General features: G+C 39.7%; 100 protein-coding genes, 2 tRNA genes, 1 rRNA gene and 1 pseudogene (1 of these 104 running past the window's edge). 81 read left to right on the top strand and 23 right to left on the bottom strand.

Features of this window, described 5'->3' with window-relative positions; all coding sequences use genetic code 11:
- Together hisS and ACTS4L_RS01250 are read right to left on the bottom strand one after the other, a co-directional pair.
- Window positions 1–445 carry the beginning of a histidine--tRNA ligase gene (gene hisS, locus ACTS4L_RS01255; RefSeq protein WP_440616180.1) on the bottom strand. Its footprint begins 827 nt before the window's first position, so only the first 445 of its 1,272 coding nucleotides appear in the window; its start codon is at window positions 443–445; its stop codon lies off the left edge, out of view.
- A gap of 89 nt (window positions 446–534) precedes the next feature.
- A complete protein-coding gene (locus ACTS4L_RS01250) occupies window positions 535–1,731 on the bottom strand; it encodes an MFS transporter (protein WP_440616178.1) in 1,197 nt (398 codons plus the stop codon).
- A gap of 561 nt (window positions 1,732–2,292) precedes the next feature.
- Here ACTS4L_RS01250 and gyrA point away from each other — a divergent pair.
- From gyrA to rpsJ, 16 genes are all read left to right on the top strand, one after another.
- The gene (gyrA, locus tag ACTS4L_RS01245; protein ID WP_440616176.1) at window positions 2,293–4,953 is read left to right on the top strand and encodes a DNA gyrase subunit A; all 2,661 of its coding nucleotides are present in this window, start codon (window positions 2,293–2,295) and stop codon (window positions 4,951–4,953) included.
- A 3-nt stretch (window positions 4,954–4,956) separates the two neighbouring features.
- On the top strand, window positions 4,957–6,135 hold the full coding sequence (gene ispC, locus ACTS4L_RS01240; protein ID WP_440616175.1) for a 1-deoxy-D-xylulose-5-phosphate reductoisomerase: 1,179 nt from the start codon (window positions 4,957–4,959) through the stop codon (window positions 6,133–6,135).
- A 32-nt stretch (window positions 6,136–6,167) separates the two neighbouring features.
- Entirely contained in the window at window positions 6,168–8,555 is a 2,388-nt protein-coding gene (gene bamA, locus ACTS4L_RS01235; RefSeq protein WP_440616174.1) for an outer membrane protein assembly factor BamA, read from the top strand.
- Window positions 8,556–8,616: 61 nt separating this feature from the next.
- Window positions 8,617–9,162 carry an OmpH family outer membrane protein gene (locus ACTS4L_RS01230; RefSeq protein WP_440616172.1) on the top strand — a complete coding sequence of 182 codons (546 nt, stop codon included), beginning with the start codon at window positions 8,617–8,619 and terminating at the stop codon, window positions 9,160–9,162.
- Window positions 9,163–9,317: 155 nt separating this feature from the next.
- Window positions 9,318–9,530: a 30S ribosomal protein S21 gene (gene rpsU, locus ACTS4L_RS01225; protein ID WP_117002909.1), complete on the top strand. Its 213-nt coding sequence runs from the start codon at window positions 9,318–9,320 to the stop codon at window positions 9,528–9,530.
- A 136-nt stretch (window positions 9,531–9,666) separates the two neighbouring features.
- A complete protein-coding gene (locus ACTS4L_RS01220; RefSeq protein WP_440616170.1) occupies window positions 9,667–10,113 on the top strand; it encodes a GatB/YqeY domain-containing protein in 447 nt (148 codons plus the stop codon).
- A 9-nt stretch (window positions 10,114–10,122) separates the two neighbouring features.
- Window positions 10,123–11,907 carry a DNA primase gene (dnaG, locus tag ACTS4L_RS01215; protein WP_440616169.1) on the top strand — a complete coding sequence of 595 codons (1,785 nt, stop codon included), beginning with the start codon at window positions 10,123–10,125 and terminating at the stop codon, window positions 11,905–11,907.
- A gap of 147 nt (window positions 11,908–12,054) precedes the next feature.
- Window positions 12,055–13,968 (top strand): RNA polymerase sigma factor RpoD, encoded by a 1,914-nt coding sequence (gene rpoD / locus ACTS4L_RS01210; protein ID WP_440616168.1) that lies wholly within the window; start codon window positions 12,055–12,057, stop codon window positions 13,966–13,968.
- Window positions 13,969–14,018: 50 nt separating this feature from the next.
- Window positions 14,019–14,408, top strand: coding sequence for a DUF1425 domain-containing protein (locus ACTS4L_RS01205; RefSeq protein ID WP_440616166.1), 390 nt, complete (start codon window positions 14,019–14,021; stop codon window positions 14,406–14,408).
- 87 nt (window positions 14,409–14,495) lie between these two features.
- Window positions 14,496–15,524, top strand: coding sequence for a recombinase RecA (recA, locus tag ACTS4L_RS01200; protein ID WP_440616165.1), 1,029 nt, complete (start codon window positions 14,496–14,498; stop codon window positions 15,522–15,524).
- Window positions 15,511–15,954, top strand: a complete 444-nt coding sequence (locus ACTS4L_RS01195; protein ID WP_440616164.1) for a regulatory protein RecX — start codon at window positions 15,511–15,513, stop codon at window positions 15,952–15,954. The genes recA and ACTS4L_RS01195 overlap by 14 nt, the downstream gene beginning before the upstream one ends.
- A 120-nt stretch (window positions 15,955–16,074) precedes the next feature.
- Window positions 16,075–17,367 (top strand): adenylosuccinate synthase, encoded by a 1,293-nt coding sequence (locus ACTS4L_RS01190; RefSeq protein ID WP_440616163.1) that lies wholly within the window; start codon window positions 16,075–16,077, stop codon window positions 17,365–17,367.
- Window positions 17,368–17,702: 335 nt separating this feature from the next.
- Window positions 17,703–18,077 (top strand): 30S ribosomal protein S12, encoded by a 375-nt coding sequence (gene rpsL / locus ACTS4L_RS01185; RefSeq protein WP_119327900.1) that lies wholly within the window; start codon window positions 17,703–17,705, stop codon window positions 18,075–18,077.
- A 29-nt stretch (window positions 18,078–18,106) separates the two neighbouring features.
- Entirely contained in the window at window positions 18,107–18,580 is a 474-nt protein-coding gene (gene rpsG, locus ACTS4L_RS01180; RefSeq protein WP_440616162.1) for a 30S ribosomal protein S7, read from the top strand.
- Window positions 18,581–18,595: 15 nt separating this feature from the next.
- Window positions 18,596–20,692: an elongation factor G gene (gene fusA, locus ACTS4L_RS01175; protein ID WP_440616161.1), complete on the top strand. Its 2,097-nt coding sequence runs from the start codon at window positions 18,596–18,598 to the stop codon at window positions 20,690–20,692.
- A gap of 18 nt (window positions 20,693–20,710) precedes the next feature.
- Window positions 20,711–21,034: a 30S ribosomal protein S10 gene (gene rpsJ, locus ACTS4L_RS01170; RefSeq protein ID WP_225630079.1), complete on the top strand. Its 324-nt coding sequence runs from the start codon at window positions 20,711–20,713 to the stop codon at window positions 21,032–21,034.
- 94 nt (window positions 21,035–21,128) lie between these two features.
- Here rpsJ and ACTS4L_RS01165 read toward each other — a convergent pair whose 3' ends face one another.
- Window positions 21,129–21,767, bottom strand: coding sequence for an outer membrane protein (locus tag ACTS4L_RS01165; RefSeq protein WP_440616160.1), 639 nt, complete (start codon window positions 21,765–21,767; stop codon window positions 21,129–21,131).
- Window positions 21,768–21,915: 148 nt separating this feature from the next.
- Here ACTS4L_RS01165 and serC point away from each other — a divergent pair, with 148 nt between their 5' ends.
- On the top strand, window positions 21,916–22,974 hold the full coding sequence (gene serC, locus ACTS4L_RS01160; RefSeq protein ID WP_440616158.1) for a 3-phosphoserine/phosphohydroxythreonine transaminase: 1,059 nt from the start codon (window positions 21,916–21,918) through the stop codon (window positions 22,972–22,974).
- Here serC and ACTS4L_RS01155 read toward each other — a convergent pair.
- Together ACTS4L_RS01155 and ACTS4L_RS01150 are read right to left on the bottom strand one after the other, a co-directional pair.
- Window positions 22,955–23,257, bottom strand: coding sequence for a nucleotidyltransferase domain-containing protein (locus tag ACTS4L_RS01155; protein ID WP_440616157.1), 303 nt, complete (start codon window positions 23,255–23,257; stop codon window positions 22,955–22,957). The two genes, serC and ACTS4L_RS01155, sit on opposite strands and share 20 nt — an antisense overlap.
- A gap of 1 nt (window position 23,258) precedes the next feature.
- The gene (locus ACTS4L_RS01150; RefSeq protein WP_440616156.1) at window positions 23,259–23,678 is read right to left on the bottom strand and encodes a nucleotidyltransferase substrate binding protein; all 420 of its coding nucleotides are present in this window, start codon (window positions 23,676–23,678) and stop codon (window positions 23,259–23,261) included.
- Between the two features lie 151 nt (window positions 23,679–23,829).
- Between ACTS4L_RS01150 and cmk the strand changes: the two are divergent.
- The 20 genes and pseudogenes from cmk to ACTS4L_RS01050 form a co-directional block, all read left to right on the top strand.
- Window positions 23,830–24,498, top strand: a pseudogene (gene cmk, locus ACTS4L_RS01145) ((d)CMP kinase); the annotation flags it as partial.
- Window positions 24,499–24,513: 15 nt separating this feature from the next.
- On the top strand, window positions 24,514–25,524 hold the full coding sequence (locus ACTS4L_RS01140; protein WP_440616211.1) for an AGE family epimerase/isomerase: 1,011 nt from the start codon (window positions 24,514–24,516) through the stop codon (window positions 25,522–25,524).
- Between the two features lie 16 nt (window positions 25,525–25,540).
- Window positions 25,541–26,110, top strand: a complete 570-nt coding sequence (locus ACTS4L_RS01135; protein ID WP_440616155.1) for a YqiA/YcfP family alpha/beta fold hydrolase — start codon at window positions 25,541–25,543, stop codon at window positions 26,108–26,110.
- 4 nt (window positions 26,111–26,114) lie between these two features.
- Window positions 26,115–27,308: a beta-ketoacyl-ACP synthase gene (locus ACTS4L_RS01130; protein ID WP_440616154.1), complete on the top strand. Its 1,194-nt coding sequence runs from the start codon at window positions 26,115–26,117 to the stop codon at window positions 27,306–27,308.
- Window positions 27,280–27,771, top strand: a complete 492-nt coding sequence (locus ACTS4L_RS01125) for an ApeP family dehydratase (protein WP_440651618.1) — start codon at window positions 27,280–27,282, stop codon at window positions 27,769–27,771. Before ACTS4L_RS01130 ends, ACTS4L_RS01125 begins: the two co-directional genes overlap by 29 nt.
- Window positions 27,768–28,496 (top strand): 3-oxoacyl-ACP reductase FabG, encoded by a 729-nt coding sequence (gene fabG / locus ACTS4L_RS01120; RefSeq protein ID WP_440616152.1) that lies wholly within the window; start codon window positions 27,768–27,770, stop codon window positions 28,494–28,496. Before ACTS4L_RS01125 ends, fabG begins: the two co-directional genes overlap by 4 nt.
- Complete coding sequence (locus tag ACTS4L_RS01115) at window positions 28,493–29,731, top strand: beta-ketoacyl-ACP synthase (RefSeq protein ID WP_440616151.1); 1,239 nt, start codon at window positions 28,493–28,495, stop codon at window positions 29,729–29,731. Before fabG ends, ACTS4L_RS01115 begins: the two co-directional genes overlap by 4 nt.
- Complete coding sequence (dapF, locus tag ACTS4L_RS01110) at window positions 29,724–30,509, top strand: diaminopimelate epimerase (RefSeq protein ID WP_440616150.1); 786 nt, start codon at window positions 29,724–29,726, stop codon at window positions 30,507–30,509. Before ACTS4L_RS01115 ends, dapF begins: the two co-directional genes overlap by 8 nt.
- Entirely contained in the window at window positions 30,509–31,621 is a 1,113-nt protein-coding gene (locus ACTS4L_RS01105) for a hypothetical protein (protein WP_440616148.1), read from the top strand. The genes dapF and ACTS4L_RS01105 overlap by 1 nt, the downstream gene beginning before the upstream one ends.
- 274 nt (window positions 31,622–31,895) lie before the next feature.
- Window positions 31,896–32,531: a hypothetical protein gene (locus tag ACTS4L_RS01100; protein ID WP_440616147.1), complete on the top strand. Its 636-nt coding sequence runs from the start codon at window positions 31,896–31,898 to the stop codon at window positions 32,529–32,531.
- A gap of 292 nt (window positions 32,532–32,823) precedes the next feature.
- Complete coding sequence (locus ACTS4L_RS01095) at window positions 32,824–33,087, top strand: phosphatase domain-containing protein (protein ID WP_440616208.1); 264 nt, start codon at window positions 32,824–32,826, stop codon at window positions 33,085–33,087.
- A 103-nt stretch (window positions 33,088–33,190) separates the two neighbouring features.
- Window positions 33,191–34,963 carry an arginine--tRNA ligase gene (argS, locus tag ACTS4L_RS01090; protein ID WP_440616146.1) on the top strand — a complete coding sequence of 591 codons (1,773 nt, stop codon included), beginning with the start codon at window positions 33,191–33,193 and terminating at the stop codon, window positions 34,961–34,963.
- A gap of 58 nt (window positions 34,964–35,021) precedes the next feature.
- Complete coding sequence (apbC, locus tag ACTS4L_RS01085) at window positions 35,022–36,143, top strand: iron-sulfur cluster carrier protein ApbC (protein WP_440616144.1); 1,122 nt, start codon at window positions 35,022–35,024, stop codon at window positions 36,141–36,143.
- 10 nt (window positions 36,144–36,153) lie between these two features.
- Window positions 36,154–36,720 carry a dCTP deaminase gene (gene dcd, locus ACTS4L_RS01080; RefSeq protein ID WP_440616143.1) on the top strand — a complete coding sequence of 189 codons (567 nt, stop codon included), beginning with the start codon at window positions 36,154–36,156 and terminating at the stop codon, window positions 36,718–36,720.
- A gap of 176 nt (window positions 36,721–36,896) precedes the next feature.
- A complete protein-coding gene (gene rpmH / locus ACTS4L_RS01075) occupies window positions 36,897–37,031 on the top strand; it encodes a 50S ribosomal protein L34 (protein ID WP_100550565.1) in 135 nt (44 codons plus the stop codon).
- A complete protein-coding gene (gene rnpA, locus ACTS4L_RS01070; RefSeq protein ID WP_151192564.1) occupies window positions 37,021–37,362 on the top strand; it encodes a ribonuclease P protein component in 342 nt (113 codons plus the stop codon). Before rpmH ends, rnpA begins: the two co-directional genes overlap by 11 nt.
- A complete protein-coding gene (gene yidD / locus ACTS4L_RS01065; RefSeq protein ID WP_440616141.1) occupies window positions 37,323–37,598 on the top strand; it encodes a membrane protein insertion efficiency factor YidD in 276 nt (91 codons plus the stop codon). The genes rnpA and yidD overlap by 40 nt, the downstream gene beginning before the upstream one ends.
- A 14-nt stretch (window positions 37,599–37,612) precedes the next feature.
- A complete protein-coding gene (gene yidC, locus ACTS4L_RS01060; protein ID WP_440616139.1) occupies window positions 37,613–39,298 on the top strand; it encodes a membrane protein insertase YidC in 1,686 nt (561 codons plus the stop codon).
- Between the two features lie 49 nt (window positions 39,299–39,347).
- Window positions 39,348–39,462 (top strand): 5S ribosomal RNA (gene rrf, locus ACTS4L_RS01055).
- A 626-nt stretch (window positions 39,463–40,088) separates the two neighbouring features.
- A tRNA-Glu gene (locus tag ACTS4L_RS01050) sits at window positions 40,089–40,164 on the top strand.
- 45 nt (window positions 40,165–40,209) lie between these two features.
- Here ACTS4L_RS01050 and iglJ read toward each other — a convergent pair.
- From iglJ to tssB, 5 genes are all read right to left on the bottom strand, one after another.
- Window positions 40,210–40,998: a type VI secretion system baseplate protein IglJ gene (iglJ, locus tag ACTS4L_RS01045; protein ID WP_440616137.1), complete on the bottom strand. Its 789-nt coding sequence runs from the start codon at window positions 40,996–40,998 to the stop codon at window positions 40,210–40,212.
- 9 nt (window positions 40,999–41,007) lie between these two features.
- Complete coding sequence (tssK, locus tag ACTS4L_RS01040; RefSeq protein ID WP_440651616.1) at window positions 41,008–42,183, bottom strand: type VI secretion system baseplate subunit TssK; 1,176 nt, start codon at window positions 42,181–42,183, stop codon at window positions 41,008–41,010.
- 33 nt (window positions 42,184–42,216) lie between these two features.
- Entirely contained in the window at window positions 42,217–42,885 is a 669-nt protein-coding gene (gene iglC / locus ACTS4L_RS01035) for a type VI secretion system tube protein IglC (protein WP_440616027.1), read from the bottom strand.
- A 123-nt stretch (window positions 42,886–43,008) separates the two neighbouring features.
- Window positions 43,009–44,559: a type VI secretion system contractile sheath large subunit gene (tssC, locus tag ACTS4L_RS01030; protein WP_440651614.1), complete on the bottom strand. Its 1,551-nt coding sequence runs from the start codon at window positions 44,557–44,559 to the stop codon at window positions 43,009–43,011.
- Between the two features lie 12 nt (window positions 44,560–44,571).
- The gene (tssB, locus tag ACTS4L_RS01025) at window positions 44,572–45,141 is read right to left on the bottom strand and encodes a type VI secretion system contractile sheath small subunit (protein WP_440616025.1); all 570 of its coding nucleotides are present in this window, start codon (window positions 45,139–45,141) and stop codon (window positions 44,572–44,574) included.
- 429 nt (window positions 45,142–45,570) lie between these two features.
- Here tssB and ACTS4L_RS01020 point away from each other — a divergent pair, with 429 nt between their 5' ends.
- The 8 genes from ACTS4L_RS01020 to iglH all read left to right on the top strand — a co-directional run bounded on the left by ACTS4L_RS01020 (window position 45,571) and on the right by iglH (window position 66,852).
- On the top strand, window positions 45,571–50,556 hold the full coding sequence (locus ACTS4L_RS01020) for a hypothetical protein (RefSeq protein WP_440616023.1): 4,986 nt from the start codon (window positions 45,571–45,573) through the stop codon (window positions 50,554–50,556).
- 36 nt (window positions 50,557–50,592) lie between these two features.
- Window positions 50,593–55,131, top strand: a complete 4,539-nt coding sequence (locus tag ACTS4L_RS01015; RefSeq protein ID WP_440651612.1) for a hypothetical protein — start codon at window positions 50,593–50,595, stop codon at window positions 55,129–55,131.
- Window positions 55,132–55,140: 9 nt separating this feature from the next.
- Window positions 55,141–57,786, top strand: coding sequence for a hypothetical protein (locus ACTS4L_RS01010; protein WP_440616021.1), 2,646 nt, complete (start codon window positions 55,141–55,143; stop codon window positions 57,784–57,786).
- Window positions 57,783–61,169, top strand: coding sequence for a hypothetical protein (locus ACTS4L_RS01005; protein WP_440616020.1), 3,387 nt, complete (start codon window positions 57,783–57,785; stop codon window positions 61,167–61,169). The genes ACTS4L_RS01010 and ACTS4L_RS01005 overlap by 4 nt, the downstream gene beginning before the upstream one ends.
- A 99-nt stretch (window positions 61,170–61,268) precedes the next feature.
- Window positions 61,269–61,688 carry a type VI secretion system lipoprotein IglE gene (iglE, locus tag ACTS4L_RS01000; protein ID WP_440616019.1) on the top strand — a complete coding sequence of 140 codons (420 nt, stop codon included), beginning with the start codon at window positions 61,269–61,271 and terminating at the stop codon, window positions 61,686–61,688.
- The gene (gene tssI / locus ACTS4L_RS00995) at window positions 61,688–62,179 is read left to right on the top strand and encodes a type VI secretion system tip protein TssI/VgrG (RefSeq protein ID WP_440616018.1); all 492 of its coding nucleotides are present in this window, start codon (window positions 61,688–61,690) and stop codon (window positions 62,177–62,179) included. The genes iglE and tssI overlap by 1 nt, the downstream gene beginning before the upstream one ends.
- Before the next feature lie 9 nt (window positions 62,180–62,188).
- Window positions 62,189–65,374, top strand: coding sequence for a DUF4280 domain-containing protein (locus tag ACTS4L_RS00990; protein WP_440651610.1), 3,186 nt, complete (start codon window positions 62,189–62,191; stop codon window positions 65,372–65,374).
- 5 nt (window positions 65,375–65,379) lie between these two features.
- Window positions 65,380–66,852 (top strand): type VI secretion system baseplate subunit TssF/IglH, encoded by a 1,473-nt coding sequence (iglH, locus tag ACTS4L_RS00985; protein ID WP_440616016.1) that lies wholly within the window; start codon window positions 65,380–65,382, stop codon window positions 66,850–66,852.
- A 143-nt stretch (window positions 66,853–66,995) separates the two neighbouring features.
- Here the strand turns inward: iglH and aroC are convergent, their stop codons facing one another.
- The 5 genes from aroC to ACTS4L_RS00960 form a co-directional block, all read right to left on the bottom strand.
- A complete protein-coding gene (gene aroC / locus ACTS4L_RS00980; protein ID WP_440616015.1) occupies window positions 66,996–68,057 on the bottom strand; it encodes a chorismate synthase in 1,062 nt (353 codons plus the stop codon).
- Window positions 68,047–69,006 carry a 50S ribosomal protein L3 N(5)-glutamine methyltransferase gene (prmB, locus tag ACTS4L_RS00975; protein WP_440616014.1) on the bottom strand — a complete coding sequence of 320 codons (960 nt, stop codon included), beginning with the start codon at window positions 69,004–69,006 and terminating at the stop codon, window positions 68,047–68,049. Before prmB ends, aroC begins: the two co-directional genes overlap by 11 nt.
- A gap of 29 nt (window positions 69,007–69,035) precedes the next feature.
- The gene (gene cysS, locus ACTS4L_RS00970; RefSeq protein WP_440616032.1) at window positions 69,036–70,424 is read right to left on the bottom strand and encodes a cysteine--tRNA ligase; all 1,389 of its coding nucleotides are present in this window, start codon (window positions 70,422–70,424) and stop codon (window positions 69,036–69,038) included.
- A 91-nt stretch (window positions 70,425–70,515) separates the two neighbouring features.
- Entirely contained in the window at window positions 70,516–71,634 is a 1,119-nt protein-coding gene (gene tgt, locus ACTS4L_RS00965; protein WP_440616013.1) for a tRNA guanosine(34) transglycosylase Tgt, read from the bottom strand.
- A 75-nt stretch (window positions 71,635–71,709) separates the two neighbouring features.
- Entirely contained in the window at window positions 71,710–72,060 is a 351-nt protein-coding gene (locus ACTS4L_RS00960) for an ArsC/Spx/MgsR family protein (protein ID WP_440616012.1), read from the bottom strand.
- A 247-nt stretch (window positions 72,061–72,307) separates the two neighbouring features.
- On the opposite strand from ACTS4L_RS00960, the gene lexA reads away from it, so the two are divergent.
- The 5 genes from lexA to dsbD all read left to right on the top strand — a co-directional run bounded on the left by lexA (window position 72,308) and on the right by dsbD (window position 76,772).
- Entirely contained in the window at window positions 72,308–72,925 is a 618-nt protein-coding gene (gene lexA, locus ACTS4L_RS00955) for a transcriptional repressor LexA (RefSeq protein WP_440616011.1), read from the top strand.
- 178 nt (window positions 72,926–73,103) lie between these two features.
- Window positions 73,104–73,250 carry a hypothetical protein gene (locus ACTS4L_RS00950; protein ID WP_440616010.1) on the top strand — a complete coding sequence of 49 codons (147 nt, stop codon included), beginning with the start codon at window positions 73,104–73,106 and terminating at the stop codon, window positions 73,248–73,250.
- Window positions 73,251–73,263: 13 nt separating this feature from the next.
- Window positions 73,264–74,742 carry an exodeoxyribonuclease VII large subunit gene (xseA, locus tag ACTS4L_RS00945; RefSeq protein WP_440616009.1) on the top strand — a complete coding sequence of 493 codons (1,479 nt, stop codon included), beginning with the start codon at window positions 73,264–73,266 and terminating at the stop codon, window positions 74,740–74,742.
- Window positions 74,732–74,941, top strand: a complete 210-nt coding sequence (xseB, locus tag ACTS4L_RS00940; protein WP_440616007.1) for an exodeoxyribonuclease VII small subunit — start codon at window positions 74,732–74,734, stop codon at window positions 74,939–74,941. The genes xseA and xseB overlap by 11 nt, the downstream gene beginning before the upstream one ends.
- On the top strand, window positions 74,919–76,772 hold the full coding sequence (dsbD, locus tag ACTS4L_RS00935; RefSeq protein ID WP_440616006.1) for a protein-disulfide reductase DsbD: 1,854 nt from the start codon (window positions 74,919–74,921) through the stop codon (window positions 76,770–76,772). The genes xseB and dsbD overlap by 23 nt, the downstream gene beginning before the upstream one ends.
- Here the strand turns inward: dsbD and ACTS4L_RS00930 are convergent.
- Window positions 76,746–78,302, bottom strand: a complete 1,557-nt coding sequence (locus tag ACTS4L_RS00930) for an AAA family ATPase (RefSeq protein WP_440616005.1) — start codon at window positions 78,300–78,302, stop codon at window positions 76,746–76,748. The two genes, dsbD and ACTS4L_RS00930, sit on opposite strands and share 27 nt — an antisense overlap.
- 262 nt (window positions 78,303–78,564) lie before the next feature.
- On the opposite strand from ACTS4L_RS00930, the gene glmM reads away from it, so the two are divergent.
- From glmM to nuoN, 18 genes are all read left to right on the top strand, one after another.
- Window positions 78,565–79,893: a phosphoglucosamine mutase gene (gene glmM, locus ACTS4L_RS00925; protein ID WP_440616003.1), complete on the top strand. Its 1,329-nt coding sequence runs from the start codon at window positions 78,565–78,567 to the stop codon at window positions 79,891–79,893.
- A gap of 12 nt (window positions 79,894–79,905) precedes the next feature.
- Window positions 79,906–80,679 carry a triose-phosphate isomerase gene (tpiA, locus tag ACTS4L_RS00920; RefSeq protein ID WP_440616002.1) on the top strand — a complete coding sequence of 258 codons (774 nt, stop codon included), beginning with the start codon at window positions 79,906–79,908 and terminating at the stop codon, window positions 80,677–80,679.
- Between the two features lie 13 nt (window positions 80,680–80,692).
- Window positions 80,693–81,184 (top strand): preprotein translocase subunit SecG, encoded by a 492-nt coding sequence (secG, locus tag ACTS4L_RS00915; RefSeq protein ID WP_440616000.1) that lies wholly within the window; start codon window positions 80,693–80,695, stop codon window positions 81,182–81,184.
- Window positions 81,185–81,277: 93 nt separating this feature from the next.
- Window positions 81,278–81,363: transfer RNA gene (locus ACTS4L_RS00910), tRNA-Leu, on the top strand.
- A gap of 20 nt (window positions 81,364–81,383) precedes the next feature.
- Window positions 81,384–81,779, top strand: coding sequence for an NADH-quinone oxidoreductase subunit A (ndhC, locus tag ACTS4L_RS00905; protein WP_170137198.1), 396 nt, complete (start codon window positions 81,384–81,386; stop codon window positions 81,777–81,779).
- The gene (locus ACTS4L_RS00900) at window positions 81,770–82,255 is read left to right on the top strand and encodes a NuoB/complex I 20 kDa subunit family protein (RefSeq protein WP_117002266.1); all 486 of its coding nucleotides are present in this window, start codon (window positions 81,770–81,772) and stop codon (window positions 82,253–82,255) included. Before ndhC ends, ACTS4L_RS00900 begins: the two co-directional genes overlap by 10 nt.
- A 2-nt stretch (window positions 82,256–82,257) precedes the next feature.
- Entirely contained in the window at window positions 82,258–82,926 is a 669-nt protein-coding gene (locus tag ACTS4L_RS00895) for an NADH-quinone oxidoreductase subunit C (protein ID WP_440615999.1), read from the top strand.
- An 11-nt stretch (window positions 82,927–82,937) separates the two neighbouring features.
- Window positions 82,938–84,191 (top strand): NADH-quinone oxidoreductase subunit D, encoded by a 1,254-nt coding sequence (locus tag ACTS4L_RS00890; protein WP_440615997.1) that lies wholly within the window; start codon window positions 82,938–82,940, stop codon window positions 84,189–84,191.
- 13 nt (window positions 84,192–84,204) lie between these two features.
- On the top strand, window positions 84,205–84,708 hold the full coding sequence (locus ACTS4L_RS00885) for an NADH-quinone oxidoreductase subunit NuoE family protein (RefSeq protein WP_440615996.1): 504 nt from the start codon (window positions 84,205–84,207) through the stop codon (window positions 84,706–84,708).
- Window positions 84,709–84,711: 3 nt separating this feature from the next.
- On the top strand, window positions 84,712–85,983 hold the full coding sequence (gene nuoF, locus ACTS4L_RS00880; RefSeq protein ID WP_440615994.1) for an NADH-quinone oxidoreductase subunit NuoF: 1,272 nt from the start codon (window positions 84,712–84,714) through the stop codon (window positions 85,981–85,983).
- A 71-nt stretch (window positions 85,984–86,054) separates the two neighbouring features.
- Window positions 86,055–88,457, top strand: a complete 2,403-nt coding sequence (gene nuoG / locus ACTS4L_RS00875; protein WP_440615993.1) for an NADH-quinone oxidoreductase subunit NuoG — start codon at window positions 86,055–86,057, stop codon at window positions 88,455–88,457.
- Window positions 88,454–89,467 carry an NADH-quinone oxidoreductase subunit NuoH gene (nuoH, locus tag ACTS4L_RS00870; protein ID WP_440615992.1) on the top strand — a complete coding sequence of 338 codons (1,014 nt, stop codon included), beginning with the start codon at window positions 88,454–88,456 and terminating at the stop codon, window positions 89,465–89,467. Before nuoG ends, nuoH begins: the two co-directional genes overlap by 4 nt.
- 11 nt (window positions 89,468–89,478) lie before the next feature.
- Window positions 89,479–89,970: an NADH-quinone oxidoreductase subunit NuoI gene (nuoI, locus tag ACTS4L_RS00865; RefSeq protein ID WP_440615991.1), complete on the top strand. Its 492-nt coding sequence runs from the start codon at window positions 89,479–89,481 to the stop codon at window positions 89,968–89,970.
- Window positions 89,971–89,976: 6 nt separating this feature from the next.
- Window positions 89,977–90,615 (top strand): NADH-quinone oxidoreductase subunit J, encoded by a 639-nt coding sequence (locus ACTS4L_RS00860; RefSeq protein ID WP_440615990.1) that lies wholly within the window; start codon window positions 89,977–89,979, stop codon window positions 90,613–90,615.
- Window positions 90,608–90,925, top strand: a complete 318-nt coding sequence (gene nuoK, locus ACTS4L_RS00855) for an NADH-quinone oxidoreductase subunit NuoK (protein WP_440615989.1) — start codon at window positions 90,608–90,610, stop codon at window positions 90,923–90,925. Before ACTS4L_RS00860 ends, nuoK begins: the two co-directional genes overlap by 8 nt.
- A gap of 4 nt (window positions 90,926–90,929) precedes the next feature.
- Window positions 90,930–92,939, top strand: coding sequence for an NADH-quinone oxidoreductase subunit L (gene nuoL, locus ACTS4L_RS00850; protein ID WP_440615987.1), 2,010 nt, complete (start codon window positions 90,930–90,932; stop codon window positions 92,937–92,939).
- Window positions 92,940–92,966: 27 nt separating this feature from the next.
- Window positions 92,967–94,580: a complex I subunit 4 family protein gene (locus tag ACTS4L_RS00845; RefSeq protein WP_440615986.1), complete on the top strand. Its 1,614-nt coding sequence runs from the start codon at window positions 92,967–92,969 to the stop codon at window positions 94,578–94,580.
- Window positions 94,581–94,586: 6 nt separating this feature from the next.
- Entirely contained in the window at window positions 94,587–96,029 is a 1,443-nt protein-coding gene (gene nuoN / locus ACTS4L_RS00840) for an NADH-quinone oxidoreductase subunit NuoN (RefSeq protein WP_440651608.1), read from the top strand.
- 284 nt (window positions 96,030–96,313) lie between these two features.
- Here the strand turns inward: nuoN and ACTS4L_RS00835 are convergent, their stop codons facing one another.
- Window positions 96,314–96,967 carry an outer membrane protein gene (locus ACTS4L_RS00835; RefSeq protein WP_440615983.1) on the bottom strand — a complete coding sequence of 218 codons (654 nt, stop codon included), beginning with the start codon at window positions 96,965–96,967 and terminating at the stop codon, window positions 96,314–96,316.
- A 395-nt stretch (window positions 96,968–97,362) separates the two neighbouring features.
- Here ACTS4L_RS00835 and ACTS4L_RS00830 point away from each other — a divergent pair, with 395 nt between their 5' ends.
- From ACTS4L_RS00830 to cyoE, 9 genes are all read left to right on the top strand, one after another.
- Window positions 97,363–97,521, top strand: a complete 159-nt coding sequence (locus ACTS4L_RS00830) for a hypothetical protein (RefSeq protein ID WP_440615981.1) — start codon at window positions 97,363–97,365, stop codon at window positions 97,519–97,521.
- Complete coding sequence (locus tag ACTS4L_RS00825) at window positions 97,518–97,679, top strand: DUF2975 domain-containing protein (RefSeq protein ID WP_440615980.1); 162 nt, start codon at window positions 97,518–97,520, stop codon at window positions 97,677–97,679. The genes ACTS4L_RS00830 and ACTS4L_RS00825 overlap by 4 nt, the downstream gene beginning before the upstream one ends.
- Before the next feature lie 9 nt (window positions 97,680–97,688).
- On the top strand, window positions 97,689–97,898 hold the full coding sequence (locus ACTS4L_RS00820) for a helix-turn-helix domain-containing protein (protein WP_440615978.1): 210 nt from the start codon (window positions 97,689–97,691) through the stop codon (window positions 97,896–97,898).
- 147 nt (window positions 97,899–98,045) lie between these two features.
- Window positions 98,046–99,695, top strand: a complete 1,650-nt coding sequence (locus ACTS4L_RS00815; RefSeq protein ID WP_440615977.1) for a CTP synthase — start codon at window positions 98,046–98,048, stop codon at window positions 99,693–99,695.
- A 578-nt stretch (window positions 99,696–100,273) separates the two neighbouring features.
- Window positions 100,274–101,140: a ubiquinol oxidase subunit II gene (cyoA, locus tag ACTS4L_RS00810; protein WP_440616031.1), complete on the top strand. Its 867-nt coding sequence runs from the start codon at window positions 100,274–100,276 to the stop codon at window positions 101,138–101,140.
- Window positions 101,141–101,164: 24 nt separating this feature from the next.
- The gene (gene cyoB, locus ACTS4L_RS00805; RefSeq protein WP_440651606.1) at window positions 101,165–103,195 is read left to right on the top strand and encodes a cytochrome o ubiquinol oxidase subunit I; all 2,031 of its coding nucleotides are present in this window, start codon (window positions 101,165–101,167) and stop codon (window positions 103,193–103,195) included.
- Window positions 103,192–103,797 (top strand): cytochrome o ubiquinol oxidase subunit III, encoded by a 606-nt coding sequence (cyoC, locus tag ACTS4L_RS00800; protein ID WP_440615974.1) that lies wholly within the window; start codon window positions 103,192–103,194, stop codon window positions 103,795–103,797. The genes cyoB and cyoC overlap by 4 nt, the downstream gene beginning before the upstream one ends.
- Before the next feature lies 1 nt (window position 103,798).
- Window positions 103,799–104,137: a cytochrome o ubiquinol oxidase subunit IV gene (cyoD, locus tag ACTS4L_RS00795; protein WP_440615973.1), complete on the top strand. Its 339-nt coding sequence runs from the start codon at window positions 103,799–103,801 to the stop codon at window positions 104,135–104,137.
- Window positions 104,095–104,979 carry a heme o synthase gene (cyoE, locus tag ACTS4L_RS00790; RefSeq protein ID WP_440615972.1) on the top strand — a complete coding sequence of 295 codons (885 nt, stop codon included), beginning with the start codon at window positions 104,095–104,097 and terminating at the stop codon, window positions 104,977–104,979. Before cyoD ends, cyoE begins: the two co-directional genes overlap by 43 nt.
- 64 nt (window positions 104,980–105,043) lie before the next feature.
- On the opposite strand, the gene clpA is transcribed toward cyoE, so the two are convergent.
- Window positions 105,044–107,278 carry an ATP-dependent Clp protease ATP-binding subunit ClpA gene (gene clpA / locus ACTS4L_RS00785; RefSeq protein ID WP_440651604.1) on the bottom strand — a complete coding sequence of 745 codons (2,235 nt, stop codon included), beginning with the start codon at window positions 107,276–107,278 and terminating at the stop codon, window positions 105,044–105,046.
- A gap of 124 nt (window positions 107,279–107,402) precedes the next feature.
- Window positions 107,403–107,726 (bottom strand): ATP-dependent Clp protease adaptor ClpS, encoded by a 324-nt coding sequence (locus ACTS4L_RS00780; protein WP_440615969.1) that lies wholly within the window; start codon window positions 107,724–107,726, stop codon window positions 107,403–107,405.
- Here ACTS4L_RS00780 and ACTS4L_RS00775 point away from each other — a divergent pair.
- Window positions 107,725–107,907 (top strand): hypothetical protein, encoded by a 183-nt coding sequence (locus tag ACTS4L_RS00775; RefSeq protein ID WP_440615968.1) that lies wholly within the window; start codon window positions 107,725–107,727, stop codon window positions 107,905–107,907. The two genes, ACTS4L_RS00780 and ACTS4L_RS00775, sit on opposite strands and share 2 nt — an antisense overlap.
- 230 nt (window positions 107,908–108,137) lie before the next feature.
- On the opposite strand, the gene hemF is transcribed toward ACTS4L_RS00775, so the two are convergent.
- A complete protein-coding gene (gene hemF / locus ACTS4L_RS00770; protein ID WP_440615967.1) occupies window positions 108,138–109,058 on the bottom strand; it encodes an oxygen-dependent coproporphyrinogen oxidase in 921 nt (306 codons plus the stop codon).
- Window positions 109,052–109,693 (bottom strand): alpha/beta hydrolase, encoded by a 642-nt coding sequence (locus tag ACTS4L_RS00765; protein ID WP_440651602.1) that lies wholly within the window; start codon window positions 109,691–109,693, stop codon window positions 109,052–109,054. Before ACTS4L_RS00765 ends, hemF begins: the two co-directional genes overlap by 7 nt.
- A 163-nt stretch (window positions 109,694–109,856) precedes the next feature.
- Here ACTS4L_RS00765 and ACTS4L_RS00760 point away from each other — a divergent pair, with 163 nt between their 5' ends.
- The 3 genes from ACTS4L_RS00760 to coq7 all read left to right on the top strand — a co-directional run bounded on the left by ACTS4L_RS00760 (window position 109,857) and on the right by coq7 (window position 112,852).
- Window positions 109,857–111,047 carry a thioester reductase domain-containing protein gene (locus ACTS4L_RS00760; RefSeq protein ID WP_440615965.1) on the top strand — a complete coding sequence of 397 codons (1,191 nt, stop codon included), beginning with the start codon at window positions 109,857–109,859 and terminating at the stop codon, window positions 111,045–111,047.
- Window positions 111,048–111,245: 198 nt separating this feature from the next.
- Window positions 111,246–112,124: a LysR family transcriptional regulator gene (locus ACTS4L_RS00755; RefSeq protein ID WP_440615963.1), complete on the top strand. Its 879-nt coding sequence runs from the start codon at window positions 111,246–111,248 to the stop codon at window positions 112,122–112,124.
- Window positions 112,125–112,213: 89 nt separating this feature from the next.
- Window positions 112,214–112,852, top strand: coding sequence for a 2-polyprenyl-3-methyl-6-methoxy-1,4-benzoquinone monooxygenase (gene coq7 / locus ACTS4L_RS00750; RefSeq protein ID WP_440651624.1), 639 nt, complete (start codon window positions 112,214–112,216; stop codon window positions 112,850–112,852).
- A gap of 29 nt (window positions 112,853–112,881) precedes the next feature.
- On the opposite strand, the gene ACTS4L_RS00745 is transcribed toward coq7, so the two are convergent.
- Together ACTS4L_RS00745 and ACTS4L_RS00740 are read right to left on the bottom strand one after the other, a co-directional pair.
- A complete protein-coding gene (locus ACTS4L_RS00745; RefSeq protein WP_440615961.1) occupies window positions 112,882–114,576 on the bottom strand; it encodes a long-chain-fatty-acid--CoA ligase in 1,695 nt (564 codons plus the stop codon).
- Between the two features lie 217 nt (window positions 114,577–114,793).
- On the bottom strand, window positions 114,794–115,343 hold a 550-nt coding region (locus ACTS4L_RS00740; protein WP_440651600.1), incomplete at its 5' end, for an ISAs1 family transposase.

Here is a 115,343-nt window from a genome sequence, read left to right as displayed (position 1 = left end):
GCCAAGTGAGACTTAAGATTTCGGCATCTTGGGCAATGTGACTATTGCCATATACCTCAATACCCAGTTGATAAAATTGGCGATAACGTCCTTTTTGAGGGCGTTCATAACGAAACATCGCGCCCGTGTACCACATCTTTTGGATTTGATTACGTAAAAGCCCATGTTCAATCATAGCTCGCACGCAACCTGCCGTACCCTCGGGTCTTAAAGTCAATGCTTCATTATTACGATCGTTAAAATCATAGGTTTCTTTTTCAACAATATCTGTGCCTGCGCCAACGCCGCGATGAAATAACTCGCTTTTTTCAACGACAGGCAGGCGAATTTCCTGATAACCATAGTTGTGTAAGGTTTGTTTTACAGCGTTTTCGAAAAAGTGCCATTTATAAATATCGCTCGGTAAAATATCATTCATGCCACGCACGGCTTGGATTTTAGACATTAAAAATAATCTCGTATCAGTCAACTTAGTAAAGTAGCATCATTGTATTTTAATTGACTTTAGATGGGAAGGGCTTGCACTCTAAATCACTAAACACGAATTTTGGCGACTACAGGCTCTTTGAATTTCATCAGCAGCACAATAGCAATAATATAAAAGGCAGCAATCATCGCACCTAAGAGAATGAGATTGGCGCGCATTAAATTAGCAAAGATAAGTGCAAGCGCAACAATAAGGTCAATCATAAGTCCATAGATTGACGAGGCGACAGCACTGTGATTTTTATCGATGAGCAAAAATGCCATTGTTGAGGTGTTCACACTCACAAGTGCTGAGGAAAAGCCAAATAAAATCGCACTTAGACCGATCAAGTAAATGGCGTAATGTGCCGGTAGAAAATAAGCACTGATAAACAATATGCCACTGAAGACAGCAACAAAAGAGAAACTATAAGCGCTCTGCTCATAGCTCATCAAGCCATTAAGCCAACGAATGTTAATCCAACGTGCTAAGGCGCCAAAGAAGATCAATAAAAAGGACAACCAACCATAGACAATCGTATTAAAGCCAAGTGTTGTGATTACAATATAAGGCGTGCAGATATAAAAAACGGACATGCCCGCCCATGCCACTGACGTGATATAGCAATAGCTTAAGAATTGCGTGTTGCTGACAATGCTGAAGAATTTCTTGCGACTTGAAGTTTTACCTTCAGTGGTTGCGGTTGGTATCTCTTTAAAATAAATAGCAATCATGATAAGGGCGAGCAGTGCAACCAAAACAACACCATTAAAAACCCATTCCCAACCGCCGTAATAAACGATATAGCCACCAAGGAATCCCGCTAGTGAGGGTGCTAGATAAAACAGAAGGGTTAAACTCTGCCACGTTTTTACATAAGTGTTGCCCGTTAACATGTCCTTGGGTAAAGCAACAGCTAAAATGTATAAACCCGAGGCACCAATGCCTTGCAAGATACGTCCGATATAAAAGGCAAAAATGCTTTGTGATAACAGGCAAACAACACTGCCAATAATGACGATTAAGCAATAAAGAATCAGCGTTTTCTTGCGCCCAAAACGATCGCTGATAAGGCCTGCAGGTATGGCAAAGATTGCACCAGCAATAACAAATAAAGTCAGTGTTAACTGGCTTTGCCCAACATTTACTGCGAAGTCATTTTGTAACAAAGGAAGTGCTGAGATATACATATCATAGGCACAGACATATACGCCAACGAGGAAAATGGCAAAAAAGTAAACGTAGTTTTGGGGTTTTATATTCATTGTTCTGCTCATATGACTTGCCATTTTGTAGAGGATGCTGTGGTGTACAGGCACATTGTAGCACGGTGAATTTTAAACTTAAAAATATTATCAGGTTTAAAACCAAACGAAAATATTCGCTTGAAGCCTATAATTGATGAGTTGAATTTGCAGTAGAAAAATATCCCACTTTTATTGCAAAGTGGTCTAGACAATGGGGCGTATAATATTCCCATATTTTGGGTCACAGGTAGAGACACAAAAAAGTTCTTACTGCGGTTCAGGGCTATCAGCGGCAGTTAAGGATAGGGGGTGAGGTCGTTTTTTAATCGCATGAATATGTAATAATTCAAAAATAAGTTGAGCATCAATTACTTCCCTCACCCGTGCAGCTTAAGCTGCACGACCTCTCCCGCAAGGGGAGAGGTGCTAACTGACGCAACTTATTCTTGATTCATTACTATGATGCTTGGAAGTAAGTTATTTTTGGGGTGTCATTGCTAGATATTTATATTTCTGTGTTGTGGTGAGTATGCTATAATTCGCGTCAGTTTTTAGAATATTTGAAGCGTTTATATCTATATGACAACACAATTTGCCAATGAAGTTTTCCCGGTTAATATCGAGCAGGAATTAAAGCAATCATATCTTGATTACGCAATGAGCGTCATCGTTGGACGTGCGCTTCCTGATGTGCGTGATGGTTTAAAGCCGGTGCATCGACGCGTTCTTTTTGCGATGAAAGAGTTGGGCAACGACTTTAATAAGCCTTATAAAAAATCAGCACGTGTTGTCGGGGACGTGATTGGTAAATATCACCCGCATGGTGACACGGCTGTATATGATACGATTGTGCGTATGGCGCAGCCATTTTCATTGCGTTATATGCTTGTCGATGGTCAGGGTAACTTTGGTTCAGTTGATGGTGACTCGCCGGCAGCGATGCGTTACACCGAAGTGCGTATGTCGAAGATGGCGCATTCATTACTAATCGACATCGACAAAGAAACCGTTAACTTCTCGCCAAACTATGATGAAACCGAGATGATTCCAGATGTGTTACCAACGCGCATCCCGAATTTATTGGTTAATGGTTCATCCGGTATTGCGGTGGGAATGGCAACCAATATTCCACCACATAATTTAAATGAAGTGATCGATGGCGTGGTTGCTTTGATTGAAAACCCTGATTTAAGCATTGAAGAGTTAATGGAGTATATTCCGGGGCCTGATTTTCCAACAGGTGCTTATATCAATGGTCGCGCCGGTATTGTTGATGCGTATAAGACGGGCAGAGGGCGGGTTATTATGCGCGCTAAGGCATCGATTGAAGTCGATAAAAAAACGGATCGCGAACAAATTATTGTGACTGAAATCCCATATCAGGTGAATAAAGCGCGTTTGATTGAGAAAATTGCGGAACTGGTTAAAGACAAAAAAATCGAAGGCATTTCTGAATTACGCGATGAATCCGATAAAGACGGTATGCGTATTGTTATCGATGTTAAGCGTGGCGAAGTGCCTGAAGTGCTATTAAATAACCTATATGCACAAACACAAATGCAGTTAAGCTTTGGTGTAAATATGGTTGCCTTGGTTGACAGTCAGCCGAAGTTATTGAATTTAAAAGAAGTAATTGAAGCGTTTATTCGTCACCGCAAAGAAGTGGTAACACGACGCACGATTTTTGAATTGCGTAAAGCGCGAGAGCGTGCCCATTTATTAGAAGGTTTAGCGATTGCCTTGTCAAATATTGATGAAATGATTGCTTTGATTAAAGCATCGAAAACGCCAGCTGAAGCTAAAGAAGCACTGTTATCCCGTTCATGGTCTGGTAAGCTTGTTGCGCAAATGCTTGAAGGGGTTGATCAAGATTTATATCGCATTGATGGTTTGGCGTCACATTATGGTTTACATAATGATGAATATTTCCTATCACAAGCACAGGTTGATGCGATTTTAGAACTTCGTTTACACCGTTTGACAGGTTTAGAGCAGGATAAAATCCTCGATGAATTTAAAGCATTACTTTTACGTATTGAAGAGTTGATTGCGATTTTGAAAGATATTAAACGTTTGCTTGAAGTAATCTGTGAAGAGCTACAAGAAGTCAAAGCACAATTTGGTGATGCACGTCGCTCAGAGATTATTGCTTCCCAGCTTGATTTAGGCTATGAAGATCTTATTACTGAAGAGTCAATGGTTGTTACTCTTTCATATGATGGCTATGTCAAAGCACAGCCATTGAAGGACTATAATGCACAAAAACGTGGGGGTCGAGGTAAGTCTTCAACACAAATGAAATCAGAAGATTTTGTTTACAAACTTCAAATTGCATCAACCCATGACACAATGCTGTGCTTCTCAAGTGCCGGTAAAATCTACTGGAGCAAAGTGTATGAATTCCCGCAGGCAGGGCGTGCAGCTAAAGGTAAGCCTATAAACAATGTATTGCCACTTGAGCAAGGTGAGCGCATCACGGCAATGCTTGCGATCTCTGAATACACGGAAGGTTGGAATATTTTTATGGCAACTAAGCAAGCGACCGTTAAAAAAGTTGATTTATCAGCATTCTCGCGTCCGCGCAAGGGTGGTATTTATGCCTTAACCCTTGATGAGGGCGATGAGCTATGGCATGTGCATTTAACCAATGGTCAGCAAGAAATTATGATGTTCTCAGACGCAGGCAAAGCGATTCGCTTTAATGAAGAAGATGTGCGTGCAATGGGCAGAACAGCGCGCGGTGTTCGTGGAATGCGTATTCAAAAAGGTCAAACTATTGTTGGTGTGATTGTTACCGATCCTGACCAAGGGGTGGTGTTAACGGCAACGGAACATGGTTATGGTAAACGTACCCCAGTTGCTGAATATCGCAAAACTGCTCGTGGTTCACAAGGTGTCATCTCAATTTCTACTTCTGATCGTAATGGTTTAGTTGTCGCATCAGGTTTAGTAGAAGATGCGGATGATATTATGCTAATGACCGATCAAGGGGTGTTGATTAGAACACGTGTATCTGAGGTGCGTGAAACGGGTCGTTCAGCACAGGGTGTTAAATTGATTAATTTGAAACCAGATGAGAAGCTAGTGTCAGTGCAAGTCGTTGCTGAGGATGAATCTGAAGAAGATTTTGATGGTGAAATGCTGGAAAATGAAGAGAATGAAGCAAATGACACACCAATAGCAGATGATAGCCCAGTGCAAGGTGAGCAGGATAGCGAAGATGGCAGCGAGTTGGAGTAATTCGTGAAAGTCATCACGATTTTGGGGGCGACAGGATCAATTGGTGTTAACACACTAGAGATTATTCGCGAAAACCCTGCTGATTTTGACGTTTATGCATTGACTGCACATCATAATATTGAGCTGTTATATCAGCAATGTCTTGAATTTTCCCCACGCTATGCGGTGGTTGCCGATGAACGCTTGGCAAGTAAGCTTCGCAGTGACTTTAAGAGCTCAGGTTGTCAGACGATCGTGCTATATGGCAAAGAGGCACTTGTTTCTGTGGCGAGTGCTGAGGAAGTGGGTATGGTCATGGCTGCTATTGTTGGTATTGCAGGATTGGCGCCAACGTTTGCGGCAGTTAATAAAGGCAAAACCATTTTGTTAGCAAATAAAGAAGCATTGGTAACTGCGGGCGAGATTTTCATGCGTGCAGCAAAACAATCTAATGCTATGATTTTGCCTGTGGATAGTGAGCATAATGCGATTTTCCAATGCTTACCTGATCAAGATAAGCATTATGATCAAGAGATAATCTCCAGAGTTATCTTAACGGCATCTGGTGGTCCTTTTCGCGAAAAGTCTCTGGATGAGCTTAAAGATATCACACCAGATGAAGCGTGCGCGCATCCTAATTGGCAGATGGGGCGTAAAATATCCGTTGACTCATCAACGATGATGAATAAAGCGCTAGAGGTTATCGAGGCGTATTGGTTATTTGAGGTGCCCGTTGAAAAAATTGAGGTGCTAATTCATCCGCAAAGCATTGTCCATTCAATGGTTGAATATCATGATGGTAGCTTTATTGCGCAAATGGGCTCGCCAGATATGAAAACACCTATTGGTTATGCGATGTACTACCCAAAGCGTCATAAAATCAATGTGCCAAAACTTGATTTTACTGCCAAACCACTAGGCTTTGATGCGCTGGATGGGCAACGTTTTATGCTTATTCCGTTGGTGTATAACATGCTAAAGCGTCAAGATTATGCCTCAACAATTGTGTTAAATGCTGCCAATGAAGTGTTGGTCGAGGCTTTTTTGGCGGAAAAAATACAATATTTGGAAATAATCGAGTATATTGAACGAGTTTTGCAAAAATTAAAATTTAATAAACCTGAAACTATTGATGATGTCGTTGCGATTGATTTGCAGGCACGCATGCATGTTTCGGCACTTTTAAATGCAGATAAAGATTGAATAAAATAAAATTTAAATAAAGGAAGATTAGCTTGAGCTTGTCATTGAAAAAAACATTGTTACTTACGCTTTTAGGTGTCGCGCCCTTTACTGGTGTCTACGCACAAAATAGCTTTATTGCTAAAAGTATAAAAGTTGAAGGTTTGGAGCGTATTTCAAAAGAAACTGTGCTGAGTGATTTAGGTATTCACGCGGGCGAAAAAGTAGGTGCGACAGAAACTAATGAGGCAATTAAGTCCCTTTATAGCAGTGGTTTTTTTAAAAATGTACAACTGTATCAAGACGGTCATACATTAATTGCCAAGGTAGCAGAGCGTCCAGCAATTAGTGCAGTTGACTTTGACGGTAATGACAAAATCAAAAATGATGACATGAAAAAAGTCTTGCGTGAGGCAGGTCTTGATGTTGGGAATATTGCGAATCCTGAGATCCTATTTCAAGTCAAACAATCACTACTGATGCAATATGCATTGATGGGGTATTACTCAACGACAGTTGATATACAAGAAATCAAAGAAGCACGTAATCGTGTGGCAATCAAGATTAATATTGCTGAAGGTAAAACTGCGACAGTGCGTCGCATTAATGTGATTGGCAATAAAGCATTTTCGCAGAGTGAGCTTCTTGATAATATCACTTTTAAAACCCCATCAATTTGGAATTTGTGGGGATTGTTTACTTCAAAGGCAGATTACTCACCAACCAATATGCAGTCTTCAACGGAAGATCTTAGTAATTACTATATGAATAATGGTTACTTGGATTTTAAAGTAACATCACACCAAGCCTCGCTATCACCGAATAAAGAAAATGCATTTATCGCCTTTGATGTGAATGAAGGTGAAGTTTATAAAGTGTCTAAAGTATCATTAGAAGGTAAGTTTGTTATTGCGAAAGCCGATCTTGAGAAGCTTATTAGCTTTAAAGCAGGAGACACCTTCTCACGCCAAAAAGTCCTCGATAGTGCTAAGGCAATCACACAAGCCTTGGGAGATAAGGGTTATGCTTTTGCTAACGTCAACCCAGTGCCTAAGGTTGATAAAGATAATAAGACAGTAGCATTAACCTTCTATATTGACCCAGGCAAAAAAGTTTATATTAACCAGATTAATTTCCTAGGCAATAATGTGACTAATGACTATGTTTACCGTCGACAAATGCAATACTTTGAATCTGGTGTTTACAATCAGTCGATGATTGATCAATCGAAGATTAAGTTACAAAGAATGCCATTTGTCCAAGACGTGACGGTCAAGAAAGTCCCTGTCCCTGGCTCGGATGATTTGGTTAACATGGATTATGATATTAAAGAAAGAAGTGCCAATACGGTAAGTGCGAGTATTGGTTACTCACAACTATATAACTTTATGATTGGTGGTAATTTATCATTGCCAAACATTCAAGGTACGGGTAATCAATTTTCAATTGGTGCGAATTTATCAAGCGTTTATCAAAGCCTGAATATGTCGTATACCGATCCGTATTTTACCCAATCAGGGATAAGTCAGACGATTAGTACGTATTTATCACGTACTGACTATGATGATACCTCAATTGCCAGCTATCGCTTAAATCAATATGGTGCGAATCTAGGCTATAGCATTCCAACCTCGGCATTTGATTCAATAAGTGTTGGTGGTGGTGTTGATCACACGCAAGTGCTGCAGCCTAGTGGTGGTAAATCGAGTATTTTGCAGTGGTTTGTTCAGAACAATGGAAACCAAACTTCATTTAATACTTTCACCGTTAATTTGGGTTGGAATCATAACTCAACGAATCGCGCGTTCTTCCCGACAGAGGGGACAACGTTAGGCTTAAATGGTACGGCTTCAGTTCCGGGAATTAGTGATTTGCAGTGGTACAAGGTCACAGGTTCTGCGGGCTTCTTCCATCCGATTATTGGTGATGTTACACTTTCAGTCAAAGGCGGGGTTGGTTATGGTAATGGCTATGGTAAGACGGAATATTTGCCGTTTTTCCAGAATTTCTATGGTGGAGGCTGGGGTTCGGTTCGTGGCTTCTCTCAAGGGGGGATGGGACCTTCTGATACCTATACGCCAAATGGTACTCCACCACAACCCGAACAAGGTAATGCCATTGGTGGTAATTTAAATGTTTACACTAATATGGATATTTTATTCCCAATTCCAGGGTTAAAAGATAGCCGCAATATGCGTTTGGGTGTGTTCTTTGACGCGGGTAATGTCTATAACACTTATGATATGACTAATGCAGGGATTTGGCCAGGAACTGCAGGTGACAGATCACCAACGTTCTCTAACTTGCGTTATTCAGTGGGTGTTGAATTCCAATGGTTGTCGCCATTGGGCGCGATGGCATTTAGCTTGGCAAAACCATTAAATACCAAGCCAGGAGACTCAACACAAGTATTCCAGTTTACACTGGGGCAAATGTTCTAATCTTTTGAGTTGAAAAGTTATTATCAAAATTTTAAATTTAAGTTAAATGTAAGGAGTAAATATGAAAAAATTAGCAATGATCGGTTTGGCATCAATGGCTGTGACCAGTGCAGCTTTTGCGACAGATGCAAGCAGCCTAAAAATCGGTTTGGTTAATCCAGTTGAGATATATCAAGCAGTGCCACAAGGTGAACAGAGTATTCAGGCATTGCAAACGAAGTTAAAGCCAAAGGCGGATGAGTTGCAAAAGCAACAGCAAGGTTTGATGGAAAAGATGCAAACTTTGCAAACTAATGCGCCAACATTAACGAAATCTGATCTGGATAAGCAACAAAAGGCATTAACCGGCGAGCAAGCTAAGTTCAAACAACAAGCAATGGCATTTAAGCAAAGCGAGATGCAGCAAGAGCAGAGAATCGCTCAAGACTTCCAAGCAAGCTTTAATACAGCTGTAGAGTCTGTTGCTAAAGAAGGTAAATATAGCCTCATCCTAAGCTCGCAAGCAGTAGCCTATGCAGCCCCTGATTTGAAGGTGGATGTGACGGATCAAGTCGTAGCACAAATGAAAAAGCAAGACGCACCTAAAGATAAAAAAGATAAAAAATAGAGAAATTCTTTGCCTTTCAAAAGAAAAGTTTGTAGACTTAGCGCGCATTTAATTTTAGCTGTCTTTAGAGTATTCAATGAAATGGATCAAAAGAGTATAAATTAGATAATTGATTTTAAGAAAAATTTAGATGGCATTTAAGCGAGGTGAGATGTATGCCAGCAGTACGTGTAAGAGAAACAGAACCGTTTGATGTTGCATTGCGCCGTTTTAAGCGTAGCTGTGAAAAAGCGGGAATCGTTTCTGAGCTTCGTCGTAGAGAGTTTTATGAGAAGCCAACATGGGAGCGCAAACGCAAAAAAGCAGCTGCAGTTAAGCGTTCAATGAAGCAGTCTATGCGTTCAACGCCAGCAGCAGCTCGCCGCTAGGAAGTAGAAGAAGTAAAAGATTGCAATAAACAGTCGGCCAGCTATGCTTAACGGTGTAGTTGGCTTCTGTATTTATGGCAATTAGAAAATTATACATATACTTAATTTAATAAATGAAACTGTTAGGATTTAGCAAATGTCTGAAATACGCGCGCGTCTTGTTGAAGATATGAAAACCTCAATGAAAAACAAAGATAAAAATCGTTTATCAACGATCCGTATGGCGTTGGCAGCGTTTAAGCAAAAAGAGGTTGATGAGCGTGTTGAGGTAACTGAGGATAATGTGATTAGTATCCTGACAAAAATGATCAAGCAACGCAAAGATTCTGCAGAGCAGTTTAAGCGCGCAGGCAGAGAAGAGCTTGCACAAAAAGAGCTTGATGAAATTGAAATTTTACAAGTCTATTTACCAAAACCACTATCAGAAGATGAAATTATTGAAATTATCCAACGTGCTATTTTAGAAGTTGGTGCCTCTTCAGTGAAAGATATGGGTAAGATTATGAGTGCGATAAAAGCAGAGCTTAACGGTCGTGCTGATATGGGTAAAGTCGGTTCAATGATCAAATCACAATTATCGTAAATATTTGCCATGAAGGGGAATATTCCCGCTGATTTCATCCGTCAAATTGTCGCATCGACGGATATTGTCGACGTGATTTCAAAATATGTCACGCTCAAAAAAACGGGCAAAGGCTTCATGGCGTGTTGCCCATTTCACAATGAAAAAACGCCATCATTTTCAGTCAGCCAAGACAAGCAGCTATATCATTGCTTTGGCTGTCATGCCTCTGGTGATGTCATTGATTTTATTGCAGATTATAATAGCTTAAGCTTTATTGAGGCGGTTGAAGAACTTGCACTAATGCAGAATCTTGAAGTGCCTTATGATCAAAGTGGTAAAGATCAATCCAAAGATAAATTAACGCAATCAATCTATGATGCCTTACAAGCGGCAAATAAATATTTTCAATGGTGTTTGCGCTTTGATGCTGATAAAGATGAGGTTGTTGAGTATATTAAATCGCGGGAATTAACAGCAAAAACAGCGAAATATTTTCAAATGGGCTACGCGCCAAATCAATGGCAAGCGCTATACGATGTGTTGAAAAAACAATTTTCATTGGATGTTTTGGATCAAGCAGGCTTAGTGATCCGTAAGGATAAGGGGGGAGCGTATGATCGCTTCCGTGAGCGTTTGATGTTTCCAATACGTAATCGCAGAGGTTCTGTGGTTGGTTTTGGCGGTCGGGTGTTACCTAATAAAGATGCTAACCCTAAATATCTTAACTCACCTGAAACGCCGGTTTTTTTTAAAAGTCATGAATTGTACGGTCTATATGAGCTTAAGCAGCAGCACAAAAATCCCGAACATATCATGGTGGTTGAGGGCTATATGGATGTTATTGGCTTGCATCAACATGGCTATACCACAGCAGTTGCGACATTGGGAACTGCTTTATCAACGTCGCACTTAAAGACCTTATTTCGCCACACTTCAGAGATAATCTTATGCTTTGATGGTGATTCAGCTGGGCAAAATGCGGCTTTAAGAGCATTTGAGATGGTGCTGCCTGTGCTAGATGAGCATAAAAAAGCACGATTTTTGCTGTTGCCCAAAGAGCATGATCCTGACTCATATATTAAAGAAATGGGATTGGAAGGTTTTAAGAATGCTTTAACCGAAGCTTTAAGTGCTGCTGATTTCTTTATTCAAAATCTATTAGGTAAATATGATTTAAATAGCGCAGATAGCTTGGCGCAATTGATTGAAGAGGCAAAGCGAGTACTAAAGGCTATTCCTGAGAGTGCTTATACGCTAACGATTATTGAGCAATTGGCTAAAGCAACAGACGTATCTTCGCTGCAGTTGCAACGGATGATCAAACAAAAAGCGCATGATGCACAGCAAAGTAGTGACAACATGCAGCTAAAACGTTGGCAGTTAAACGTTAATAAGCTGAGCTTGGTTGAGAAAGCATTGGCGTATTTGTTAAGCATGCCGTCAGAAGTGCATGATGCGCTCAGTGCACAATCGATGATAGAATTTGAGTGTGTTACAGAGCAGCACTTTATTTTGCTTGATGCTTTGAAAATAATCAGGCAAAATGACGGGCTGTCTTCTGCTGTGCTTGTGCAAATGCTTGTTGAAAAATATCCGCAATTTAAGGCGTATTTCTATCAGTTATTGCAAGCACAAAGTGAGCTTGATGCAGTGCAGCTTATTGATGAATTAATGGCGATGTTAGATAAGATAATGAAGCAGGCATGTCAAAACGAATTAGAACACCTGATATTAAAAGCAAAAACATCTATCTTAACAGCGACAGAAAAACAAAGAATGCAAGCAATTTTATACAAAGTAGAAAAAATATAGCTACACTTGATTTATGTTGCTAAATCGCCAAAGGGGAAAGCGCAAAAAGGCAGTAAATTACGCAAATAAGGCGTAGACATATTGTATCTTTGTGCGTGCTTTGCGTGATGAATATAAGTAGTTAAGAAACTTAGAAGTGAGATTTTAATGTCAGATCAAACAAAAGAACAACAACTCTCAAGAATCAAAGAGTTACTCGCGTTGGGGCGTGAACAAGGTTATTTGACCTATGCCGATGTGAATGATTATCTGCCAGATGAAATTACTGATCCTGAGCGCATTGAAGAAGTGATTCAGATGATTAATGATGTCGGTGTTAAGGTCTTTGAATCTGCTCCTGATGCGGAAGATTTGTTATTACTTGAAGCTGAGTCAGAAAACACGTCAGATGATGATGCGGTGCAAGCACTATCTTCTGATGGTGATTTTGGTCGCACGACTGATCCTGTTAGGATGTATATGCGTGAAATGGGAGCAGTTGATCTATTAACACGCTCGGGTGAAATAGAAATTGCTAAACGGATTGAGCATGGCACTAAAGAGGTGCTTAATGCTTTGTCTGAATATCCTTATGTGATCAAGTCATTGTTGGGGCGCTATCAGGATTTAACCGATGCAGCACGTGAAGAGCATATGCAGCTTGAGGATGAGGAAAGAGAGGAGATGCCACTGTATAAGTTCATTAAATTTTCTGATTTAATTTCAGGCTTTAATGAAGGAGATGAGATTGATGCGTCAGGCACTGATGTTGGTTCAATGCTTGATAACCCAGAAGAAACGCTAGAAGAAAGTCAAACAGAAGAGAGTGACTCTAGTGATGAAGGAGAGGAATCAAGTGGTGGTACGGTAGATACCGCCGAAGATACAGGTCCAGATCCTGAGGTGGCAGCACAAAAATTTGCCGAAATTGAAGCTAAGTTTAATTATTTGCTAGACCAAGAGGTTGGAAGCAAAGCATATATTAATGCTGCAAGTGAAGTATCGACTTTGTTTTTAAGTATGCGTTATACCAGTGCGCAATTGAACCGCATGATTAATTCAATCCGTGGCTTGGTGACTGAAATTCGCGGACATGATCGTAAAATCATGCGTTTATGTGTAGAAAAAGGCAAAATGCCTAAGCAGTATTTTGTGTCACGTTTTCAAGGTCGAGAAACCGATACTGACTGGTTGGATGGTTGTATTGAAAAATACCCTGATCTTATCAATGTGCTTGAAGATGCCAAAGCAATTCAGGTCAAACTTGGATTGATTGAAGATCGTGCCGATATGTCAATTTATGACTTACGCGAAGCCAGTAAGCGTATTTCAGTAGGTGAAGCAAAAGCACGACGCGCGAAAAAAGAGATGATTGAAGCGAACTTACGTTTGGTTATCTCAATTGCTAAGAAATATACCAATAGAGGCTTACAATTCTTGGATTTGATCCAAGAGGGTAACATTGGTTTGATGAAGGCGGTTGATAAGTTTGAATACCGTCGTGGCTATAAATTTTCAACCTATGCAACTTGGTGGATTCGTCAGGCGATTACACGTTCAATCGCCGATCAGGCGCGCACGATTCGTATCCCTGTGCATATGATCGAGACGATTAATAAGCTTAATCGTATTTCGCGTCAAATCTTACAAGAAACGGGTAAAGAAGCAACACCTGAGGAATTAAGCCAACATATTGATATGTCGGAAGATAAGATTCGTAGAATCATGAAAATTGCCAAAGAGCCAATTTCAATGGAAACACCCATTGGTGATGATGAAGATTCTAATCTGGGTGATTTTATCGAAGATGGCGTGTCTGATTCACCAGTGGATAGTGCGACAAGCGAGAGTCTACGTGAAGTGACTAAAGATATTCTAAGTACATTGACTGAGCGTGAAGCCAAAGTATTACGTATGCGTTTTGGGATTGACATGAATACCGATCACACGTTAGAGGAGGTCGGTAAGCAGTTTGATGTGACGCGTGAGCGTATCCGTCAGATTGAAGCCAAAGCGCTACGTAAGCTAAGACACCCATCGCGTTCAGAAACATTAAAGAGCTTTTTATCTGAATCATCATAAGTTTATCTTTTAATTATCAGTTTTATTGACGTATCAAAGGAGTTATAAAAATGGATATGATTAAGCTTAAATATGCAAGTATTGCTAGCTTGTTGGCCTTAGGGTTAACAGGATGTGCTAGTCGTTGTATTACCATTCCAGCCAATGCAACATCTGCAGAGAGTTTTGGCTCAGGCTTTGGGCAGCTAAAAGCCATGCAACCAGTAGTGAAAGCATCAGCAGGTGACACTATTCAAGGACAAGTATTGGTGCAAAACAAAAAATCAGCAACCCAAAACTTTCAATATCAAGTGCAATGGCTAGATAAAAGTGGCTTTAATGTCGGGCAGCCACAACCGTGGACGCCAATAGAGGTATATGGTGATTTGCAGAAGATGATTACCTTTAGCGCGCCAACACCAGATGCCACAAGCTATAATATTTCTTTTTGTCGCGTGTAGAGTATTATCCCTTTTGTTCATTCCACATAAATGTTACATTAATTCCCGTGTTTTAAATCTTAAAAATTTATCTATTCGAGGAAGTTTATGAGCAATAAAGAACAAGCATTAAATTCGGCATTAGCACAAATTGAAAGACAATTTGGCAAAGGCTCTATTATGCGGATGGGTGATACCGATTTAGCTAAAGATATTGATGTTATTTCGACTGGATCAATTGGTTTGGATGTTGCCTTAGGTGTTGGAGGTTTACCAAAAGGACGTGTGGTTGAGATCTATGGCGCGGAGTCTTCAGGTAAAACAACGTTAACATTACAAGCGATTGCACAGTGTCAAAAAAACGGTGGAACAGCAGCTTTTATCGATGCTGAACATGCGCTTGATCCAGTATATGCCGAAGCCTTGGGAGTTGACCTTAAAAGCCTAATCGTGTCACAACCAGACACAGGCGAACAAGCGCTTGAGATTACTGATATGTTAGTGCGCTCAGGTGGTGTTGATATTGTTGTTGTTGACTCGGTTGCCGCATTGACGCCAAAAGCTGAGATTGAAGGTGAGATGGGTGATTCACATATGGGCTTGCAGGCACGTTTAATGTCGCAAGCTTTACGTAAATTAACCGCAAATATCAAGCGCTCTAATACATTGGTTGTATTTATTAATCAGATTCGTATGAAGATCGGTGTAATGTTTGGCAATCCTGAGACGACTACTGGAGGTAACGCATTGAAGTTTTACTCGTCAGTGCGTTTAGAAATTCGTCGCGGTAGCCCAATTAAAAAGGGTGATGAAATCTTAGGCAATGAGACTAAGGTCAAAGTCGTTAAAAATAAAGTTTCTCCGCCATTTAAACAAGCAGAGTTTGATATTCTCTATGGTGAAGGGACATCTCTTGAAGGTGAGTTGATTGATTTGGGTGTGAAATATAATCTAGTTGATAAAGCCGGTGCGTGGTACAGTTATAATGGTGATCGAATCGGCCAAGGTAAGGATAATGTGCGGGTTTATTTAAAAGAAAACCCACATATCAAAGAGAACTTGCATAAAGCATTGATGGCAACGTTGTTACCGAATGCTGCTAAGGATAAATCAGTAATAAGCGATGCCGAAGAATAATAACGAACGCTATTATCTTTTCTATCTGTTATCCAAACAAGAATATTCCTATGCTCAACTAAAGCAAAAACTTATTCAGCGCAACCATATTTCATTGACTGAGATTGAATCCTTATTACAGGAGTTTATTGATAATAATTGGCAATCAGATGAACGTTGTGCTGAGCTTATGATTAAAAGTGCACTGTATAAGCATTATGGTTTGTTGCGGATTAAACAAAAGCTTGTTTACGAAAAAGGTATACATGTAAGCACTTTTGAAAAGGTACTCAATGCGTTGGAGGTTGATTGGTTTGAGCAAGCGCAGCTATGCTATCAAAAGAAATATCATGATAAAGCGCAAGATCCAAAAGAAAAACAAAAGCGTGTGCAATATCTGCAGCGTCAAGGTCATAGCTTAAGCATGGCATTAGACGTTGTTTCAAGTTAAAGGGCATATCCGCTTAACTATACAATCTAGGGCAAGACAAATAAAACTCAAGCATTTTGTTTGTCAAGTTTATCAAAAATCTTTAACATGCTACTGTAATTAGCAAAGTAAGGAATTTCAGTGAACCATAATATTGTTATCTTAGGTAGCCAGTGGGGTGATGAAGGTAAGGGTAAAGTCGTGGACTTTTTGACAGATAAAGCCGATGCCGTCGTGCGCTTTCAAGGTGGGCATAATGCTGGACACACCTTGGTAATCAATGGTGAAGTGACTAAGCTGCGCTTAATCCCATCAGGTATTTTGCATGAAGGTGTCAAAAGCTTTATCGGCAATGGTGTCGTGGTTTCATTGGAAGCTTTACACTCTGAAATGGATGAGCTGTTGGCGCGTAATGTGCCAGTGCTTGATCGCTTGCGTATTAGCGAAGCATGTCCTTTAGTGTTACCTGTACATGTTGCCTTAGACGAGGCGCGTGAAGCGGCATTGGGCGATCAAAAGATCGGTACGACAAAGCGTGGCATAGGACCGGCGTATGAAGATAAGATTGCGCGTCGCGCGATTCGCGTTGGAGATTTGGCGCATCCTGAGAAATTAAAAGCAAAGCTTCAGACGTTGCTTGATTTGCACAATTTCACATTAAAGAACTATTATAAAGTTGATGTGAACTTTGATTTGGACGAAACGTATAATTCATTATTAAATTATGCCAAAACCATTTTGCCAATGATCACTGATGTATCAGCAGAATTACATGCCATTCGCGTTAATAAAGGCAAAGTTATCTTTGAAGGTGCGCAAGGCACATTGCTTGATATCGACCATGGAACCTATCCATTTGTCACATCATCCAATACGATTTCAGGGACTGTGGCATCGGGTGCAGGTTTTGGACCATGCTATATCGATGCAGTTGTTGGGATTACTAAAGCCTATACCACACGTGTTGGTAGTGGCGCGTACCCAACAGAGTTATTTGACGAGATTGGTGAGCACTTGGGTGTCAAAGGTTGTGAGTTTGGTACAGTAACAGGGCGTAAGCGCCGCACAGGTTGGCTTGATTTGGTCGCATTGCGTCGTGCGATTGAGATCAATAGTATCACGTCTATTTGTTTGACAAAGCTTGATGTTCTAGATGATTTGTCAGAAGTTAAGGTTTGTGTCGCCTACGAACTAGATGGTAAGGAGGTCTCTTACCCGCCTTATGACAATGCCGACTATGTGCGCTGTAAGCCAATTTATAAGACATTAAAAGGCTGGTCCAAAGAGACGTTTGAACAAACGGATTATAACAAATTGCCTCAAGCAGCACGTGATTATGTCACCTTTATCGAAAAAACGCTTAATGTACCCATTGATATTATTTCAACGGGTCCTGAGCGCAATCAGAATGTGATTGTAAAGAATATTTTCTAGAGCCTAAGATTGTTATTTGTTATTGTGCCCTGAGTGTAAGGTGAAGGATGAATATGCAGACAATAAACTTATAAAGGCTTTGACTTACGCTCAGCTAGCGTTAACCGTACCCTGAGCATGAGTCGAAGGGCAGTTTCTATCTATAGAATGACTTCGACTTTGCTTGGTAAACATTTATGCAGTGGGAATGTGTGAATGTTGTCATAGTTGGATTCAATTCGATTAATCAAAAACCTAAATCCATTTCTTGCAAAACAGCATCGCTTTTGTATATAATGCCGCGTCTTTTTATATTTATGCAAAGATTAGATGTTTAAAAAACTACGGAGTAAATAATGGCAACTATTAACCAGTTGGTGCGCAATCCGCGCAAAAAGAAGGTTGTAAAAACAAACGTGCCAGCGTTGAAAGCATGTCCGCAAAGACGTGGTGTATGTACGCGTGTTTATACAACAACCCCTAAAAAACCAAACTCAGCGTTAAGAAAAGTAGCGCGTGTGAGATTGACAAGCGGTTTTGAAGTAACGACTTATATTGGTGGTGAAGGTCACAACTTACAAGAGCATAGCGTTATTTTGATTCGCGGTGGTCGTGTAAAAGACTTACCAGGTGTGCGTTATCACACAGTTCGCGGTGCGCTTGATACTTCAGGTGTTAAAGACCGTAAGCAAGGCCGTTCTAAGTATGGTACTAAGCGTCCTAAAGCATAAGTTTAATTTGTATTTAAAGGAAATATAAAATGTCTAGAAGAAATCGAGCACCAAAACGCGAAGTGTTGCCAGATCCGAAGTTTAAAAACGAGATCGTTGCAAAATTTATCAATCACATCATGTTATCAGGTAAAAAGTCTGTAGCCGAGAGAATCGTCTATGGTGCTTTTGACCAAATCGAAGCTAAAAAATCAGGCGAAAAAGCGACTGAAGTTTTTGAAAAAGCTTTAGAAGCTGTGGCACCTATGGTAGAAGTTAAGTCACGCCGTGTCGGTGGTGCAACTTACCAAGTTCCTGTTGAAGTGCGTCCAGAGCGTCAAATGACGATGGCAATGCGTTGGATCATTGATGCTTCACGTAAACGTAAAGAAAAGAGCATGGCATATCGTGTTGCAGCTGAATTGATGGAAGCTGTGGATGGACGTGGTGCTGCTGTTAAGAAGCGTGAAGATACACATAAAATGGCAGAAGCAAACAAAGCCTTTGCGCATTTCCGTTGGTAAGATTGGAGAATATTTATGTCACGTACGACAGAACTTGAAAAGTATAGAAATATTGGAATTTGTGCTCACGTAGATGCGGGCAAGACAACGACAACTGAACGTGTATTGTTCTATACAGGTGTTTCTCATAAAATTGGTGAAGTACATGATGGTGCTGCGACAATGGATTGGATGGAGCAAGAGCAAGAGCGTGGAATCACAATTACCTCTGCGGCTACCACTGTTTTTTGGCAAGGTATGGATCAGCAGTTTGACAAGCATCGCATCAACATTATCGATACTCCGGGACACGTTGACTTCACGATCGAAGTTGAGCGTTCTTTGCGTGTATTAGATGGTGCAGTCGTTGTGTTTTGTGGTTCATCAGGTGTTGAACCGCAATCAGAGACAGTATGGCGTCAGGCAAATAAATATGGTGTGCCACGTATTGTTTTTGTTAACAAAATGGATAGAGCAGGTGCAAATTTTGAGCGTGTTGTTGGTCAAATTAAAACACGCTTAAAAGCGACTGTAGTGCCGGTACAGTTAAACATTGGTGCCGAAGATGAATTTAAAGGTGTTATTGATCTTGTTCGCATGAAAGCAATCATGTGGAATGAAGAAGATAAAGGCTTAACATATTCTTTAGAAGAAATTCCAGCTGAACTTCAAGAGCGCGCTCAAGAGCTTCGTCAAGAGATGGTTGAAGCGGCAGCCGAAGCCAATGAAGAATTGATGGAGAAGTATCTTGAAGGTGGTGAATTAACAGAAGATGAAATTCATTCAGCCTTGCGTCGCCGTGTTATCGATAATGAAATTGTGTTAGCATTCTGCGGTTCTGCATTTAAAAACAAAGGTGTACAAGCCGTTCTTGATGGCGTTGTTCGTTACCTTCCGGCGCCAAATCAAGTTCCAGCAATTAAAGGTGAGCTTGAAGATGGCACTGAAAGTTCACGTGTATCTTCAGATGAAGCGCCTTTTGCCTCTTTAGCATTTAAATTGGCAACAGATCCATTTATTGGTAACTTGACATTCGTTCGTGTTTATTCTGGTGTATTAAAGTCAGGTGACTCAGTATATAACCCAGTTAAAGGCAAGAAAGAACGTATTGGTCGTATTGTACAGATGCATGCCAATAAGCGCGAAGAGCTAAAAGAAGTTCGTGCGGGTGATATTGCAGCTTGTATCGGCTTAAAGCAAGTTACAACGGGTGACACGCTATGTGATGAAAAGCAAATTATCACGCTTGAGCGTATGGAGTTCCCTGAGCCAGTGATCTCAGTTGCGGTTGAGCCAAAATCAAAAGCAGACCAAGAGAAAATGTCAATTGCTTTAGGTAAACTAGCGGCGGAAGATCCATCTTTCAGAGTACAAACAGATGAGGAGTCAGGTCAAACCATTATTTCAGGTATGGGTGAGCTTCATTTGGATATTATTGTTGATCGTATGAAGCGTGAATTTAAAGTCGAAGCAAACGTCGGTAACCCGCAAGTGGCATACCGTGAAACGATCAAACAAACGGTTGATGCTGAAGGTAAATTCGTACGTCAATCAGGTGGTCGTGGTCAGTATGGTCATGTATGGGTTAAGCTTGAGCCACAAGAAATGGGTAAAGGCTTTGAGTTTGTTGATCAAATCGTTGGCGGTGTCGTTCCTAGAGAATACATTAGCGCGGTTGGTAAGGGTATTGAAGAGCAATTACAAAATGGTGTAATCGCAGGTTACCCTATGATCGATGTTAAAGCGACACTTTATGATGGTTCTTACCATGATGTAGACTCATCTGAGATGGCATTTAAAATTGCAGGCTCTATGGCAGTTAAATCAGGTGCGCAAAAAGCAACGCCTGTTATTCTTGAGCCTTTGATGAAGGTTGAAGTGGTTACGCCCGAAGAGTACATGGGTGATGTGATCGGTGACTTAAACCGTCGTCGCGGCATGATCTCAGGTATGGATGAAAACCCAAGCGGTAAAGTCGTGGATGCATTGGTGCCATTGGCAGAAATGTTTGGTTATGCAACAAATGTGCGTTCAATCTCTCAAGGGCGCGCATCATTCTCCATGGAGTTTGAAAAATATGCAGAAGTACCAAGCAACATTGCAGAAGACATCATTAAAAAGCGTAACTCATAATTAGAAGGTTTGAATAAAATGGCAACAAATATTAGTAACCAACGCATTCGCATCCGCTTGAAGGCGTTTGACCATAAATTAATAGATCTTTCAACAAAAGAGATCGTTGAAACAGCGAAAAGAACGGGCGCACAAGTAAAAGGTCCTATACCTTTACCAGTACGCAAAGAGCGTTTCACTGTGTTGATTTCTCCACACGTTAACAAAGATGCGCGTGATCAATATGAGATCAGAACGCATAAGCGCTTAATCGATATCGTTGAGCCAACTGAAAAAACAGTTGATGCCTTGATGAAGCTTGATCTTGCCGCTGGTGTTGATGTGCAAATTAGCCTAAGCTAAGACTATTATTTAAGCCGCTTTTAAATAGTGGCAATTGTATAAAAGCGACCATGAGTCGTTTTTTTTTATCCTAAGGTATTTTAATAGGGCGTGATTACATCGGTAATGTATAACTAATATATGCACTTAAGCTAGCGCTAGCTGCCACTTTAACATCATTATTGTGGAAAGAATCAGTGCTACGAATTTTGGCGGTTGACCCAAATAAATAACTAAATTGTCCACCAATATTAATCCCGTTTTGGAATTTATAACCCGCACCAACAACAATGGTTGGTAGGAATTCAGCGTTACTTCTGTCAATATTAGGTTTGAAATAGGCGCCCATGTCGGTGATATCTTGATGGACGTACGTCGCGCCACCTTTAATAAAAATATTAACACCATTAGTGAATGTATATTTACCAGCGACAAGAAGCGGAATATACCATTGATTGAGCATTGATTTGTCTGAGCCATCGGCTTTGAGTGATGCTAGATCATAGCCATAACCAAAGCCAGATTCCAAGCCTATGCTAATCTGTTGGTTTAAAGCAAGATCATAGCCGATCATGACACTGCTGATTGGTCCGCCTTCTGTTTTGGTGGTATTGCTGGGGATGCCACTTGAGTCATAGCTTGCAGTCGACGCAGCACCTGCTGTGGCGCCAATTACAAGACCTGTTTCGGCACCTTGAGCAAAAACGGATGTGGATAATAGGCATAATGCCGTGAAGCTTAATATTTTTTTCATAGATGCTCTCCTATCATTAATCATCGCAAGAAGTATATCCCTAAAACCATTGCAAAATGAATAGGGGGTGGCGTTAAAAATAAACACTGCAAAATGACGGATGAGTGGTATATAATTTTTCGTAGCTTCAATTCAAAGAGTTTTTAGAATGTATCAACTGAATTTTTGTGCAGGTCCCGCAAGCTTGCCTGAGCATATTTATCAAGCACTTAGCCAAATGGTTTTAAATTATCAAGACACTGGACTATCACTATTATCATTGTCACATCGTGATCAATTGTTTGCGGATATTAATAAGAAAATTAAGCAGCATTTGCATAGTCTTCTGGCGTTACCTGAAACTTATGAAATACTGCTAATGCCAGCAGGCGCCAGTGCGCAGTTTGCTGCTGTCCCCATGAACCTTAAACAAATTGGCAGGGCGCTATATTTTAATAGTGGATATTGGGCAAATGCGGCGATTAAAGAGGCGAAGAAATTTATTGACGTTGATGCTATTGAGGGTGTCGATATTGCAGTTGATCATATTCCAGCGTCTTATGATTATGTGCATTATACTGAAAATGAAACAATTGATGGTGTGATATGGCAAAAGGCTCCTCACGTTAACTTACCATTAGTCTGTGATATGTCCTCAAGCTTTTTATCAAAGCCCATCGATGTCGCAAAATATGATGTGATTTATGCCGGAGCTCAGAAAAACATTGGCTTGCCAGGGGTAACGGTTGTTTTGATTAAAAAAGCCTTGATTGAACGCAGCAAAGAAAAATCAATTCCTGCCGTATTAAGCTATCAAGCAATGCAGCAGGCGGATTCTTTATATAATACACCGGACATGTTTGCTTGGGCTGCAATGGAACTGGTACTTGCTGACTTGATCAAGCAAGGTGGATTAGAGGTTATCGCTCAGAAGAATGCTCGCAAAGCCGAGCTGCTTTATGAAGTAATTGATCAATCAAAGTTTTTTAGCAACAACATACCATTTCACAACCGCTCACCAATGAATGTGGTATTTCAGCTGCCAAACGAAGAATTAACGGCTCAATTTCTAAGCTTTGCTGATATCCAAGGTGTTTATGGTATTGCAGGGCATCGAAGTGTTGGAGGTGTGCGTGTGAGTCTATATAATTCAATTGAACTTAGTGCTGTAGAGCAGTTGGTTTCAGTGATGAAAGCGTTTGAAAATCTCAACGCGAAAATAAGGTAATCCCATTGCGATCAATGTGGGATTTAAGCGCTGGATTGTTTAATTGTGCATAAATCGATAGATCAAACAAATAAGGCAAGAAAAGCGCATCAATAGCTTCTTCGAGTTGGAATAAATCCTTTACTGTTAGATCATCACCAATAAGTGTCAGGTCAATATCAGAACCCGTGTGGTAGTTTCCTTTAGCGCGTGAACCATACAAAATAGCTTTTGTAATTTTTGGCTGCTGACTTATCGCGTGGGTAATCGCAGCAAACGTTTTATCTGTTAATCCGTAGGGCATATTACAACTCTTTTGTCGCTAAATTTTGTAATGTCTCAGCTAGTTGCGTGAAGCAGTTAATATATTCGTTTAAGATCAATGTGGCAATTTCTTCGACCGTGCTTTCATCATAAGTGTGAGAGGTCAAATTGCGACTTTGAATCATTTGCATCCAAATATCACCATTGTCAATTAAGCCATTGGCAAATGCTTGCCTTGTTGCATCTTTTGATCCGAAAATATCTTCGGTATTACCGCGGTGTTTAAGAAAATCTTTTAATGTTTTCCATGCAAGCTCATGAGTGTATTCAAACCCTTGAATGAGTCCTTGTTTTTCAAGTAATGACAAAGGTCTTTGATGTGCTAGAGTGACGGCACTTTGTAATTGCGAGAGTGCTTTTTGATAGTTGTCAAAGCGTTGCAGCCAGCGAATATCTGTCATTATCATCATCCTAGTTAAGTTGAAAACGAGCATAAAAGCTATTATAGATTGGTTTCTAAAACAATAGATAGTAGAATTGGGCAAAGACTTGTGTGTATACCGTTCGTAAATCATTTTGCGGGCGATATATAGTGTTTAGGATTTATTTTAGATGTCAAATAAAGTTGAAATTATTACCATTGATGGCCCAAGTGGCGTCGGCAAGGGGACATTATCGCGCCTGTTAGCGCAAAAGCTTGATTATGCACTTTTAGATAGTGGTGCCATTTACCGATTGGCAGCACTTTATGTGCTTGATCATGGGACTGATATAAGCAATGAACAATTATTATATGATGAACTCAGCCAACTGGATATTCACTTCACCGTTGAGGGCAATCAAACAAAAGCCTTTCTTGATGGCGAGGATGTCACTACACGTATTCGCCAAGAGCAAACGGGGATGATGGCGTCAAAGATAGCCAAGATTGCCATAGTGCGCGATGCATTGTTGTCTTGTCAGCAGAGCTTTGCACAAGGCGTTAAAGGTTTGGTTGCCGATGGACGCGATATGGGGACGGTGGTTTTCCCTAAAGCGAAACACAAGTTTTTCTTAGAAGCGGGCAGTCAAATTCGTGCGCAAAGGCGCTATGATGAGCTTATTGCTAAAGGTCAAAAAGCCGACTTCACAGAGATATTAACGCAACTTGAAGCACGTGATCATCAAGATCGCAATCGTGAAGTAGCACCACTAAAACCTGCTGAAGATGCATTGATTATTGATACTGGCTTATTGGATATTGATGGGGTTTTTGCCAAGGTTTATGCAGCAATCAAGCTTAGAAATAATGAGCATATGACAGCTGCTATTGGCGCCTATTATCAGTTGTTGACAAAAGCGATTGATCAGTTGGGTTATGCGCCAGAGTTTTTAAATGCACCACAAAAGATAGGTCAAGCCAATACACGCTTATTGTGTCAAACGAGGAGTTTATTCTTTTTATTGACCTATGGTGAATTAACCAATACACATAAAGCCAATGCATATGCCTATAAACTATATCAAGTCATGAAGTCGCAATATTTCGATGAGCAGAAGAAAGTCTGGATTAAGACGCAAAGCTCAAAAGATGACAATGATTTATATGAATATGCTTTTGTGCTATTTGCTTTATCAAGACTGTATGGCACGTTTAAAGAAAGCGTAATTAGAGCGGATATTGAACATGTCAATAAGCTAATCACTGAAAAGTTTATTGTAAATGATTTTAAAGCGCTCAAAGACGATAATGGGGTGATTGGGCAAAATGCTTTAATGCACTTATTCGAGGCGTATCTAAATGCGTATTGCCACACCCAAGATAGTACTTTCAAAACCCAAGCTGAAGCGCTATATCGTCAGATTATTACACTGTTTTTTGATAATGAAAAACATTTAATGCGTGAATACTCTAAAGAAGCTAAATCAGCACTATTTGAGCCAGGACATAGTTTTGAGTGGAGTAGTTTGAGTGTCGAGGCAAAAGCGTTAAAAATCAATCTTGATGTAATGGATGATCATGCTCGATTGTATCAGGCAGCAGCTAACGTTGGTATTAATGATCATGGGGTTGTGAAACCTAACTTAAGTAGTGAAGTCAAAGAAATGCAATATCGTATTTGGCCAATGTTGGAGTATATGCGTTATTTGGCAATGACAGCAAACTATGAAGTATTAGATCATGCGTTAAGTATTTTTTCAAAGACATTTCTTAAGCATGACTTACCGATTGAATATGTTGATCATGCAGGTGTTGCAGGCTTTGATGATGTCAAATCAACAACAGGTTATCATTTGGTCAACTGTTGGCAATATATGTTGCGATAAAAAGGACGGTGGATGTATGACAAATAATTATTTTCTTTACTTACATGGCTTTCAAGGCTCACCTAATTCGCCAAAAGCGCAAAAGCTTAAAACTTGGCTTGGTGAGCAATTTCCAGAGGCATCGATCGATGCCCCTGAGTTACCCATGCAAACAAAAGCCGCACTGGATCTGATTCATAAGTTGTTAGATAACGCCTCTGCTGATCATAAGATTATTATTGGTAGTTCATTGGGGGGGTATATGGCACATTTGTTAAAGCAAACGCGTGATGATGTTAATAAAGTCATTTTGATCAATCCGGCAGCTCGCCTAGATTTGATTGCGCAACTGCCTGCTTATGCACATGTGCATGATGAAGCAATGGCGTTAGTTAATGCGATGCCAAAAAAATTAATGGCATTACAAGATTATTTGCTGCTATTACAGAAGGATGATCAATCAACACCTGCTGATTTGGCACTTGAGGTATTTAAAGGCGCGCACATTGATATCAAATCCGGTCAAGGGCATGCTTATAGTGATATAGACGTTAGTTTTGATGACATCCGACGGTTTCTAGCAATGCATTCAACGATGTGCGATTAACAATATGCCAGAGACTATTTATATTAATGATTTTGCGGTATTAAACGCACTTGGCAATAACAAGCAAGAAGTTGCTAAAGCACTGTTGGCGAATGCTTCACCATTGACGCCATATAATAAGCTTTTTAGTGGGCGGCAAACTTATGTTGGCAAAGTGAGCTGTCAATTAGAGGCATTACCTAGTAAGTATCAGTCAATTGATTGCCATAATAACCGCATGTTGTATAAGGCGTTTCAAGAGATAAAGCCTGCTTATGATCTGCTAGCAAAAACAACGGATCAACATAGGATAGCTGTTATTTTGGGCACAAGTACTTCGGGTATTTTAGAGGGTGAGCAGTCATTTACGCATTATATGCAAACAGGGGAAATGCTTGCCAATTTTCACTACCATCAGCAAGAATTTGGCACAATGGCAGAGTTTGTTGCTAAGCTTGCTGAGGCTAATGGTCCTTGTTATGTGATCTCAACAGCATGCTCTTCAAGTGGTAAAGCTTTTCTTTCGGCAAAGCGTCTAATCAATTCAGGGTTATGTGATATTTGTATTGTTGGTGGAGCGGATAGCTTGTCAGAGTTACCAATTAATGGTTTTGATGCATTAGATTCAGTGACAAAAAGCATTTGCCAGCCCTTTGGACACGACCGTGATGGGATTAATATCGGTGAGGGAGCTGCATTATTTGTTTTAAGTAAAACACCAGCAGATTTAGCACTTTTAGGCGGTGGAGAAACCTCTGATGCTTATCATATTACCTCACCCGATCCAGAAGGTGTAGGGGCAAAACAGGCAATGCTAAATGCACTAAAAGATGCCCATCTTAAGCCAGAGGATATTGCCTATGTCAATGCGCATGGCACGGCAACACCGAAGAATGATCAGATGGAGAGTAAAGCCATTTTTGAGGTATTTGCTAATAACGTTTTATGTGGTTCGACCAAGCCGTTGACCGGGCATACATTGGGGGCTGCAAGTGCCACCGAGTTAGCGCTTTGTGCACTATTGTTATCAGAAGAGTACAACCCAAATCGTACGTTGCCTGCACAAGTCAGCACGACTGAATTTGATAGCGCATTACCAGAAATTCAATTGACGAATGAACAGAGTGTTTGGCAAAAACCTTATTTTTTAAGTAATTCATTTGCATTTGGTGGTAATAATGTCAGCTTAATTGTCGCTAGAGCTAACAAAGGAGGCTAAGTTTGTGATGTATGACTTAACTGAAATTATCCCACAATCACCCCCTATGCAGTTGATTGACTCGTTACAAGAGGTTAATGAAGAAAAATCTGTTTGCCTTGCCACAATTACCCCGGAGCATATTTTTTATGACGATGAAATTAATGGTGTGTATGCTTGGGCGGGCATTGAGATGATGGCGCAAGCTTCGGCTGCATTAGCTTATTTTCAAGGAGATGAAAGTGATCACGCGCCAAGACGTGGATTTATGATTAGTGTGCGTAATTTCAAAACGACACGCGCAAACTTTGATGAAGGGGATCTATTGACGATTATTGCTCACAAAGAGTTTATAAATGATCCATTAGGGGTGTTTAGGTGTGAGATTCATCAACAAGATCAATGTGTTGCACAAGCAAAGTTCAGCGCCTATCAGCCAAGTGATCAAGCGTTTACAGAAATCATTCAGGGGAAAGTATTTTGAATAAAAGAGCATTAGTAACGGGAGCAAGCAAAGGTATTGGGCAAGGGGCTGCGATTATGTTGGCACAGTTTGGCTTTGAGGTTGTGGTGCATTATCACAGCGATGTTGAAGGCGCTAATCAAACAAAGCGTTTTATTGAAGAAAATGGTGGCAAGGCATCGCTAATTCAATTTGACCTACAAGATAGAGTGGCGTGTCACGAAAAGTTAAACACTGAAATTGCGCAAAATGGTGCATTTTATGCAGTTGTTAATAATGCAGGAATTTGTCAAGATGTGCCGTTTCCAGCAATGGAAGGTGAGATGTGGGATCGCGTTATTCAAACCAATTTAGATGGCTTTTATAATGTATTAAAGCCGTGTGTGATGCCGATGATTCAGCTAAGAAAAGGCGGGCGCATTGTCACATTAGCCTCTGTTTCAGGCGTTGCAGGCAATAAAGGGCAAGTCAATTACAGTGCAGCAAAATCAGGTATTATTGGCGCGACAAAAGCCTTGGCACTGGAGCTTGCCAAACGTAAAATCACCGTTAATTGTGTAGCACCTGGCTTAATTGAAACCGATATGATTAAAAACTTAGAGTATAAAGATGAGATTGAAAAACATATTCCGATGCGCCGAGCAGGTAAGGTTGAAGAGGTGGCTTCGGTGATTAATTTCTTATGCTCCGATGCTGCAAGTTATATCACGCGTCAAGTAATCTCAGTCAACGGTGGCTTGATATGAATAAGCGTGTTGTGATTACCGGCATGGCAGGTATTACTGCTTTAGGCAATGATTGGCATACGATTAAAGCATCATTGCTTCAAGGCAAAACAGCGACAAAGAAGATTGAAGCATGGCAAGAAATCAACGGATTACATACCAACTTAGGCGCACCAATTACTGATTTTGAAATGCCGACCCATTATACGCGCAAACAAACCCGCTCGATGGGACGTGTTGCCCAATTAGCAACGGTTGCCAGTGAGAATGCATTAAAAGATGCGGGCATTCTTGATCAAAAAGCATTGCTTGAAAATGGTGATGTTGGCATTGCTTTTGGATCATGCTCAGGAAGCACGCAAGCTTTGTGTGATCTGATTAAGATTGAGACTGAGAAAACCGTGCAAAACGTTAGTGCCACGACCTATGTCAAATCAATGAGTCATACCTGTGCGGTTAATGTTGCCCTTATCTTTGGCTTAACAGGACGTGTGATCCCGACATCAAGTGCATGCACGTCAAGTTCACAAGCCATTGGTTATGCGTATGAGTCGATTAAACATGGTTATCAAAAGGTGATGTTGGCAGGAGGTGCCGAAGAGTTATGTCCTAGTCAAGTGACGATTTTTGATACTTTATTTGCCACAAGTCAACAAAATGATAAGCCGCATATGACACCCAGACCTTTCGATCAAGCACGTGATGGTTTAGTCATTGGTGAAGGCGCATGTACATTAATCTTAGAGGAATATGAGCACGCTAAGGCGCGAGGTGCCAAGATTTATGCTGAGGTTATCGGTTTTGGCACAAATTGTGACGCAAGACACATCACTCAACCGACAGCACAAAAAATGGTTGAAGCCTTGAAGCTTGCCATGGCAGATGCTAACGTCAATGCCAATGATATCGGTTATATTTGCGCGCATGGTACGGCAACTGATCGCGGTGATATTGCTGAAAGTGAGGCGACTTTTACCTTGTTTGGCAACAAAACGCCGGTAAGTTCACTTAAGGGTAACTTTGGTCATACATTAGGTGCTTGTGGCGCGCTTGAGTCATGGTTGTCGATTATGATGATGAAGGAAGGTGAATTTATGCCAACGGCAAATTTGCAAAAGGTCGATGGGGCTTGCGCTGAGCTTAACTACATCATTGGCAATCCAAAAAAGCTTAAAACAAACATTGTTATGAGTAATAATTTTGCCTTTGGTGGTATTAATACCTCGTTGATTTTTAAGGATTATCACAGTGAATAAGCCTTTGATGTTTAATAAAATGTGTGCGTTAGGCAATGATTTTGTTGTCATTGATGAGCGCAAAAAACCACGTAATTGGCAAGCGCGACAAGTGCAGCAAATCTGTCATCGGCGTTTTGGTGTCGGTGCCGATCAGCTATTGTTGATTAGAAAATCTGGCAAAGCCGATGCCAGTATGCATATTTATAACCAAGATGGCTCTAAAGCTAAGCAATGTGGTAATGGCTTGCGTGCAGTGGCAAGTTTACTGCTTGCGGAAAAAGCAAGCGAAGAAGTAAATATTGAGGTCGGAGGTTATGTTCATCGTTGTCGCTTGGTTGCGCATGATTGGATTGAGGTGGCTTTTCCTTTACCTGTAGTCAATGAGAGCCAAAAAAAACTGATGGGTGATTCGGGCTTTGATCACGCACTAGAGGTTGATGTGGGGAATCCGCATTTGGTATTGTTTCGCTCACAGCATACTGAGTTAACAGATTTTGATGATCTTGGTAGAGTGTTGCAAACGCAATACGCTGGCGGTATTAATGTGCATGCATTAAAACGCCTATCCAAAGATCGCATCTATTTAGATCATTGGGAGCGTGGCACGGGAATAACACCTTCTTGTGGTAGTGGTAGTATTGCTAGTGTTTATGCTGGTGTGTCCTTAGGTCTCTTAAAGTCTAAAGTGGTCGTGGAAAATGCCATAAGTAATTTAACGGTTGAATGCACACCAGAAGAAGTACGATTAAGCGGTGTGGTTAGATCGATTTTTAATGGTCAAATAGAAGTAGCGTAATGATAAATATAAGAGAAATCCCCTTAAGAACAACGATCTCAGGCTTAACACATAGCATTAGTGTGATTGAATATAAGCACCCTAAGCCCAAGGCGAATATCTATATGCAGGCGGCACTACATGCTGCTGAGAGCAATGGCATTGCCTTGATTTATTTATTGCGTGAGTATCTAGAGACACACGACTTCCCATACAATGTGACATTGGTGCCGTTTGCCAATCCTTTTGCAATGGATATTAAAATTGGTGAGTATACCTATGGACGTTTTGATGCTAAAACGGGTGAGAATTGGAATCGTGGATTTAAAAACTTGCTTACGGCACATGCGGGTTTAACGAAGATTGATCTTGAGGACTTTGTTGATAAACATAAAGACCATGGCTTTAATGTGCTATGTCAGCAATTTTTAGAGTTGCTTAAAACACGTTTAGCCGTTAGTTTGCAAAATGACACAGCACCCCATGAAAAGCTTGCAAATATCCTGCATGATTTGGCATTAGCTGCTGATTTTAGCTTTGATTTACATTGTGATTCAATCTCAGTGCCATATATTTATGCGCCGAGTTATTTGCATTCAGCGCGCTTAAAACACTTTAATAGTAATGCATTTATTTTGACGCCAAATGAGCCTAGTGGTTGCTTTAACCAAGCAATTTTTTACCCTTGGTGGCAATTAACTGAGTGTTGGAATCGTATAACAGGAGATAGTAAAACACCGCCAAAGCATGCGTTTACGTATGAAATGGGCAGTAAGGAAAGCTTTGACTTAAAGAATGCAAAGCACTTATTAGCGGGGATCCTTGATTATATTAATAATCCAGTAGATGTGAAAAATACCAGTAAAAAATATGCTTGCTATGAGCAGGACTTCTCACGTGTCAGAGCACCAATTGGTGGTATGGTGGATTATCAGGATAATTTATTGGGTTCACTACAAAAGCCGAATACACCATTGGCAACGATTTATGATAAAAATAGTATTCTAGGTGTTAACAAGTCGCAGGTTTTAAGTGTGCTACATGAGGCTTTATTGTTAACGCGCACTTCCTCGGCAAGCGTGCATGAAGGGGATGAAGTGTTAAAAGTGATGGCGAATTGTTTTAATATTTAAGTGTTTGAAACTTATGCCATAGCATATCAACCACCCAAAACATCCTGTTAGTGCCGCAAGGGTATGTCGCTTAGCGGTGAATGATCAACATAAAGGGTAAGCTGTACATTGCTAAGAGCGACTTACCCTACAGATTATTTTCCTAACTCGCAATAAGTTGTATCAGGTGGAGTTTGATAAAGTTGGAAGTTCCGTAGAACCAACATTTAAATTATATTGGTAATATATAAAATAAAATCTAACGTAATCAACTTAATGTTAGAGGAAATGATATATGATTGTGAGTGATTTAATTGACGGCAGAGTGACGCTAGCTGGACTTAAACCAGAAACATTAGAAATGTTAAGATATTTATCTAATGTCCATAACCAAATGACCAATAATAGTTGGGGTGTTCCCACCGCTTTTGAAGCATTAAATAGATTTTTAGAAAACGTACATTCAGATGCGGAAAGGCGTTTTTATTTAAATACATTTTGTGCTTTTCATGATACTTGGGATGTGTCAAGTAGTGAATTGCTAAAGTTAATAGCTAACAATTTTTGTATGCTATTGAAAGACTCGAATATCCTTCCAGAAATATTCTATAGTGGTGAAGAGATAATTCAGTTTCTGACGCATAATTCTATTGATGAAAATCAGGCAGAGGCACTTTACTCATATATTTGGTCATCAGACGCCATTGTGTCGGAAGATGGCAAGCAAACCTTCAAAGAAATATTTGAATACTTCAAGAGCTTACCAGATACATCATATAGTGAAGTGTTTTTAGACACCTTCAAGATGATATGTTTTAAGGAGGTTCCACGAAGTGAGTCAGATAATAACAGTTTCAATGTGGATGAATACTTTGATTTCAGTCATGGTGATCTAGAATATAATAGGGAGGGGGGGGCATGCACTTTCTAATAATAGCAGTTTTACGGTTGATTCAGACTTTACTTTCCACGAGCCAAGCGTTAGTGTTTTAAAACATGATAGCAAGGAAGTAGCTAAGCCTTTGTATACTTCTAATAACCTGTATCAGAAATCAGAGCATGAAATTCAGCAAAGTAAAAAGCGTATGACCAATGAAATAAAGTCGTGTAATAACTTTGGAACATCACACCCTGAGCTCACGCCCCAAGAGTTTGAGAAGAGGTTCAAATATGGCGTGCAGACACGATCACAAGTAAAGCAAACGCCTTGATCTTAAGTTGACATCTTTCTCGAGCCGCCTGTAGAGCTCGCCATTTTCAGCAAAACTGAGCAATGGCTAATATGGCATGAGATTCCATTTGATCGCTTGATTATGCGTAAAGGGAAAGATAATCGTAAAGATGCAATTATTAAGAAAGAGATTCTGGGTTTATTGCGACAAGAAGGCAAAGAAATTTTATTTGCAGTGGATGATCGACAGCAAGTGGTTGATATGTGGCGTGAAAATGGTATTACCTGTTTGCAGTGTGATATTGGTGATTTTTAATTTGACTCAATTCATAAGCAAATGACATACAAGAAAATCTGTAAAACAAATGGTTATCGGTATATAATCAGGCTTTCAAAATTATCATAATGAGTTTTAGATAATGACAGCTACGGCGAATCACACTGCTATTTTAGAGAATTACTTAACTGATTTATTTGTACAAGCCTTTGATGTTTTAGGTTTTGATAGTCGTTTTGCCAAAGTGCAATTATCAGCGCGTCCTGAACTTGGGCAGTTTCAATGTAATGGCGCCATGCCTTTGGCTAAAATTCTTAAAAAAGCACCAATTCAAATTGCTGATGATATTGTCACTCAAATGCAGAATGATAAGGTGTTTAGTGATGTTAAAGCGGTGATGCCAGGATTTATTAATATCACCTTAAATGATGATTTCTTGGCGAGTTGGTCAAACAGCATGCTTGAAGATCCACGTCTAGGTTGTCCTAAAACCACTCATCCATTAAAAGTGATGATGGATTTTGGTGGTCCTAATGTCGCTAAACCTTTGCATGTTGGGCATATTCGCTCACCGCTGATTGGTGATTGTTTACAGCGTGTTTATCGCTTTTATGGTGATGACGTGTTAAGTGATGTGCATTTAGGGGATTGGGGCACGCAAATGGGTATGTTGATCGAGGAGATTCGCAAAATGCATCCTGATTTGCCGTATTTTGATGAGCAGTATACTGGAGAATATCCTAAAGAATCGCCAGTGACGGTGGATGAATTATCTGAAATTTATCCACGGGCTTCAGGACGTTGCAAAGAAGATGCTAATGAGATGGAAAAAGCACGTTTAGCAACGGCTGAGCTACAAAAAGGGCGTCGTGGCTATCGTGCGCTGTGGCAACACTTCGTTGATGTATCGATTGCTGAGCTTAAAAAAGATTATGGCGACCTTGGAATTTATTTTGATTTATGGAAAGGCGAGAGTGATGTCCAACCAATCATTGATCAAATGGTTGCTGATTGCTTAAAGCAAAAAGTTGCTGAAAACAGTCAAGGTGCGATTATTATTCCTGTCGCTAAAAATGAAGATGACAAAACGCCACCATTGATTTTGGTGAAGTCCGATGGCGCGGTAATGTATGGCACAACGGATTTGGCAACGATTTTAGAGCGCGTTGAAGACTATCAGGCACAAAAGATTATCTATGTGGTTGATAAGCGTCAAAGCCTGCATTTTAAACAGGTATTCGCAGCAGCTAAGAAATCAAGTATTGCCCCAGAAACTGAGCTTGTACATATTGGCTTTGGGACGTTAAATGGCAAAGATGGTAAGCCATTTAAGACGCGCTCAGGAGGGGTGATGCGTTTAAGTACTTTAATTGATGAAGCGAAATCACGTGCCAGTTTGCGTGAGCAAGAGAGCTTAACTGAAGTCGAGAAAGCGGATATTATTGAGAAAGTGGCATTGGCTACGGTTAAGTTTGCTGATTTATCGAATGTTTATACGTCGGATTATGTTTTTGATCTGGATAAATTCTCGCAGTATGAGGGCAAAACGGGCCCTTACTTATTATATTCAGCAGTGCGTATTAAGTCTATTTTGCGTAAGCTTGGACGCAGTTTAGAGGATGCCAGTGCCAAGATTGGCAAGGCAAGTAATGATGCTGAGCGTAATTTACAGTTGAAATTAACCGAATTGCCGCAAGTCTTGCAAAAAACATATGATAAATGTGAGCCACATCATTTATGTGAATATGCGTATCAAGTTGCCGTGCAGTTTAATAAGTTCTATGCGGAATCACCAATTGCTAATGAAGATAATCATGCATTAAAAGAGGCAAGAATTGCCTTGTGTCAGTTAACTTTGAAGCAATTAATTTTTGTTTTGGGACTACTCGGGATAGAAGTGCCTGAAAGAATGTAGACTATAAAACATCTTAAGGTTAGACTGTTTAAATCTTTGGAGTCATCAATTTATACTTATGTTAAAACAAAGTCTACAAGCTTATAGTCAGACAATTTTAGATCTTCCAGCCAAGGATTTTCTGCGTGATTTGCAAGTCATTGAACAAGATGGTGTTGCCACTATTCAACTACGCCTTGGTTTTTATCTTAATGCGACACAAATTGATCATATCATTTCGCAATTAAGTGATTATTTATATGCTCAAAATATCACGCAAGCCTTTGAATTTAGTGTGCGATGCGATGTCAATACACATAAAGTACAACCTAGTTTAAAGCCAATTAAAGGTATTAAAAATATTATTGCGATTGCCTCAGGTAAAGGTGGAGTGGGTAAGTCCACGACAACAGCAAATCTAGCGATCTCATTGCAGAAAATGGGTGCCAATGTTGGCATCTTAGATGCGGACATTTATGGACCAAGTCAACCGTTAATTATGGGCAGCTTTGATAATCCCAAAACCAATGATAAAAAGAAAATCGAGCCACTGTTACGTCATGGCGTTAAGATGATCTCAGTGGGTAATTTAATCGATCAAGATTCAGCAATTATTTGGCGCGGTCCTATGGTATCAGGTGCTTTAATGCAACTGCTAAATGATACTAACTGGGGCGAGCTTGATTATTTGTTGATTGATTTACCTCCAGGAACCGGTGATATTCAATTAACGATGACGAAGAAGATCCCATTAACCGCAGCAATCACAGTAACGACACCGCAAGATTTATCTTTAATTGATGCCAAGCGTGCCATTGCGATGTTTAACAAGCTCGATATTCATGTAGCAGGTATTATTGAGAATATGAGTGTACACATTTGCCAAAATTGCGGTGCCGAGTCAGCGATCTTTGGCGCGCATGGTGCGGAGTCGTTAGCGTCACAGTTTGATTTGCCATTTTTAGGTGCCTTGCCATTGGATATGTCCATTAGAGAAGATGCTGATAAGGGCAAGCCAACGGCGATAAAAGATAATCCAATTGCCGGAATTTATGACCGGATTGCGTTAAAGCTTGCCGCTAACATTGCCACATTGCCAAAAGCAATGATGATCAATATGCCGGGCGTTAAAGTTGAGTTTAGTGACAATAGTAAAAGCGATACAAATAATAAAAATAATGAAAATAATGAAAATAAGTAAGGAGTAAAAAGTGTCCATTAAATCAGATAAGTGGATTAAAAAAATGGCGATGGAGCAGGAAATGATTGCGCCATTTGAAGCTGGACAAGTGCGTCATAATGAAGAAGGCAAGATCGTATCATTTGGTACATCAAGCTATGGCTATGATGTCAGATGTGCTAATGAATTTAAGATCTTTACCAATATCAACTCAACAATTGTTGATCCGAAAGACTTTGATCATAATAATTTTATTGATTTTGTCGGTGATGTTTGTATTATCCCACCGAATTCCTTTGCTTTAGCACGCACGGTTGAGTACTTTAAAATTCCGCGTGATACATTGGTTGTATGTCTAGGTAAATCAACCTACGCGCGTTGTGGTATTATTGTCAATGTCACACCTTTAGAACCTGAGTGGGAAGGGCATGTCACACTTGAATTTTCGAATACCACACCATTGCCTGCTAAGATTTATGCCAATGAAGGGATCGCACAGATGCTGTTTTATCAATCTGATGAAGTATGCGAGACATCTTACAAAGATCGCGGTGGCAAATACCAAGGGCAGAGAGGTGTCACGCTGCCGCGCACATAAATAACCAAAGGATAGTTATCGACAGCGCCTATATTTTGCGCTAGAATGCGCGGTTGAAATTGCCGGGGCATTTTAATTGACCGAAATTTATTTTTGGCGTAGAATCGGCGCCTTGCATAAATTTGGCAGATTTGCAGTAAACTTTATAACTATAAATACAAACTGAGGATAATACGATGAAAAGAACGTTTCAACCAAGTAACTTAAAAAGAAAAAGAACGCACGGTTTCCGTGCACGCATGAAGACGCTAAGCGGTCAGAAAGTAATTCGTAACAGACGTGCTAAGGGCAGACATAAGCTTGCCGCTTAATAGCTTAGCCAAAGAATTTATCTTAGATGCCAAGGGTTTTTCACTTGGCTTTTCGCGTATCTGTCAAAAAGTTCATACCAAACACTTTTCTTATTTGATTGCTAAAGGTGAAGATCTGCACTCAGGTGTTGGTGTCATTACGGGCAAAAAAAAAGTTAAAAGAGCCGTGCAACGCAATCTGTGTCGCCGCTTAAATAAAGAGATGTTTCGCCAGCATAAAGCGTTGTTTGAAAAGACGATGTTGATCGTTGTTACAAATCACAATGCCGCACGCGCGACAAAGGAGGAATTGTGGCACTCTATCAACGAGTTTCTCGCAAAATACGCTTAATTGTTGCGTTTCCTTTTATCGTTCTCATTCGCTTTTATCAAATAGCAATTAGTCCATACCTTGGCCCTCGCTGTCGTTTCTATCCGACTTGTTCACAATATGCACTAGAAGCAATTAAATTGCATGGTTTAGTGTTTGGGCTTTGGCTAATGACAAAAAGACTGCTAAAATGCCACCCAGCTTGCAAAGGCGGTTACGATCCAGTGCCAACGAAAGAAAAGGTTAAAAAAGGGTAAAAAGGTTAAGTATAATGAAGTCAAACTACGTGAGAATATTCTTAATTGCGCTTATTGTCGTGATTTTTATGTCGTTGATGGCGCGTTGGGAGGAGATGTATGCGCCTAAGCAACCAGCGAAAGTTGATACGCCAGCACAAACAACAGCAGTGCAAAAAGATAACAAAGATGTTAGTGCGAGTGACGCGGCTGATCAAAGTGACACGACGGATGTTACTAAGCAGAACTTTAATAAAACAGACCTAAAGCCTATTACATTAAATACAGCGGTGTTTAGTGATTTGCAAATTAGTCCATTAAATGGTGCGATTATTAATGCCGCGTTGAAAGATTATAACGTGAGCTTAACGGATAAAAATCCGATGCCGATGTTAAATAATACAGCAGGTAGCAAATACATTGCCCAAAGTGTTATTTACATTAACGGTCAACCGCAAAGTATTGTTTTTGGTCAAGAGCACACAGCTAAGAAAGATGATCAAACGATCGTGACTTTGAAGGCAAGCGTTCAAGGCTTAGATGTTACGCGTCAGTATATTATTAACGATACCACTTATGAAATCACACTTAAGCAAAGTGTTAAAAATACCACTAAGGCGCCATTAAGTGTTAGTTTTGATAATGAAATTACACGTCAAGTGAAACCTGAGAGTCATAGCTTTAGTATTTTAGATGCGCATTCTTATTCTTTCCAAGGTGTTGGTTTGTCATCATCGCAGCGCACCTTCCAGAAAGAGTCATTTGCCGATTTGGCTAAGTCCAATGAAAAAGTAGACGTTTCAACCAATAAAGGTTGGGCGGCGATGATTCAGCATTATTTTGTTAGTCTTTGGGTGCCAAACAACCCAGGCACAAGTTTTAGCGTTTATGCCAATAAGCTTGCCGATAATACCTATCAATCAGGGGTTAAAACACAGCCTGTTGTGTTAAATGCTGATCAAAGCGTTGAGAATACCAATATCCTTTATACAGGTCCTACGATTACCAAGAATCTTGAAGCGATTGTTAAAGACTTTGGTGCTAATAAACCAGAGGGTTTGGATAAGCTGGTTGATTATGGCATGTTGTCATTTATCTCAGTGATTATCTTTTGGTTGATGACGATTATTCATGGTGTTGTTGCCAACTGGGGACTATCCATTATATTAGTCACTGTGTTGATTAAATTATTGTTTTACCCATTGTCTGCCAAAAGCTATAAGTCAATGGCAAAAATGCGTATGTTGCAACCGCGTATGAAGAAACTGCAAGAGCTTTACAAGGGTGACCGCCAGAAGCTTGGGCGCAAGATGATGGAGATGTACAAAGAAGAAAAAGTGAATCCAGCCAGCGGTTGTTTACCGATCTTGATTCAGATTCCTGTATTTATCGCGCTTTACTGGGTGTTGTTGGAAAGTGTGCAATTGCGTCAGGCGCCATTTATCTTTTGGATTCATGACTTGGCATCCAAAGATCCGTATTTTATCTTGCCAATTTTGATGGGTATCTCGATGTTTGTGCAGCAGAAAATCAGCCCGACGTCAGCCGATCCAACGCAAGCAAAAATCATGATGTTGATGCCGGTGATTTTCACAGTATTCTTTGCATCATTCCCATCAGGCTTGGTATTGTACTGGTTGACAAACAACGTGATCAGTATTGCGCAACAGTGGTATATCACTAAGAAATATACGGCGATTTACAAAGCAAAACGCGCTTAATCAAAAAAACTACTAGACATTTAGCTTAAAATATATAAAATACCCTTCGTCTGACGATAATAGCAAGTTGGTACCACCTGATTCCATTCCGAACTCAGAAGTGAAACAGCTTAGCGCTGATGATAGTGTGGCATTCGCCATGTGAAAGTAAGACATCGTCAGGCATCTCAAAAATTTCCAAGTTTTTATACAGCGTATTATTCCATTAGTATTTTCGTACATATTGAACTATCCGATTGATGCTGATACCCATCACAAACTAATGACACTACCTTTAGGAGGGGCACTAACCATCCATGGCAGCTTCGCTACTGGATCCTCACGCCATCCTGGCTCAGGATGACAAGTCATAGGGTGTCATTGCGAGCATGAATGTGTAAGGTTTCTAGAGAAATGTTGATAAAGGTGAAGCTATTATATCTTATAAATACGTTTTAATAACGGTGACAAGATCAATACGATAATACCGACAGCCAAAGCAACAAGTGCTAAATGACACATATTTTAGACCGCACAGTTAGAGACTTAAAAAAGTCTCAAAAAATGCTAAACTGTGTTCCAAATTGGCGGATTACCTCAATGAGTATAATGACCCAATTATGGGTAGCCCATAAATGAGGGGATTTTACTTTTTCATATGTACAAGGGGATGCGTGATTTCAGTAAAACTATGGTTGTGTTTGAAAATTAATAAAATATTTTTCTATAGTGCTTGACAGTAACCATAAAGCTCACTAGAATGCGCTGAAGTTTTCGGCAGTACGCTGAAAATCAGTGAAAGTTTCCTAGTGTCCCCATCGTCTAGAGGCCTAGGACACCGCCCTTTCACGGCGGTAACAGGGGTTCGAATCCCCTTGGGGACGCCATTATTTAAAAGGTCGCGTAAGCGGCCTTTTTTGTTTATGTTGATTTCAGAGCTGTGTGCGGAAAATTGAGTTAAGCGTGTCTTTGCCGCAAGTAATAGGCAAAAACGATTTATGATCGACTTCATTGAGCTTAATCGTTAAATCAATCGTGACGAGATGTTGCATTTTTTGGAAATAAGGATTGTTGCTAATTATTTTTTGAATACTTTCGATAATATGCCGATTAAATCGTGGGACGCTAATGACCATCTTAAGAAATGCTTTGGTTGTGCTTTTAAGTCCTTGTAAATAGCAGGCATTTAAGTAACTATTTTGGTTGATATGGTAGGATTTCAGTGCTTGCAAAAATTGATCAGATTGCACACTGAAGCTTACACAATACTCTGATAATTCATATTGTAAGCTGGTGACAAGTGTAGCAACTGATAAGCTGTTGGTATCATGTTCGTAATAAAGCACTTGACCGTTTTGATAGCTACTATCATAGACCTGATTAAATTCTGGATATAAGCCATAAAAGTATTGGTGTAGTAGAAAGGAGGTTCCACGATTAAGCGTATTAATAATCTGCATTTGATCATTTTTATCCGCAAGACTGTAGTAATGTTGAAGACCCGCAAAAATAGTGAGTTTAGAGAGGTTAATTATCACAAAAATATCATGATCACTGACATAAACATCTTCAATTAGATGATTGCTCGGGGTGATTGAGAAATTTGCCACAAAGCAGACATGTTGCGCGCTAATATTATAATAGTGGATTAACTCAAGTAACTCGGCAATATTAACTAAGCGTTTGAGTTTATGGTAGCGATCAATAAATGCCTTAATCATAATCGAACATTAACGGTAGTAAATAAAAAACTGATACGCCTCATTTTTAGTATTGGCTTGGAAAATGAGGTTTTTCTCGCTTAGAATATAATCCCACTCTTGTCCTGGTGCTAGGCGATAGGTTTTATATAGCAATGGATTATTTAACTGATGTATTCCACTATCTGGCATGTATTCTAGTTGCACACCTGATAGTGACATTTGATTGATATGCTTATTGCGTGAAATTGCTGAGAGTTTAATGAACTTGGGGTTAAGATCAACACTCTCAACACTGGGCTTCTTAACAACCAAAAAGAATTGCTTCGCTGCAAGGAAATCACTCGCTAAGTGTGAGGCTGTGAAATATTCACCCTCAAGTTGTAACTCAATAAACTGCTGCTTTATAGGTTTGTTTAAGAATGCCTCAAGTGTGTTAAATAAACTTAGAAAGCATTTATGCGGCGCGTAAAACTCAAAAGGCATCTGTAATATGTTTTTCTCGAAGACTTGATGCTCATCAGGTAGTAAAAAACAAAGCTCTTTTAAGAGGGTATATAACTCAAAGGGGTGGTAATGGATGGCGCGTTGCGTAATTGATTGTAGTTTATCCTCAAGTTTAAACAGCATTAAGCTTAATAATGGATATAAATGGGATTTGTGCTGATAATGGTGGATAAGGTGTTTAAGAGAAATAAGAATCTTCTCTAACCGATGTAAAGTCGGCAGGAAAGTTGTGCTATTGCAGCTTAAAAGTGGCGGTGTGAACTCAGAAATTTGCCAACCGTCACTGCTAAGGTGCAGCTCGCAAATTTTGATACTATGCACAGCACTTGGATCACTTGCAAATGACAAGTGAAAACAAGGGCGTAAAGTCGGAATATCAGCAATATGCGTTTGATGTGTAACATTCACAAAAATAGATGCTTTGGTATCATCATGATCCGTTAGCGAAAGATGCAAGGCATTATGTTGTGACGAAAGTTCAAAGAATAAACGGGCTTGCGTGTATAGTGCAAGCTCATCAATCTTAAGCTCACCCACACTAAGGAGCTTGTTATCAAGTTTTAAGCTAAGTATGCCATACTGCATTTGATAGGGTAATTGTAGTGCTTGCGCGACATATTGATGTCCCAGCATATCTTGTGTAATGAAATACTTAGCACTTAATAACGCACCATCTTGCCAATGAACTTTTGCTGCCATATTTTACCTTTTTAATTGTTTTTAGGCGGTATATTAACCAGCTGAAGAAGCCGCTTCATCAATACTCAATAAGCCATACTGTCCTTTTTCAGTACTCTCACCATGAACAACATCTAATGCTGCCTTGGAAAAGTTTGCCTTGTCAACCATAACCCCAGTAATCGTTACAATATAGTAATCAGCTGCGGCAGTTGAGCCGCCTAGGAAGCCATATTGTTGGAAATCGATATTAAAGGCTGCGTTTTCAACAGGGACTAAAACAAGCTCAGAAAGATCAGTAATTACATCCCATTTGTCATCATTTTTGTACTCTTGAGAGGCATTGGTTTTACCAAATTTAATCGATGTATCTTTTGCTTCCGATTTCTTAACAGAAGAAATAAGTCCTTCTAGTGTGGTTTTCATTTTTGGACTAATTGGTAGACCAATGGTTACTTCAAGACTTGCTTTCATTTGTGGACCTGATAAATGAAACTCGATTAGGTTGCAAGCAGCCGTTGGGCTTGTCACATCATTTAAGTTTTGACCGCCATCGATGGCAAATAAAAATTTGCCCATGTTTTGCCCTAAGATCGTTAATGAGTCAAACCAAACACGTGGTTTAGAGTGACTTCCTGCAAAGTCAGCTTCGCCAAGCTTAAAGCTTAGTGGTTTGGCATCTAAGACAACGGATCTTGCTACTTTAGGTTCGATACTTGCCATGTTAAAACTCCTTGTTTATTAGTGGTTAGTGGTTGGGAAATGCTGGTATACCAACAACGAACGACGTTCTAATTGAACTTCGCAAAATGATCTACGAGCGGATATCATAAAATAATAATGTAATTATTCACCTTCGCCTTCAGCTTCTGCTGTGGCAAAAAGACCTGGGTCAAGACGCGTATCAATCTTTAAGGTTGTGTCCATACCTTCAAATTGAATATGCGGCAATACCGTGATATTGCACTTATACCAGCCTGCCTTGCCTGGAATCTGGGTTACCTGAATATCAGCAGCTCTAAATGGGTATTTTGCCATCTCAAGTGCAGTTGGTTGGAAAACTGTTGTAACATAGCGACCAAGCCATTTTGATAATTGCTCTTGGATGATCTCAGTACTGGTAACACTACCGATTTTATCGCGGATAACACATTTAATATAATGTGCAATGCGTGAAATACATAAAGTGTAGGAAAGGTTAGCGACCAACTGCGAGTTCATTGAATCAAAGTCATCCACAAATTCTTCAACGCGTTTGATTGAGTTAACGCTAAAGAAGCAGGCGTTTGCTGTGCCTTTTTCCTCAATAATAGGGATAACACCAATATTTGCTAATGACAGCTCCATATAATCAGGCAGTGAAATGTTTAAAGCCGAACGCTGCTCATCAAATCCACGAATGTTATAAACTGGCGCAATGAGCTCTTTGATGTAGCCACCGTTTTCAGGACCTCTAATGTACTGGAACCAACCGCTTTCAGCAAAAGAACGCATCACATTTTTGGCAAATAGCAAAGATGAGCTTCCCCACAGATAAGTATCATTCGATTCATAATTGTTAACTTGCTCAACAAAATTATTCATACGGCTATCAGCTACAGGACTATTTACTGGATGATAAGGTTGACGTAAGATAAAGTCACCCAAACATAGACCGACGTAAGCCGCCTGGTCGGTTTTGCGAAAGGCATTCCAATCACGATAGCGTGGGTGCTCAAGTAATGTTTCAAAACTTTTGATCTGTTTGAGCTCAGCAATGTCATCAACCCCAAAAAATTGTGGGTTAATCGCAGAGATAAAGGGTGCGTGTGCGCTCTCAGCAACCATACCCATCCCAGTTAGCCAAGTGATATCATCCATGCTGTTTTTAAAATCATATAGCCCCATCAATAAACCATATGGCTCGCCACCATATTGGTCATATTCAGAAACATAGACTTTCTTAAATAGTTCACTGCTTGAGATATCATACAGATTGCGTTCAAAGTCGTATTGTAGCTCTTCTTTGGTAACATCAAGTATTGCAACATCGATGTTATCATAATCATGCTGCATCACCTCTTTAAGTTGTAACCATTGATTCTCAATATAGCGAAACTCAGGGTGCAATAAGATGCTATTCACTTGCTCTTCGATAATTTGGTTGATGCGCTCAATCGCACGCTGAACATAAATTTTATTGTAATTGACAATGTCATCGTTATTTGCCAAGACCAGTGCGAGTGCGGCAATATTTCGTGAGTAATAGTCATCCGCAATATTGGCAACGGCATTGATGTCTTCTTTAATATTGGCATTGATCTTTTCAATACTGGTGCTTTGCTCTTCTTGTGAGCCACCGAACATTGAGAAAATGCTTGTCAAGGCGTTTTGTTCTACAGTGCTTGTTTCAGACATTTCATGTTCTCCTTAACCGTTTTGCTGTGAGTTTTCTTCGCCAGAGACAACTTCACCTTCAATCGTGCCATCATCAGTTTTGGCAAGATTATAGTGATCTAAATTGGGAATCTCTTTTTTCAAGGATTCAAGTGTTTGTTTATCTGAAAAAATACCGTCAATGGTTTTTTTCAACGTGCGATTGTTATCAATGTCTTTCTCAAAGGAAGACAGCATTTCTTTTAATTGAAGAAGTGCATTCAATTCAGGCACTTTTTTGGCAATGCGATCAGGCTGAAAATCTGCCATTGATGTGAATTTATAATTGATATCAATCATTGGTGATTTCGCAGGGTTGATGCTATTGGGAACGCACATATTTGCAGTGATTTCCATATCTTTAAGTGTGGCATCAAGCCCATTTTTAATCATGCGGACATCGCGATCTTCAAATGGAAGCTTGGCATCTTTTGATTTGCCTTTGGATAAATCGCCCATCACGAGAACGCGATATGGAAGTTCTTTTTTCTTTGCCTCGCCTTTCACGCGAGTGTCGTATTGAATCATCAATCTTGATTTTGGAAGCTTCTTATTTACAGCCATGTTATCCGTTCCTTTTTAATTCATTTATGGTTGATTATATGCTGAGAATATTTCCTATCAGCACTCGGATTTTCACTAGAAATTCAATTTTCTGGTTAGCTATTTGGCTAAATCAATGTAACCTCTTGATTTATGATTAGTCAACAGTTAAAAGCAAAAAATGCAAATTTATTTTTTGAATGATTTAATAGGTTTTTTTGAAAAAATAACATTCATCTCTTGATTTATATGAATTCTATGCATGATTGCATGACGATTTTAATGAATCAGACAAATTTTGTTTTTTTTATTTTCAAAAAATGCTTTAAATTGACTTGACCTGATTGTTTCTTTATCGATAGATTATTTATTAGGAAATGGCAAGTAATGGCTGTTGTTACTTAAGTTGTTAACTTGAGTATTGGAGTAACTAACCTACAGGGATAATGGATGATGTTTGGAATGCCTTTTTCAGTTGCAAGTTTTTCACCGGTTGCCAAACTGGGCTATCAAGTCTTACAGGAAGCGTATAAAAGCTATGCGTCAATCGAAGATGTTAACGATAATACCAAGGTTGAAGATGTGTCACTGATTGTTGTTGATCCGCAGATTGTGCAGCAATATGTTAATTTCTTTGATGATAAAATTGGTGAGATTCGTGAAGGCTTAAAGGGAAGTGTTAATAAGATTGAAAGTCATGATTTGCAATGCCGTATGCAATTTGGCAGTGAAAACTCAAAAGAGGCGCATAAATTCTTAGCTGAAAGCTGGGGTTTACGTGAAACATCCAAAAAAATATGGGGTTACCTCACGGGCAAACGTGTATTTTTAACCGATGGTATTGCGCCATATAAACTGGCAGTAGCCTCTAAAAGTGGGCGCATTGATAATGGTTCAAACTTTTTTGAATTGGATGATGTGAAGCGTGATCTTATTATGGTTTTTGCCGATTTAGTTACTTTTTTGCAAGTGCACACGGCAAGCTCGTTAGACCCAAAGAAACTCTCTGATGCGCAAACCGATGCTGATATTTCAACCATGGTTAATAAAAGTGGCACGGTTTATACCTTTGTATCCTTAGATATTGTCTTGCTATTTATCATTACCAATCATCTTTATAATATCCTCAATATGACGCATTATTTGTATCAAAATGGCAATTTAGTCTATCCAACCCTATATGCGCATATCGATCATTTAAATGAATATATTACTTCAATCGCCATTCCATTATTAGAGCAAAAACAAGAGCAAAATTTACAAGAGCGCTCTGAATCTTTTAGAAACGCTACCTCACATTTAGTCAGTGTGCTTAAAGAAAGTCAAAATATCCATATGCAGAAGATGTCAACCATGCTAAGTCGCATAGGGGATAAACAGGTTAATGAAGTATCCTACATGAATGCAGCTCCTACCGCAGGGATTGCCAGTTTCTTGGCAAAAAAATCCTATAGCAATATCGCCTCAAGCATGGGTAATGTCAAAGCATTTGTGACCGATGTTGCTGAACAAAAAGGGCATTATGATCAGATGCAAAAGCTCATTGCGCAAAATAAAGCAGCCATTGAAGCATCCAAGCAAATGATCAAAGAGAAGCCTAATGATAAAACACTCAAAGTCTTTGGTGGTAATTTTGGGCATACGATGTTGGGTGGTGTTGACTTAGGTGGCAAATTTAAAAAAGCCATTCCACCGTTTGAAGTAGCACGCTTGTCGCAGTCCTATTTCCAAAGTGTCTTGTACAAAGTAGAAACTTCAGCACCCACGGCAATGCTCAAACATATTCATGAATCGATGCCGCTGATGAATTATTACTTTGATTTAGTGCGCCCAATCTTACGTCTGATGTTTAGCTATAATGATATTTCACTCAATAGCAGCATGTTAAACACCTTTATTGGTAGTTTATATCTTAAGATGTTTACTTATTATGATGCGTTTTTTACCGAGGTTAAAGATAAAACGGCTGTTGATGGAAAACTCAAAGACTTAATGGATAAAAGTTATATTAACTCTACAATAAACATCACACTTGAAAAAGTCGCAGAATCAGAACCTGTAAAACATAAAATTGTTGCCATTAGCTACTCAGGTACAAATCTCACAACAGAAAAAGAGATTGCACAATTATTATTTGGCAGCAAGCAGCAAACAATGCCTGAGATGGCATATCTTGAGTGTACTGAAATAGACAGTTTAGAATTAAAATTAGATGCATTATTTGGCAAAATGAAAGACCCTGAACAAATCCCAATTGTTCAAGCGTGGGTTGATAAGGTGCTAATGATTAAAGCAATTGCTGCCAAACAAGATACACCTTTAACGCAGGCGGCAATTGAGGTTTCTGAAGACGCCGATGCTAAAGGATTTGGTGATGATGTGGCAGCGCTTTTAAAGCAAGAAAAGCATGCAGAAGTACAGAAGCACTTTAAGGAAAGTGCCGATGATTTAGAAAAAGTCATTGCCAGCTGTTTCCCCCTTGAAATGCCTATGCTGCAATTCTTATTTAGAAAACGCAGTGCAGTCAGTCAATCATCATTAGCTATAAGTGGTGTTACACCTTTTTATTTGCTGCTTGATTATAGTTATAGCATGGTCATACATTCCTTTGTTGTACACTATGCGCGTGAGTCAATGGATAAGGCAAATCAGGCGATTAACAAGCATCTTTATGTAAAGGATGAGGAAAAGGCAAAAGATAAAAAAATTGAGGAGCGCTTAGAAAAATTAATTCAAGAATATTTAAAGCGTTATCAAAAGTGTTTCTCACAAAAAGCACTTGATGAGATGTTAGAAGGTGATCCTGTTAATAAGGTCGTACAAGCCATCGCCGCTTCAGCAAAAGATGCACTACTGCCGACAATGGCATTGATACTCGCAACAATGATGTCGCTATTTGAACGTTTGGTTTTACTTGATATTGGTAAGCGATCTGCAAGCAGTATGATCAAACAGTATGGCAGTATGATTTTTCATAACGAGGAGTTCAGAGGAAGTTTAAAAAAACTCTATGAAGATGAGCGAAGTATCGCGCAAGTGTTAGAAGCTATTACTTATCAGTTATTACCTGAGCTTGAGCAGTATGCTGACACGGTGAATAGTCATTATTGGTTAAGTGGATTAAAGAAAGTCTATAACAGTGTGCGCCCGCAAATGATGATTTTATCGGATTCACTGTATAAACATGGGCAGATGGCAGTTGACTATTTGGATAAAGCCAGTGTTTACCTCAAAGATGGGCAGAAAGTTGAAGTTAAACAAAAAGCCTATTTAACCTTGCTTAGTAATATCCATGAATTCTTAAAGCAACAAGTACAAGCAGTGCCTTATAACGCCAAAGGGGAAACATTTGAATATGATACCTTTGTGCAATCAGCGATTATAAAAAGAGATCAAATCACAGATAGTGTTGAAAAACAAAAGCGCGCATTACTTGATAAAGTATCTGAATACTCAAAGTCCAAACAATACCCATTAGAAACAAAAATGTTCTTTTACAGTATGTTAAGAGGTGGTGCTTGGAGTTTATTTAGCACTCATCCCATTCCATCGGATGAGTTTTTGTTGTCGAGTGTTGATAGTGCGCAGTTGATGTATTCATTTTTAGATGATAGGCATCAAAATTTACTCTCTAAACAAGAACAATCATTTCCTGTTCCAAGTGAAATGTTTTTGGATTTAAATCAACAATTTATAAAAAAATATCAGTCAGATAGTACCTTAGATTGGTGTTTATTAGAGGCATCTCATCATGCGCGTAAAGGGAGTTATGAGATACAAGATTTTGATAAAGTCATTATATGGTTGCATTTTTTGCCAGAAGACCAAAATCCCTTAAGAGAATCATTGCAAACTCAGATTGCGCAAGTAAGTCAATTATTCAATAGTTTTAAAAGTTATCAGGTCGTTGATAAAAAAGCGATTGTCGCTGCGCTTTTATATGCCTCATTAGAGAACGGATTTTACTATAAATCTCACCCTCTTTCTTTAAGTTTGACAGCAATAGATGATAAGGGACAATATTATGATGATATCCTAAGCCATTTTATTCAGCACTTTCGTTATGACGATGCAGAAATGCCAGGAGCTATGTATTTCTTAATATATATTCTATATTTGCTTTGTCAAAATGAAGTTCTTGCAAGTGACTTCGCCGATAGTATGAAAAAAGCTGTTTTATCTCACCAACATAAGTTATCTGACCATGAGCAAAAAAGCTTGTTAGCGATAGCAGAAGATAGTTCATTTGATCTTGAGCTTATCTCTCAGCAGATTGAATTAATGGTTGCTAATATTCAAAATGACATCCACCAAGCATTTAGCAAATTAAAAATTAAGCTAGAAGATCCTGAGTTGCAGCAAAGAATGCAACAGCAGATTCAAAAAGTATCGGCAAAAAGTGTAAAACGATTGAAAGATCAACTATACAACAGCCAGATATATACTCGGTCTCTACAGGTGTTTAAAATTTTAGAGAAAGAAAAAGTTACAACTCAAGATAGCAAGAGTGGTGACATGGGTAATATGCGACATGCAAGCTTTTTTAAATTTGTGAATAATGAGAAAAAAGATCAGTCATCACCTAAATTTGTAACTAAAGGAAATTTTCAATGGAATACAACGCGCTTTGGTGAGGAGAAATATGTCCCTGTTCAGCGAATAAAAGTCAGCGATATTATGGGGAATAATTTTACAGACCCTCAAGCAAAGGAGTGGGATGTAAGGCTTAAAATAGCGCTAAGTATGTTAAGTATGCCCGCAGTTTATGTTTTAGTTAAGCAAGAAGCAGATAGACTTCTGGATTTGATTAGTCTGAATGAAGTGCCTCTGCCTAAAAAGACCTTACCTGCGCATACCAGCGCCATTACACTATCGATTGCTATGGTAATGATGGCTTATATAGCCAAATCATCCTATGTGTTTGATGCGAAGTCTGATATTGATGCCTCAACGTTGAGTAAGAGACTTTGTACTATTACAGATTATCGATTTAAAGAGTTTTGCATGTTATATACTGAGTACGATGATTTATATATCAAATCATATCAAGAGTATGTTACCTCAGAGCATGTAGATATTTTTGATGATTCAAAAAGCTCTAGGGCAACTAAAGTCAATCATTTGGAGGCGATGCGAAGATTAATTGATCAAGATTCATTTGAGCGCTTTGCTCAAGATAAAGGTGCAGGCGTTTTTATAACACGCCGATCTAAAGCGATGGAAGCAAGCGAGTTACAAAGTCTATTGGTAGATACAGTGGTTATGAAGCCGAGTCTTGATTGGCAAGAGGAATGGAGTGGTGTTGATCTATACGATGAACAAGCATTAATCCGTTTATATGATGATCCAGATTGGATGGGTAAGCAGGATACAAAGTTACGCATTAAGAAGCTACAGGACTATGTTGCAGCATTTGAACAAGCATTAAAACAATAGACTAAGAGCGGTAAAATAGATAAAAGGAGTTTGAGCATGGGCTTAATTAGTGGAGCAGTACAATTGGCGACATTAGCCTCAAATGCAGGTAAGGTAATCGATGGCTACAATGAGGTGCAAAAGCGTTTAAGTGCTAGTGAGGATATTGAAACCCAACTGGCTGTTGCTGATTATGATACGGTGGTGATTGTTGCAAAACCGGCGCAAGGCCAAGCTTATCGTGATTTTTTTAATGATAAAAAAATGGCTCTTAAGAATATGGTGAGCTCTGGCTATAACGAACGTGCTTTTGATGTCGCCGTTAAAATGGGCGCGCAAGTTAGTAAAGAGCAGTTTGATAAAGTACAGGAAAAAACCTCATTTTGGCAAAAGACAAAAATTCGTTTTGCAGATTGGTTCCAAGGTAAAAATGCTTATATTACCGATTGTTTAAACCCACGGATGTTAAAAAATGTGCTGACATTTAATTATGAAAATCTCGAAAGTGATAACTTAAAGTTGATTGCTAAAGTGCTTGAGTCCCTCTATCACGAATATGTTTCTTATTATGAATGGTTGGCAATGAATGAGGATGCTAAAAAGGTCACTAAAGAGGACGATGAAAAGCTGTATGCTGGATGCTACTACTCTGAGCAGAAAAAGTTGTGGATCATCCATGATGAGAACTTATGGAAAACAGCGGTAATTGTGACACACTTGGTCAAGATCTTAACCTGCCCAAATGTGCAATGTCATAATGATAAAACACTTGTTTCAGGCAGCTTTGGTATTGCCAGTATTGTGCCTATTGCCCTTTATCATATGCATTTCTTAAATGAGTTCTTACAAAAAGAGTATCGCCGACCTGAGCATGATCAGGAGATTAAAGATAAACGTCAAAAGCTTGCAAGTGATGCCAAAGCGGTTGTTGAGAAGCTTTCAAAGACAACCTCCAAAGGTGCATTAGTTAAAAAGATGGCAGATTATGCCAGTGGTAGTCAAGCCTCAGCAATTACCGATACCGAGGTAGCAAACTTATTAAATATTAAAGCGTTACAGCTTATTAGTCAAAACTTAAAGGAGTCGCAGAACACATCAAAAAGTGGTGTCTTGGGTAGCTTCAAAGAAAGTGAAGCAGTGGTTAATTTTCAAACACAGTTTGATGAAGTATCTAAAGATTTGGTTGAGGCACAACAAGCACATGCTGAGTCAGTAAAAGCCATTCATGATTTGCAGCAATCAGCACAACAGTGTGATGTATTTGTCGATAGTGCATCATTGGGTAACCTATTTGGCATATTAAAGAATAAACGCCAGACAGTGATATCAAGCTATTTTAAGCTGCATGATTTTCAAGGGCATTTACGTGTTTTCCAAGACTATATTGTTGCGGTTGAAAGCTTTGCACAAAAGAGCTTGCCAGGAGATCAAGTGTCATTAATGCTAGCTGATAAATCGCTTGAATATGTTGTCAAAAATCTGCCATTTCAATTATCAACAATTATATTCCCAAGTTATCCAGTGATTGATAATGGGATTTTTATTACTACCTGCAAAGAGAAATACTTTCAACAAATGACTTCATCAAGCTTTGAGTTTTTAATGGTTGAAGAGGATAAATTAACAACAGCTGATGTGGATAAATTGGATCAGGTCACTGATGCGTTAAAATTAGTAACAATTGAATATGTAGCACAAAAAGATACTCTGACATTAACTCATAATCAAACTGCTCAAATCCCACAAGTTAAAGAACTTGTAATAAATTACCAGTTAGAGCAAAAAGCGGCAATTAAAGGCAAGAAAAAGCTCAATGAACTGTTGGTATGCTTTGCGCCTGAGAGTAAGGATGAATTTGCACAATTTATCCAAGCACGACATGAGGCTTTGGAAGGGTTAAAAGGCTTTTTAAAGGAAATTGAAGCGGCATTTTTAACAAAAGAAAAAGTCATTAATGTTGATGCTAGTCAAGATTATCGTGAGGCATGCTATGGACAGATGACGGCATTTATTAATGAGTTTGTATTTGGCATTAATCAGTCACATATCAAACAAGTGTCTGAATTAACGATGCAGATGTTTTCAGCGTCATACCCTGAACAAATGCCATTTTTACAACACATGTTTAGAACGCGCATGGGTTTACTCAATGAATTTGCTAAGTTTAGTAGCTATGACATAGTAGTGCATTGGCAATTAGCGCACAGTATGCTGTATTTCTCAACCCAAGAATTATATGGTAAAGGGGCGATTGAACGCGGTAAAATCGACCAAAAAGAGCTTCAAGCAAAACTATTTACTTATTTTCAAGGTAAAACGCCTAATATTGATGAGACCAATTTGTTTTTAGAGCAAAAATTATCACTTATTGAACAAATTGCCAGTTTAAGAGTTAGTGATACCGATTTTCGCTTTTTGATTTCGCTATGTGTTGCGGCTTTAATGGTTGAATATGACCATTTGGTTCAGCTTTACTTAGTGCAGCAAGCGCTAAGACAGCTTGTTGGGTTGTATGGCGAGGAGTTTATTAGAACAAAGAGTTTTCAACAGATTATTGCCAACTTTACTAAAGTATTGTCTGAAGTGCATACAAAATTTGAAGATAGCTCGCGTGCGTTAACCAAAAGCATTGATGCGTGGAAGGAGTCTTTGCAAAAAGATGCAACGCGTGTCAAGGTGCATGGTAATAGTTACCAAGCAGCTCGTAAAATTAGCAAATTAAGAGAGCGCTTAGATGTTTATAAGGAGTTGGTGACCAAAACTAATGAGCAGGTGCAAGCTATTGAAGGTGCGCAGGATTGGGCAAAAGCCCAAGGCTATACTGGTTTCTGCCAAGCCTTTGTTGATGATAGTAAGGCTCAAATCTATGCGCCACAATTAGAAGAAAATCTAGATACATTTTATGATGCGAATGTCATTAAAGCTGCCAGCACTTTGAAAGATAAGCGCTACAAAGATTTCCAAGATTCAATGCATGCATATTTAGAGCAAGGTGCCAAAATCTTAAAGGATTTGCGCTTTGATAATCAACAGCCAAAGCTTGTCAGTATGGTTATTGAGGATCAATTAACAGAAATTGCGCTAGGACAGAAGCTAGGCAGCAGACCTTATAACTTCACTGCCATGGTGCAGGCTGTTGGCGCCGCTCAAGATATTCCAAGCCAGATTATGAGCGGATTTAACTCTGAGAGTAAAGCCTATATTTATATGCAATTAGTGTTATCCAGTAGCAGTTCGACTTTGAAAAACGATGTAAATATACGTCAATTAGTATCTTTTGTCATTAATACTGAAGACATGGTAAATCTCTATGGTTTATTTAGTCAACTTAATGAACTAATGCTTAAGATGTATGCCCATGGTATTGGTGATGAGCCGATTTATCAGGGTGATAGCAAAGATAAAGTGTTATCAGAACGCATGCAATCAGCATTAGGGCAGGGCACAGCACAAAGCCGCTATGCACAGCTATGTAATGGTGACACAAATGTTTCTTTGAGTGAATTTATCGCTAAGTATTTAGACCTAATCTCTGTGAGTGAATTTAAAAATAATGAGAAAAGATTATTAAATGATGACAGTGTTAGCTTCTATACGGTTGCGGCTGAAATCATGCATGCTTTGTTACAGGCTTATGTCAAAGTTGCGATCAATATTGAATACGCAACACGCAGCAGAAATTTCAGTGGCAGTGAGCAAAATCAATTAAGCGTCTGGGCGGTTGATGTGATGACTAAATTACAGATCAAGCGTTTTGACGAGAGTGGTGATGTGCGTTATCAAGGGTTCTCGCCAGTGTATAAGGTTGATGATTTAAAGGTAAGCTTATTATTAAAAGCAATGCTATCAAATACCAGTGAGCGCCAAAAGGAAGCGGTTGGCAGTCTAAGCACACAGCGCACAACAATACAATTAGCCGTACAAGAGCAGCTAAAAAACACACAAGCACAATTTTTAGCACATATTTATAATTTAACAGGTTCATCGGCAGGCAGAAAAGATCTTCAGTATAATGCGCTTATCACGAGGAAAACCACTCGCAATGGTCAGCGTAAAACGCCGGTTTATATGAATGTTCTAACCAGTATGGAATCTGATGCGAGCTTACGTGCCTTATCAAAATACACGTTTAAATCAAGCTATCATGTGCTTGATAAGCAGACTTTTACTCAAGATAGTATTGTTGAAATTGAAAAGTATCGATTGCTTAAAGGGGTGATGATTGATCCGAAATCGCAGCGAGAAATTGCCTTTCAAAGTTTTGGTGGCTTTGATCAAGATGTGATGGAGTATTTGTCGTGCCCTAAATCGAATATTGATCAGCCCGCATATGCCAATAAGAAAAATACCTGGTTGGCAGTCAGAGGTGTCTTTGATGAAGGAAAAAAACAGGCATTGCTTGCGCAAGCATATTTGATTCTTGATGAACCTGCTAAATTACAAAGCTTAATTGATGCTTATCAGACAAGTGGTCAATTTGATTTGGTGTTGCTAGATGGCACTGCAGTGACTTCCGTGGCGGATGAGGGCAAGAAAGACCCTAATAGCCATGAGTTTTATCCCAAGCGTCAATTTAAACAGCCAGTGGCAATGTAAGGAAGAAGTATGGGTGCGGCAACAATAGATGAAAGCACAGTGCTTGATAATGAGAGCACAAGTGCAGTAGAACAAGAGCAAAACACATCTAAAACGAAAGACATTAATGTGCAGTTGTCAGACATATTAGCTGAAATTTTGCCAAATTTAAGCTTAAGCTCAGAGCGCTTTGCCTATACCTCACACGTGTTACTGGATGTATTAACCATTGCCGTGATTGATGAGTTAAACGAGCAAAGTATCGATAAATTAAAGCTGTTGCATCAAAAGATTCTAGGTCTCATCAAAACCAAACAAAAACCTGGATTCCGTCAGAGCATTGCTTATGCTCGTGTGCTTGATTTATTATCTGCAGGTGTGTTATCACGCTATGTGATACGACCCTTTAAGGTGTATTTTGAAAAGTTGACTTTTATCAATCTATTGGATGAGATTCTAGAGACAAATTTTCAAAATACATCGAATATGCTTGAAAATGCGCGTTTAATGTTGGATGAGCTTGAGACTTTATTAGTTGAAGAAGTACTATTGCAACTTGATGGTGTGGATATTTTTAAATTTAAACAGGTGGTGAATAAGCTATCACGCTTTTTCGCACTGAGTATTGTCAGTAAAAATGAGTCACGCAAGTTGTTTGCGTTGCTGCAAACTAAGATTCGTCCAGTGATTGGTTATGATCCGTTTATCGTTGAGCAAGTGATTACGATTGAGCTTAATCCATTAGATGAAAACCTAGCAACAAAGCCATTAACACTAGTCAGTAACAAATATCAAAATCAAACTGAAAAATCGCAGTTTAAAGGTTTGATGTTAGCGAATTATCATATTATGGAGCTTGATCTTGAGCTCAAACGCTATGGCTTTGATGGTATGCTTAAGTTTCAAATCTCATATGATGATGGCGTGCATCCAGATTATGCATTTTTGTATCAGAATGTCCCATTATCGATGGCGATTACATTAGAAAACACCTATGTTTTTGATGATCCTGATAAGAAAAATACTAAGTATCAAACTAAGCTGCAATTACAAGCAATTGCCTCCATGACAAACGATCAACATTTGCGTTTTGCCGATCCTTTGGTTGAGCAAAATATTGATAAGCAAACGAGTAAAATTGCCTCGATGTTGCCCTTTTTCACTTTGAAATTTAGCGATCCACTAAAGGCATTCTGGTCACAGCATCAACCTGTTTATGTTGATTTTAATAAATCATATAACGATGTGTTTAATGACAATATTTTTTTTCAAAGCTGGGTGCAAATTGATGTGAGTAAATGCAAAAAGCTTGCAACCAAGCAAAAACAAATGATGGTATCCGCTTACGCACGTAGTTTCTATGACTATTTCATTGAAGCTTTGGATCATTACAGTGTTTATTTGGTGTATGACTATAGTAAGCTCACAAAGGGCAAAAGCAGCTATGTTTTATATGACACGTTAACAAGTGACTGGCAAAAAAAGCCAGAAGGTAAGGGCACATTAACCTCAAAAGATTTATTTCAAATCGATCATGCACACTGCCAAGTGCAACCGTTGTGGTCAAAAACACAGAATATGATGAATCTAGCAGATATGAATACGGATAGAAAACCCTTGGCAAAAATTTATAATGAAAAACAGCCGTTAATCAAAGGCTTTGCACTTGATCGCGTTCAATTCGTTGAGGATGCGAAGGTTTACACCAATACTGAGCAAAAGATCTTGAATGATCTACAAAGTACTTTGGCTTGTGTGGCGAAATTTCATGTGAGTTTGCGTGAGCTTATGCCTTTTTTCCCGATAACACCAAGTTATGACTTGATCGCTTTGGATAAAATACAATGGCAAAACACCTTTGTCGGGCAAAGCACAGAAGTGATCTTGAGCTCTCAACGTTTTCAGTTTGTGCAAAATAAGGCAACGATCGAATTTGTGAAGCGTAAATTAACCGAGCAAAACTATGAGTCAGAAACGGACAAGGATCGCTATGAGAAAATCACGATGATTGGCTCACCTGCTGGTATTACGCACTTTGTGCAGCTTAAAAGTCAATGGTTAGATCAAAGTGCTAAGGCAAATGATTTACCTCAATATCAGCCGTTTACTGCATTTCAAACACAGGCGATGATAACGATTGGTAAAGATGTTGATGATAGTGTTAAGTATGCTTATAAGCTTTATAAAGGACAGTCTGAAACCGAAAGCTCGTTTGCTGACGATCAAGGCACTAAGCTCACCAATTACGTCTATGCTAAGCAAAGTGAGAACTTATTAAGTTATGCATGTACTTTGCCAAAAGCCCTTTATAAAGATCCAAGTAAACCTGTACCGTTGTATGTTCCGGTAGCAAGCTTTGGCTTAACAGCAAATACATTTAATTTATTACGAAATGGAGATGTTGTGCTGTTACAGTTTAACTCAGCAGAAACGGTCGACATTAAATCCGTTAAGCTAAATACAGCAACGATTGAAGATAAAGCCTCACAAAAAATAGCACAGCAAACACTCTATGGTGCACAACAAGAATGTGCACTTAGTTATACCCAAGATGCGAACGATCAACAGTTTAACCTAAAACAATCGACAAAAAATGGCGAGGGGACTAACGCCTTAGCGTTTAGTGATAAACAGGGAATTATATTAAGCTTTAGTGATGAAAAGGAGTCAAAATGAGTCTATTAACCAGTAAATATGCCGTTATGCTGTTTGGCGCGATGGGCGTGGCTGCTTTTTTGGTCTTTATTGTGTGGTTGATCAAGACCTTAAAGACTGAAAAAAGTAAGGCAACGTCAATGTTTGGTCGCTTGAAAAAAGCAGCGCCAAAAGCCAAGAAAAATAAAAACCCCTATGCAGACGCTCAGCTAAATATTCAAAAGCAGGCAAAACACGCCTTTTGGCCATCCTTTTTATGTGTGTATGAGGGTAATATGGATCATGCCTTGACTTATCTTGGCGGTTTGATTGATTTAGATGCCTTTGAGATTACTATTCTTGATGCGCATCAATCAATCATCATTGGGCATGGCAAGGTGATTGTCGTGATTACCTTAGAAAGTACCAAGCAGTTGAATGTCCCGTTGTTTAATGCCTTTTTGAATAAGCTTTACCATCGTGGTGCGATTCAATTACCAGTGGTGCTGTTAAAAGCGACAAATAATGATTTCATATCGAGTCAGTTTGCGATGTTTCAGAAATTTATGGCACAGATGCCATTATTCTCACATGGGAATTATCAGATACATTTATCCGTTGCTGACTTTGCAATGGATGAAGAAATAGAAGCACTTTTTGATTTGCTGAAACATGATACCAAGATAAGCTTTGAAGCGCCAAGCTCTGCTGATGAGATTAAAACAACGTTGGATGACGAATTTGCAGTTATTCGTCATCGAATCTCAGTAAAGCTAAGTGATTTAAATAATCATACAACTGAAGTGCAGCGTGCGTTAACGGCAGCTTCTCAAATTGAACGTGCGACTTTGCCCGCAATACAATTAGTCTCGGAGTTAACGCAAGGCGCTTATGGTCAAGTGCCGGCTCAAGCAATTCATCTTGATTTTGGTATACATGCTAAAAATTATCACAGTACGTTTTTTGATTTTGGTTCCAAAGCGTATAAAAATGCATTAAAGCCAAGGCATATATTAGTGCCTGCAGCAGTGTTTGTTTCGGCATGCTTTAGTACGGTCTTTGCCTATAATGCCTATCAGCAATATGAGTTTAGTGAGTTTATTCAATTAAAGCGGCCTTTTGCACCATTAGATACGATGGAAACGGAAGAAGCTGCTAAAACCTATGAGCAATGGGTAAGTTACTATCGCAATCAACTATTATTGCCCTTTTTATATAATGCGCATGGCAATAAAACACTAAATCGTTTATATGCTAACTATTTGTATGAAAATGTGCTGTTACCGAAAATATATCAAACAGAAGATTATCTACATAAGGCAATTTATCTATCACTTATTGCTAGCACTAATTCAAGTAAGGTTGCCGACGTGCTAAAGGATAATTTATCGCTTATTTCTTTGGTTACTGGATTGTCTTCTCAGCAGTTAGGCATTGTTTATCGTTATGGCAGTAACAACAGCAAACTGGTATCACATATTCCCAATAACTTATACAACGCAGAATCCGATGATTCTAAAATTATCCATTCAGCCAGCACGATTACTTCAGGTAAGATGTTGAGCACTTTTTTTGATGGTGATTACTTCCATACGACTAATGATCAGTTAAAGGAGTATATCAGTCGCAACGTGATTACCCATCAAGAGGTATGTTTATTGCAACAAGTTGTGCCTGACATGTTAACCAATGATGTGCTTAATAATAATTCAGGCGTGAGCAAGTTTTTGGCAAAACTAGGTAGCGCCTTACCACAGGATCAGTCTTATTGTAGCGGTAGCACGGCATTGATTGATTTACAAAATCTTATTCCAGCTACGCAGAATAATATTACAAGCTTTTCGGATATCGTTGAACAAATGTTTCACTATAACGATAAAATCAATGCGTTTTTTAGTAAGCGTTCAGTTGATCAGTCAAAAGAGCAGGTATGGAAGCGAATTTTATTAAGTGCCGAGCTTAACTCTATTTTGGTCAGTGTCCTTAATCGCAATCAAAATACGATTACTTTGCTCGATGACAGTGATTACTATCAATACACGTTTAAAACGGTCTTCTCGCGTAACGTAACCGCTGTGTCGTTAGTTTATTCAAAAAACACGTTGATGAACACTATTCTGCCGCTATTAAAGCGCTATGAAAATTTGGTGAAATTGCTACAGCAATACAATATCAACTATGGCGCATTTGATCGTTTGGAAAAAGGAGCGTTAACACATTATGCCAGTCAATATGTGCAGATGTTGAGTCAAGTATTGCAAAACGCGCTACCAACCAAAGTGTCGATCGATAACCTGCAAATGTTTTTGATTGATATGACTTCAGATAATACACCATTTAGCAATATGCTTGATTATATCAAAACCAATACAAGCTTTGCTAAAGGCGAAACACTACCTGCTGAGCTGCAAATTATTCCGAATAATTTCGCGCGACTAAATGAATTTGTGGCATCCGAGAAATATCAAGATTATAAGCAAGTATTATCATCCATTAGTAACAACCTCTATCAACGTAATCGTGAAAATTACACCCGTTTATATGAAGAGATCAATTCAACCAAAGAAGATTCATTATTAGCAAAGCTAAATGGTTTGATCGACGCCTTAGGTGTGCCGAATAATGAGGCATATCAATTGCTTAAAGTACCAGAGAGTATTATTCGCTTGAGTGTCGCACAGTATCTTATTACTGATTTGAAACAGCAATGGGATCTGGATATCGTGCCAAAAATTGCACTGGTGAAAAGTAAATTCCCATTGGATTTAAACTCGAGTAGTACTATTAGTTCAGATGCGTTAAATGATATGTTTGGACCTAAGGGCATTGTTTACAACGAGATGTACTCACTACTTATTAAAGGCTTTATTCATTTAGATGCGATTAGTGGTATTTGGCAAGTTGACAAAAATTTGACTCAAGAGCAACAAAAGACGCTTGTCAGCTATGTTGATTCATTTAATTACTTCTATCGTTTGCAAAGTGACTTATGGACATCTGATGGCAAACCGCGAGCAGTTGATATGTTTGTAGCGGCAACGCCTTTTAAACAGGTTTCCCTAGATGGCATTAGCAAAATGGTGTTGTCGTTTATGCAAATTGGTAGCAAGAATCGTGTACTGGGCTTAGATACTTATGATCAAAGCAACCATCCGATTGTTTATGATTGGCAATTGCAGCCAACCGTGTCCATTGGTTGGTTAAGTAACAGCAATGTAACCTATCAAAAAACCTATCAAGGTGAGTGGGCAGTATTTAAAATGTTGGCAGATGCTAATTGTAGTAGTGACTGGTTATGTAGTTGGAAAATCAGTAGTGACAATAGCAAAGTAGCGCCTTTTGTCGTGAGCTTTCAGCTAAAGTCAGACATTTTGAAATTGGTTAAGTATCAACAAGACAATAATGCGAATAATTTTCAGGCGTAGATAGATGTCGTATACATTATGAAAAAAACGACAAACATGTAGGGGCGTATTGTATACGCCCAAGGGCATAGGCTTAAATCGCCACAAAGGAGTAAAATAATGGCAAAAATGATGAAGTATACAATGATAGCGGCAGTGTTTTTAATGTTAAGTGGCTGCTCGTTAATCCCTTGGTATCACTCAACAACGATGACGGTTAAGGTCGATATGTCAAAAGATGCCAATGATAAACAGCCAATCACAATGTTGATTAGTCAACCGGCAGATCAAAAGAGTTTTGTTACCGCAGACTACGCAACGATTAGCCAAAATGCACTTGATCAAGGTGTTAGCCGCTATGTATTTATGCCAGATCAAGGGGCGCAAAAGATCTCTTTAGATGTGAGTGACACGCCTGTTGCTATTTATTTTATCTTGAAGCATCAGCCGGTATCTGGTTGGAAGTATTTTATTGAGAAACCGCAAGGTGAAAGTGTAAGTTTCATCATTAATCAATATAGTGTTAAAAAGGATTCATAATGGCAAAGCACGCAATCGCAATGAACAGCGACGGGATTTCGGTTGCTGTGAAGGGTAAAGAAGAAAAAGAAGTCTGTAATATCCAATATAAAAGTGCGGGTGATGCCGTATTGCAAATTGGTAATGAATACAATTTAAAGGCTGAAAAAACAATTGCATTTGTCGTTGGTGATATCACGGTCAAAGTGACTACGGATGAAGTGTTGATTCAAAAAAGTAGTACGAGCATTTCACTGAAAGATAAAGATATTAAGCTTGCAGTGGGTAGCAGTGTGATTGAAGTCAAAGACGGTGAAATTACGCTTAATGCGGATAAAGTCAGTATTAATGGATCAAACTCGTTAAGTTTAAAATCAACAAGTAGCGCAAGTTTGCAAGGTGGTAGTATCGCTGTTAAGGCCACTCAAGCAGTCTCTGTGCAAGGTATGACAGTGGATATTAAAGGCACGACAAGTACGACGGTAAAAGGTTTAACCACCTCATTGGGTTAAGGGCTGCTTATGGCAAATGAATTGGCATATTTTCAAAAGTTTATTGACAACTTATCAGTCTATAATGAAAGTGAGATACAAGGCTTAACACAAAAAAGTAGTGTTTTGCAGCGTAACTTAAGTTCATTGAAGCAATATGCTAGTCCTGATTATAAAGCCAGTGGTCTTGAGAATGTTCATCTGGATCAAACACAGAAATTAATTGCGGATTTGACTTCTAGATCAACCCAAGCACCAGATGCACCAAATATACAAAGTTTAAAAGCAGCAAGTGATGCATTAACCGATGCAAGATCCGGTGGTGATATGTCAAAAGTTGCTAAAATATCCGAGAGCTTAAGCCTGCAAGTGAGCCATTTTCAGCAAAGTGAAAAGAAAGCTCTATTAACACGGCAATCACAGCGAATTAATGTTGACCCTCAAACCATGACACCAAGCAGTGAATATATCAATACCTTGAGTGATCAGCTAAAGAAAAGCCAAGCACAAGCATTGGCAATAAACGCTACTAATGTAGCAAACGATAATAGTCAAAAGACAAGTTTGCTGCAGATCCATAAAAATATTCTCGGCTTAAATTCAGAAAGTAGTGTTGAAGATATTAATAATCAGACAAAGGCGTATGCTCATTATCAAGAGAATCTATCAAAAGAATTAAGTGATTTGAGTAATGGGAATAAAGGTAATAAAGGAAAAGATGCAGTAAGTGAGATTGCAAAAAAGCAAACCTTAGCTGATTTTATGGGGTATCCCAATGCTTCTTTTGATGCTAAGACTGCAAATGCAGCGGCTTTACCCACGACCGATCAGTTAATGATGAAAAACACAGATTTTTTGCAGCAAACAGGACAAATAAAACTACCTGAGCATGACGCTGAAATGGTTAAATCGATCGTCAGTTATCATGAAGAAGTTGCCAAGGCGCAAAATGTGCAACTAGGGGATCCTAATACGGCATCAGCACATGTCCAAGAGCTGACAAGCAGTACGCAAGATACACAAAAGCAACAAGCACTGAATAAACTAAATGGGCAAATGCAAAGTTGGTCGATGTTTGTGGTGCCTGCTGGTTTACCACTTGTAGCTGAAAATGTCAGTAAAAAGGCGCGGATGTTAGGCGATGCGCAATCAACAGCATCCAAACAAAGTCAGACAACAGAAAATCGCAAGATGGAGGTTGTTGCCGGTGAGGGTGTAGTGATGGTGTTAAATGATCATGGTACATCGCATTTTATTGGCAGTGATCTACAAATGGCTAAGCAGGCGCGTTTCGAGCAAGCATTTGCAAGTATGCCATCACAGCAAGTGACACGCTTGCAAAGTGATTATTTGACGAGTGTTGCTAAAGTGACGCCGAGTTTGCTCATTGCTCAATCACAGGTAAGCACATCACCATTATCAAAATTAACCAATGCGAATGCCGCAGTTGTGACAGAATTCTCGGGATTAAAAACAAGTGCGTTGGCATGGCAAGGAGATCCTAGTAGCGATGAGCTTTCAGCAAACTATCAAACACATTTACAAAGTGCAACAGCGGCATTAGATCAATTTAAGCAACAAATACCAACGGCTTTGGCATTCCAATCACAACTTGCTGCAAAGGCTAATGCACTACATGATTCACTCTGTCCATGCGTGCCTGATGTGAGTTTTAATGCACAAGAGATGCTACCAAAAATGACTGAGCTACAAAGCGCATTAGATCATTTGCCTAAACTCCCGCAATTACCTCAAGGAGAAAGCTTAGATAGTAGCGCTATTGTTGGACCGTATACGGCAAGTTTAAATGCAATGTTGGCTGAAAGTAATGCGTCATTGGCATTGCAGGCAAGTATCAATGCGGAAATGATGAAGCTTAAAAATCTATCACAAAATCTACCTAAAACGCCTACGGCGAATATGCAAGTGGCCAGTTGTTTGTGCGATGAGGTGTTGGATGCTTTTAGTCAGTTAAAATCGCTTATTGGCAAGATCAGTTTACCTAGTGTCAATACGTCAAGCTTGGCGTCATTGCCTGATCTGGCAAGCTTTTTGCAAGGCATAGATCTTAATACAATGTCATTGCCTGATGTGTTAAGTTTGCTTAAGCAAATTCAAATGGAACTTGATGCATTATGTCAAAATTTAGCAAATGCGATGAGCTTTTCGATGCCTCCTTTGATGGGGGTGCCAAACTTACCTTCGTTGTCCGTTGATTTATTATCTCCTTTGCAAGACCTACAAAATTGCTTGTCAATGTTGTTAAATAAGGAGGTACCATTGCCTATCGGTGTCTCTATGGCGAGTGTGGCTAACCTTAATGATGTGTTGGTGCCAGTGCTTAATTATCAAAATCAGTTTATGGCATTGGATCAACAAAATTTTATCAATGCCATGGGGAACCAATCGCTACCTAACATGCAAGCTTTGTTAAGTGGTGCGATACCTAGTATGTCAGCATCCGGTGTTCCTAGTGTTAATGATTTAATTCCTGAAACACCTAAGCTATTGAATCAGCTACAAAGTTGTGAGAATTTAACGCATATTGAAGATGAAATTAATGAGATTAATAATGCTTTAGCTTCAGCGGCAGGCGAGATTGGCTCACATGCGCAAAAGTCAAAAAATGCAGCCAAAGCGTTAGATGAAATGCAAGCAAAGACGATGCAGATGCAAAATGTGATTGCGACTCAGCAGCGTAATACTCAAAGCACGCAAACAGCAAAACAGGTAGCTGAGCAAGCTGAACTTGAGGTTACTTTAGCAAATTTAAATAACTCGTTGAGTAATACAGCCGTATTAAGTGGTCAAACGGCAAGTGCATTAAGTGCCAGTAGCGGCTCACCACAAGCAACAATGGTCACGTGTACAAGCTCGCAAATGTTATGCACCTTTGGTTTGGGTCCTAGTATGTATAGTACCTTGCGTGCAACCGTATTGATTAATAACAAACCGGCAGCTAATATCACCGATGCCGCGCCTATGGTAAATATTTTGCCGATGCCAAGTTGCACAGCAGTGACGAATCCGGCATGGAACCCATTAAAACCGATTTCGCCGTGCATTCCAGCAGGACAGTTTATCCCAACAAATATTATGACGATGGTGCAAGGTTCTCCCATTAATACGATGAATAATAAAGCAATGTGCACGACAGCAGTTGGCGGGGTTGTTAGTTTTATCAATCCATCACAAATGACAACAATGACAGGGTGAAGGGTATGAATTTTCTTGATGAAAAAATGACTTTTGTTAGTAAAAGCTATGATTTATCCGATGATCATTATCAGGTGTTGACCCATTTGTTTGATGCATTAGGTAAGGATATTCAGAGCAACTTGGTGGCACAACTTAGAAGTGAGCGAGATTATCGCTTATCACGCTATAACCAAAATCTGCTAATGCAATTGCCTAAGCATATGCTCATCGCTGTTAAGTCAAAGATTAAAAAAGCTTGCTTAAGCCTTGAGCCAAAAGAGCGTTTTGATGTTTATGATATTCAAGCAAAAAAACAGTTTCATTATAGCAATTTAAGCGAAGTTAATTTGACGTGTTTTAAGGTTGATCATGTCGATTTAACAACGACCTCGACGCAAGTTTCATTACAAACTGATGCCCCAACAGAGCTTAATCACAATGTCTTTGATTTGTGGGTCAATCCTTTGTTATGGAAACAAGCCGAGTTTAAACTGTGTCAATTAAAAGAAATGCTCCTTAAAGACAACAAAATTAAAGTGCGTGTGATTTATGATGATGGTACGCAAAAGGAGGTCTTAGCGACGGTTTACAATAGCGATGCATACACGCTAGGGTTAAATGACAAAACGCGTCTAGATTTATTGTCACCTGAGTTTTCTTTGAAATTAAGTATCGAACTGTCGCAGATTCCGGTGACTGAAACGACTGCCAAAGTCAAAGAAATGATGTTGATATTTCCTATGGGGATATATGATAGAGCGGATTTTTTTGAACTCATTAGCCAGAAAGATCGATTGTTTATTACTAATATTATTCCGCTATTTAATTTGTTTGAAGCCTATTCAACGTCACAAAAAATTGATCAACGCTATGATAAAATCCCTTTGCTGCACCCTGAGGATCCCGATGCTCGCGCTTGTTATGTTCATCAAGTATGGGTTAATAACCAGCCGTATAGAGATTATTATAATCATACGGTCAGTGAATATGTTTTTCATAAGCATGTCGGTAAACTTAGCTATTCTCCTAAAGATATTAACGAGGCATTAGATATTGAGAAAAGAATTTTTGCCAAAGTGGAATGGACACAAAAAGCTGAACATGGCAGTTTGATCAAGGTGAGCACCAATAGCTTTACCACTCAAAGTGCACATTTTGAGTTGATCGCTTTAAAGTCTGAACTTAGATTAAATAGTTTTCGTCATATTGATCGTGTGGTGCAGGTCTTTAGAGCTTTCTCCGATTTGGATATTCGCAATAATGATGGGTTTTTGTTGGCATTAAAATTCCTGTATGGCGAGGAAAATGCAGAAAGATATCAATTTTTTAAATCAGTGATTAAAGCAGTTCATTATGATCACGTGAGCAATGTACTTGTGATTGAGGCAGCTTATCCACATTATTACGCTTATGTGCGATATGTGGCTAATGTTGTGACGCGATTTTTCTATATCAATTCCCCGCAAGTGGTCGAAGTGAAGGTGCTTGTAAAGTGATTCATAGTAATGAATCAATAATAAGTTGCATCAGCTAGTACCTCTTCCCTTGTGGGATTGCTCGTGCAGCTTAAGCTGCGCAGGTGAGGGGTATAATTGAAGCTTAACTTAATTGCATAAGCGGTATAAATGTCTAATGTTAATTACAAATTCTGCGCTTTATGTTGCAAATAGTGATCAACAAGGACAAGTGCCAACATTGCCTCAGCAATGGGCACACCGCGAATGCCAACACACGGGTCATGACGCCCCTTGGTAATGACTTGACATTGATCGCCATGAATATCAATTGAGCGACCAGGTACCAAAATGCTTGAAGTAGGTTTAAAGGCAATACTCGCCAAGATCTCTTGTCCTGAGGAGATCCCGCCTAAAATACCACCTGAATGATTGCTTAAAAAACCTTTGCCTTTAATGTATTCGTCGCGATGCTCGCTACCTTTTTGGCTAACCACATCAAAACCATCACCAATAGATACCGCTTTAACGGCATTAATACTCATCAATGCTTTGGCAATGTCGGCATCCAAACGATCAAATACCGGTTCCCCTAATCCAACAGGGATATTACGTGCCACAACATTGACCTTGGCACCAATAGAATCCCCTTGTTTACGAATTGACTGCATCAACTCCTCGAGCTGCGGGATCTTATTTGGATCTGCACAGAAAAAAGGATTTTGCTCAATAAAGTTTTGATCTTTTAGCTCAAGTTCAATATCACCAATTTGTGAAACATAGCCAAATATTTCACTATTAAACTGCTCTTTTAATAGCTTCTTAGCAATCGCGCCTGCGGCGACACGCATGGCTGTCTCTCTGGCGGAAGACCGTCCACCACCACGATAATCACGAATGCCATATTTATGAAAGTAGGTGAAATCAGCATGTCCTGGTCGAAACTGATCTTTGATCTCACCATAGTCTTTGGATTTCTGATCTGTATTTTCAATGATTAAACCAATTGGTGTACCGGTTGTTTTGCCTTCAAAGACACCAGATAAAATCTTCACTTGATCAGGCTCACGTCGCTGTGTGGTAAACTTTGACTGCCCAGGTTTACGTCTATCTAAATCTACTTGAAGATCTTCCTCACTCAATGGTAGTCCCGGTGGGCAGCCATCAATAATCGCCCCTAACGCCAAACCATGACTCTCACCAAAGGTAGTGACTTTAAAAAGTGTTCCCCATGTATTACCTGGCATCTTGATAATCCTCGGTAAATATTGATCGATAATTCACAAGCTCATCATAGGTTAACAAGAATACCCCATCACCTCCGTCTTCAAAGTTAAGCCATGTGAAAGGCACACTTTGAAAGGCTTCTTGTAAAGCATGTTGGCTATTACCCACTTCAACGATTAAGACACCATCTTCATTAAGATAATCAAGTGCATCGACTAAGATTTTACGTGTAATATCTAGACCATCATCACCTGAACCTAGTGCCAATGCTGGCTCTTTTAAATACTCTTGTGGCATCGATGCTAAATCGTTCATGTCAACATACGGCGGATTAGAGATAATCAAATCAAACTTTTGCCCTGTTAAACTTGCAAATAAATCCGATTGCACGGCAGTGACACGCTGTTCCATATCATGCTGCTTGATATTGCGCTTGGCAACTTCTAGCGCATCTTCTGAGATATCACTTAAGACCACTTCTGCATCAGGGAATACATGTGCTGTAGCAATACCGATACAACCGCTGCCGGTGCATAAGTCCAATACGCGCGCGACATTATGGTGATTAACCCATGGCTCAAACTCATTGCGAATCAGCTCACCAATAGGGGAGCGCGGCACAATCACTCGTTGATCAACATAGAACTTCATTCCTGCAAACCATGCTGTTTTTGTCAAATATGGCAATGGCACACGATCAACTACACGTCGATAAATCCATTTGATGACTTTCTGGCGTTCTACATGCGTTAAACGCGCATCCAAAATACGATGATCAACATCTAATGGTAAGTAAAGTGCCTGCAGCACTAAGTGTACGGCCTCATCCCATGCTGAATCTGTACCATGCCCATAAAAAAGCTCTGCTTCGAGGAAACGAGATGTTGCCCAACGCAAATAATCACGTATTGTATGTAAGTCCTGCGCCAATGCATCAACATTGACGTCCCCTCCAAAAATATCACTCATCTTTTATCCTCACTTATGCTTTATGTGCCTTATGCTCTTTTCCAGATTGTGCCCGTTGCTGAGTCTTCAAGCAATACACCTTGTTCTGCTAGAGTTTGGCGAATCTGATCGGCTTTGGCATAATCTTTATTCTTTTTCGCATCCATGCGCTCAGCAATCATGTGCTCAATGACCTCATCACTTAAGTCATTGGCACCACTATGCTTGAAGTAGCTATCAGGCGAATGTTTCAATATACCTAACACATCGGCAAGCTGTAATAATAGTTTCGCAAAGCCTGACGCTTTTTGTTGATCATTTGTACGGTATTTATTGATCTCCTTAGCAATGGCAAACAATACTGGCAATGCTTCTGGTGTGTTGAAGTCATTATTCATTGCCTGCTTAAAGTCATTAATATACCGATCAGCTTCGGCTAATGCTATTGTGTTTTCAGTGACATCAATACCACGCAATGCCGTGTATAGACGCTCAACAGCGGCTTTTGCCTGATCTAAATTCTCTTTAGAGTAATTGATTTCACTGCGGTATTGTCCTGAAATCAAAAAGAAGCGAACCACTTCAGGATGGTACTCGGCAAGCACCTCTTTAATTGTGAAGAAATTATTCAATGATTTAGACATTTTCTCATCATCGATCTGAACCATGCCAGAATGCAACCAGTAATTGGCAAAGCTGCAGCCATTCGCGGCTTCTGATTGCGCGATTTCATTCTCATGATGTGGGAAACGTAAATCTGAACCTCCTGCATGAATATCAAAATTATCGCCTAATAGATTTTTAGACATTGCCGAGCACTCAATATGCCAACCAGGACGACCTTTCCCCCATGGCGAATCCCAACTTGGCTCACCAGCTTTAGCCGCTTTCCACAACACAAAGTCTAAAGGATTTTCTTTTTGCTCATTACTTTCAATTCGTGCACCAACACGCAAGTGCTCCAAGCTTTGTTTACTTAATTTACCATAGTCTTTGAATGCTTCGACACGATAATAAACATCACCATTGCCTGGGGCATAAGCAAAGCCTTTATCAATGAGGTTTTCGATCATCTGACACATTTCAGGAATCGTTTGCGTAGCTCGTGGATCAAAATCAGGCCGTAGAATATTTAAACGATCTAAATCGTCATACATGCTTTTGATTGTGCGCTCAACGAGTGCATCAGTTGATTCACCGTTTTCATTGGCTCGCTTAATGATTTTATCATCAATATCGGTAATATTGCGTACATAAGTCACATCGTAATTGCAAAAGCGAAAATAACGCACAATAACATCAAAGGCAATTTGCGTGCGTGCATGTCCAATATGACAATCATCATAAACCGTCATGCCACAGACATACATTTTTAATTTTTGTGGGTTAATCGGCTGAAAAAACTCTTTCTTTCCAGATAATGAATTGTATAAATAGATACTCATGAATCTTGCATTGGCATGGTTATAATAAATCTATGTTACCATCGCCTTAGCAAGGTTGAAATACACAATTCACAATTGCGTCATTTTATGCTTTAAGTTCAGGGACTGTTTGACCAATATCGTTATAAAATTCCTGCACAAACTCCTCAAAATGATCTTCATCTAAAGCTGTACGAATGTTTTTCATTAAACGTTGATAATACGTGATATTGTGAATTGTATTTAAACGCGCGCCCAAGCTCTCTTTGGTTTTATCCAAATGATGTAAATAACTTCTTGAGAAATTCTGACAAGTGTAACAATCACAACTCTCATCTAATGGTGCTGTATCTGTTTTATATTGACTGTTGCGAATGCGGATAACACCGCTTTTGACAAACAAATGACCATTTCGAGCATTTCTTGATGGCATCACACAGTCAAACATATCTACACCTCGGCGCACACCTTCAACTAGATCCTGTGGTTTACCAACACCCATTAAATAACGTGGTTTGTCTTCAGGCATTTGATGTGCTGTATGATCTAAAATACGAATCATATCAGGCTTGGGCTCACCAACAGACAAACCGCCAATTGCATAACCATCAAAGCCAATATCCGTTAGTGCTTTTAAGGATTGGTCACGTAGATGCTCATACATTCCACCTTGGATAATCCCAAATAAAGCCGATGGATTATCGCCATGTGCGATTTTGCTTCTTAATGCCCAGCGCATCGACAACTCCATTGATGCCTTTGTTTCAAGCTCTGTTGCCGGATACGGTGTGCATTCATCAAAACACATCACGATATCAGATCCTAGCTCACGCTGAATCTGCATTGATATTTCAGGATCTAAAAATACTTTTGAGCCATCAAGTGGCGAGCGAAAGGTAACCCCTTCCTCAGTAAGCTTTCTAAGAGCGCCTAAGCTAAACACTTGAAAACCACCAGAATCCGTTAATATCGGTCCTTGCCATTGCATAAAATCATGCAAATCACCATGCATTTTGACAATCTCAGTGCCTGGGCGCAACCATAAGTGAAAAGTGTTGCCAAGTAAGATTTCAGCACCCGTGGCTTTAACATCTTCAGGTGACAAAGATTTGACTGCACCATACGTGCCTACTGGCATAAACGCAGGTGTTTGTACCTGACCACGCTCAAATTGCAATGTGCCGCGACGCGCTTTGGCACTCTTTTTTAATAAAGTAAATTTCATGTTATGCGACCACTATCGACAATAAAGGGCTCATAATATACGCTCAGATAAAAAGGGGAAATGTTATTTTAATGATTATTCTAAAATAGCGATCATATCTTCAATGGGGCGCGCAATCGCCGCCTTGGTTTCTGTCTCCAATATTGGGCGCTGCATTAATTTAGGTGTTTTCACTAGAATCTCTGCAATTTCACTATCTGATAGTTCTTCAACATCATTGATATTTAAAGTTTTAAAATCATCATCACTACTGCGAATAAGCATATGTTTGGCAGCGGTCAACTTCTCTAAAATTCGCAATATATCTGTTTGAGATAACGGCGTATTGAGATATTCAATCACTTCGATTTCATAATTATTTTGCGTTAAAAACGCTAATGCCGCACGCGATTTACTGCACCGTGGGTTGTGGTATAGCTTATACATATCAATTATCCAAATGAATTTTCTAATGTTGTTAATACTAATTTTATTTGGCACCGCAAACAACAATTTTTGGGTCTTTTGAATCAATACTCATACTATCATCTAGCTATACAATGGTAAATTTGGCGAAGAAGTACTTATCAACTCTCAGAATTAAACTTAATTTGAACTTATTTGCATATTGCGCTTGATTTTAAACTTTTTTAGAACATAATAAGCGATAGATCAACGGCAATGAGATAAGTTCATGTTAAATAACAAAGAACAGCAGGTTTTAAACATTATCCAAAGTTTTCAGGTTGAAAATGGCTACTCACCAACATTTAGTGATATTGCAGACGCTTTAAATCTCAAATCAAAAGCCACAGTTTCTTACTACATTAAAGCGCTCAAAGAAAAGGGCTATATCCACATCCCTAAAGGTAAGCGCAAGCATATTGAAATTATTGATCAAGCAGATAATGAGCAGCATAACCTTCTTCATTTACCATTGGTCGGTACGATTGCCGCAGGTTTACCATTAGAAGCGTATGAGGTGATAGAAACCATTGATTTATCTGAACTTTTGCATATGCCTGATCGTTATTTATTAAAAATATCGGGCAACTCAATGCAAGACAGTGGCATCTTGGATGGTGATTTAGTGCTGATTCAAAAACAACACATTGCCCGCAATGGTCAAATTGTCGTGGCATTAATCGATGAAAAAGAAGCCACGTTAAAAGAATTTAAAATGCAGGATAATAAAACTGTAACACTTATTCCCCACAATAAAGACCTCCCGCCGATGATCTATCCTGCGCATCGCGTGAGCATTCAAGGTGTTTACTTGGGAATGCGCTTGGATAGGTCATTTTTGCTATAGAAAAAGAGAAGGAGAAAATCATGCTGAAATTTAACAATCAAATCAGTTATACTTTGCAGTTGAGTAAATATGAACAAAAACATTATGAGCAACGCCGCCAAGCGCTCAAGCAGCGTTTGTATCAAAGCGTATAATGTCAACTGAATTAAATTAATATAAAAATAAACTAGGAGGGTTTATGAAACATTCATCTTCATTTGAAAATAATTTGCGGCATACCGAGCTTAAGCTTGAGGCTGAAGAAATGCTAAGTGCCGGTGTACCTTTATCGGTGATTGCTAAAACATTAGACCTAAAAATTAGCGATATTTTAGACTTACAATAGCACAAGACAATGTATGAATTCACCGGCGCTAACCTCTGCTAAAGAAACTCTGAAATTAAGTGATTTTTTAGCGCAAATTAAACAAGTCATTGATGAGCGATTTAAAGGTCATTATGGTTATTGGGTGCGTGGCGAAATCTCGCAATGGCAAAAAAATGCAGGACATTTCTATGGTGAACTGGTTGAGTTTGACGATAACACTCAACAAATAATTGCCAAAGTACGCGTTAATATGTGGGCAAACACGGCAATTAAGATTAATGCTAAATTCCAACGCAGCACAGGTGAGTCGTTAAAGTCAGGATTGAAAGTATTGCTTTTAATCGAGCCGAGCTTTCATCAAGCCTTTGGCTTAAGTCTTAATATTCTTGATATTGATCCAAATTTCACCTTGGGTGATCGCCAAGCGCGCAGACAAGCTATTTTGACTCGATTAGAGCAAGAGGAATTGCGTCATAAAAATCTTAATCTTACGACACCTACTGATTTCACACATGTTGCCGTAATATCAAGCAAGCATGCCGCAGGGCTTCAAGATTTTTTTACTGAAGCGGAACTTTTACATAAGCATCACTTATGCCAATTCGATATCTATCATGCTAGCATGCAGGGTAAAACTTGTGCGACTGATATCACCGTGCAGCTACGTACGATTTACAAAGCGATTAAAGCGCATCAAAAAAACTATGATTGTATCGTTATTATACGTGGCGGAGGTGCTGAATCTGATCTTGATGGCTTTAATTACTTTGAACCAGCAAATGCAATTTGTCATATGCCGATTGCGGTTTTTACAGGCATTGGACATAAGCGTGATCAAACGGTACTTGATGAGCTTGCCAATAAAAGCTTTGATACCCCATCCAAAGTAATCCAATTTATTAAAGAAAATATCCTTACCAAAGCGCAAAATGCACAAAAGCATTTTGACTTCACCATTAGCCAAGCACGACACTGGGTGCAGCACCATCATAAAGACGTTGAATCTAAACACGCTGCAGCACAACAGCTTATAAAAACAACGCTTAATCATCACAAAACCATTTATGCGCACTATTTCCAATTAATTATAAGCTTTTCAAGGGAAACCTTAAGTTATCAAAAACAACTGCATGAGCGCCACTACCATGAGCTAATGCAATTAACACATCGCTATACACGTATTGCACAAAGCAATATCGAATATATTGCAACGCATGTGAATACGTTAACGAAAGCCTTACTGCAAAAGCATACATTTCAAATTAGCCACTGGCATGCCAATACATTCACACAGGCAAAAGCAGCTCTAGAATACGCCAACAACACTATTCAAATACAATATAAGTCAATTTTAAACGCTTCAATTGAGCCAACACTCAAGCGCGGCTTTAGCCTAACGAGTTGTGACGGGAAATATATGACCTCTGCCCAAAGTGCCAAAAGCTGTGATAAACTCACCATTCATTACCACGATGGGCAAATAGCAGCAGAGATTACAAATGACAAATAAAACTAAAACGTATGCCGAAAATTATGCCATTTTAGAAGAGATAAACTACCAGCTTCAGCAGGGACAAAACAATCCCAATATGATTGATGAACTTGCCCCGATGTTGGAGAAAGCATCCAAGAGCTATTTGGTTTGCAAAGAGCGTATTGCTGCTGCTGAGAGGTTTATCGCTGAATTTGAGAATAAAAATAATTTATAAAGCGCCACGTTGCACTTCATTTCCAGCAGCATCGTGCTACCATGACACCATTACTACTTCCCTTGATGAGCTTTCTGTGTTGTTGCGACAATTAAACAGTTTGTTGTTGTTATTGATGTTTGTGCTAATGGGCTTTTCTGGCACGAATAGTTTGCCAGCAAAAAATAATTTCACTGACTTTAACCTCTTTAGTTCGCCTGAACAATCCTTTAGTCAACTAAGCGTTACTGACACCCAGAGCAAAGGTGAAATAGCCTTGTGTTGGCGTATTCCCAAAGGACAGTATCTTTATAAAAACAAAATTAGCATACAGCTGCAGCATGCTGATCAAGCAAAGCTCGGTGAGGTTTACTTCCCTCCGGCAACGACACACCCTGTGTTTGAAAATGAGCCCGTGTATACCAATCAATTATTATTGCGTATCCCGTTGTCAGGTGAAATAACATCTAAAAGTAAGCTCGAGGTTAAATACCAAAGTTGTGATAATAATTTATGCCACTTGCCACAAGTCAAAGAAATCACCATTGATCAAAGTGTATTGCCCTATGAGCAAAATGACTTTAACTGGTTAGGCATTTTAGCACTTCTTGGCATTGGCTTATTACTTGCATTCACACCTTGTGTTTTACCGATGTTGCCAATTATCAGCGCCATCGTTGTCGGTAAAAATCACAGTAAATTTTACAGCTTTCTGTTAGCGCTTTCCTATGTGCTAGGGATGTCCGTAATGTATGCCATTTTAGGTATCATTATTAGTAGCATCGGGCTGTCTTTCCAGATTTTCTTTCAACAAGCTTGGGTGATTATCTTACTTTCTTTATTATTTGTGGTATTAGCGCTATCAATGTTTGGGGCTTTTCAAATTCAACTGCCTCAAGCGCTTAGCGCGCGCCTTGGACAGTCACAACACAATATTAAAACCGGTGGCATATTCGCAAGTTTTCTCATGGGAGCAATTGCAAGCTTAGTATTATCACCTTGCACATCAGCACCTTTAATTGGTGTGTTAACGACCATTGTACAAACAGGCGACATCCTCTACGGTGGAGTAGCACTTTTTGCGCTAGGCTTTGGTATGGGTATACCACTTATGTTTATTGCGCTTGGGCTTAAGCGCTTTGTACCGAAATCGGGCGCATGGATGCAGGAAATTAAAGTCATTTTTGGCTTTGCCATGTTGGCAATGGCAATTTTCCTTATAAGCCGCATTGCTCTATTAGCAACTATTATTTTTAGCCTATATGTTCTATTAATTAGCGCTTATTTTCTCTATCTTGTTTACGCATCTGTTATATCCGAATTTATTCAACAAAAAACCAAACATTTTATCGCGGTAATTATGCTATTTTTGGCGCTGTTAACCGTAGTGGCTAATCACACCCTAAACACCACAAATAGACCAAGTACAGCCTCTACACAAAACGACTTCACTACAGTTTTTAACAACCAAGAGCTCAAGCGACAAGTCGATTTAGCATTAAAAACACATCAATATGTTTTAATTGATTACTTTGCACACTGGTGTGAGAACTGTTTAAAGCTTAAAGCGATTTTGCTATCGCCTGCTATGCAAGAGTACTTTAAGAAAAATAAGATCAAGGTTATTAAGGTGGATGTTTCAGACTATAACGCTAATAGCACAGAGCTGCTTAAAACGGCGAACGTATTAGGTTTACCAACACTTATTTTGCGCAATCAACAAAACAGTGAAATTAAGCGCATTGCTGGGGTAGTTGATATTAATACATTGAAGCAGCAGTTTAATACAGTGCTCTCACAACGGCATATTAAGCCTGCAAATAATTCACGATTGGAACAGCTCAACCTTTAATTCAGCAACGTTGCGTTCTTCAGTATCAAAGCTTATGCCAATAAGGTAGATGGGCTTAGCTAGAGCGAGATATTTTTCGGGATATTTTCTTGATTTGATCTGTTCTATCGCGGTCTTAGCATCACCTAGTTTAGCGAGTTTAAACTCGATAATGATAATTTTGTCATCCATTATTATTGTTAAATCGAGCTTGCCATGATTGGTGACGTCCTCTGGTATTGTGTCATAGCCCAAAGCGCTTAAGAAACTATAGACTATGCTGGCATAAAACCCTTCATATTGATCGATCTGGTTGTTGCGATACCAATCATGTGGAACAGAGGAAAAGTGACTGCTTAAAATCAGTTTTAAGTCGTCAAAACTGCCTTGTTCAAGACTGTTAACTAAACGACCAAGTATAAAATCTTTGTTATCTGTGGTTGTGCCAATATTGGCAAGAGATTCATTTAGGCTTGATTTCACTTCATAATTAGGATAGCCCAAGCGATATGCCATGCGATTGCCGCGTGCTGTTATTTCTTTGATGGTTAAATAACCTGTTTGAAAAAGTAAAGTGGCGATCGGCATATCGTTAATATCAAACTTCGATAACATGGTTTCACTGACAACAAGATCTTCTAAGTTAGGGATAAAGTAACGATTTTGTTGGATCATCTTAACCAAAAAAGCAGGTGTCGCCGTTTCAAACCAATAGCTTTGATAACGATAGCCGCCATCAATGAATAGTAGAATATCAAATGGGTTGTAAACTCTTTGTGTCTTTTCACCAGCAAAGTTATAGCCGTTGTACCACTTCTTAAGATGTATTAAATCAACATTGCCAGCGGTTAAATAGTCTTTAAAAGAGTGTTCTAGCTCAGATTGATTGTAACCGCAAATGTCGGCGTAACGTTGGTCTAGAGTGATATCTTTTAAATTATTGAGTTCACTAAAGATACTGATTTTAGTAAAGCGTGATACGCCGGTTAACATTGCAAATTGAATATTAACATCCTGAGACTTGATCACGCTATAGAAGTTTCTAAGGCGTTGACGCATCGCTTTTGCAATCTCTGTATTGTCGATATTATCAAGTACTGGTTTGTCATATTCATCGACGAGGATAACAACTTTACGGTGATTTTTGGCAAGTTGTTCAATTAAATAAGCAAAGCGACTGCTGATTTCGCTGTAGACGTTCTCTATTTGGTAGCTTTGATAATATTCATCTAAGAAGCGCATGATTTTGGCATCTAACTCTGCTGTTGAGGCAGCATTGCCCTCACCAAAGGTAAAGTGCAGTACAGGGTATTGCACTTGCCAGTCCCAGTGTCTCTCTATAAATAGATCATTAAACAGCTCTTTATTGCCTAGAAAAAGTTGTCTGATGGTGTCGATAAGTAGCGATTTCCCAAAGCGTCGTGGTCGTGATAAGAAGTAATATTTCCCTCTATCTACCAGGTTGTAGATATGTTGCGTCTTGTCGATATAGAGATGGTCATTGCTGATGACTTCTGCAAAACCTGAGATACCAATTGGAAGTTTTTTCATGTGATCTATGCTGGCTTTTTAAAAATTAGAAGCAATCTTAGCCTGTTAATACTATATACTCAAGTCAAACGAACGTGAGCAATAAGGTGAGAAATAATAACGGTTGCTATTTGCCTTGTTTTTTGTGGAGAGTGGTCTGTGATTAAGTGTTTTTAAAGCACTATCACAGCGAAAATATGACTTTCGCCGAGAAAATTACTTAACGATTTGTATTAAGTAGCGCATAATGTCATGCGTTTTAAATCTAAAAAGCATTAAAAACATGGCAAGGAAATATTTTGGCACCGATGGTGTGCGCGGGAAAGTAGGCGTTAATCCTATTACTCCAGAATTTGCAATGAAGATGGGTAATGCGGTAGGTCAAGCACTTCGTGAAAAAGGCTTGCCGCTTGTGGTCGTTATCGGTCAGGATACTAGACGTTCCTCGGATATGTTAAAGGCTGGATTTGTTGCAGGGATCACTGCTGTGGGTGTCAATGTGATTAATTTAGGCATGGTACCAACACCGGTTGTCGCCTTTATGGTGCCGGTTTTTAAAGCTGGAGCCGGAGTCGTCTTAAGTGCGTCACACAATCCATTTTATGATAATGGGATTAAACTGTTTTCGCCTGAAGGGCACAAACTGCCTGATGATGTTGAATATCAGATTGAGCGCTATATTGATGAGGCGTTTTACTATCAGCCAGAAGGTGAGTTTGGTGAGATATATAGTCAGATCAATGAAGTTGAACCCTATATCAAGCATTGTTTGAGGTTATTTGCGGATCAGATTAATTTGAGTGACAAAAAAATCATTGTTGATTGCGCTAATGGCGCACTGTTTCGTGTCGCCAAAGAAGTATTTGCGCATTTGAATTTAAATGTTATCGATATAGCCTCAAATCCAGATGGTTTAAATATTAATGAAAATTGTGGTGCGGTGCATTTGGATGCATTAAAAACGGCTGTCGTCAATCAAAACGCTGATTTAGGCATTGCCTTTGATGGTGATGGTGATCGCATAATGCTTGTTGATGAGACTGGCTGCGTGATCGATGGTGATGATATTTTACTGGCGCTAGCAAAATATAATGAAAATATACTGGGTGTGGTTGGTACGGTGATGACGAATCTTGCGATTGAGCAGGAATTTTTAAAGCTTAATTTGCCATTTAAGCGTGCTAAAGTTGGTGATCGCTATGTGATGGAGCTGTTGCTTGAAAATAATTGGGCGCTTGGTGGTGAGTCTTCGGGGCACATTATTGATCTTCGGTATAACTCAACCGGTGATGGGTTGATGGCGGCATTGCAAATATTGGCATTATTAACAAAGGTCAATAAACCTTTATCAGCACTTATGAGTAGTCAAAAAATGCCACAGTTAATGATCAATGTCCCATTAGCAAAGAAGCTTGATGCTAATGATATGAGTCTATTGATCGAAGATGTCAGTTTTGTGGAGAAAACCTTAGGCAGTGATGGCCGTGTGGTATTGCGCCCTTCGGGTACTGAGTCAGTATTGCGTGTAATGGTTGAAGCAAAAACAGTTGATCTTACTAAGAAATGGGTGGATTATCTGGTTGAAAAAGTTAAAGAAAAGTTAAATGGTTAATATGGAGTAATAATGAGAAAGCAAATTATTATTGGCAACTGGAAGATGAATGGCTCATTATTGTCAATTAAGAGTCTGTGTGAGTCACTAAATAAATTGTCAACAGACTCGCTTTCTGCCGATATGGCAGTGTGTGTGCCTAATGTCTATTTGCCGTATGTTAGCGACAATATCAAAGGCGTCGCTCTTGGAGTGCAAAATGTTAGCCAATATGACAACGGTGCTTATACTGGCGAGATTAGTGTGAGTATGCTTAAGGATTTTAATTGCCAATATGCTATTGTCGGGCACTCCGAGCGTCGCGCGCTATTTGGTGAGAGTAATATGGATGTCGCGTTAAAGGCTAAAAAAGCAACTGAAGCGGGGCTTTGCGCTGTTGTTTGCGTTGGTGAGACTTTGCAAGAAAGAACGTCAGGTCAGCTTGAGGAAATATTGAAGACTCAGCTTAGTACGGTATTAAATGAGCTGACACTCAATCAATTGAGAAATGTTATCATTGCTTATGAACCAGTATGGGCGATTGGTACAGGGCTTGCGGCAACGGCATCACAAGTCCAAGAAGTCCATGCCTACCTGCGTTCGATCGTCACAAACTTCCATGTTGAGCTTGCTAAAAATATCAAAATTATATATGGTGGCAGCCTTAAACCATCGAATGCTGATGAGATATTGAAGTTGGCTGATGTTGATGGTGGTTTGATAGGCGGTGCTTCTCTTTGTGGGAAGGACTTTGGTGAAATTGTTAAACATGCAAAAGCAGTTAAAAATGCAAAGCATGTAAAATAGGCAAAGCGAATAAATGTTAGCGTTAGTTATCACTGTACATATTATTGTTGCGATATTGATTGTTGGATTGATATTATTGCAACAAGGTAAAGGAGCAAGCATGGGGGCCTCATTTGGGTCAGGTGCATCACAAACTGTATTTGGTAGCCGAGGAGCGGCGCCATTTATGTTTAAGTTCACAGCTTTTTTAGTCGCTGTTTTCTTTGTCACAAGCGTGAGTTTAAGCTATATTGGCAAACAGAATGCAAAGGGCGCTGAGACTCAGACATCAAGCGGGGTGTCGCAAGCTGATTACCAAAAACAGCAAGCAGCGCAACAGGCTTTGATTGATCAGGCTAAAGCAACTGATACAAAAGAAAACAAAGGTACAGCAACACTTCCAGTGAGCAATCTTCTAAAAGCACCAGCAGCGACAACGTCAAACACTAATGATGATTCAAAGCAGGCAGTTGATGTGAAGAATGCAACAACTAAAGAAAAAGAAGCGGTACCCTCAACTAAATAGTTAAAGTAGGGTTTTTGATTGGTAAGGGCTATGCTGCTTATGGGCTTGTAGCGATTTGTCAAAGGCTGTTTATAGTAAAGTTAAGTTTATTTTGCCAAAGTGGTGGAATTGGTAGACACGCCATCTTGAGGGGGTGGTGAGCAATGCTCGTGCGGGTTCGAGTCCCGCCTTTGGCACCAAAAACGAGGATATAGGCATGTTGCAATATAGTGTATATCATGAGTTTTTGCCGATTTTGATTTTCCTCATTGTGGCGATTGCTATCGCATCAGCAATGGCGATTGGCGGCAAAATGCTATCAATTATTGTTGGGGTGCATAACCCGAACCCTGAAAAAAACGCACCATTTGAGTGCGGATTTGCTGAATTTGAAGATGCGCGCATCAAGTTCGATGTGCGTTTTTATTTGGTTGCTATTTTATTTTTAGTTTTTGATCTTGAAGTCGCTTTTATGATCCCTTGGGGTGTGCTAGTGCGCGATAGTGGTGCTGGTGGGATTTCTTGGGCAGCTTTCATTGCGATGATGATATTCTTGTTTATTTTACTAATTGGATTTATCTATGAGTGGAAGAAAGGGGCGCTAGAATGGGAGTAGAAGAAGGCATTAATAATAACAAAGGCTTTATCACTGCTAGCGCTGACTCTTTAGTCAATTGGGTGCGTACAGGGTCTTTGTGGCCAGTAACTTTCGGTCTTGCTTGTTGTGCGGTTGAAATGATGCACGCGGGAGCCGCGCGTTATGATTTGGATCGTTTTGGTATTGTATTTCGTCCGAGTCCGCGCCAATCAGATGTGTTGATTGTTGCCGGTACTTTGTGTAATAAGATGGCGCCAGCCTTGCGTAAAGTCTATGACCAGATGCCTGATCCTAAATGGGTGATTTCAATGGGGTCTTGTGCCAACGGTGGCGGTTATTATCATTATTCTTATTCCGTAGTTAGAGGTTGTGATCGCATTATGCCGGTGGATATCTATGTGCCTGGTTGCCCACCAACGGCTGAAGCGCTTATCTATGGTATTATTCAGTTACAAAATAAAATCAAACGTACTAATACAATTGCGAGGAAATGACGATGTCGTTAACGCAAGAATTTATCGATGATTTAAAAAATGACTTCAACAGTCAATTTATCTCAACAGCTTTTCAACACGATGAGCTTACCGTTGAAATTGCCAAAGACAATCTCATCAAAGTGATGACACGTTTAAAGAATGTATTCAAATTTGAACAACTTATTGATGTTACTGGTGTTGATTACCTAAGCTTTGGCGAAGATCAGTGGAAGACACAAAGTGCGACCAGTAGTGGTTTCTCGCGCGGCGTTGTTCAAGGCGAGTTACTACATAAAGAACCCAATAAAGGCAAAAAACGCTTTGCGGTGGTTTATCACTTAATGAGTTTGGCGCTTAATATTCGTTTGCGTGTTAAGGTTTACTTAGATGAATTTGATCTGATGTTACCAAGCGTTGTCGATATTTGGCCTGCGGCAAATTGGAGTGAACGTGAAGCGTTTGATATGTTTGGCTTTATTTTTACAGGACATCCTGATTTGCGTCGAATACTGACAGATTACGGCTTTGTAGGTCATCCGTTTAGAAAAGATTTCCCACAAAGTGGCTATGTTGAGATGCGTTATGATGAAACGCAAAAACGTGTGGTTTATGAACCAGTAGAAATTGATCCGCGTGTTAATGCGCCTAAGGTTATTCGTCAAGATAACCGTTACTTAGATGAACAGTAGTTGAGAATGCTATGGCAGAATTTAAAAACTATACAATGAACTTTGGTCCGGTGCATCCGGCAGCTCATGGAGTATTGCGTTTGGTATTAGAACTTGATGGTGAGGTCGTTGTTCGCGCTGATCCTCACGTTGGTCTATTGCATCGTGGTACCGAGAAGTTGGCTGAGTCAAAACCATATAACCAAAGCATTGGCTATATGGATCGCTTAGATTACGTATCAATGATGTGTAATGAGCATGCTTATGTCTTGGCAATTGAAAAGCTTCTTGAGATCGAAGTACCAAAACGTGCGCAATATATTCGCGTGATGTTTGCTGAGATTACGCGTATTTTGAATCACTTATTATGGACGGCAGCTAATAGTTTGGATTTAGGGGCAATGACCATGTTTCTTTACGCGTTTCGTGAACGTGAAGACCTTTTTGATTGTTATGAGGCTGTTTCAGGGGCAAGAATGCATGCGACTTATTTCCGCCCAGGTGGTGTTGCGCGTGATTTACCGTTAACCATGCCTAAGTATGAAAAATCTCGTTTCACGTCAAAGCGTAAATTAAAAGCAATTAATAAAAATCGCCAAGGCTCATTGCTTGATTTTATTTGGGATTTTACCGAGCGTTTTCCAAAGTGTGTCGATGAGTATGAAAACCTGTTAACAAATAATCGCATCTGGAAACAGCGCACGGTTGGCATTGGTGTGGTAACGCCAGAACGTGCCAAGGCATTAGGCTTTGGTGGTCCAATGTTAAGAGGCTCTGGTGTAGCTTGGGATCTTCGTAAAAAACAACCATATGATGTCTATAGTGAGCTAGATTTTGATATTCCAGTTGGTAGCCATGGTGATTGCTATGATCGTTATTTAGTACGCATGGCAGAGATGCGCGAATCCAATAAAATTATTCGTCAATGTGTGGAATGGTTACGTCACAACGAGGGCCCTATTATGGCGCCAAATCATAAAGTGACTCCGCCTAAGCGCGATGAAATGAAAAACAGTATGGAGGCGTTGATTCACCATTTTAAATTATTCTCTGAGGGCTATTGTGTGCCTGAAGGTGAAGTATATGTGGGAACAGAGCACCCAAAAGGTGAATTTGGAATTTACTTGGTATCAGATGGCGCCAATAAACCTTATCGTCTAAAGATTAGAGCGCCAGGCTTTACCCATTTAAGTGCGATGAATGAAATGTTAAGCGGGCATATGTTATCCGATGCCCCGGCAATTATTGCGACACAAGATATTGTGTTTGGCGATGTAGATAGATAATTAAGGTTTGTCTATGTTAGAGAATAAGTTAGATAAAAAAGAGATATTTTCACCTCAAGTCACTGAGTTGCTAGAAAATTGGGAAAAGCGTTATCCTGCTAATCAGAAGCGCTCAGTCATTATCCCTGGGTTGCATGTGTTACAGGACTACAATAATGGCTATTTAACTGAAGAGCTAATGGATAAGTTAGCACTTTATTTGGGTGTGCCTGCAGCTTCAGTCTATGAAGTGGCAACTTTCTATAGCATGTACGATCTTAAAAAAGTGGGCAAACATAAGTTAAATGTATGTACCAATCTTTCATGCATGTTAAATGGTGCTAAGAAAATCATGACGCACATTGAAAATAAGCTTGGTATTAAAGCAGGGCAAACAACGGCGGATGGTAGAATTACCCTGAAATCTGTTGAATGTCAGGGTGCATGCTGTGGTGCGCCAATGTTGGAGGTGGATAAGGTTTTTTATGAGAACTTAACCATTGCAAAAGTCGATCAAATTATTGATTCTTTGGAGTAGCAGATGGCGAATGAAGTATGTTTTAGAACCCTGCACCTTGAACGACCGTGGTCATTAAAGTCTTACGAGTCAATTGGCGGATACTCTTATTGGAAAAGAATTCTTGATGAGAAGATTCCACCTGAAGTCATTATTGAAGAGCTTAAAAAATCAGGTCTACGTGGGCGTGGTGGTGCGGGCTTCCCAACGGGACTTAAGTGGAGCTTTATGCCGCGCAATTTACCAGGTCAGAAGTATGTTGTATGTAACTCCGATGAAGGTGAGCCAGGAACATGCAAAGATCGCGAGATTTTGCGCAACAATCCCCATCAGTTAATCGAAGGCATGGCAATTGCCGGTTATGTCACGGGTGCTACAGTCGGTTATAACTATATTCGTGGCGAGTTTTATGAGCCGATTGCACGTTTTGAAGCAGCTTTAAATGAAGCCCGTGCGATGGGTCTGATCGGATTTAACCTGCGTAGTTCAGGTGTTGATTTTAATTTATATTGCTCAATCGGGGCAGGCGCTTATATCTGTGGTGAAGAAACAGCATTGCTTAATTCACTGGAAGGGCGTAAAGGTCAACCGCGATTTAAGCCACCATTTCCAGCCAATAAAGGTTTATATGATTGTCCTACCAATATTAATAATACGGAAACGTATGCCTCAGTGCCGCCGATACTAGAGCACGGTGGTGAGTGGTTTCAGAAAATGGGCACAGAGAAAAGTGGTGGTACTAAGCTTTTTTGTGTTTCAGGACATGTGAATACGCCAGGTGTCTTTGAAATTGGGTTAGGTACGCCATTTAAAGACTTGCTCGCAATGGCAGGTGGCGTGCGTAATAATAAAAAAATCAAAGCAGTAATCCCAGGTGGTAGTTCGTGTAAGATCCTAACCGGTGATGAGATGCTGTCTTTAACGATGGATTATGAAGCTATTGGTCAAGCAGGCTCAATGTTAGGTTCAGGTGCAGTTGTTGTGCTTGATGAAGATACTTGTATGGTCGAGTTATTAGCGCGCTTAGCTGAGTTTTATTATGAAGAATCCTGTGGGCAATGCACACCATGTCGTGAAGGCACAGGCTGGTTGGCAAGAACCTTAGAGCGTATTTTGCACGGTGAAGGCAAGCCAGAAGACATTGATAATTTAGCACGTGTCGCCTCAAATATTGAAGGCAATACGATTTGTGGTTTAGGTGATGCTGCGGCGTGGCCAGTACAAAGCTATATTAAAAAATTCAGACATGAATTTGAGTATATGATTGAACATAAGCGCAGTATTGTCGGTGCTTAACAATAGTGAAACTCTATGGTTCATTTGAGCGTAGGGTTAAAAATAAACGTAATTGATGAAGGGTGACTCCCGTGTCAGAAAAAGAAGCAACAAAACAACTTAAGATCGAGATCAATGGTCAGCCGTATGCGGCAAACCCCGGTGAGATGATTATTCAGATCGCTGATCGGCATGGTATTTATATTCCGCGCTTTTGTTATCATAAAAAGCTTTCGATAGCAGCCAATTGCAGAATGTGTCTTGTCGAAGTTGAAGGGGCAAGAAAACCATCTCCAGCGTGCGCGACACCGATTATGGATGGCATGAAGGTTTTTACAAAATCACCAACAACACTATCTTATCAAAAGAAAGTCATGGAATTTTTGCTGATTAATCATCCGCTTGATTGTCCTATTTGTGATCAAGGTGGCGAATGTGAGCTGCAAGATGTTGCGATGGGCTATGGCAATGACGTCTCCAAATATAATGAAACTAAGCGCGTATTTGATGATCCAAGTTTGGGGCCGTTAGTCGCAACGGATATGACGCGTTGTATTCAATGTACGCGTTGCGTGCGCTTTGGTGAAGAAATCAGCGGTGACAAAGAGCTTGGAGCGATGGGCAGAGGGGATCATACGCAAATTGGCACCTATGTTGCCAAAACAGTTAACTCAGAGTTGTCAGGTAATATCATTGATTTGTGTCCAGTGGGTGCGTTAACGTCTAAGCCCTTTAGATTCCACGCACGTGCTTGGGAGCTTATGCAATATGCAACAATTTCAGGTGCTGATTGTGTTGGTGCAAACATCTACGCGCATACGCGTCGTAATCAACTGATGCGTGTTGTGCCAAAAGAAAACGAAAGCATTAATGAAACATGGATTGCAGATAAGGATCGCTTCGCTTATACCGGTATTTATGCCGAAGATCGTGTCACTCAACCGATGATTAAAAAAGCAGGTGCTTGGGTCGATGTGTCTTGGGAAGAAGCGCTTGATTTTGTTAAAGTAGCCATTGAGCAAACCAAGGCACAAGATGGCGTTAATGCAATTTCAAGTTTAGCTTCGGATTCAATAACCACAGAAAGTTTATATCTTATCCAAAAACTGATGCGTCAAGTTGGATCAAACAATATTGATACGCGCTTAATGCAAGGTGCGCATGCCTCAACATTGCATACAGGTATCGGATTTGATTGCGAACTAGCTGAAATTGAAAATGCTGATATCACATTATTGGTTGGCAGTTATTTGCGTAAAGAGATACCATTGATCAATCACCGTGTGCATAAATCGGTGAAAAATGGTGCTAAGGTTTTGGCACTCAATAGTCAGGAATATGACTTCAACTATGCAGTTCAGACGACACAAGTTGAAGCCAATGAAATGGTTTATGCGTTGGCAAATATAGTGAAAGCCGTGGCACAAAAAATCTCGCAACCAATAGCGTCTGAGATAGTTAATAAGACCGTTGAAACACTAGAGATTTTGCCTGAGGTGGAAGCTTTAGCAACAGCGCTGGTATCTTCTGAAAAACCAGTGATGATTTTAGGTTTCGATGCGATATTAAATAAAGACTTTGCTGAAATTTACGCGTTATTTATTGAGCTTAAAACATTGCTTAATGCCAAAGGTGGCGTGCTTAGTTTTGGTGCTAATGCCAAGGGCGCATTACTCGCAGGAGTAGCAAGTGAGTATTTGCCAGGCGCTAATGAAAACTTACAACAAGGCATGAATGCAGAAGCGATATTGAGTAATAAAACCAAATTGTTATTAAACTTTGGTGTTGAGCCTGAGTGTGATTCGCCACTAGGGAAAGAATCCTTAACAAGACTTCAAGAGATTGATATCGTGGCAGCATTTACAAGCTATGCAACTGCTGAGATGTTTGAATATGCGGATATCATACTGCCGATTACCACACATTTTGAAGAAGATGGTTCATTTGTGAATATCGCTGGACAAACACAGTGCTTTAAGGCAGTTATCCCGCCGTATGAAGACAGCAAACCTTTGTGGAAGATCTTGCGTGTATTAGCGAACCTATTGAGTCTAGAGGGCTTTGATTACCAAACAGTTGACGAGGTTTATCAGGAGTTTACGACACATGAACAGGCTGATTTAAAAGTTGATGTCGATGGATTGTTTAAAAACGGCTTAACAGCATTGACTGAAGGTTATCATGTGACACCATGTGTGTCGATGTATTGTACAAATTCGTTATTAAGACGTGCTAAACCATTACAAGCGACGAAAGATGCTTATTATGCGCAAAGCTTGCGTGTATCAAATGAGTATGCCGCAGCACATGAGATAGATACATCGGGTCGTGCTATTGTCAAGCTTGATGATAAAGCATACGAGATTGATCTTATCGTTGATGGAGCATTAGCCAAAGAAACGATAATCGTGCCGTTTCAGCTTATGCCGACTTGTGGCAAAGCTTGGGCAAATGTTACAATCACGCCAATTAAACAGACGGTGGTAAACGCATGATTTTAGATATTATCTGGATTGTTCTAAAGATCTTATTAATCGTTATCCCTTTGATTTTGGTTGTGGCTTATTACACGTATGCTGAGCGTAAAGTTATTGGTTACATGCAAGATCGTATTGGCCCTAATCGTGTGGGTTCTTTTGGTTTATTACAACCCATCGTTGACGCGGTTAAGTTATTGCTTAAAGAAATTATTATTCCAGCGAAATCAAACCGCTATTTGTTTTTTGTGGCACCAATGCTCGCTTTTGCACCTGCTTATACTGCATGGGCCGTCATTCCATTTGATAAAGGTATCGTGTTGGCGGATATCAATGCTGGTGTATTGTATATTCTGGCGATGACCTCAATTGCGGTATATGGTGTCGTTATTGCCGGCTGGGCATCTAACTCAAAATATGCGATGTTTGGTGCACTGCGTGCAGCAGCACAGGTTGTGTCCTATGAGCTTGCGATGGGTTTTGCCATCATCGGTGTATTAATTGCCGCAGGTTCACTTAATCTCAGCACAATTGTCGAAACACAACAAGGCGGTATTTGGCACTGGTATTTTATCCCGCTTTTTCCATTGTTTATTATTTATTTTATCTCAGGCGTTGCCGAAACAGGGCGTGCTCCCTTTGATGTGATCGAAGGTGAATCTGAGATCATTGCCGGACATCATGTTGAGTATTCAGGTGCGCGCTTTGCGTTATTCTTCTTAGCAGAATATGCCAATATGATTTTGATCAGCTTGTTAACTGCAGTTTTCTTTTTAGGTGGTTGGATTTCGCCATTTGAGAATATCCCTGTGCTTGACCAGTTCTTTAGTTTTGTGCCGGGGATGATCTGGCTGTTTTTGAAAACCGGTATTTTTATGTTTATGTATTTATGGATTCGTGCAACTTTCCCAAGATATCGCTATGACCAATTGATGCGATTGGGCTGGAAGATATTTATTCCGGTGACTTTAGTATGGGTTATTGTGGTTGCATTTATGGTTAAACTTGGCTTAGGTCCTTGGTGGTAGGAGATTTATTGATGTTTAAAGCAATTAAACGCTATTGTCAGACCTTTTTGCTATGGGAATTGTTAAAAGGTCTGAAGATTACCGGGAAACACTTTTTTACACGAAAAGTAACCGTGCAATACCCAGATGAGAAAACGCCGCAATCAGGACGTTTTCGCGGACTGCATGCGCTTCGTCGTTATGAAAATGGTGAAGAGCGTTGTATCGCGTGTAAATTATGTGAGGCCGTTTGTCCTGCATTAGCGATTACCATTGAAGCAGAGCCACGTGAAGATGGTTCAAGACGTACGACAAAATATGAAATTGATTTATTCAAATGTATCTTTTGTGGTTTTTGTGAGGAATCATGTCCCGTGGATTCTATCGTTGAAACACGTGTGTTTGAATACCACTTTGAAAAACGTGGTGAAAATATCATGACCAAAGCAAAGCTTTTAGCCGTTGGTGATAAATATGAAACCGAGATCGCGAAAGATCGTGAAGCAGACAGAGCATTTAGGTAGGGATCGATGAGTGTAAATATTATCTTTTATGTATTTGCCGCACTAACAGTGCTTGGCGCGCTATTAGTGATCAGTGCAAAAAACCCAGTGCGTGCAGTGATTGCCAAAGTCTTTACTTTCTTTGCCGCAGCAGGTGTTTGGCTAACAATGCAGCAGGAGTATCTTGCATTACTTTTAATCGTTGTTTATGTCGGCGCGGTTTTGGTGATGTTCTTGTTTGTGGTAATGATGTTGGATATTGATATCGTCATCAAACAGAAAAAGCTAGTATTCTACTGGCCAATTGTCATTTTATTGTGTGCGTGTTTAGCGGGACTTATTTCAATGGTGGTCAGTCATACCTTCGCTGATAGAGCAATGACCGATGGTTTAGGTACAGTTGAAAATCTAGGCCGTGAGATGTTCTCTGATAAATATCTCTATGCGTTTGAGCTTGCAGGTATGGTCTTGTTAGCGGCGATGGTATCAGCCATTACCTTGACTTTCCGTGGCAAAAAACCAGGCAATAAATCGATTAATCCAAGTCTGCAGATTCAAACACAAGCAAAAAATCGTTTAACGATGGTGAAAATGAAAGCAGAGAAAAGCACTAAAGCAGACGAATTAGCAAAAAAATCTGATCAGGGAGAACCTAAGAATGACTAGTATTCCGGTACCCATTACGCATTATTTGATTTTTAGTGCGATTATATTTTCGTTAAGTATTGCGGGTATTATTATGAATCGTCGCAATCTATTGATTTTATTGATGTCAATTGAGTTAATGTTATTGGCAGTCAATACGAATTTTATTGCTTTCTCAAGTATGCTGAAACAAAACACAGGTGATGTGTTTGTCTTCTTTATTTTGACGGTTGCAGCAGCAGAGGCCGCAATTGGTTTGGCGATTGTGGTTGTGTTATTTAGAACACGCAAAACAATCGATGTCAGTCAATTAAATACACTAAAGGGCTAAGACGATGGGAATTGATTTTATTATTGCCATTATTATCTTGGCACCGGCATTAGGTGCAATCGTTGCCGGCTTTTTCTCTAAAAAGGTGCAATTAACAGGTGTTAACTGCATTACGATTGGTTTGGTACTTTTATCATTTATTTTGAGTGTTATTCTGGCATTAGGCGTTTATTTGCACAATGACGTTTATACCGTGACCTACTTCAACTGGGCATTGTTCCCATCTTTAGGTATGACGGTTAGTTTCACTGTCGATAAACTATCTGTCTTTATGATGTTGATCGTAACATTTGTCTCAACATTAGTACATGTCTACTCAATTGGTTATATGAAAGGTGAAGCCGGTTATGCGCGCTTTTTTGCCTATATCTCGGGCTTCACATTTGCCATGCTTTGTCTGGTCATGGGTAACAACTTCTTGATACTCTTCTTTGGTTGGGAAGGGGTAGGGTTATTCTCATATCTCTTAATCGGTTATTACTTTGATAAAGACTCTGCCAATGAAGCAAGCTTACGCGCTTTTATCATTAACCGTGTCGGTGACTTAGGATTTTTACTTGGTATTGCTGCAGTGATTTATTACTGCAACTCAATCGATTACAGCACCGTATTCACAGCAGTTGCCAATCTTGATAATACACAAATGATTTCGTTCTTGGGTATGCAATTTAGCCCGATCACGTTGATGTGTGTGCTTCTGTTTATCGGGGCGATGGGTAAATCAGCGCAATTCCCGCTGCATACTTGGTTAGAAGGCTCGATGGAAGGCCCAACACCGATTTCTGCATTGATCCATGCCGCGACGATGGTCACAGCAGGTGTCTTTATGATTGCGCGCTTATCACCGATGTTTGTTCATTCGGCAACAGCATTAAGTTTTGTCATGATCATTGGCGCAATTACCTGTTTGTTTATGGGATTAATTGCGATTGTGCAAATGGATATTAAGCGGGTTATTGCTTATTGTACCTTGTCACAATTGGGTTATATGATGGTCGCTCAAGGCGCCTCAGGCTTTTCAATTGGTATGTTCCATTTGATGACACATGCGATGTTTAAAGCATTATTATTCTTAGCAGCCGGCTCGGTGATTGTGGCATTACATCATGAGCAAGACATGCGCAAGATGGGTGGTTTAAGAAAATATATGCCAGTGACCTATATCTGTATGATTATCGGTGGCTGGGCATTGGCAGCCATTCCACCGTTTGCCGGTTTCTTCTCAAAAGACTTAATTATTGATGCCGCAGCAACGACAACCTTGCCAGGACACGAGTTTGCTTATTATTTAGTATTAGCGTGTGCGTTTGTCACGTCCTTTTACACCTTTAGAATGATCTTTATGACATTCCATGGTCCAACACGAATGGATGCGCACACCAAGGCGCATGTCAAAGAATCGCCTTTGACTATTTTGATTCCATTGATTTTATTAGCGATTCCATCGGTATTTGCGGGGATGTTGTTTTTTGAACCGGCATTAACACCAAACCTTGCTAATGCACATGGCTTCTTTGGTAATACGATCGCACAATACTATGAACCTGCTTTAGGTAATATGACAGTTGTCGCAACCCTAGCACAAGAAGCAGCCACTAAAACGCCATGGGATTTCGTGATGCACTCTGTGCAAACACCTGCATTCTGGTTGGCAATTTCAGCACTGATTATGGCATATATCTTTTATGTCTTAGCCCCAAGTATTCCAAAAGCATTAGCCAACGTGCGCTCAGGGTTTGGTATTTTGCACTACATCCTTGTCAAAAAATACTTTATCGATGGCTTATATGATCTTGTGTTTGTTAAAGGTGTTGTACTGTTAAGTAAAGTGCTATGGGTTGTGATCGATATCTTTATGATTGATAAAGTTGCTGTTCAAGGCAGTGCGGATTTGATTTATTTTGCGGGCAAGAAGATGACACGTGTACAACGTGGGTTTTTGTTTGACTACGCTCTAGTGATGTTGATTGGTGTTTTGGCATTGATTACATGGCTGATTTTTTGGGTAAACTAAGGCTTTGGTTAAAGGAAAGTTAATACTATGTTTATAACTCACTATTTATTAAGCCTGCTAATCTGGGTGCCGATTATCGGTGGCTTTATTGTATTGGCAGCGAAATCGCCAGATGGCAAAAAAGAGGCGGCACGTTGGACAGCTTTAGCAGTTGCCATATTAACGCTTTTGTTGTGTGTTCCTTTATATCTTGAGTTTGATCCAACCAGTGCCAGCATGCAGTTTGTTGAGCGTGTGCGTTGGTTTAGTTTATTCAATAATAATGATGCGGTTTACTATTACCTTGGTGTTGACGGATTCTCCGTACTATTTATTATCTTAACAAGCTTTACCAATGTGGTGATTGTACTTGCCGCTTGGCGTAGCATCAAAGTACGATTAAGACAATATATGGCAATTTTCCTGATCACCACCGGCTTAACCAATGCGGTATTTATGGCGCAGGATACGATGCTATTTTATGTGTTTTGGGAAGCGCTATTAATCCCAACCACCTTAGGTATCGGTATTTGGGGTGGTAAGAAAAAAGCCTATGCTGCGATCAAATACTTCTTATATACCTTTGCCGGTTCTATTTTCTTGTTGGTTGCATTTTTGTATATCCAACAACAAGTAGCAAGTTTACCAAGTGCAAGCTTAGTTGACAGTGGTACGTTCTCAATTCAGAACTTTATTTTCTGGGCAACACAAGTTAATGATATGGGGCAATTGGTCAATATTACCTTGACTGCACAGTGGTTATTATTTGGTGCGTTCTTTTTGGCATTTGCCGTTAAGATTCCGATGTGGCCATTTCACTCATGGTTGCCGGATGCGCATTCTGAGGCACCAGCTGGTGGTTCGGTTGTCCTTGCCGCATTGATGTTAAAGTTGGGTGCTTATGGTTTTTTACGTTTTGTATTGCCACTGATCCCAAGTGTTACAGCAGTCCTTGATTGGTTTTTGATTGGTATTTCACTTATTGCAATTGTTTATGTTGGCGTTGTGGCAATTGCGCAGACGGATTTTAAACGTCTTATCGCTTACTCATCGATCTCGCATATGGGCTTAGTGACGTTGGCAATGTTCTCTATCTTCTTACTCGTGAAGAATAATCCAGATCAAGTATTAGGTATGGCAGATGCGCAATTAGCGATTCAAGGCGCGGTGTTTCAAATGATCGCCCATGCCTTCTCATCGGGGGGTATGTTTATTGGTTGCGGTTATCTATATTTACGAATGCAAAGCCGCAATATTGCCGATTTCCAAGGGGTAGCCCGTTCAATGCCAATCTTTGCGACGTTCTTTATGCTATTTTGTTTGGCGAATGTTGGTTTGCCAGGTACCAGTGGATTCGTCGGTGAATTCTTGATTATCTTAGCGGTATTTAAATACTCACCATGGGTGGCGCTATTAGCAGGGTTAACGCTTGTTATCGCACCTGCCTATACGCTGTGGATGTATAAGCGTGTGTTCTTTGGCAAGGTCGTTACAACGCAAGTGGCTAACTTAAAAGACATTAGTGGTCTTGAGATTTTTGTCTTTGTGTTATTGGCGATTCCTACTATTTGGTTTGGTGTTTATCCAGAACCAATTCTACAACTTTCTTCAGCAGCTTCAACGCATATTATTCAAGCTGCACATGCGGTAACGATAGGGTAAAGAGAAATGATGTTAGCAAATATTATCACCATACTTCCTGAAATTACGCTAGGCATTGCCGCATTGGTTGTGATGCTGGCGGATTTATTCTTTGGCAAGAAAGTCAAAAATATTGCCTATATTCTGACACAAGTCTTTTTGATTATTGCCGCTTGGATTTTATTAAAGTCACTTAACTCACATATTCATGTTGGTTTTGAAGGGCAGACCTTATCAACTGAATTGACTTTTATCTTGCAAGAAGTCATCATACTTGTCGTCTTTTTTGTCTTTATCTATTGCAAAGAATATATTGAAGATAGAAAACTGCCACAAGGCGAGTTTTATGTCTTGTCAATATTATCTATTCTAGGTGCGCTTGTGTTAACGTCAGCGCATAGCTTATTAACCATCTATATTGGTTTAGAGTTGTTGTCGTTACCTTTGTATGCATTGTTAGCCATTCGTCGTGGTTTTGCGACAGGTGCGGAAGCGGCAATTAAGTACTTTGTATTAGGTGCGATTGCCTCAGGTTTGTTGCTGTATGGTATGTCATTTATCTATGGTGTTACCGGCAGCTTGGATTTAACGGAAATCGGTAAATATCTTGCGAATCCTCAGGTTGAGCATTCGCAAATTGTGTTAATTGCCATGGTGTTGATGATTGCAACAGCGACTTTTAAGTTGGGTGCCGTACCCTTTCATATGTGGGTGCCTGATGTTTATGAAGGCTCACCCAATGCCGTTACGGCTTTTTTAGCCTCAGTACCGAAGGTTGCCGCTTTTGCGATGTTGGTCAATATCTTAATGATTGGCATGCCAGCGCAAGCGTTTGCGTGGAGTAAAGTGCTGACTGTATTAGGGGTACTGTCGATCTTCTTTGGTAACTTACTGGCATTGGCACAGAAAAATGTCAAACGTATGTTGGGTTATTCAACCATTTCGCATATTGGTTTTGTGTTATTAGCACTGATATTAAACCCCGCGGCTTTTGCCGTCTCAACGGCGCTTTTCTATGTCATTATCTATGTGTTGATGTCGGCAGCTGGCTTTGGTGTGTTGATCGTATTAAGTGTTCGTGGCAATGAAGTTGAGAACTTGGCAGATTTTGCGGGATTGAATCGTCGTAACCCATGGATTGCCTTTATCATGTTGATCGTGATGTTCTCAATGGCAGGTATCCCACCATTATCAGGCTTCACTGCTAAGCTATTTGTGATTATGGGCTTGATTGATACAGGGCACTTAGGATTAGGTATCTATGCCTTAATTATGTCGGTTATCGCGTGTTACTATTATCTACGTGTGATCAAGTCGATGTACTTTGATCTACCGAAAAATCAAACACCCGTTTATGCCAATAAAGTGACCTTGTTTGGCTTAAGCATCAATGCGGCACTTATTCTACTCCTTGGCGTATTCCCTGCGTTACTAGTCACACTTATTTCACCGATTTATGGGTTGTTTTAAGAGCTATAAATTATTCTTACCTACCATGCTGAAAACTCCCCAAAAATTTAAAAGCGTGTACAATGGTAGCGTCGCTAATTAACCCACCTCAATCGCAGCCAAGTATACCACTTAAAGCGCATTAAAAGAGCAGACTGAGCTTAAGAAAATTAAGTCGTCATATCATCTTTTTGCAAATTTTTAAGCGTAAGATAAGCGTTTGTGGAATAAGAAATCTGTTTGGCATACAAAAAAATAAGGCGAGTTAAAACTCGCCTAAAATAAAAGATGGTTAAGATGGTTGATTACATAGGAAGGGTGTAAGCAACACCAGCAGACAGTGTGCCTAATCCGCTATTTTCGCCTTTGTAAGGCAACCAGTTATATTGGTATTGTGCGAAAATATTAAACTGCTGTAATTGATAGCCAATACCGCCAGCAACGACTGGGCGCCATAAGTTTATATGCATGTCAGATAATCCAGCTGCGGTAGCTAAATCACCGTTATAGGTTTCATTAACTCTATTGTAGGCATAACCGGCTTTGGCAAAAACATTTAAGCCGCCTGTGTGGGGGATATAAAATTTACTAGTTAAAAATAGTGGCACCGTTACTACACTTACTTTTCCGTCTCCCGATAGGCCCGAAACCGTTGCGCTTAGTTTTGAGACTTCATAGGCATATTGCCCACCGAGTTCAACACCAACGGTTAGCATTGGGCTAAGTGCATAGTCATACCCAATAAACAATCCACCAGCAATATTACCGGTATCTTGTGATGCTGAAGTAGCGCCTAGATTTTTGGCAGCATTATATTGATCATCAAGTTTTAGTTTTCCAGTTGGCGTGGCAAGCCCTAAATTACCACCGACTACTAGACCGGTTTGCGCGCCAGCAGCAAATGCTGAGCCACTGATTAGTGCCGCAGCAGCGACAGTTGTTGCAATAATTTTCTTCATAATTTGCTCTCCTGTTTTTATTTCAAAAGTAACTTGAACACAATTACCGCCGTCAACGTTAGTCAAAGCGTGCTAAAAATGCAAGTTTGATCATATGATTTTGGATAAAAAATGCAGAAAAATATCAAAAAATATCAGATTTCAGCGATATAAAAGGGGTTATGGAAATATTTGTAGTGTTTTTAATGTGTGATTTTGTGATGAGTGTGAAGTTGAAGCGAAACTTTATATTAACGCTAGTTTTTAGAGTTTTAGTATTGTTTTTGAATATATATTTACATTCTTATACAGTAATTAATTGCCGATAAACAATAAAAAATGATTGCGAAAATGCATTTTAACTTGTTATAGTGTTCGTACCTATTTGTGGTAAAAGTAATCATTCAGGAGAAAATATGTCTAAGTTTCAACAGTCAAGTTATCGTTATTATTGGTTTTTTCAAATATGTTTTTATTTGGTACCAATTGTTACTTTTTTATTTTGGTTAAGCTTTAGTAAAGACTCAGCAAGTAGTGGGCAGTCAAGCTTATTTATGATGCACTTATTTCGGTGATATTAAGCTTTGCCAATCCGCCTGGGCAGCGCATGTTAACATTGAGTTTATCAGGTATCGATCTGGTTAGTTTGATCACCGGAGCGGTTATTATCTTAATTGCCAAGGTAATGCAACAAGCGCAACAGCTTGAAGAAGAAAGTCATTTGACGATTTAGGAGATGAGTATGGCAATTATTGTAAATTTAGATGTGATGATGGCAATGCGCAAGATGCGCTCAAAAGAGCTGGCAGAGAAAATTGGTATTACAGAGCAGAACTTATCAATTTTAAAAACGGGTAAAGCTAAGGCGATACGTTTTTCAACCTTGGCACTTATCTGTGAGGCCTTAGATTGTCAGCCTGGCGATATTCTCATGTATAGTAATGATATATAAATTTATTACATAGTGAGAGTAGTGAGAGCCAAGCGGTAACCTTTAAATAGTAAAGTTAAAGTTCTTATATTATAAATTTAGCTAGCTTCACCAAGGGCTTTTTGCTATGCTTTGCCAACATTAGCAGCGCTTAATGTATTATTTTTTATGTCAACTCGTATTGAAAATCAACGTACTAAATTTGTCTTTGTTACCGGTGGTGTGGTGTCATCATTAGGCAAAGGGATCACGGCGGCTTCTTTGGCAACTTTATTAGAATGTCGCGGTTTAAATGTTACCTTAATGAAGCTTGATCCTTATATTAATATTGACCCTGGCACAATGAGTCCATTGCAGCACGGTGAGGTATTTGTCACCGAAGATGGTGCTGAGACCGATCTTGATTTGGGGCACTATGAGCGCTTCATTCGCACTAAGATGAGCAAGCGTAATAACTTCACCACAGGACGCGTTTATCAAGATGTGATAAAAAAAGAGCGCCGTGGTGATTATCTTGGTGGTACGATTCAGGTGATTCCACATATTACGGATGAGATTCAGCTTAAAATCTTACAAGGTGTTGAGGATAAGGTTGATGTTGCCATTGTTGAAGTCGGTGGTACGGTAGGTGATATTGAATCATTACCTTTTCTTGAAGCGATTCGCCAATTAGCGCAAGAGCTCGGTAAATCACGTAGTTTATTCTTACACTTGACATTATTGCCTTATATTAAAGCCGCAGGCGAGCTAAAAACAAAACCAACACAGCACTCAGTCAAAGAGTTGCGTTCGATTGGTATTCAGCCTGATATTTTGGTTTGTCGTTGTGAAAAGAGCTTTAGTGAAGATGAGAAACGTAAAATTGCCTTGTTTACTAATGTTGCTGAGTCAGCTGTTTTTAGTGCGGAAGACGTGTCAAGTATTTATGAGATTCCGCGCAAATATCACGATCAAGGGTTAGATATTTGTGTTGTCAGTCAATTAGGACTGCATGTGCGCTCAGCGGATTTATCCGAATGGGATAAAGTGGTTTATGAGATTAATAATCCACAAAAAGAGATCACCATTGCCATGGTTGGTAAGTATGTTAGTTTAACGGAAGCCTATAAGTCATTGAATGAAGCGCTGTTTCATGCCGGAATTCACAATCATGCCAAGGTTAATATTAAATTTATTGACTCAGAAGATATTGAAAAAGGTGATGTTAAAAAAGTCATCGGTAAAGTCGATGGTATTTTAGTGCCAGGTGGCTTTGGGTCACGTGGCGTTGAAGGCAAGATCAAAGCAGTGCAATACGCGCGTGAAAACAAAATCCCATTCTTAGGGATTTGCTTAGGTATGCAGGTTGCCGTGATTGAATATGCACGTAATGTATTGGGATTAAAACATGCAAATAGCACTGAGTTTGATCCAAAAGCCCAAGATATTTTAATTGGATTGATCACTGAGTGGCAAACGGCAACGGGTGACAAAGAAAAGCGCACATCTCAATCTGATATGGGAGGCACAATGCGTCTTGGTGCGCAGTTATGTCATTTGCAAAAGGACAGCTTAGCGCACAGGGTCTATGCCGCAGATAGCATTAAAGAGCGTCATCGCCATCGTTATGAAGTTAATAACAATTATGTTGGAGCATTGGAGGATGCAGGACTTGTGATCAGTGGTAAATCGCAGGATAAGAAGCTGGTTGAGGTGGTTGAGATTCCAACACATCCGTGGTTTATCGCTTGCCAATTTCACCCAGAGTTTACCTCAACTCCGCGCGATGGACATCGCTTATTTGAAGGTTTTGTTAAAGCGTGTTTATACCCATCATAAACTAATGGCACTACCTTTAGGAGGATCACTAACCGTCCATGGCAGCTTCGCACTGGAACCTCACGCCATCTTGGCTTAGGATGACAAATCAGAGGGTGTCATTGCGAGTATGGATGCGTGGCAATCCATTTTATCAGGGATGATAGATTTAAGTTCGTTGCAAAGCCTATATTTACAAGTCACTTCTTAAGGTAGTGCCATTAACCAATCGAAGAAGTAAAAGCCTTAGCGACTGAGATGAAGGCAGAAAGCATTGATAAATTCTGAATGAGCGCAATAATAGAGTATTCATCATGATCCTGAGTGATAATTGTACACTCGCTTGATGTCATCAGCACCTTTTCGCCATAAACTCAATCATCCCAGTTTTAATTAGGAAAAAAATAGTTATACTATGCGCTAAGTTATTTTCCAATAACTTAGCTAGATATAAAGGAACTAAGGAAATCGATATGATCAAGTACTTGTACTTTTTTGTGTCCGCACTGAAAAAGATGGTAAAGCCATTGTCTTTGTTAGGTGTTGGAGACGGAAAATCAAAGCGCAAAAAACCTTTAGCTAAGCCGTTTGTTGCATTGATGGTATTATTGCCAGCAGTGTTGCTTGGGGGATGTTCCTCAGGGGTGTTAGATCCGCAAGGGCCTGTTGCACATCATGAGCTTAGACTGTTAGTGTTTGCTATTTTATTAATGTTAATCGTGGTAATCCCGGTGATTTTCTTGACGTTTTGGTTTGCATGGCGCTATCGCGACTCTGCAACTAAATCAAAATATCGCCCTGAGTGGTCTCACAGCACAGCACTTGAGATCGTCTGGTGGGCGATTCCATGTGTGATTATCTTGATTTTAGGGATTGTAACTTGGGTGACAACGCATTCACTTAATCCATACAAACCATTAGCGTCTGATAAGTCTCCTGTTGAGATTGAGGTAGTCGCATTAGACTGGAAGTGGATGTTTATCTATCCGCAATATGATATTGCAACGGTTAATAAAATTGTTATCCCTGTAGGACACCCGATTAACTTCAGAATCACATCAGCAGCACCTATGAACTCGTTCTTTATTCCGCAACTAGGTGGGCAAATTTATGCGATGACTGGCATGATTACTAAGCTTCATTTGTTGGCAAGCAACCCAGGCGAGTATCGTGGCTTCTCAGCAAATTACACAGGTGAAGGTTTTGCGCATATGCAGTTCTATGCAGATGCAACCTCTGAGGCTGATTTTAAGAAGTGGGTAAGTGAGGCTAAGACATCGAAGAAAGATCTGACTTGGGAGTTTTTCTGGGATCATTTGGCAAAACAATCAATTGATAACCCAGTGACATATTATGGTCAAGTTGATAAGAATTTATTTAATGACATTGTTATGTACTACATGATGCCAAACTATAAACCTGGCATGATGGGGCATATGCATCACATGTCAGAAATGAGCCATTAAAGTGTGAATAAATAGGGAACGAATATGTTAGAAGCATTGATTGGAAGGTTGAGTGATCCGCACACAGCTTTCCCGTATTTGTGGGAACCCGTTAGCCAGCAATTGATCATTCTTGGAATGTTTATCTTTATTGTTGTTGGTGGGTTGTTATTAGTAGGTGGTTTGACCTACTTCAAAAAATGGGGCTATTTATGGCGTGAATGGTTTACGACGGTCGACCATAAAAAAATTGGTATTATGTATATCATTGTCGCACTCGTCATGCTGTTTCGTGGCTTTGTCGATGCGGCAATGATGCGTACACAGCAAGCCTTAGCATCAGGCGACAGTACCGGTTATTTGATTCCACAGCATTTTGATCAGATCTTTACCGCTCATGGTGTGATTATGATTTTCTTTGTGGCAATGCCATTGATGTTCGGCTTGATGAATATTGCGATTCCATTGCAGATTGGCGCGCGAGATGTGGCGTTTCCATACCTTAACTCATTGAGCTTCTGGCTTTTTGTGGTTGGCGTGGTCTTGGTTAATATGTCGCTATTGATCGGTGATTTTGCGCATACCGGTTGGTTGGCTTATCCACCTTATTCGGAGACTGCTTTTAGTCCCGGGGTCGGGGTCGATTACTGGATATGGGCACTGCAGATATCCGGTATAGGGTCATTAATGACGGGGGTTAACTTCTTTGTCACCATCATTAAAATGCGTTGTAAAGGCATGACATTAATGAAAATGCCAGTATTTACGTGGACATCACTTTGTTCTGTTATTTTGGTTATTGCTGCATTCCCCGTGTTAACGGTAACCTTAGCGTTATTAACGTTGGATCGTTATATAGGTACAAATTTCTTCACCGTTAGCGGTGGAGGCGATCAGATGATGTATGTCAATTTGATCTGGATCTGGGGACATCCTGAAGTTTATATTTTGATCTTGCCTGCCTTTGGTATTTTCTCAGAAGTTGCGTCTGTATTCTCTAAGAAGAAACTATTTGGTTACGCCACTATGGTTGGCGCAAGTATTGTTATTACCATTTTGGCATTCTCGGTATGGCTGCATCACTTCTTTACCATGGGAGCTGGCGCCAACGTCAATGCATTCTTTGGTATTATGACAATGATTATTGCGATTCCAACAGGGGTTAAAATCTTTAACTGGTTGTTTACCATGTTCCGTGGGCGTATTACCTTTACCACGCCGATGTATTGGTTGATGGGCTTCTTAGTGACGTTCACTATTGGTGGAATGACCGGTGTATTATTATCCGTACCAGGTGTTGACTTCCAGATGCATAACAGTGTGTTCTTGGTCGCACATTTCCACAATGTCATTATTGGTGGTGTTGTCTTTGGTTACTTTGCTGGACTTATCTATTGGTTTCCGAAAATGTTTGGCTTTAAGCTTAATGAGCGCTTAGGTAAGTGGTCTTTCTGGTTTTGGATCGTCGGCTTCTTTGTTGCCTTTATGCCACTATACTACTTAGGTGCTATTGGCATGACGCGTCGTTTGTATCACTATGATGCATCAACTGGTTTCCAGCCTTGGCTGATTGTGGCATGGGTTGGTTCCATGTTGATTGCTATTGGTGTGTTGTTGCAAATCATTCAAATTATTGTCAGTATCAAAGATCGCCATAAAAACCGTGACTTAACAGGTGATCCTTGGGATGGGCGCACATTAGAGTGGGCAACTGCCTCTCCTGCACCTTTTTATAACTTCGCACATGATCCTGTCGTTGATTCGTTGGATGGCTTTTGGGAGCACAAGAAGAAAGGGCTAAATATTGAAAATCGTCCTGCGACTGAGAAACGCCCATACGAAGATATCCATATGCCAAGAAACACAGGAGTTGCTTTTGTGATTGGCGCATTTGCTTTAGCTTTTGGATTTGCTGCTGTTTGGCATATCTGGTGGTTAGCAGGCGTTGGTTTGTTGGGTATTCTTGCTTCGGTGATTTCACGTTCATTTAATTATGATATCGACTACTATGTGAAAGCAAAAGAAGTGGAAGAAACTGAAGCTGAAATTGAAAAAATGAAGAAGGTGGGCGCATGAGTACTACAGCAGTAGAAAGCCATCACGGTGAACACCACCACCATTATGATGGTTCTAAAAGCGTATTTGGCTTTTGGATTTATATTATGAGTGACTGCGTATTATTTGCGACATTGTTTGCAGTATATGCAGTATTTCACACGCATACATTTGGTGGTCCTAGTGCTAAAGAATTATTTAGCTTGCCATTTGTTTTTGTTGAAACTATGCTGCTTTTGATGAGTAGCTTTACCTTTGGTTTAGCAACGCTATCGCGTAACTCAGGTAATATTAAGCTTATTACGGGTTGGCTATGGGTAACCTTTATCTTAGGTTTGGGTTTCATTATTATGGAAGTCTATGAATTCCATCATTTATATATGGAAGGTCATTCTTGGGCACAAAGTGCTTTTCTATCTTCGTTCTTTACCTTGGTGGGAACGCATGGGTTGCACGTAAGCATTGGTTTAATTTGGATTGTGAGTATGATTTTCCAAATCCGTAAGCATGGTATCACGCCAATGAGCAAAACAAAGTTAACCTACTTAGGTTTGTTCTGGCACTTTTTGGATATCGTGTGGATTTTCGTATTCTCAGTCGTCTACTTAATGGGAGCGATCTAATATGGCAGGCGAACATTTATACGATCATGAAACGGGGGCAGCATATGGTACATATAAGACCTACATTACCGGTTTTGTATTGTCAATCATTATCACCGTTATCGCATTTAGCTTAGTTGGATTTAAGGTCTTTCCTCCAGTTGGACTGTATATCTCGGTAGCAATTTTGGCACTTATCCAACTTTATGTGCAGTTAGTCTTTTTCTTGCACTTAAGTACAGACTCAAAAGCACGCTGGAATATGATTAGCTTCATATTTGCAGTGATTGTTGTATTAATTCTAGTTATCGGTACGTTATGGATTATGTTCAATCTTTACAGCATGATGATGGTCATGTAACGTTAATGAAACTCATTAAACTCATCAAGCCCGGAATTATTTTCGGTAATATCGTTACCTTGTGCGGTGGCTTTTTTGTCGCGGTTCAAGGTAATTTTTCTTGGATCGTTTTTTTAAGTGCACTCATTGGTATGGCATTTGTCATCGCCTGTGGCTGTGTTTTGAATAACTACATTGATCGCGATATTGACCAGTTGATGAAGCGCACACAAAAGCGTCCATCAGCTTGTGGATTAGTATCATTACGTTTTGCCGTGAGTTATGCATTTATCTTAGGTATCATTGGCTTTGTCGCATTGTATCTTGGGACAAATATTTTAACCGTCATTATTGCAGCGATTGGCTTATTTGCCTATGTGGTTGCTTATACACTATGGTTTAAGCGAAGTTCAATCTTTGGTACGGTTATTGGTGCTATTTCTGGTGCTGTGCCCCCAGTCATTGGCTATACAGCAGTGACGAATCGATTTGATGCAGTTGCATTAACGCTATTTATTATCTTAGTCTGTTGGCAAATGCCGCATTTCTTTGCGATTGCTATCTATCGCAAGGATGACTATGCCGCAGCAAATATCCCAGTTTTGCCACTTAAGCGCAGCATGTTGTACACGCAAGTTAATACGCTTATTTTTGTTGTGCTATATGTGATTGCTACATTAATGTTGGCAGTGGTTGCACATGTTCATTTGCTGTATTTGGCTGTTGCATTTATCTTAGGCGTTGCATGGATTGCGCTTAGCATCAAAGGGTTTAAGGCTGAAAATAAAGACTTATGGGCGCGCAAAATGTTTATATTCTCTATTGTCAGTATTACTTTACTCAGTATATTCATGGCAGTGTAGGGGCAATTCTCATGGGCTCATGGGTAAGGGCAATTCATGAATTGCCCTTACGGGTAATTTAAAATTAGCTATATTTAAACGCCAATTTATCGTTTTTGATTGTGAGTTCAGCACGACCGCCAGATGCAAGCTTACCAAAAAGAATTTCTTCAGCTAATGGTTTCTTGATGGATTCCTGAATTAAACGCGCCATTGGACGAGCACCCATTTTTTCATCATAACCATGCGCGGCTAACCAGTCTTTGGCTTTGTCATCAACCTCAAGTGAAACACCGCGCTGATCAAGTTGCCCTTGCAGTTGGGCTAGGAATTTATCAACTACAGACTTAACGTCTTCTTGAGATAGTGACGCAAATTGGATAACAGCATCCAAACGGTTCCTAAACTCAGGTGTGAAGACGCGTTTAAGTGCATCCATACTATCAGGTGCGCTGTCTTGTTTAGCAAAGCCAATTGAATTTTTCTGTGACTCAAAAGCACCAGCATTGGTTGTCATAATCAAAATGATATTTCTAAAGTCAGCCTTGCGACCATTGTTATCCGTCAATGTCCCATGATCCATTACTTGTAATAACAAGTTATAAATATCAGGGTGCGCTTTTTCGATCTCATCTAAGAGTACAACGGCATAAGGGTGTTTAGTTACTGCTTCGGTTAACAGACCACCTTCTTCATAGCCAACATAGCCAGGAGGTGAGCCAATTAAGCGTGATACGGTATGTCTTTCCATGTACTCAGACATGTCAAAGCGTAGAAGCTCAACACCCAGTAAGTTAGCAAGTTGTTGTGTTACTTCTGTTTTACCAACACCAGTGGGACCAGCAAACAAGAATGACCCCCAAGGTTTATTAGGGTCTCGTAACCCTGCTCGAGCGAGTTTAATGGTATCAACCATCGCTTCAATGGCTTTGTCTTGTCCGTAAACAAGCATCTTAAGGTCTTTACCAAGGTTTGCCATCGAGCTTTTATCTGATGCTGAAACCGTTTTGGCAGGGATTCGCGCTAAACGTGCAACCATATTTTCAACATCGGTAACATTGATCAGTTTCTTTTTCTTTGCATTGCTACTTGTACGTTGATAAGCGCCAAGCTCGTCAATCACGTCGATTGCTTTATCGGGTAAAAAGCGCTCCGTAATATATTTGGCGGATAACTCAGCTGCAGCTTGTAATGCTGGTAATGTATATTTGATATTATGATGATCTTCAAAATAAGGCTTCAGTCCCTTTAATATCTCAAATGTCTGATCAATTGTCGGTTCTTCGACATCGACTTTTTGGAAACGTCTCGCCAGTGCATGGTCTTTTTCAAAAATCGTACGATATTCTTGGTAAGTGGTTGACCCAACACACTTTAAATCACCAGAGGCAAGAGCAGGTTTTATTAAGTTTGATGCATCCATAACCCCGCCTGAGGCAGCACCTGCGCCGACAATGGTGTGGATTTCATCGATAAATAAAATAGCACCTTCTTCTTCCTCTAGCTGTTTGAGTACTTCTTTAAAACGTTTCTCAAAATCACCACGGTATTTGGTGCCTGCAAGTAATGTGCCCATATCAAGAGAGTAGATAACGCCATTTGCTAAAACATCAGGCACCTGTTTATCGACGATTTTTTTGGCTAAGCCTTCGGCAATAGCCGTTTTACCAACACCTGCTTCACCAACAAGCAAGGGATTGTTTTTACGACGACGACATAGCGCTTGAGTGACACGCTCAATTTCATAATCACGTCCAATTAAACGATCAATTTTACCATCTTTGGCACGTTGATTAAGATTAACGGCATATAGTTCAAGGGGCGTTTTCTCTTTTTGCTCTTCAGTTGGCGCATTTGAAATGGTTTGTTGCGTACTTTGACTGGTATTGTTATTGTTTGAAACACCATGTGAAAGGTAGTTGACAACATCTAAGCGTGTAACATTCTGCTGCTTAAGAAAGCTTACGGCTTGGCTGTCTTGCTCACTGAAAATAGCGACTAACACATTTGAACCTTGCACTTCACCACGTCCTGAAGATTGCACATGAAAAACGGCACGTTGTAAGACGCGCTGAAAGCCAAGTGTTGGTTGGGTATCTTTGCCGTCCTCAGTCAGTTTTGGTGTGGATTGATCAATAAATGCATTTAAAATGTTTTTAAGCTCGGGAAGGTTAGCTCCACATGCTTTTAATACTTTTTTAGCATCAGCATTATCGACCAACGCACTTAATAAGTGCTCAACAGTTAAATACTCATGTTTTAGGTCTCTTGCATGCTGAAATGCTTGATTTAATGTTTGTTCTAGTTCCTTACTTAGCATACGACACCTGCAATAGTTTATGATCCTTATGCTTTATAATAGACGAATTGCAGGCACAAAAAAACTCGAAACTACTAAATCGAGTTTTTTTTAATAAAAAAGTAAGTCAGGACGAATAAGCGCGTTAAGCTTTACTCGTGATAAGCATCAGTGGATGTCCGGCTTTTTGTGCAATTTCCATTGCTTTGCAAGCCATGGTTTCAGCTAAGTCTTTAGCGTATTTGCCACAGAGTGCTTTTCCTTTGTAGTGGGCTTCCATAGTGACCTTCTCAGCCTTTTGAGCATGGAGTTTAAAAATGCTTTGCATTAGTTCAAGAACAAATTCCATGGGTGTAAAATCATCATTGAGAACATAGACGTTGCGCATTAGCGCACCATTTTGCTCAGTCATTGGCTGTTGAAAGGCGGTTTTTGTGTGTTGAGTTAGTTCAATATCAAGATCTAACATGGTTAACTCCTTATGTTCAACAAAATCACCTGATTTACATGTTGATGAATGGATTAAGTTTATTTTTATTCAATTGTTTTATACGTTGTTTGCTATGCAATCAAGTGGGCTCTCGGGTCAAAACGCCAAAAAAGTTGATCGCGTTTTAACCGCTGGCAGTATTACAGCAAAAAGCTTTTAAAAATGCAAGTGAATCTCTGGTTAATGTGCAGCCAATTTTTATGGGTGTCTTTCAAAGCCTGTGGCTAGGTGCTTTTTGTCCACACTTGCTTGTTTTAGAAATGTTGCATTGTGTCATTTAGAGAATTCACCAAAATAAGTTGCACCAGCTATCACCTCTCTCCTTGTGGGAGAGGTCGTGCAGCTTAAGCTGCACGGGTGAGGGGTAAAACGCAACTTATTCTTGATTCATTACTTACTGACTAACCAATCACGAACCGGTAGAAAATCGGTATAGAGTTTTTTCTCTTGTGATCCTGCTTGTGGATGATAGTTATAAACCCATTTAACTAAAGGCGGTAACGATATCAAAATTGACTCAGTGCGACCTGATGACTGCAAGCCAAAATGAGTGCCACGATCAATCACAAGATTAAATTCAACATAGCGCCCACGGCGATAGAGTTGAAATTCGCGTTCGCGCTGACCATAGTCTGTATCTTTGCGCGTGTCTAAAATGGGTGCATAGGCTTTGATATAATGATCCCCTACAGACTGGGTAAAGGCAAAGCATTTTTCAAAATCCCACTCATTTAAGTAATCAAAGAATAAACCGCCAATGCCACGACACTCCTGCCTATGTGGCAAATAAAAGTATTCATCACATTGTTTTTTGTATTTGTCATAGGTGTTGTCACCAAAGTCTTTACAGGCATTATATGCCATGGTATGCCAGTGAATGCAGTCTTCTTCAAAACCGTAAAAGGGTGTTAAATCAAACCCGCCTCCAAACCACCAAAAGGGTGTTTGACCTTCTTTTTCAGCAATAAAAAAACGTACATTCATGTGTGAAGTTGGTGCATAAGGGTTTTGTGGGTGAATGACCAGTGACACGCCCATTGCTTGAAATGAAAATCCTGTCAGTTCAGGTTTCATGGCTAAAATGGCTTTGGGTAGTTTACTGCCTTCAATATGTGAGAAGTTCACCCCACCTTTTTCAATAACATTGCCATTTTCTAATACACGGGTGCGTCCACCACCTTGACCATTTTGATATTGCCAGTTATCTTCCTGAAAGCGCTGACCATCAATTTTTTCTAATTTGGCGCAAATATCATCTTGTAGTGCTAAGAGGTAATTTTTTACGCGTGTAATGTCATTAGTTTTTACCATGATTTGATCTCACTTTGATAATGTTGTTCAAGATGTTTTCTTAATTTAACCAATTGCCCGTGAAAGAAATGACCAACGTTATTAAGACGAATAAATGTTGCATCAACCGTGGTCTTTTGGATAAAAAAATCACTAACTGTAGCGTAGCTGACCACTTCATCATCAACGCCTTGAATAAGACACCACGGCATTGTAGGCTCAGGCTGTTGCTCTAGTGGAAAGTTAACAACTGCAGGAGAGATGGTTAATAAAGATTTAATACTATTTTTGTAGTGTGTTGCTGCTTTATAGGCAATAGAACCGCCAAAAGAAAAGCCCGCTAGGATGATTTGTTGACTGGGTTTTCTCTGGTGTACATCATCAATCACCGATAAAGTATCTTGTAGTTCACCGATACCGTCAGCATACTCACCTTGACTTTGCCCAACACCGCGGTAGTTAAAACGTACAGCTTCAATACCTAGATTATTAAATGCTTTGGCAATGGTGGTAATTACTTTGTTATTCATCGTGCCTTGAAATAAAGGGTGTGGGTGGCAAATAACTACGGTTATTGTAGGATGTAAGTTCTCTTTGGGTGTGTCAACGATTGTTTCAATAACGCCTGATTCCCCTTGAATAAAGAATTGTTGCATATTGCGTATGATAGTGGGTTAATTCTAATGCCTTTGATTCTAACAAAGCAAAATAAAAAGCGCTAAGGCTATTCCATATAAAAAGGATAAAGGCACATACCACTGGCAACAACACATGTTTACTTCTACAATATGATTTATATCTGATTGACATGGAGTTTCAATGTCCGCTGAAATAAGATTAAACGATAATTTGTTAATGGCATTAACTGATATCGAGCGTTATATTCCACCTACAGGTATGAGTGCGCAAAGCTTACCAGAAGAATATAAACAGGTACTTGTCACTGGTGCCAATGGTTATCTTGGCGTGCACTTGATTGATGAGTTGATGCGAAATACCAAGGCAGTAATTCATTGTGCGATTCGAGGAGATTCATACTCAGATGCTAAAGCAAAGCTTGATGCTAATCTTAAACGCTATGGATTTAATGCGCATATTGATCATTCGCGCCTTAAGATTGTTATTGTCAATTTGGCAGAGGTCAAACTTGGCTTAAGTGATAATGATTGGGAGTCACTAAGTACGAATCTTGATGCGATTTATCACAATGGCGCTTACGTTCACCATTTGCAAAGTTATGAGCGTATGGCGCCCACCAATGTTGGCAGTACTGCTGAGATTATTAAACTAGCCTGTCATATTAAGTCAAAGCGTATTCATTTTATCTCGACAAAATATGCGGCGGTTAACTGCGTTTCAACCATTGCGCGTGAAGGCATGCCGCCAGTGGCACCCATTCATCCGGATATTAGCTTTGGTTATACGGTGACTAAGTGGGCAGCAGAGTGGTTGCTGTGGAAAGCGCAAGCACATGGTATTGCAGTTGATATTTATCGCTTAGGGCAAATCACAGGACAATCAACCACCGCAAAAAGCAACTATGAAAAGAATAATTTAACGCGCTTTATTTTAGGCTGTATTGAGATGGAGGTTGCACCTGATCTATGCTCGCAACATGAGATGATCCCAGTGGATCAAGTGGCGCAAAGCATTGTCGCCTTATCACAATTGGCGTATACACAAGCCAATGGTTGGAATATTGTTAATAACGTACAAATAACACACGCGAATATCTTTGGCATTATGAATGATTTAGGTTATAAAGTTGAGGTTGTTGCACTAGATCAATGGCGAAGTAAACTGAGAAAAATTACTGAAAGCAACCCGCTTTTTCCGTTGATTGATTACTATGACAATGAGGAAACAATCCCTTTTATCACCACAGAAAATAGCAACACGATGAGTGCTTTAAAGCGCTTGGGTGTTAATGTTACCGAGGACTATCATGCGCTATTTGCAAGATATTTAGGCTATTGGCAGTCACTAGAATTCTCGAGTTTAAGACGTTAACCTCTATTTTAAGTAGTTATGTCATGAATCAAGAATAAGTTGCATCGGCTAGTACCTCTCCCCTTGAAGGAGAGGTTGTTTAGCTTATACTACATGGTTGAGGGGTAAACTCAATTTATTGTTGATTGATTACTATTTTTAGGTGCTTACAAACGATAGATTTAATTTTAGATAAATGAATGAATTAAAGGCAATTCAATGTTTCAAGGCGATTTTTCATTAGTACAGTTAGCGTCATTCTTGGCAGTTGCTAAACACATGAGCTTTACTAAGGCGGCTGATGCTCTAGGGATTACAAAATCTGCAATTAGTCAGAACATTAAACAGTTAGAGTCATTGGCAAAGGCAGATTTGCTGATACGCACAACACGCAAGGTGGAGCTCACGCGCGAAGGACACAAGTTATTAATGCAGTGTCAGCGTTTAGAAAGTGAATGGTTTGGGATCGGTCAGTTGATTAATAGCTTTGATGAGCATCCAGAAGGTGTACTTTCTATTAGTAGCAATTATTATTTTGTTAAAGAAAATTTGGCGCCCATTATCAAGCGCTATTTGCAATTGTATCCAAGCATGGAGGTTAAACTGATTGTTGAGGAACGTATGCCGGAGTTATATCAGGAAAAAGTTGATATTGTATTTGGTGTGAATTGGACGCCACCGGATGATGTGGTGGCTTATCGCTTAAGCAGTACCGATTATGTTTTGTGTGCGTCACCTGAGTATTTAGAGCGTAAAGGACTGCCTAAAAATATTACGCAATTACAAACACACGACTTTATAGCACACAGTGGGCGTGATGCGATTATATTGGGTCAACCACAGTTAAATGCACAATGTCAGTCGCGTTTAAGTGTTAATAATATCAGTTGCATGAAACGTTTTGCCATAGATGGACTAGGTATTATCCAAGCGCATCGTTATATGCTCACTGATGAGTTAAAAAGTGGTACTTTAGTCGAGATTAAAATACCGGATTTTACGTCGCCTCAGGTCAATATCAATATGTACTATCAAAAACAGCAGTATGTTCAGCCAAAGATTAAAACTTTTGTTGAATTGGTTAAGGAAATGATTTAGCTAAAATATGCCGTCAAACTTTTAAATAGTTTTTGTTAGGTATAATATGCAAGTCATGAATTCTGCAATAAAAAAGAGTCATTATGTCAATGCGTCGTCATTCATTTTTAGATCAATGCTTAGGGGAGCTGCAGCATTTTGTGAAGTCTGTCGTTTTGCCCGCAACAAATCCAATGTCAGCAACACCAGCGCTTGATATGAATGAACCAGAACTTGACGCGACTGAGTCAAAACATGTGGCGGGACTTATGCGTGTTGATCATACCGGTGAGATTTGTGCGCAAGCGCTCTACAGAGGACAAGCCTTTGTAGCTAAAACGCATGAAACACGTGCGCATTTACATCATGCTGCAGAGGAAGAGTATGATCATTTGTCGTGGTGCGAAACACGCTTAGATGATTTGGATGCGAAAAAGAGTTTACTCAATCCTCTATGGTATATTGGATCCTTTTCGATTGGTGCTGTCGCCGGACTTATTAGTGACAAGGTAAGTTATGGCTTTGTCATTGAAACTGAAAAGCAGGTGATGCGCCATTTAGAAGCACATTTAAACGAGCTCCCCACTCATGATGAGAAATCACGTGTGATTTTGATGCAAATGTATAAGGACGAGCAATCACATGCCGATGAAGCAGCGCTTGCAGGGGGTGTTGAATTTCCACTGTGGGCAAAGCTAATTATGAAAGCCCTGTCAAAAGTTATGACCACCTTAGCGTATCGAATTTAGAAAACGGGATACGCCAATGTGCTATGCGGTTAATGATGCTCTTTATGGCTTAGAATATACTTCTCTTTAAGCTCTTGCTTTAATACCTTACCCACTGGATTCTTAGGTAACTCTTCCAAAAACATAATGTCTTTTGGTGTTTTGTAATGCGCAAGACGCGTATAGCAGAACTCGGTAATTTCTTTGGCAGTAAGTGATTGGCTATCTTCAAGCACCACGAAAGCAAAGGGTTTCTCGCCACTTGAGTGCGATGGCGCACCGACAACAGCAACATCTTTGACTGCGGGGATCTGCAAAATGGTATTTTCAATTTCTTTTGGAAAAACGTTAAAGCCAGAAACAATCAGCATATTTTTGGAGCGCCCTGAAATGGTTAAGCGCCCCATGTCATCCAAAAATCCAATGTCTCCTGTTTTAAGCCATCCATCACCGGTAAAGTGCTCTTTAGTGATTTTATCCAAATGCCAGAATCCTGGAGATTGTTGTGGTCCTTTGACCCAGATTTCACCATTTTCATTGGCAGGCAAATGATTGCCGCCATCGTCACGAATGGATATATCGGTACTGGGCAGTGGATAACCGACGGTGCCATTGAAAACATCATCATCAAAACGATTAATGGTAACAGCTGGCGACATCTCAGATAGACCATATGCCTCGTGAATGGTCACCCCTGTTACTGCTTTCCAATCATCCGCAATGCGTTTAACCGTCGACATGCCGCCACTTAATGTATATTTGAAATGTGGGAATGTCGATTGGCGGAATGTGTCATTGTGTAAAAGGGCAGCATATAAAGTGTTAATACTATTGAAGATAGTAAATGGCGTTTTTTGCATGGTTTTAACCAGAGACTTGATATCACGTGGGTTAGGGATAAGTACATGCTTAGAACCGGCAAGATAAAAGGTGAAAAAATTAGCCGTTAATGCAAAGATATGATAAAGCGGTAATGCGCCAATAAGGGTTTGCTTATCCAACTCAACTTGGTTACCAATCCAAAGCCATACTTGTTGAATGTTAGCAACAATATTGCGATGTAATAATATGGTGCCCTTGGGCTTGCCCGTGGTGCCACTTGAGTATTGTAAGCATGCCATATCATCACAAGAAATAGTGACACTCTGTTCATCAAATGCAAGGTGGTAATTGAGGGCTGTGGTTAGTTTGTGAAATTGTGAACGATCATGCTTGCTTTTCATGCCTTTGAGATGTGTGGCAACAAAATGAATAATTTGTTTTTTAGGAAAGTCATAAAGATCGACAAGATCTGTTGCGATCATATGCTTAACATGTGGCAAATCTTTTTTTGCTTCTTGCACTAAATGAGCAAATGTGCTGAGTACAAAAATGCCGGTGGCGCCGGAATCTTCCATGATTTCTTTGATTTCATGTGCAGTGTACAGTGGGTTGATGTTAACAAAGCTTGCGCCTATTTTGAGAATACCGATAAGCACGATCGGGAATTGCAGCAGGTTTGGTAGCATAATTGCAATTTTATCACCTTGTTTAAAGCCGAGTTCATAATGTAAAAATGCTGCAACTTTGTTACTGTAATGGTCGACTTGTTCGTAGGTTATATCATGATCATGGCAGGATAGAGCGACGTTTTTTGGGAACTTCAATGCGGCTTGTTTTAGCATTGAGGTTAATGTTTCCGTTGAAGCTGAAATTTCGCTCGGTACGCCATTTGGGTAGTGTTTAATCCATGGTCTTTCTGACATAGTGTCTTCTCTCCGTTTTATCATAAAATCAAAAAAGCATAAATAATCAAGCTAAGCTAAAAAGCTAAATAAGCAAATATACCAAAAATAAGCTTAGCCACATTCTAGACGTCTACCTTGCGTGTTGTAAATAAATTCACTGCGAATTGCATTAATTATGTTGCTTTGCAATATTTTTTGTATGATTTAGCGAATATTTTGGTCACGGCTGTCCCATCTAAAAACCTTGAGCCAAAATAGTGCTTAAAGTCTGATTTCCCCAGGCTGCTTTCTTACGCAATCCTTTGATGCCAACGTTCTTAAATTTCCCCTTTGCATTATTTAGCATATTTAGTGACATATGCCTGACTATCGCCATATTCTCAGCAGCATTACCCTTTCGAACGGTTGACCTATCTTCATTGTAAACAACATCCAACACCCAGTGTAAACTATTTTCAACATGCCAATGACAACGTATTGCATTAGCAAGTTTCTCTGCATCGGCATCTAAACTGCTAATAAAAAAGCGACGCTCAACACTTATTATCCCTTTAGATTCTTGAGTTTCTTCAAGCATTACAATGCTTTTAAGTCCTTCCCACTGTGACTTTTGCGTAAGCCAATCAATTTGATTACTCACATAACATTTGCGAATTTCAATACGACCATGACCTTTGTCAACGTGCTCATACTGTGATGAAATAGCACTATTCTTTGTTTTGGCTGCCTCTGTCTCTAAAAATAATCTCACATCCTCGTTTAACGTACCTTGATTGCCCTTAAGA

Origin of the sequence: Cysteiniphilum sp. 19S12-1 (genome assembly GCF_052030685.1) — a bacterium.
Taxonomy (GTDB): Bacteria; Pseudomonadota; Gammaproteobacteria; order Francisellales; family Francisellaceae; genus Caedibacter.
Note: the sequence above shows the minus strand (reverse complement) of the source record. Positions and strands in the feature narration are given on the sequence as shown.

What these genes read in the sequence shown, in the direction of transcription:
- clpA (WP_440651604.1), bottom strand. Translation starts at nt 107,278, where the DNA reads ATGCTAAGTAAGGAACTAGAACAAACATTAAATCAAGCATTTCAGCAT.
- ACTS4L_RS01220 (WP_440616170.1), top strand. Translation starts at nt 9,667, where the DNA reads ATGTCTGAAATACGCGCGCGTCTTGTTGAAGATATGAAAACCTCAATG.
- serC (WP_440616158.1), top strand. Translation starts at nt 21,916, where the DNA reads ATGTATCAACTGAATTTTTGTGCAGGTCCCGCAAGCTTGCCTGAGCAT.
- glmM (WP_440616003.1), top strand. Translation starts at nt 78,565, where the DNA reads ATGGCAAGGAAATATTTTGGCACCGATGGTGTGCGCGGGAAAGTAGGC.
- ACTS4L_RS01130 (WP_440616154.1), top strand. Translation starts at nt 26,115, where the DNA reads ATGCCAGAGACTATTTATATTAATGATTTTGCGGTATTAAACGCACTT.
- rpsL (WP_119327900.1), top strand. Translation starts at nt 17,703, where the DNA reads ATGGCAACTATTAACCAGTTGGTGCGCAATCCGCGCAAAAAGAAGGTT.
- ACTS4L_RS01165 (WP_440616160.1), bottom strand. Translation starts at nt 21,767, where the DNA reads ATGAAAAAAATATTAAGCTTCACGGCATTATGCCTATTATCCACATCC.
- ACTS4L_RS00860 (WP_440615990.1), top strand. Translation starts at nt 89,977, where the DNA reads ATGAGTGTAAATATTATCTTTTATGTATTTGCCGCACTAACAGTGCTT.
- nuoI (WP_440615991.1), top strand. Translation starts at nt 89,479, where the DNA reads ATGTTTAAAGCAATTAAACGCTATTGTCAGACCTTTTTGCTATGGGAA.
- ACTS4L_RS00950 (WP_440616010.1), top strand. Translation starts at nt 73,104, where the DNA reads ATGAAACATTCATCTTCATTTGAAAATAATTTGCGGCATACCGAGCTT.
- ACTS4L_RS01105 (WP_440616148.1), top strand. Translation starts at nt 30,509, where the DNA reads ATGATAAATATAAGAGAAATCCCCTTAAGAACAACGATCTCAGGCTTA.
- ACTS4L_RS01005 (WP_440616020.1), top strand. Translation starts at nt 57,783, where the DNA reads ATGAGTCTATTAACCAGTAAATATGCCGTTATGCTGTTTGGCGCGATG.
- ACTS4L_RS00835 (WP_440615983.1), bottom strand. Translation starts at nt 96,967, where the DNA reads ATGAAGAAAATTATTGCAACAACTGTCGCTGCTGCGGCACTAATCAGT.
- ACTS4L_RS01015 (WP_440651612.1), top strand. Translation starts at nt 50,593, where the DNA reads ATGGGCTTAATTAGTGGAGCAGTACAATTGGCGACATTAGCCTCAAAT.
- coq7 (WP_440651624.1), top strand. Translation starts at nt 112,214, where the DNA reads ATGCGTCGTCATTCATTTTTAGATCAATGCTTAGGGGAGCTGCAGCAT.
- tssB (WP_440616025.1), bottom strand. Translation starts at nt 45,141, where the DNA reads ATGGCTGTAAATAAGAAGCTTCCAAAATCAAGATTGATGATTCAATAC.
- rpsU (WP_117002909.1), top strand. Translation starts at nt 9,318, where the DNA reads ATGCCAGCAGTACGTGTAAGAGAAACAGAACCGTTTGATGTTGCATTG.
- secG (WP_440616000.1), top strand. Translation starts at nt 80,693, where the DNA reads ATGTTAGCGTTAGTTATCACTGTACATATTATTGTTGCGATATTGATT.
- ACTS4L_RS01155 (WP_440616157.1), bottom strand. Translation starts at nt 23,257, where the DNA reads ATGCCCTACGGATTAACAGATAAAACGTTTGCTGCGATTACCCACGCG.
- nuoK (WP_440615989.1), top strand. Translation starts at nt 90,608, where the DNA reads ATGACTAGTATTCCGGTACCCATTACGCATTATTTGATTTTTAGTGCG.
- tssK (WP_440651616.1), bottom strand. Translation starts at nt 42,183, where the DNA reads ATGGCAGCAAAAGTTCATTGGCAAGATGGTGCGTTATTAAGTGCTAAG.
- ACTS4L_RS00760 (WP_440615965.1), top strand. Translation starts at nt 109,857, where the DNA reads ATGTCCGCTGAAATAAGATTAAACGATAATTTGTTAATGGCATTAACT.
- ACTS4L_RS00815 (WP_440615977.1), top strand. Translation starts at nt 98,046, where the DNA reads ATGTCAACTCGTATTGAAAATCAACGTACTAAATTTGTCTTTGTTACC.
- cyoC (WP_440615974.1), top strand. Translation starts at nt 103,192, where the DNA reads ATGAGTACTACAGCAGTAGAAAGCCATCACGGTGAACACCACCACCAT.
- ACTS4L_RS01115 (WP_440616151.1), top strand. Translation starts at nt 28,493, where the DNA reads ATGAATAAGCGTGTTGTGATTACCGGCATGGCAGGTATTACTGCTTTA.
- ACTS4L_RS00820 (WP_440615978.1), top strand. Translation starts at nt 97,689, where the DNA reads ATGGCAATTATTGTAAATTTAGATGTGATGATGGCAATGCGCAAGATG.
- prmB (WP_440616014.1), bottom strand. Translation starts at nt 69,006, where the DNA reads ATGAGTGATATTTTTGGAGGGGACGTCAATGTTGATGCATTGGCGCAG.
- hemF (WP_440615967.1), bottom strand. Translation starts at nt 109,058, where the DNA reads ATGGTAAAAACTAATGACATTACACGCGTAAAAAATTACCTCTTAGCA.
- ACTS4L_RS00780 (WP_440615969.1), bottom strand. Translation starts at nt 107,726, where the DNA reads ATGTTAGATCTTGATATTGAACTAACTCAACACACAAAAACCGCCTTT.
- ACTS4L_RS01230 (WP_440616172.1), top strand. Translation starts at nt 8,617, where the DNA reads ATGAAAAAATTAGCAATGATCGGTTTGGCATCAATGGCTGTGACCAGT.
- yidC (WP_440616139.1), top strand. Translation starts at nt 37,613, where the DNA reads ATGAAGTCAAACTACGTGAGAATATTCTTAATTGCGCTTATTGTCGTG.
- ACTS4L_RS00930 (WP_440616005.1), bottom strand. Translation starts at nt 78,302, where the DNA reads ATGAAAAAACTTCCAATTGGTATCTCAGGTTTTGCAGAAGTCATCAGC.
- ACTS4L_RS00830 (WP_440615981.1), top strand. Translation starts at nt 97,363, where the DNA reads ATGTCTAAGTTTCAACAGTCAAGTTATCGTTATTATTGGTTTTTTCAA.
- ACTS4L_RS00775 (WP_440615968.1), top strand. Translation starts at nt 107,725, where the DNA reads ATGGTTAACTCCTTATGTTCAACAAAATCACCTGATTTACATGTTGAT.
- ACTS4L_RS01250 (WP_440616178.1), bottom strand. Translation starts at nt 1,731, where the DNA reads ATGAATATAAAACCCCAAAACTACGTTTACTTTTTTGCCATTTTCCTC.
- dnaG (WP_440616169.1), top strand. Translation starts at nt 10,123, where the DNA reads ATGAAGGGGAATATTCCCGCTGATTTCATCCGTCAAATTGTCGCATCG.
- apbC (WP_440616144.1), top strand. Translation starts at nt 35,022, where the DNA reads ATGTTAAAACAAAGTCTACAAGCTTATAGTCAGACAATTTTAGATCTT.
- ACTS4L_RS00990 (WP_440651610.1), top strand. Translation starts at nt 62,189, where the DNA reads ATGGCAAATGAATTGGCATATTTTCAAAAGTTTATTGACAACTTATCA.
- ACTS4L_RS00895 (WP_440615999.1), top strand. Translation starts at nt 82,258, where the DNA reads ATGTCGTTAACGCAAGAATTTATCGATGATTTAAAAAATGACTTCAAC.
- aroC (WP_440616015.1), bottom strand. Translation starts at nt 68,057, where the DNA reads ATGCCAGGTAATACATGGGGAACACTTTTTAAAGTCACTACCTTTGGT.
- ACTS4L_RS00845 (WP_440615986.1), top strand. Translation starts at nt 92,967, where the DNA reads ATGTTTATAACTCACTATTTATTAAGCCTGCTAATCTGGGTGCCGATT.
- ACTS4L_RS00885 (WP_440615996.1), top strand. Translation starts at nt 84,205, where the DNA reads ATGTTAGAGAATAAGTTAGATAAAAAAGAGATATTTTCACCTCAAGTC.
- rpsJ (WP_225630079.1), top strand. Translation starts at nt 20,711, where the DNA reads ATGGCAACAAATATTAGTAACCAACGCATTCGCATCCGCTTGAAGGCG.
- iglC (WP_440616027.1), bottom strand. Translation starts at nt 42,885, where the DNA reads ATGGCAAGTATCGAACCTAAAGTAGCAAGATCCGTTGTCTTAGATGCC.
- lexA (WP_440616011.1), top strand. Translation starts at nt 72,308, where the DNA reads ATGTTAAATAACAAAGAACAGCAGGTTTTAAACATTATCCAAAGTTTT.
- rpmH (WP_100550565.1), top strand. Translation starts at nt 36,897, where the DNA reads ATGAAAAGAACGTTTCAACCAAGTAACTTAAAAAGAAAAAGAACGCAC.
- rpoD (WP_440616168.1), top strand. Translation starts at nt 12,055, where the DNA reads ATGTCAGATCAAACAAAAGAACAACAACTCTCAAGAATCAAAGAGTTA.
- cyoE (WP_440615972.1), top strand. Translation starts at nt 104,095, where the DNA reads ATGGATTATGTTCAATCTTTACAGCATGATGATGGTCATGTAACGTTA.
- ACTS4L_RS01140 (WP_440616211.1), top strand. Translation starts at nt 24,514, where the DNA reads ATGACAGCTGCTATTGGCGCCTATTATCAGTTGTTGACAAAAGCGATT.
- ACTS4L_RS00765 (WP_440651602.1), bottom strand. Translation starts at nt 109,693, where the DNA reads ATGCAACAATTCTTTATTCAAGGGGAATCAGGCGTTATTGAAACAATC.
- xseA (WP_440616009.1), top strand. Translation starts at nt 73,264, where the DNA reads ATGAATTCACCGGCGCTAACCTCTGCTAAAGAAACTCTGAAATTAAGT.
- gyrA (WP_440616176.1), top strand. Translation starts at nt 2,293, where the DNA reads ATGACAACACAATTTGCCAATGAAGTTTTCCCGGTTAATATCGAGCAG.
- nuoH (WP_440615992.1), top strand. Translation starts at nt 88,454, where the DNA reads ATGATTTTAGATATTATCTGGATTGTTCTAAAGATCTTATTAATCGTT.
- nuoF (WP_440615994.1), top strand. Translation starts at nt 84,712, where the DNA reads ATGGCGAATGAAGTATGTTTTAGAACCCTGCACCTTGAACGACCGTGG.
- cyoB (WP_440651606.1), top strand. Translation starts at nt 101,165, where the DNA reads ATGTTAGAAGCATTGATTGGAAGGTTGAGTGATCCGCACACAGCTTTC.
- xseB (WP_440616007.1), top strand. Translation starts at nt 74,732, where the DNA reads ATGACAAATAAAACTAAAACGTATGCCGAAAATTATGCCATTTTAGAA.
- tssC (WP_440651614.1), bottom strand. Translation starts at nt 44,559, where the DNA reads ATGTCTGAAACAAGCACTGTAGAACAAAACGCCTTGACAAGCATTTTC.
- ACTS4L_RS00960 (WP_440616012.1), bottom strand. Translation starts at nt 72,060, where the DNA reads ATGTATAAGCTATACCACAACCCACGGTGCAGTAAATCGCGTGCGGCA.
- ACTS4L_RS00745 (WP_440615961.1), bottom strand. Translation starts at nt 114,576, where the DNA reads ATGTCAGAAAGACCATGGATTAAACACTACCCAAATGGCGTACCGAGC.
- ACTS4L_RS01010 (WP_440616021.1), top strand. Translation starts at nt 55,141, where the DNA reads ATGGGTGCGGCAACAATAGATGAAAGCACAGTGCTTGATAATGAGAGC.
- rpsG (WP_440616162.1), top strand. Translation starts at nt 18,107, where the DNA reads ATGTCTAGAAGAAATCGAGCACCAAAACGCGAAGTGTTGCCAGATCCG.
- cyoD (WP_440615973.1), top strand. Translation starts at nt 103,799, where the DNA reads ATGGCAGGCGAACATTTATACGATCATGAAACGGGGGCAGCATATGGT.
- cyoA (WP_440616031.1), top strand. Translation starts at nt 100,274, where the DNA reads ATGGTATTATTGCCAGCAGTGTTGCTTGGGGGATGTTCCTCAGGGGTG.
- ACTS4L_RS00755 (WP_440615963.1), top strand. Translation starts at nt 111,246, where the DNA reads ATGTTTCAAGGCGATTTTTCATTAGTACAGTTAGCGTCATTCTTGGCA.
- ACTS4L_RS01195 (WP_440616164.1), top strand. Translation starts at nt 15,511, where the DNA reads ATGCCGAAGAATAATAACGAACGCTATTATCTTTTCTATCTGTTATCC.
- ACTS4L_RS01150 (WP_440616156.1), bottom strand. Translation starts at nt 23,678, where the DNA reads ATGACAGATATTCGCTGGCTGCAACGCTTTGACAACTATCAAAAAGCA.
- iglJ (WP_440616137.1), bottom strand. Translation starts at nt 40,998, where the DNA reads ATGATTAAGGCATTTATTGATCGCTACCATAAACTCAAACGCTTAGTT.
- tgt (WP_440616013.1), bottom strand. Translation starts at nt 71,634, where the DNA reads ATGAAATTTACTTTATTAAAAAAGAGTGCCAAAGCGCGTCGCGGCACA.
- iglE (WP_440616019.1), top strand. Translation starts at nt 61,269, where the DNA reads ATGGCAAAAATGATGAAGTATACAATGATAGCGGCAGTGTTTTTAATG.
- ACTS4L_RS01100 (WP_440616147.1), top strand. Translation starts at nt 31,896, where the DNA reads ATGATTGTGAGTGATTTAATTGACGGCAGAGTGACGCTAGCTGGACTT.
- ACTS4L_RS00890 (WP_440615997.1), top strand. Translation starts at nt 82,938, where the DNA reads ATGGCAGAATTTAAAAACTATACAATGAACTTTGGTCCGGTGCATCCG.
- ACTS4L_RS00900 (WP_117002266.1), top strand. Translation starts at nt 81,770, where the DNA reads ATGGGAGTAGAAGAAGGCATTAATAATAACAAAGGCTTTATCACTGCT.
- tpiA (WP_440616002.1), top strand. Translation starts at nt 79,906, where the DNA reads ATGAGAAAGCAAATTATTATTGGCAACTGGAAGATGAATGGCTCATTA.
- argS (WP_440616146.1), top strand. Translation starts at nt 33,191, where the DNA reads ATGACAGCTACGGCGAATCACACTGCTATTTTAGAGAATTACTTAACT.
- fusA (WP_440616161.1), top strand. Translation starts at nt 18,596, where the DNA reads ATGTCACGTACGACAGAACTTGAAAAGTATAGAAATATTGGAATTTGT.
- ACTS4L_RS01020 (WP_440616023.1), top strand. Translation starts at nt 45,571, where the DNA reads ATGATGTTTGGAATGCCTTTTTCAGTTGCAAGTTTTTCACCGGTTGCC.
- iglH (WP_440616016.1), top strand. Translation starts at nt 65,380, where the DNA reads ATGAATTTTCTTGATGAAAAAATGACTTTTGTTAGTAAAAGCTATGAT.
- recA (WP_440616165.1), top strand. Translation starts at nt 14,496, where the DNA reads ATGAGCAATAAAGAACAAGCATTAAATTCGGCATTAGCACAAATTGAA.
- nuoL (WP_440615987.1), top strand. Translation starts at nt 90,930, where the DNA reads ATGGGAATTGATTTTATTATTGCCATTATTATCTTGGCACCGGCATTA.
- tssI (WP_440616018.1), top strand. Translation starts at nt 61,688, where the DNA reads ATGGCAAAGCACGCAATCGCAATGAACAGCGACGGGATTTCGGTTGCT.
- ACTS4L_RS01205 (WP_440616166.1), top strand. Translation starts at nt 14,019, where the DNA reads ATGGATATGATTAAGCTTAAATATGCAAGTATTGCTAGCTTGTTGGCC.
- nuoN (WP_440651608.1), top strand. Translation starts at nt 94,587, where the DNA reads ATGATGTTAGCAAATATTATCACCATACTTCCTGAAATTACGCTAGGC.
- ACTS4L_RS01135 (WP_440616155.1), top strand. Translation starts at nt 25,541, where the DNA reads ATGACAAATAATTATTTTCTTTACTTACATGGCTTTCAAGGCTCACCT.